This is a genomic window from Bradyrhizobium sp. AUGA SZCCT0160, assembly GCF_018130105.1.
Classification (GTDB): domain Bacteria; phylum Pseudomonadota; class Alphaproteobacteria; order Rhizobiales; family Xanthobacteraceae; genus Bradyrhizobium.
Window position 1 is genome coordinate 113,922 of the sequence record NZ_JAFCMD010000009.1, and the last position, 115,343, is coordinate 229,264.

Consider the following 115,343-nt stretch of genomic DNA (forward strand, 5'->3'; position numbering starts at 1 on the left):
TTACGGTTGCGAAATTGGCGACGATTGCTTTATCGGCCCCTTCACCGAAATCCAGAAATCAGTACGGATTGGATCGCGGACGCGCGTTCAGTCCCATGCGTTTGTTTGCGAGCTTGTCACGATCGGCGACGATTGCTTCATCGGTCACGGGGTGATGTTCATCAACGACACGTTTTCGACGGGTGGCCCGGCGCGAGGCCGCAAAGAGTTGTGGCGCCATACGAAGATCGGAAATCGCGTATCGATCGGATCGGGGGCGTCAATTCTTCCGGTTGAGATCTGCGACAATGTCGTGATCGGGGCCGGCGCGGTCGTTACCAAGGACATTACGTTGCCCGGATCCTACGCCGGAAATCCGGCGCGTCTAATTCGGCGCCATTGACAGCGACTGGTTCGAAATGAGGCTCCATTCCATGGCCGTGCCCTACGCCGACCTCCATCTGCAATATGAGAGCATCAAGTCGGAAATCGATGCCGCGATCGCCGCCGTCATTCGTGACAGCTCCTTCATACGTGGTCCATATGTCGACAATTTCGAAACTGCGTTTGCGGCCGCCGTCGGCGCCCCCCATTGCGTGTCTTGCGCAAACGGCACGGACGCTCTTTACATCGCGATGCGGGCTTTGGGAGTTTCGCCCGGCGATGAGGTGATTACGACCGCGTGGTCCTGGATCAGCACATCGGCCATGATTACGCATGCCGGCGCGAACGTCGTCTTTTGTGACACTGACGCCGGCACCTACACGATCGATCCGGCCGCGATCGAAAATGCCATTACGCCGCGGACGGTGGGAATCATTCCAGTCCATCTTTACGGTCAGCCGGCCGACATGGACGCGATCATGCAGATCGCGCGTCGACACAAACTGTGGGTGATCGAAGATTGCGCTCAGGCTCATCTGGCCGAATACCGAGGCCAACAAGTCGGCACGTTCGGGGACGCTGCGACCTATTCGTTCTATCCCGGGAAAAATCTCGGAGCGATGGGAGACGCTGGCGCAATTGTTACCGGTCGCCCGGATCTTGCCGAACGAATGGCAGTGTTGGCGCGACACGGTGGCCTTGTCAAACATCAGCATCGCATCGAGGGGATCAACAGTCGTCTCGACGGCATGCAGGCCGCTATTCTTTCGGCAAAGTTGCCGCATCTCACTCGGTGGACGCAGGCTCGGCAGGCGGCGGCAATGGTCTATGATGCCGGCCTCAATCAGATCGAAGACATTGTTGTCCCGCAGGTCGCTCCGGATCGCACCCATGTGTATCATCTTTATACCATCCAGCATCCGGAACGCGACAAGCTCGCCGCCCACCTGAGCGCAAACAACGTGCAAACCGCCGTCAACTACCCGGTGGCTCTTCCGTTTTTGGAGGCCTATGGACGATTGGAGCATCGTCCAGAGCAGTTTCCGAATGCGCATCGGGCTCAAAGCCGGATCTTGTCGTTGCCGATGTTTGCGGAGATCACGGCGCCGCAACAGAAGACCGTGGTCGATCTCATTCGCGCCTTCGGTTAGTCGTGCTGCGTAGTGCAGGCGATATCGATTATGAAATGGCTGCGCATTTCTCATGAAAAGCGGTTCCCGACTGCTGGCAAATTCGACCTGGAATGCCATGGCATTCCTCGTCAGCGTCGGGTTGAACTTGCTGATCCTGCCGTTTGTCGTCGGTAGGTTGGGCGTTGCATCCTTCGGGATGGCGGGGCTTGTCGTCGCCACCATTGCGCCAGCGCTCATTTTCAGCGGCTCTCTCGCCATGATGTCGACGCGCGAATTTGCCCGAACGCTCGCCACGGCAGCGCGCCATGAGACCCGACAGTTTTTTGCAACCGCCATGTTTCTCAGCCTGGCGGTCGGAATTCCACTTGTGAGCCTTTTCTGGCTCGTCGGCCCGGCCTTTGCGCAGCGCGTTTTTCAGCTGGGCGGTGACCTGGTGGACGATCTTTTCGCTGCGTTCGCTTTCGGTGCGGTGGGGTGGCTTTTTCAGTGCATCGCCGGCGTGTGTCTGGCGCTGTTCACGGCCCATCAAGATTACGCACGGCTGGCTCTCGTGAGCGTCGCAGGCAGCGTGGCGTCGACACTTTCAATGCTTCTGTTGATCCCGCACTGGCCGCAGGCGTCGACTTTCGTGGCCTGTCAAATGATCGGTTTTGCAGTCAATTTGCTGCTGTCGATGGTGCTGGCGCGGCTGCTGTGCCCGGATGTGGTGGCGTTTCCGGCGCTGCATTCCAGATCACTGGTAACTCTCCTGCACATCGGCAAATGGCAGGCGCTGGCGCAGGGCGGTGGATTGGTCGCCGGACAGGCAGAACGCTATTTGCTCGGCATGTTTCTTCAGCCGCAGCACGTCGGATACTATTCGATCGCGCTGCGCGCGGAGGAAGCAATTTACATTGGTGTTCTCAAGATCGGCGAGATTCTGTTTCCATTCTTCAGTGCATTGCAGGGCGAGAGCGACGAGCGCGTCGGCGACCTGTTTTTTCGTGCATCATGGATACTGAACGTGCTGGCCGTAACGGTGCTCGGAGCTCTCATTCCTGTGGCTGGTAATGTGCTGTACCTATGGACCGGCCCGGAAGTTGCCGCCGAAGGCCAGCGCGTGCTGATCGTGCTGGCTCTGGCAGGCATCCTTGGCAGCGGCACCAACGTTTTCACATTCTATCTCATGGCGAAGGGCAGGACACGCGCGAACGCCGCGATATCGCTGGTGACAGCGCTATTCACCCTCGGAACCAGTGCGGTGGCGCTTCCCTATTTTGGATGGCCGGCGGCGGGTTGGAGTGCATGTGCCGGCGCACTGGCCCAGATGGTTTTCATGACGCTGCTGCTGCGGCGGAGTTTCGCCTTGCCGGACATCGGGTTGCGGGTTTGGCATTTTGTCCTGATGCCGATTGGAGTAGGGGTCGTCGGTGCAATCCTGTTGCGCGTCTGGATTACGACCTATGGGATAGATCAAGGTGCCGCTTTGTGGGAGGTTGCCGGCTATTACGTTCTTTCGGCCGCGGCGATCCTGATGGCTGTCATTGCCGTTTCCAGCATCGGCCCCTACGGAGCAATTTGCCGGCGGGATCTGTATCGCATCGTAACGCGGTTTCTTCCCGCGCGGAGCTTCTGATTCATGTGCGGTATTGCTGGTATCGTCGATCTGCGCGGCGAAGCTGTCACTCCATCTGCCATCGAGAAAATTACCGTCCTGATCGCTCACCGCGGTCCCGATGGTGCTGGATTCTGGTTCAGCGATGACAAGCGGATCGCGCTCGGGCATCGGCGTTTAGCGATTATCGACCCCGGCGCCCGTGGCGATCAGCCGATGCATTCGGGGGATGGCCGTTTTGTCATCGTCTATAATGGCGAGGTCTACAATTTCCTCGAATTGCGGGCGGAGTTGCAAGCTGCGGGCGTCCCGTTCCGCACCGAGTCCGATACGGAAGTTATCCTCGCCGCCTGGCAGGCGTGGGGACCGGACATGCTCCTGCGCTTCAACGGAATGTGGGCACTGGCGATCGCGGACAAGGTATCTGGCGACGTTTTCCTCGCCCGCGACCGGTTCGGCATCAAACCATTGCTTTATTCGATCTCGGATGGCCGCCTGGTGTTTGCGTCGGAAATGCGCGCCATTGTTCGATCCGGATTGGTGCCTACCGACATTGATGCAGATGCTGCGCGCCGGATCATGGTCGATGCCTTTGGCATAGAGGGAAGCGAGCGGACCCTGCACCGGGAAATCAAGCGGTTGCAGGGAGGGCACCATCTTTGGATCAGGGGCGGCCGCACCAGCGTTACGCGTTGGTGGCGCACGCTGGATCATCTGCCTCAGTTGCCCTCCACTGAGGCCGAGCGGGTCGAACGTTTCGGCCAGATTTTTCGAGATGCCGTGGCTTTGCGTATGCGCAGTGACGTGCCGATTGGCACTTGCCTGTCCGGCGGATTCGATTCCTCTGCCATCATTTGCACGATGTCCGAAGCCGAGAAGAAGGGGATGGGGCCGCGTGGCAATCATGCCTGGCGGCACGCCTTTGTCGCGTCGTTTCCGGGATCCCCCAACGACGAGCGACCACAGGCCGAGGAAGCCGCTGCCTGGGCAGGTGTTGAGCCCACGATACTGCAAATCGGTGATGACGACGCCTTGCGGGATTTCGATCGCGTGCTTGAAGACATGGACGAGGTCTACATCGGCCTGCCAACGGCCGTCTGGTTGATCTATCGGGAACTGCGTCGCCAGAAAGTGCTTGTTTCGCTCGATGGCCATGGTGCCGATGAATTGATGGGGGGCTATCTGCAGGCGGGTGGTACAGCGGCGTTTTGGATGCGTAACGTTGTTTCTGGCATTATGGAGCGCTGGCGGTTCTTGGCAAACGCCGTGGATTTCGCGCGCGCGGCGCTGCTCAAGCGACGCGGCCATTTTTTTTTGCGGGGCGGGCTTTCCTCGCTGCCACGGGGTTTCGCGGTGGTTGGCGATGAGGATCGTTTGCCGACCGAGTGGGGTTCCTTCAATCGCCGGCTCTATCGTATGCTCCATGGAACCGTTCTGCCGACAATCCTGCGCAACTTCGATCGCCTGTCGATGGCGCACGGGATCGAGGTGCGGATGCCTTTTCTGGATTGGCGGCTGGTGACCTATGCGGTTGCTCTTCCGGAAGAAGCCAAGTACGCCGACGGATACTCGAAGTTGATTGCGCGTCGAGCCATGGCCGGCTGCATGCCGGAATCAATCCGGACCGCAAAGCGCAAAATCGGCTTCAATTCGCCGATGCCGGAATGGTTGAACGGTCCGCTTTCTTCCTGGACCGCATCCTTGCTGGCAAAGAAGGTTGAGGCCTTCACGGAACTGGTTGATGAACCGGCGTTCGAGAAGGCAGTTTTGAAGTTGAATCGTGACAGGTCGTGGGATTGGGAGTCGGCGGGACGAATTTGGCCCTATCTCCATATGAAATGGGTACTGGCTCGCCTGCCGGGATGACGTTTTTAAAGAGAATAGTATTTCCAATCCCCTCACTCCTGCTCGTTTCTTCTCGGATTGTGGAATTCTGTCGGCTCCCCCGGTACTGAAGTCTATTTAGCCAACACCATCAGCGACCAGCCTCCCAAAATACGGGCGGCAAGAGCCGGCGAGACTTTTGATAACAGCGCGCGCGGCAGCTTCATCAGGTTGGTGCGCAACCTGCCGCTATCAAGTTCAACTGCTCGCGCGGTGAAATCGGTGTCGATTATTTCGTAGCCGCAGTACCTGATGGTCTCGATCGCGGTTTCCTTGGTGAAATAGTGCAGGTGCCCCACGCGCCGCCGCGCGTCCAGCAGCGTATCTCTCCGCGCCACCGCGAAGACCGATAGATCCAGCGGGATATGAAAAATCTTGTAATCAGCGTAGCTGCGGATCGATTTGATGAACCCGATATAGTCGTCGACATGCTCGAATACATCAATGCACAGCAGGGCGTCGAAGTGGACGTTTTCGTCCAGCATATTAGTGTTGACGTAGTGTAAGCCGGGACGTTCGCGCTTTCGCGCCAGCTCGAAGGCTTGCCCGGACATCTCATAGCCGACGAAAGTGCTTTCGGGCAGAAGCGTCTTGAGCTGCACCAGGATCTCGCCCGCGCCGCAGCCAATTTCTGCAATCCGGGACGGATTGAGATTGTTCCTGCGCAGGGTGCTGCATATCTTGGCGGCCTTCCAGGCTGAATCCTCGGCATGCCAAGTGGGATTGTGCGCGAGATACTCCGCGTTGGAATAGATCGACTCTGTTTCGATCTGGTGGCCCACGGTATTCTTGTTGCTCATACGCTATTCCGGTCTCGCATACCCGCCGCCTGAAGCGAAAACTGGCCTATTTCGCAGCAGCACATGGGGGTGTCAACTGTGGGCGAACCAATGGTCGGTTGGGCGTCTGAGCTACAGACGCGTTGAGTGTTGTTATTCGTGTGCAGTTTGCTATCTCATGGCATCCTTTGGCGGACCCTTGAATGCGGTTGTTTCAGAATAGCGCTCTCTACCCATCTTACTTGCAGCATTTTGATGGTCTTGCGGCCGGGGCCGTCAGCTTCGACGATCGACTGCGCGTGTTCCTGGACGACAGGTTCGGTGTGTTGCATTTCCTCCAGCCGGTCATTGACCGATCGCCCGATGCATTCTTTACCAATGCCAATGACAAGACGCTGCAGACGTACTGGGCGCGCGAGCACGGGATGGCGTCGGCGAGCGCGCCGGAGGACATTCTCCTGGCGCAGATCGAGCATCATCGCGCTGAGGTGTTCTACAATCTGGATCCGATCCGCTACAGCAGCAGCTTTGTTCGCCAGCTGCCGGGGTGTGTAAGAAAAGCCGTATGCTGGCGTGCTGCGCCATCGGGTGGTGTCGATCTGTCGGCCTACGATGCTGTTGTCAGCAATTTCCCCTCTATTCTTGATGACTGGCGACGGAAGGGCTGCAATGTTGCGCCGTTTTTTCCGGCGATTGATCCGATGATGGATCAGTATGGTCGCGGCGACCGACCTATCGACGTGTTGTTCGTTGGCGGTTACTCGCGACACCATTCGCGTCGTGCGGCCATTTTGGAGCGCGTCGCTGCACTCGCCGTGAGACGGAATGTGGTGTTCTGCCTTGACGCATCGCGCCTGACGCGGCTCGCCGAGACCGCGCTCGGGTTCTTGCCGCCCCTGAAGAAGCATCGCCGACCTCGCGCGATATCGAAAATTGCCAGGCCACCGGTCTTCGGACGGCAGCTCTATGACCTCATCGGGCGATCCAAGATCGTACTGAACGGGGCGATCGATATGGCGGGAGCGGATCGTGGCAATATGAGATGCTTCGAGGCAATGGGGTGCGGTGCCTTGCTGGTGTCAGATGACGGCCGGTACCCCGCGTCGATGGAACCTGGCGTCACAATCGCGACCTATGGCTCGCCCGTGCAAGCGGTTACCCTGATCGAGGAGCGACTGGCGGACTGGGATGAATCGTCGAGGATTGCTTCGCTCGGTCGCGAAAGGGTCACCGCCGCCTACAGTAAGCCATTGCAATGGAAGAGCTTTGTTGATCTCGTCGGGCGGTTATGATCGTGTTAATTACTCCCGGCCAATAGCGCAGTTGAACTACATGAACCTTCATCGTCTAGCCCAGCAGATCCTGGGGCGTGCAACCTGCAGGGTCGGTGCCAGGTCGCGTCTCAGTCAGGCGGCACGCATTAAAAATGCCGCCGGCGACTCCGATCGTATCCTGATTGGCAGCGATACATTTGTGCGCGGCGAGTTGATGACGTTCGGGCACGGGGGGAAAATTGTGCTGGGCGATTGGTGCTATGTGGGAGACGGAACCCGCATTTGGTCCGCGGTATCGATCGAAATCGGACATCGCGTTCTGATTTCCCATTCCGTCAACATATTCGATAACCTTACGCATCCGCTACAAGCCTCGCAACGACACCAGCAGGCCAGGGAAATATTCGAGCGTGGTCATCCGCGTAAGCTGGAGTTGGGCGAGCAGCCTGTTACGATTCACGACGACGCCTGGATAGGCGCTGGTGCCTTTGTGCTGCGCGGCGTCACCGTTGGGCAGGGTGCGATCGTCGCGGCCGGGGCGGTCGTCACCAGGGATGTGCCGGCGTTCTCGATCGCAGCGGGAAACCCCGCGGTCGTTGTCAGGGAGCTGTCGCCCGATGAGCGCTGATCCCAAGCTGTCGTCCTGGGAAGAGGCGGTCGTCTGGTTTCGAAATCAACCCGAGCAGCAGCAAGTTGCGCGCGACGCATACTACGATGACCCATTGGTGGATGCGGCGGCTCGTTACCATGCATCGGAGGAGTGGCGCGCCGTCTCCAACATATTGCATGGTCGTCGTGGCCGGGCGCTCGATATCGGAGCTGGCCGTGGTATCGCCAGCTATGCACTGGCCCGTGATGGCTTCGCGGTCACGGCCCTTGAACCGGATCCAAGCAAGATTGTTGGCGCAGCAGCGATACGCATGCTCGCGCAAGATGCCGGAATTGCCATTGACATTGTCGAGGAGGTTTCCGAGCGGCTGCCGTTTGCTGATGGGAGCTTCGATGTCGTGTTTGCGCGAGCGGTGCTTCATCACACGACCAATCTGGAAGGTGCATGCCGTGAAATCTTTCGCGTACTGAAGCCGGGTGGCATTGCTGTTGCCGCCCGCGAACATGTCATTAGTCGTGATTCCGACCTCCAGAAGTTCTTGGACCAGCATCCGCTGCATCGGCTCTATGGCGGTGAGAACGCCTTTCGTCTTGATCGCTACGTTGGCGCGTTGCGCACTGCCGGCTTTGAGCCGCTCGAGATACTTCCGCCCCTTACAAGCCCGATCAACTTGTTCCCTTACACATTTGAGAGCTTGCGATCGGCTGTCGTCTCACGGCTTTCGGCCAGGCTTCCCGTCCCGGGCTGGCGGGCGCTTCTGAGTCATGACCGCATGTTCAGGTTCATGCTGTTGATCGCCGAACAATTCGACAACCGGCCCGGTCGACTCTATTCGTTTGTGGGATACAAGCCGGAGCGATGAAGCCGATGTCGGCCATCTCTCACTAAGAACTATTGCGACGTCTTGTTGGAAACGACTTCCTCGTAAATAGCCACGGCCTGTTCTGCCGATTTCTCCCAGTTAAAGAGCTGAGTGACACGTGCGCGCCCGGCATCGCCCATCGCCTTGCGGAGTGGCTGGTCGGCACACAGCCGGTCCAGCGCCGAAGCGAGTGCTGCGGGATCGCCGGGCTTCATCAGGATCCCTGTGTCGGCGGAAACTTCGAATGGAATTCCGCCAATCAAGGTCGAAACGACCGGCAGGCCGCTGGCCATGGCTTCCAGAATGACAAGCGGCAGCGTATCGGCGCGCGAGGGAAAGACGAACAAGTCGACGCTCTGATAGAGGGCGCGCAGTTCTTCGCGGGTGATGAAATCGGTGAATAGAATCTTTTCACTGCCGGCAGGCATGCCGTTGTCAGCAAGGAGCTGCGCATGCTCCTTCTGCGAGCGGATAGCACCGGCGACAACAGCCACAGCCTTTTCGCGCATCAGGGGCAGAGCTCTGAGCAGTACGTCCAGGCCCTTGTTTGCCGTGTGGTTACCCACATACAGCATCAGAGGACGATCGGTCGGAAGAGCGAAGCGTGCGACCAGTCGTTGCCGCTCTGCTTCTGAAACAGGAATCGTGAAGTAGGGGTCCACGCCATTGGATACGACGCGAAGATTGCGAGGATGCACCCCCATGCCGGATAGAACGGGTTCCTCCTGAGGCGAGAGCATCAGGACTCTCGCCGCGTTTTGCGCCACGTGAACGACCGGTCGACGCACCAGCAATTCCAGCAATGGCTTCTGCCAGGCAGGGGCGCCGAAGCCTTGTGAGAATTCGTTGAATTCGATGAAGCCGTGCGTTGAAATCACGTAGGGGATTTTGAGGTCTTTGCAGGCCTGCGCAGCAGCTTTGAGAGCACCGGGCGGGTGAGGATTGTGAAAATGAACGACATCGAACTGTCCCTGGCGAAGCCATGGCTTGATATTCGCTCGCCATGCGAGAGTGACGGCTTGCCGCGGCAGGACACGCCGCAGGGGCAGCAGGGAATTTGCCGCCTTTTGACGGACTATGCGCAGACCGTTCTCGACGGTTTCGCCGTTGTCCTCGGCCATCAGCAACAGCGCGCTGTCGATCTGCTTTGCGATTCTCTCGGTTAGTTGGATCGCAGCCGATACCCCTCCGCTCGCCTTGAACGTCGGTGGCGTGACGACGACCGCGCCAACGCGCAGCTTGGTGGCCGTCACGTTAGTCCATCCTCCATCCGATTTGTCCATGCGCGATGCATGCTTTCGGCAAGTGAGATGGACGGGGCCCAGCCGGTAATCTGCCTCAGTTTCTGAGTTGACGCCTTCAGCATCGGACGATCAACAGCACGCACACGAAGCGGGTCCTGCTGAACATCGACGGTCACTCCGGCCGCGGTCCCGATCGTCGCGACGACGTCACCCACGGAATGCGTGTTTCCGGTGCCAAGATTCGAAATCAGCGGACCGCCCTCGAAAGCATCGTGCCTGGCGAGCGCGCGCAATCCGTAACCAACGTCGCTGACGTCGATGTAATCCCGGTGGGGGAACAGGTTTCCCAAGGCCAGTTGGTTGTGACCGGAAGCTAGTTGGCTGATGATCGCCGGTACGAGATGCGGGTTGGTCTCACCGGGCCCGACGACGTTGAAAAGTCTGACGATGATGCCGCGGACCTTGTTTTGGTTGTGGTAATGCCTGACAAAATGCTCGCCGTGCAATTTTGTGTAGCCGTAGACATCGACCGGGCCGAGGTCTTCGTCGCGTTCCAGATGCGCGTCGGGCAACGGTCGGTAGACGGCGGCCGATGAAGCGAAGACGAACTTGGTCCCGGCCGGGGCTCCGTTCAGCAGATTGATCGTTCCCGCCACGTTGATCGCGGCCGCATTTCCGGGTTCGGCCTCGCACGCTGGAATGAAGTGAACGGCAGCCAAATGATAAATGATCGACGGCCGTATCCTGTTGAGCAATTCGGAAACCGCATCCGTGTCCCGGATATCCTGCCGGTGCAGTACGAAAGCTTGCTCGTCCATTTGCGCCAGACGATGTTCACCGCTGGCCATATTGTCCAGTACGTGGACTTCGCAATCTCGCTGGGCGATCAGCTGACGCACCAACTCCCGGCCCACGTATCCGTTTCCGCCCGTTACCAGAACCAGACCTTTAGTCATAACGAGCGTGCCTTGGAGTGAAAGGTTTCGAATGGCTGATGGGAGCGCACTCTCTGGATAAGGAATAAACCTCTACGAGAGTCAACAGCTAAAAGTCATGCTTTCGGGGGCGTTGGCGTTCGGGGATTTGTCCCGACAGCTGCGAGTGATCTCATCATTCATTAGACACAGCCGCGTGCTTGTTCAGAAGCCGACGCATCAGTTGCCGGTATGAATTCAACGCGGTTGGTCGTGCATAGTTACGGACAATCTCGGTCGCCCGCCGTCCCTTCTCTTGGGTATTGCCCGCGGCCGAAGCTGCAAACTCGACGGTGCGAGCAATTGCGGCTGGATCTTCGGGTTGTACCACCCAGCCCAAATCATGTTCCTGCACCAGAAGAGCAGCCTCCGCATCCGGCTCTGAGCAGATTATCACCGGTCGTCCCACAGCGAGCAGATTATAGATCCGGCTTGGTACGGACACGCCGGTATTGTTTTTACGATACGGGATTATCCAAATGTCGGCGGCCGACAGGAATTCTTCCAGCTCCGCTTCGGGCACGCGCTCAATCAAAGTGACGTTACGCAGGGGCGTCGTCGCCTGCCTTTTCTTCAATGTGGTCCAGCCGACGCCCTCGCCCGAAAACAGGAAGTGAATGTCCGTATTGTGTTCCAGTATTCGAGCAGCTTCGAACACGGAGTTGGGATCGTGAGTGAATCCCGCGTTTCCGGACATGGCCACCAGAAATTTGCTTCCGCAGCGGACGCGAAAGGAATTCTCGGTGACGACTCGATGTTGAATGGGCAGCGTTGGCCAATTTGGGATAAAGACGATCTTGCTTGGCTGCATGCGTGGATAGGCCATCAACAGCACATTCATATCGCGCCCGATGGTGACGACAGCGTCGAGCCATTTGAACAAGACAGAGTTCGCCCAACGCATGATTTTGGTTACTATGGAGCGGGGATGCAGAATGCCGGCCATGACAAGCGTGTCCGGATAGAAGTCATGAATAATAAGTGCCGCGGGAATTTTGCGGAGCCTCGCTGCTACAGTTACGGCGTACGGAACTGTGAAAGGCGTCGTAACGCAAAGGATGGCGTCCTCGCGGCGGGCGTGCTTCAGGATGGCAAAGAACACCTGTAATGCGAACAGGACTGCGGCAAGTGATCTTGAAACCAGCGCTGATTTTCCCGGCCACCAGCTCTTTATCTCAATAATTGTGGGGAGGGATGACTTCGGGGGCGCCTTCGAGTTGGAGCCGGGCGAGCCCGACAGAACGGTGACGTCGCAGTCGCGAGCCAACTCCTCGGCAATCTCGGTCATATAGGCCGAGGTCGTGCTCGGAAACGGGGCATAATGCTGAGAAACGAGCAGGATTTTCCCAGCAGGCAGTATCGAATTGTCTGGCGCCCGATGCTGGTGCCGATTTCGCGTTAGCTCGTCGTAGAGTTCGACGACGGAGTCCCCGATGATTTTGGCTGACAGCTTTTCGACGACGAGCTTTCTCGCAGCTTGTCCGTAACGGTCGCGAAGCTGGAACGAGTTCGCCAGGCCAAGGATCGCCGCAGCAAGTGCTATTGGATCCTCGATAGGCACCAGGACGCCGGTATGATCATGAATGACAACTTCACGGCAGCCCGGAGCGTCGGTGGCGATCATCGCTCTGCCGCAGGCTGCTGCTTCAAGCAGACTCATGGGCAGGCCTTCGCGATGCGACGGCAAGACAGCAAAATGGCAGCGCCGCCAAAGCGAGACGATATTTTCGATGTGTCCAAGCCAGGTAATCCCCGGCCGTTGGCTCCATTCCCACGCCTCTTCAATTTGGACGGAGGCGGGGTTGGCTGGATCGGGATTACCGGCAATGATCAGGTTTATATCGTGACCTTGTTCTCGCAAAATGCCGTGGGCGGCTACCAGCGCCCGAATTCCTTTGTCGGTTAGCAAGCGCCCGGCGAAGCCCATCGTAATTGGGCCAGTCGGCTCCGGCAGTGGCTGCAACACATCTGTATCGACACCGGATCCGGGGATCAGGATCGTTCGACCGTGCTCTATTCCGAGGCTTTCGAGGGCGGACAGGTCGTCGGGATTCTGGACGAGAACGACGCTTTGTTTCCTGTTGAAGAGCCACGGAAGGAGAATAGCCATGCTTCGTTTCAGAAGCCCTGTTCGCCAGGTTACCGAAGTAAAGATGTAGCCCAGGCCGGTAATGGCGTTAACAAGCGGGATTTTTCGTCCCAAGGCTGCAATCGATCCATACACGCAGCATTGCAGGCCGGAGTGATGAACGATCTGCGGCCTGATCTTGCTTTCAAGCCGTCGAAGCGCAGCGATGGTCGGAACTGCAGCAAATGGAGACAATCCGCCCCGGCGGAATGGTATCCTATGAAGCGTGAAGCCCTCTGCTTCTATGGCGCTTGCGCCTTTATCGACACGCGTGGCCACGTGCACTTCATAGCCCGCGGCGCGCGCAGCTCTCGCCATCGGCAGCCGGTTGAGCAAGAACGCGAAGTCTTCGTTTACCACGTATAGCAAGCGCGGGCGCGCGGTAGTCGTTGCGGAAGCCATGCAACTCACATCGTTTGATCTGCTGTTAGAGCGGTCCCGCACCCATTTGGGCTGATACCACACTGAAATGGACATCGATGCCGTGGGCGTCGAAATGCCGAGTCACCCTACGCCGTTCGGGCTTCGAACTGAAGGGATCACGTCATCATTGTTGCCAAGGTTCGCAGTTGGTATTTTGCGGTCGACGAGGAGCGGGTGGCCGATCCGGCAGACGATGCGGACGGCCGCTCTGCTATCGTCCCGTTAGCGAATTGCGTCCTGCGACGATGAAGCAGGCTTTGCTTCCTCGCCGCGTTCTGCGGCGGGCAGCAGCCGTTTCCGTTCGCGTTCCCTCATGAACTCGTCGTACTTCGCGGTGCCCGGCCGCGGTGGCGCGTCCGCCGGCACGCCGCCGGCCCAGGCCGGAATGGCGTCGCTGACCCCGGCCGAGATTTTTTCGTTGATGGTTCCGCAGCCGCTCAGCGAGCAGCCTGCGAACGCGACGGCAACGAGGACGAGGATATGGCGGGCACGGATCGACATGGGCGGCAGGTTACTCATTAGACCTTTAAGGATGATGGATTTGAGGCCGCCTTGCGGCGGACACGACCTGCCGCTTATTTGTTGACAGCAACATTTTATTTGTACAAATGTACAAATGGAACGAAGGCCGGAGGCGCTCGGGCCGGCCGGTGGGTCTCGAAGCGAAGACGGTGTTATAATACAGCCCGCGACCTGACCGCAGGACCGCCCCGGGGGACGTGCCCGTCCAAGGAAACGCGCCCTTCGTCCGATTGACAACAAGCCGCGGTGAGACGCCATGTCGTGGCGCTACCCGGCCGAAAATTTGGGTTATGGTGAGGCAAGGGCCGGGGACTCGGCTCAAGGCACAAGATCGATCAGGGGGAGAAATTTCATGTCTATTCGTCGTCAATTGCTGCTGGCCGCTGGCGCGGTTGCCGGTGTGCTGGCTGTTATACCCGCGAAGGCGCAGGATACCGTCAAGATCGGCCTGATCCTGCCGATGACCGGCGGGCAGGCCTCGACCGGCAAGCAGATCGACAACGCCGTCAAGCTCTATATGCAGCAGAAGGGCGATACCGTCGCCGGCAGGAAGATCGAGGTCATTCTGAAGGATGACGGCGCGGTTCCCGACAACACCAAGCGCCTCGCCCAGGAGTTGATCGTCAACGACAAGGTCAGTTTCATCGCCGGCTTCGGCGTGACGCCGGCAGCCCTTGCCGCGGCGCCGCTGGCCACCCAGGCCAAGGTCCCGGAAATCGTGATGGCGGCGGGCACCTCGATCATCACCGAGCGTTCGCCCTATATCGTGCGCACCAGCTTTACGCTGGCGCAGTCCTCCACCATCATCGGTGATTGGGCCGCCAAGAACGGCATCAAGAAGGTCGCAACGCTGACCTCCGACTACGCGCCCGGCAACGATGCGCTGAACTTCTTCAAGCAGAACTTCACCGCCGGCGGCGGCGAGATCGTCGAAGAGGTCAAGGTGCCCCTGCAAAATCCGGACTTCGCGCCGTTTCTGCAGCGGATGAAGGATGCCAAGCCGGATGCCGTGTTCGTGTTCGTGCCGGCAGGGCAGGGCGGCAACTTCATGAAGCAGTATGCCGAGCGTGGCCTCGACAAGGCGGGCATCAAGGTGATCGGCCCCGGCGACGTGATGGATGACGACCTGCTCAACGGCATGGGCGATGCGGCGCTCGGCACCGTCACCGCGCATCTGTATTCCGCCGCGCACCCGTCGGCCGCCAACAAGGATTTCGTCGCAGCCTACAAGAAGGCCTATAACCAGCGCCCGGGCTTCATGGCGGTGGGCGGCTATGACGGCATCCATCTGATCTATGAGGCGCTGAAGAAGACCGGCGGCAAGACCGACGGCGATGCGCTGATCGAGGCGATGAAGGGCATGAAGTGGGAGAGCCCGCGCGGCCCGATCTCGATCGATCCGGAAACCCGCGACATCGTCCAGAACATCTACATCCGCAAGGTCGAGAAGGTCGACGGTGAACTCTACAACGTCGAATTCGCGACCTTCGAGGCGGTCAAGGATTCCGGCAAGACGAAGAAGTGAGTTTCGCGCCCGTGGCCTGCCCCTCACCCCAACCCTCTCCCCGCAAGAGCGGGGCGAGGGAGCAGAGCGGCATTCGCGGGATCTACTTCGTTCTAGCGAAGCGATGATAGGACGTACGGCTTGCTCCGCACTAAACCTCGCCCCGCACTTGCGGGGAGAGGTCGGATCGCGCAGCGATCCGGGTGCGGGGCTCTTACTTAGACCAGTGTATTCAAGATGACCACGCTCTTCACCATCCTGTTCGACGGCGTCGCCTACGGCATGCTGCTGTTCGTGCTGGCCTGCGGCCTTGCCGTCACGCTCGGGCTGATGAACTTCGTCAACCTCGCCCATGGCGCGTTCGCGATGACCGGCGGTTATGTCTGCGCCGTCCTGGTCAACAATTCCGGCTGGCCGTTCTTTGCGGCGTTGCCGCTCGCCTTTGTCGTGAGTGCCGTGATCGGCGTGGCGCTGGAGCGGACGCTCTACCGCCATCTCTACACCAGAAGCCACCTCGACCAGGTGCTGTTCACGATCGGCCTCACCTTCATGTCGGTGGCGTCGGTCGATTACATCATGGGATCGTCGCGCATCTTCATCAAGCTGCCGGCGGCGCTCGAGGGCCAGTTCGATTTCTTCGGCGTCGGCATCGGCCGCTACCGGCTGATGATCATCGTGATCTGCGGCCTGCTCACGGTTGGGCTGCAATTGATCCTGGCGAAAACCCGGTTTGGCAGCCGTTTGCGCGCGGCGGTCGATGATCCCCGTGCCGCCAGCGGCCTCGGCATCAACGTACCGCAGGTGTTTGCCTTTACCTTCGCCTTCGGTTGCGGACTTGCCGGTCTGGGCGGCGCGCTGAGCGCCGAAATTCTCGGCCTCGATCCGTATTTTCCGCTCAAGTTCATGATCTACTTCCTGATCGTGGTCACCGTCGGCGGCTCCTCCAGCATCACCGGGCCGTTTCTGGCTTCGCTGCTGCTCGGCATCGGCGACGTCGCCGGCAAATATTACGTGCCCAAGATGGGGCCGTTCGTCATCTATACCATCATGATCGTGATCCTGATCTGGCGCCCGAACGGTCTGTTCGGCCGCACCGCGGCGCGGTGAGCCGATATGAGCGCGCTTCCCGAAATCTCGTCTCATGCCATGGCCCGCTCCCGCTGGCGCGGAGGCGAAATCGCGTTCTGGGTCCTGGTGCTGGCCTGCGCATTCCTGTTTCCGTCGCGCTATCTGATCATGACGGACATCCTGCGGCTGGCGCTGTTCGCGCTGTCGCTCGATTTGATCCTTGGCTATGCCGGTATCGTGTCGCTCGGCCACGCCGCCTTCTTCGGCGTCGGCGCCTATTGTGCCGGGCTGCTGGCGCTGCACGGCATCATCACCGAACCGGTGATTGCATTGGTCGCGGCCGGCCTCGTCGCCATGGTGCTCGGCTTTCTCACCAGTTTCCTGGTGATCCGCGGCGTCGACCTGACGCGGTTGATGGTGACACTCGGGATCGCGTTGCTGCTGGAGGCGCTGGGTGAGCGTTTCTCCAACATCACGGGCGGCACAGACGGCCTGCAGGGCATCGAGATGGCGCCGATCCTTGGGCTCTTCGCCTTCGACATGTTCGGCAAGACCGGCTTCTTCTACTCGCTGATCGTGCTGTTCCTGCTGTTCCTGCTCGCGCGCCGGGTGGTGAACTCGCCGTTCGGCCTGTCGCTGCGCGCGATCAAGAACAATCCGCTGCGGGCATCCGCCATCGGCGTGCCGGTCAACCGCCGCCTGATCGCGATCTATACGCTGGCCGCGTTCTACGCCGGCATTGCCGGCGCGCTGTTCACCCAGACCACGGCGCTGGCCTCGCTCGACGTGTTCGCGTTCGAAAAATCGGCCGATCTGATGCTGGTGCTGGTGCTCGGCGGCACCGGCTATCTTTATGGCGGCCTGATCGGCGCTGTTGTCTTCAAGATGCTGCAGGAGTTCTTCTCCACCATCACGCCGCAATACTGGCTGTTCTGGATCGGCCTCGTGCTGGTCGTGATCGTGCTGGTCGGCCGCGACCGCATGCATCGCTGGGCGCTGTGGCTGCCCAATCTCGTGATCCGGAAAATCGCCGGGCGCAAAGCCGTCGTGGCCGTTCCCGAAAGCGACGCGCCATGACGATCGCGCTGGAAACCAAGGGGCTGGAAAAATCATTCGGGGGCCTCAAGGTCACGCGTGACCTGTCGCTGCGGGTCGAGCAGGGCGCCCGCCATGCCCTGATCGGGCCGAACGGCGCCGGCAAGACCACGGTCATCAACCTGCTCACCGGCGTGCTGCAGCCGAATGCCGGGCGCATCCTGCTCGAGGGCAACGACATCACCGATCTGCCGGTTCACAAGCGGGTGCTGCGCGGGCTGTCGCGCACCTTCCAGATCAACCAGCTTTATGCCGATTTGACGCCGCTGGAGACCATCGGGCTTGCGGTGTCCGAACGGCTCGGCCGCGGCGGCGACTGGTGGCGGCGGATGGGGACGCGGGGCGACGTCAACCAGGAGGTCGCCGAGACGCTGTCGCGCTTTCACCTGCTCGACGTCATGAACGAACTCACCGCGACGCTGCCCTACGGCAAGCAGCGCCTGCTCGAGATCGCGGTCGCGATCGCGACCAAGCCGCGGGTGCTGTTGCTCGACGAGCCCGCCGCCGGTGTGCCCGAGAGCGAGCGCCACGATATCCTGGCAGCCGTCGCCGCGCTGCCGCGCGACGTCACGGTGCTTCTGATCGAGCACGACATGGATCTGGTGTTTTCGTTCGCCGACCGGATTTCGGTGCTGGTCAACGGCGCCATGCTGGTCGAAGGCCCGCCGGACGAGGTGGCGCGCAATCCCCAGGTCAAGGCGGTCTATCTCGGCGAGGGCGCCGATGTCTGATTTGCTCGCCATCAACGACCTGCGCGCCGGCTACGGGCAAGCGGTGGTGCTGCCGGGGATGTCGCTGACATTAGGCGAAGGCCAGGTGCTGGCGCTGCTCGGCCGCAACGGCACCGGCAAGACCACGCTGATCAATTCGATCGTCGGGATCACCCGGCGTTTTGGCGGCACTGTCGCGCTTGGCGGGCTCGACATTACCCCGATGCGGCCGGACCAGCGGGCGCGCGCCGGCATTGGCTGGGTGCCGCAGGAGCGCAACATCTTCCGCTCGCTGACGGTGGAAGAGAACATGACCGCGGTGGCCCAGCCCGGACCCTGGACCGTCGACAGGGTTTACGAAATGTTTCCGCGGCTGAAGGAACGCCGCAGTAATTTCGGCAACCAGCTCTCCGGCGGCGAACAGCAGATGCTGGCGATCGGCCGGGCGCTGACGCTCAATCCGAAGGTGCTGCTGCTGGACGAGCCGACCGAGGGGCTGGCGCCCATCATCGTCGAGGAACTGCTGCGGGCGCTCGGCACCATCACCCGCGCCGGGGGCATCTGCTCGATTATTGTCGAGCAGAATGCCCAAAAGATTCTGGGGTTGGCCGACCGGGTTGTGATATTGGAACGCGGCGCGATCGTGCATGATGCGGCCTCCAGCGCCCTGAAGGCCGATCCTGCGGTACTCGAACGCTATCTTGGCGTCGCTGGCGCCGCCGCACACTAGATAATTCCTGGGAGTAAGACCATGCAGCGAACCAAAGCCCCGTTCCGTGCCGACGAGGTCGGCAGCCTGTTGCGGCCGCAGCGCATCAAGGAAGCGCGCGCCAAACTGGAGAAGGGTGAGATCACGGCCGAGGACCTGCGCAAGGCCGAGGACATGGAAATCGAAAAGGTCGTGCACAAGCAGGCCTCGCTCGGCCTCAAGCTCGCGACCGACGGCGAGTTCCGCCGTTCCTGGTGGCATTTCGATTTCCTGAGCCATCTGACCGGCTGCGAACTGTTTCATCCCGACCAGGGCATCCAGTTCGCCGGCGTCCAGACCCGGCATGACGCCATCCGCGTCATCGGCAAGCTCGACTTCCCCGACAACCATCCGATGCTCGATCACTTCAAGTTCCTGAAGAAGCATTGCGACACCGCGCATGTCACCGCGAAGATGACGATCCCGTCGCCCGCGGTGCTGCATTTCCGCGGTGGCCGCAAGGCGATCTCCAAGGACGTCTACCCCGATCTCGAACCTTTCTTCGAGGATCTCGGCAAGACCTACCGCAAGGCGGTGAAGGCGTTCTATGACGCCGGCTGCCGCTATCTGCAGTTCGACGACACCGTGTGGGCCTATCTCTGCTCGCCGGACGAGTTGCAGAAGGCGCGCGAGCGCGGCGACAATCCCGACGGCCTGCAGGAGATCTATGCCCGCGTCATCAACTACGCGCTGGCCGAGCGGCCGGCCGACATGATTGTCACCACCCATGTCTGCCGCGGCAATTTCCGCTCGACCTGGATTTCCTCCGGCGGCTACGAGCCGGTCGCGGAGACCATGCTGGCCGGCACCAATTACGACGGCTATTTCCTGGAATATGATTCCGACCGCGCCGGCGGCTTCGAACCGCTGCGCTATCTGCCGAAGGGCAACAAGGTGGTCGTGGTCGGCGTCATCACCTCGAAGTTCGGCGAGCTCGAGAACAAGGAAGACATCAAGCGCCGGCTGATGGAGGCCGCAAAATTCGCGCCGCTCGAGCAGCTCGCGGTATCGCCGCAATGCGGCTTCGCCTCGACCGAGGAAGGCAACATCCTGTCCGAGGAAGAGCAGTGGGCCAAGCTGAAGCTCGCGGTCGATGTCGCGAACGAGGTGTGGGGGAAGTAGGCTTCCATCCGCTATCGTCATTACGTTTCGCGGCCCTCTCCACTCGTCGTCCCGGGCTTGACCCGGGACCCATACTCCGCGGCGGCCGTTGCTGTAGAAGATCTCTAACGCCGGCGTTCTCACCGACATGCTGCGGCGTATGGGTCCCGGGTCAAGCCCGGGACGACGTGGATACAGTTTCGCGTTCTCGCGGCACATTGCGCCCGAGGTTTGCAGGTGATCTTCACCCCCAAAATCAGAGGGCGCAGGGAATGCCGGATGCGCGCTGCACCCGCGATCTCGTGTGCGATTGTGCTAAGAAAGCTGCACACGAGCATACAGGGCAGCGGAGAGCATCCGACATTCCCTGCGCAATGGCTTTACGGCTTATAACGCGCTCTCCCCGGTGAGACGGCCTCTATTGCCACCGTCGTCCCTCGGAAGCGTTGGCTCCCTTAAGGACTTGACGCCGTTACGGGCGCCAGGACCACACGCTTTCGCCGTACGCTTCAGCCGCGACCGTCAATCGCAACCTCAGCGTCCACCGCGACCCGCCCCTCGTCGTGACGACGGCCGACGCCCCTCTGAGTGGGACGGGATGGCGATAGATGCACACTGATTTGGGTCAGATGGAAAGAGAAATATTTTCGATTCTCAGAAATTATCGACTTGACACGATTTCCGACAATCAGAAGTGATTTGCCCGTCGGGTTATTTCGTCGCATCCGTCGTATCCAGTTTGCTATTGCACACGGGGCGACGCATGTGGTCGAGCGATCGGTCTCACTTGCGTAATGGCGACGCCCGAGATGGCGAGTAGCGCCCCGATAGCCAGCGTCGGCGTCACGCGGTCGCCGAGGAACAACACGCTCGAAATCAAGGCGAAGACCGGAAGCAGCAGGGCGAATGGCGCCACGCGGGCCATGGTGCAACGGGCGATCAGCCAGAACCAAAGGCCGAATCCGACGATTCCTCCGATGAAAATAGTGTAGGCGAGCGCCATCCAGCCACGTTCGTCCGCCGTGACGAGGGTCGTCAGTTGTCCATGTTCAAGGAACAGCGACATCAACATGACCTGCGGTACCGTGAAAAGTGACGACCACCCCGTCAACATCAAGGGATCGAACGGGCCGTGGCGCTTGGTCAGGACGTTGGCGACCGCGAACGCGAAGGCTGCCCCGACCACCAGCAGGATCGGTAACGCATTTGCGGACAGGCCCGGCCCGGCGGCCAACACGAGCACGCCGCCGAAGGCAATCAACACACCGGCGGACGTCATCAGCGACGGCCGCTCCGCAAGCAGCGGCCAGGCCAACAGGACGGTAAAGGGCGTCGTGAGTTGATAGGCGACCGCAGACATGCTGCCTGAACCGAGCCCCAGCCCCACATAGAACAAGCCGAAATTCAGTCCACCCAGGAAGACCGAGATGACAGCGATGGAGCCGAACTCCTGACGTGTCGGCCTTGTGACGAAGGGGATCAGCAGCAGGGCCATGGCGAGGAAGCGCAGTCCGAGGAAGAAAAGTGGCGGAAACTGCACCACGCCCACTTTGATGGCTACGAACTGATAGCCCCAGATGAGAGGCACCAGCACCGCGCAGGCGATCTGAATGGCAGACATGGCATCCTCATTTTTAGACCAAACAGTCCAGATATAGGCGCGCGTAACCCGGAGTGCGTCCATGGCTGAGCTACCTGATGAAGCGGTCGAGAAGGGCGTCGGCCGTGGCTTGCGACGTGGTGCGCGTTGGTCCCGTTTTGCCGACCACCCGAAGTCCCTCGACGAAGCAGACCAGTATCCGCGCGGCACTTGCAGGCTCAACACCAGCGGCCAGTTCGCCCGCCGCCTTCGCGCGCGAGAGCGCGCTGGCGAGCTTGGCCTCCATGGCTTTGAAAAAGCCGCCGATGCGACCTTCGACATCCCCGTCGTGGCCAGCCAGTTCCATCGCTGTGGCCACCAGCAGGCATCCGCGCCGACCGCTGGCGCCGCTGGTGCGGTCGACATAACCGGCAAGGAAGGTCCGCAGGCCGTCAACCGGCGTATGGCGCGGACCGAGTTCGACGTCCATCCGCGCAAGCGCGTCGGCGATATAGCGATCGAGCGCCCGCAGAAAGAGCGCGTGCTTGTCCCCGAAGGCGGCATAAAGGCTGCCGCGCGAAAGCTTCGTCGCTCGCAGCAGGTCCGGAAGCGCCGTGCCGTGATAGCCGCGCGACCAGAACACACCCATCGCACGCTCGACAGCGGCTTCCGTGTCGAAACCACGGGGCCGGCCACGCGGCGACTGCATGGGGGATTGGCGTGCCATGGCCGTATATATAGACCGACCGGTCTTGAATTGCAAATGGCTGCTATGAATCAATCGCGTCGGCCTGCGTCGCAGCCAGTCTGCGCATTCCAACTGCAATCGGAAATCACTTGCCGGCATTTTCGGCCGTGCCGTAGCTGCGGGCGATGATGCCGGCAGCGATTTGCAACAAAGAGCCGGTCATCCAACTGATTCCGATCAAAGCCAGCCATCCGTCGGACACCGTCTCGTCGAGGATGATGATGCCGACGGACGCAAACGTCGCAATCGCGGCAAGAAATATTCCGACCGCGCTCAGGATCTCGACCACAGTGTCCGGGCTCCATCGTTGCCGCTGGATCGAGGCTGATCTTCGGGCAGAACGGCGAGGCAGATCGATGCCGACGTAGAAGCTGAAAGCCCCAAAGAGCATCATCAACAGGACGATCCCGACGCTCAAGGGCAGTTCGCTTTGCCGGCGCATTAATGCTGCGGCGACGTACAAGCCGCAGGAGCCGCCAATCGCGGCGAGTCCGATTCGTTCAATGAGATGCGCCGATTTGATGAGAGCAGCAGGAGCGAACCCGGTCGTCTTCGCGCCGGATGACCTGTCGAAATTTGCATTGGCCATTTTCATGTTGCTACCTTTCCAAAAGGTGCCTGCGGGACGACGCGATGACCAGACCGCGTCACCGACGACGCAGCAATCGTCCAGCGTGAGGTAGTCTCGACTGCATCAACGCGTTTGACGACGTTCGGCCCGGATCCGTGGAATCCGGTTGCGTGTGCAGTTTAGTTGAATGCGTTTTGACCTGGCTCGCGCAATCCAGGTTGCCGCTACATGGCCGGACCGTGAATCTGCGCCGCTTCCGCGGGGGCGCTATTGAGTGCCCTCGGGTCCCCGGAAAAATCTGATGTCGCTCATGACAGCAGCCGTTGGGACCGGTCGAACTTCTAGCACCTGCCAATGCACCACTGTGTGAGACACTTCACATCGTCGACATGCTGCCGGCCCGCAGGCCACGTCATCGTCCGGCGCTCAAAAATTTTCTCCGGAGTAACGTGGTACCTGATCGTTCGTTGGCCGATGCTTGATATGGCGCAGATCTCGGCGGGTCTTATGTCGCCGGCTCGTCGATCCGCTCAAACCGGCGCAACGCCCATACCCGTCTGAATTTTTGAACGCTGCGAACGGGTTCCTCGCTGTCGTCGCGTGCGCGTGTCCAGCAATCCAGCCGTTTGCATCCTGCCAATACTCTCTTGAGTAGCGGAGATTTGGACTGAGCACGCTAGAGAACGAGCGAAGGCCGGCCGCCGCCGAATTGCCGCAAACAAGACGTGCGATCCGGGAAAAATGTGCAATAATTTTTTCGTTACCGTGGTCCAATATTGGGCTGGCCGCCAACCAGACAGTGGGTGGTGCCAATGCAGCAGATTGCGGACTGGCTCGAGAAGCTGGGGCTTGGGCAATACGCGCTGCGTTTTGCCGAGAACGGGATCGATCTTGGTGTCCTTCCCGAACTGACGGATCAGGACTTCGAAAGATTGGGAGTCCTGCTCGGTCATCGACGCAAAATGCTGCGCGCGATTGCCGAACTCAATCAAGCCGAACTGGTCGCCGAGCCGGCGATCCGGCGCGATGCCGAACGACGGCACCTCACCGTCATGTTCTGCGACCTGGTCGGTTCGACGGCGCTTTCGGCGCGCCTCGATCCCGAGGACATGTGGGAGGTGATCCGCGCCTATCGGGCCGCCTGCGCAAGGGTCATTGCCACTTACGACGGCATTATCGCCAGGTTCGTGGGCGATGGAATACTCGCTTATTTCGGCTATCCCGTTGCACACGAGGATGACGCGGAGCGCGCCGTGCGGGCGGGGCTCGACATCACCGCCGCAATAGGGCCGCTCGAAACGCGCGCGATACAGCGCGTTGAGGTGCGGGTCGCGATCGCGACCGGACTTGTGGTGGTAGGCGACCTCATCAGCGGAGGCGCGTCAGAGCAGCAGGCGATGGTCGGCGATACACCGAACGTCGCTGCGCGGCTGCAGGGCCTGGCGGAGCCCGGGGCGGTTGTCGTTGCGGCTTCGACGCGCCAACTGCTTGGCGACCTGTTCACGTTTCGCAGTCTCGGTCACCGCGAGGTCAAGGGCATCGACGGGCCCATCGCGGTCTGGGCGGTCGAAGGCGGAGCGGCATCGGAGAGCCGCTTCGAGGCGGTGCGAACCGTGCGCTCGATCGGCTTTGTCGGCCGCAAGGCGGAGATCGAATTCGCGCTCTCGCGCCAGCAGCTGGCGTGGCAGGGCCAGGGCCAGGTGGTCCTGATTTCCGGCGAGGCCGGGATCGGCAAGTCGCGCATCGTCGCGACGCTGTTGGAGAACCCTGCGTTGGGGACCCACCGCCGGGTGCGCTATCAGTGCTCGCCCTACCATACCAACAGTGCGCTTCATCCCTTTGTCGCTCAACTCGAGCGCGCTGCCGGCATCAGGTCGCAGGACACGCCGGAGCAAAAGCTCGACAAGCTCGAGGCAATGCTGGCGCTTGGAACGCAGCAGGTGGCCAAGGCGACGCCGCTGATCGCCGCTCTGCTTTCGATCGCAACCGGCGAGCGCTATCCGCCGCTCGGCCTCAATCCGGTGCAGCAGCGGCGACAGACATTCGCAGCCCTGCTCGATCAGGTCGAGGGTCTGGCGCGGCAGCAGCCTGTGCTGGTTGTCTGCGAGGACATGCATTGGGCCGACGCCACGACGCTCGAGCTGTTCGATCTCACGGTCGACCGGATCAGGGGATTGCCGATACTCATGCTCTTGACCTTTCGGCCCGAGTTCGAGCCGCCCTGGGTGGGGCTTCCCAACGTCAGCCTGTTGCGGCTCGATCGGCTTGACCGGCGGGACACGCGCGCGCTGGTCGAGCAGGTGACCGTCGGTCGCCAGCTACCGGACGAGATGATGAGGCAGATCATCGAGAGGACGGATGGCATCCCGCTGTTCGTCGAGGAATTGACCAAGATGGTGCTGGAGTCCGGACTGCTCGTGGCAGATGCCGGGCGCTATCGGCTCGATAGTCCGTTCCCGTCGCTCGCCATTCCCGCGACGCTGCAGGACTCGCTGATGGCGCGGCTCGACCGGCTGGCGCCGGTCAAGGAGGTGGCGCAGATCGGCGCTGCCATTGGCCGCGACTTCTCGTATACGCTGCTGCGATCTGTGGCGGGTCGCGATGATCTGACATTGAGCGCCGCGCTGGCGCAGCTCGAACAGGCCGAGCTGCTGATGCGGCGCGGCACGCCGCCGGAAGCACGCTACAGCTTCAAGCACGCGCTGGTTCAGGAAGCGGCTTACGAGAGCCTGCTCAAGAGCCGGCGACTGCAGCTCCACAAGCATATCGGCGATGTGCTGCGCGACAGCTTTCCGGTCATCGCCGAAACCGAGCCGGAAGTGCTGGCCTACCACTTCACCGAAGCGGGGCTCGGCGAGGTGGCTCTCGGCTGGTGGCGCAAGGCCGGCCAGCAGGCGCTGAAACGCTCGGCCTATTCCGAGGCGGTCGCCCATCTCGGCAAGGCCGTCGCGATCGCCGATGGGTTGCCGGGCGAGCCGGGCCGCATCATGAGCCGGCTCGACCTCCAGATTGCCTATAGCCGCGCGCTGCGCGGAAGCCTTGGGCACAGCGCGCCCGAAACGGTGGCCGCATGGACGCGCGCCCGGCAGTTCGCAGCTGACATCAATGATCCGGTCGAACTGGCGCCGATCCATTCGGGCCTGTTCAATGCCTGCCTCACTCACGGCGAGATCGCGCCGATGCGGGAATTGGTGGAAGCAATCGTCAGCGCCGCCGACCGGCGACCGGAATCGCCGGTGGCTGCAGTCCTCTCCCATTGCACCCGCGGGGTGACCTGTTGGTTCGGCGGCGATTACCTGAATGCGAAAGTGCATCTTGAGCGGGCCCTCGCAATCTACGGCGCCGAGCCTGACCCCGAAACCTTCAGGGCGTCAACGCTGGACCTGCCGTTCGTCATCATGAGGTTTCTTGCCCTGGTGCTCTGGCCGATCGGGAAGATCGATCGTGCGCGCCGGCTCGCCGCGGCAGCGGTGAGCGTCCCGGGCGAAAAGCGGGCGCTGTCGCAGGCCAATGCACTCGTTCATAAAGCCGTCTTCGACGGACTGTGCGCCGGCATGTTGCAGCAAACAGAGACCATCCTTGCCCTCGCTCTCGCCCGCGAACATACCATGCCGTTGTATGTGGCCGCCGGGACCTACCTGAACGGCCTTGCAAAGTGGCGCGCCGGCGAACAGGTGGAGGGCCTCGGCGAAATGCGCCGCGGCTGGACCCTGCTGCATGAAAATGATTGCTACCTTTGTGAGCCGTTCTGGGGGATGCATGTTGCCCTGGCGAACGCGGAAGCGGGGCAACTTCAGACCGGGCTGGAAATTGTGCGCGAGCTGATCGGCTGGACGGAACAATCGGGCCAGCATTGGCTCGATGCCGAACTGCATCGTGTCCAGGGAGAGCTGCTGCTCCGTTGCGACCCGCCGAACGCTTCCATGGTCGAAGATGCCTTCAACAGGGCCCTTGAAATCGCCCGCCGCCAGCAGACGAAGACTTTCGAATTGCGCAGCGCGCTTGGCCTGGCGCGCTTCTACATCAGGAATGGTCGAACGGCGCTCGTATCCGAACTGCTCGGGCCACTCCTTATTGATTTCGACGCCGCGCAGGATCTCCCCGAAATCGAAGAGGCTGAGAGGCTGCTCCGGCACAGCCGTTAGCCGGTGCAGTACATTCTTGTGAGGGGCGCGACGCCGACCTGCGCCAAACCAAGCGTCTTCACTTCTCCGTCAGGCAGGCTTCGCGAGCGGCTCGCCACGAGCTATGATCCGCAACGCAACCTTGCCGCGTGGTGCAGCCTGATCCGGGATGTGCGCTAGCCCCAGCCGCAGCGCGTCGTTGAAGTCCGAGATCGCGATATCGTATTCGCCCTTGTCGTAATAGGCCGAGCCGCGCAGATTGTAGATCGCGATATCAGGCTTGAGCCTGAGCGCCTCGCTGGCGTGGCGATGACCTTGAGGTAGTCGCCCTTCTTGTTCCAGCCGACCGCGCGCCAGAAATAGATCCCCGCGAGTTTCTCGCCGGACAACACCTTCAGCGCGATGATCTTGTTGAGGCATCGATGATCTGATCGGCCGGTGTGGTGTCGGTGGTGCAGAGCGGCCCGAGTTGTTTGCGGGACTGGGCGAGGGAGGGCGCCGACCACAGGGCGGCTGCGAGCAAGGTCAGCGTCAGGATCGCGCGGCGCATCAATTGGTCCTCATCATCAACGGGTTGCATCCATGTCTTGGTGGCGAAATCCGGGATGGCGGTTCATGCCGGCCGGCCCGGAAGTGCACCTTTCCCCGGTGGGCAGATGGTGGTAGGACGTCCCGGTCACCTGCCGTTGCCCACCGCTTCGTCCCAAACCGCCACCCGATGAAAAACGACAAGATTCTAAGCCAGATATCGGAGTTCTGCCGCCAGGCCGACATGGCGGAGACGACGTTTGGCCGCCGGGCCGTCAATGACGGCAAGCTGGTGCATCGCCTGCGCGAGGGCAAGCGCATCACAATCGACACGCTGGACCGGATCCTGGCCTACATCGCCGCTTCCACGCCGGGCGGGCTGCCGCCGCCGCGCGGGATCGAAGTGCCGCCCGAGAAGCGCGACCCCAGGGGCAATTTCCGCTTCTTCGAGAACCGGCAGAAGTATCTGTTGTTCGTCCATACCTGCAGCGAAAAGCGGGTGATCGCGGACCGGGTGGCGCTGGAGCTGTCGAGCCTGCATCCGCGGCCGCCGGCGCTGCGGGTGTTCGATGCCGGCGTCGGCGACGGCACGGTGCTGGCGCGGGTGATGCGCTCGATGCACGGCCGCTTCCCCCATATGCCGTTCTATATCGCCGGCAAGGAGCTCAGCCTGGAGGACGTCCGACTGACGCTCGACAAGGTCCCGGACCGGCTGTTCGAGCATCCCGCGACCGTTTTTGTGCTCACCAACATGTACTACGCCGAGGCGCCCTGGCTGACGCCGGCTTCGCCTGCGGCGGCCGCGGGCATGATCTGGCACGAGGTGGCCTTGCAGGGGGCCTCGTCGGGCGAGTTCGAGACCCAGATCGCCGCATTAGGCCCATTTCTTGAGCAGAACTGGCGGGCCAATGTCAGCCCCACATCGGGCATGCCGATCTATGAACGGCCAGTGGCGCTGGTGGTTTACCGGGAGGACCACCGGTTCCTGCTTGATTCGATCATCCCCCGGGCGGGCCGAACCGAGGCCAATTTCGACCTCGTCATTGCATCCCAGCCATACCGGGCCAAATCCTCTGTGAATTTCCGCGCCAAGCGGATCATCGCGCCGCTGGCGCGGGCGCTGCGGGCCGGTGGCCGGTTGATCGGAATTCACTCCCACGGGCAGGATCCGGGGCTGGAAATCATCCAGGCGGTGTGGCCCGGAGAAAATCCTTTCGCGGTGAGCCGTCATGAGCTATTGCGCACCGTGAAATACGAGCTGGGGTCAGCCGGGCGCGACCTCAATTTTAATGCCTACGCCGATAACCGTTCCATCTTCCGTTATGATATGGAAGCGCTGCCCAACGAGGTCACCGGCTCGATCGGAACCTCGACGGCCTTTGCAGCGTGGAACGCGGCAGTGTATGTCGCCCAGATCGAAGATGAACGGTTGACGGAAATGACCGAAAACGGCCGAACCCTCGATGCCACCAGAGAAGTTCTGCGCAAGCATAATGGGCTTTGGTTTTACGACGAATCCTACGTCATTTCGCGCCGTCGCGACTGACATTCCGGGATAAATGACAAAGAGAGCCCGCCGACATCAGGCGGAAACAAGGGGTTGTTGATGCGCGCGTCTTATCTGTTCACCAGCGAGTCGGTTTCCGAAGGCCATCCGGACAAGGTTTCGGATCAAATCTCCGATGCGATCCTTGATGCCTTCCTCGAGAAGGACGTCAAGCTCGGTATTGCCGACGACAGTGCGGTCAATACCCGTCTCGGCTGCGAGACGCTGTGCACGACCAACAAGATCGTGATTGCGGGCGAGGGCCGTGGCCAGTTGTTCCGCGACATCCACGGCGTCTCGGTGGTCGATCGCGAACTGATCTCCGAGATCGCCCGCGGCGTGGTCAAGGACATCGGCTACGACCAGAACGGCTTCTCCTATCACGGCGCCGACATTGAGGTGCTGCTGCATGGCCAGTCGCCCGACATCGCGATGGGCGTCGATGCCAAGAAAAAGAAGAGCGGCGAAGAAGAAGGCGCCGGCGACCAGGGCATGATGTTCGGCTATGCCTGCAACGAGAGCGAAATCTACGAAAAGGGCAGCTTCATGCCCGCGCCGATTTTCTTCGCGCACCGCATCCTGAAAGTGCTGTCCGACAAGCGCCGCAGCGGTCAGCTGTTCGACCTGCAGCCCGACGCCAAGAGCCAGGTCACGGTGAAGTATGTCGAAGGCAAAGCGGTCGGCTGCACCAAGGTCGTGGTCTCGACCCAGCACAACGAGAAGAGCCGCAACGGCAAGAAGTATTCGCCCGGCCTGATCAAGGACATGATCGCGCATGAAGTCGAGTCGGCGCTGCCGAAGGGCTGGATGCCGCAGAAGTCCTCCGACTTCCTGGTCAACCCGACCGGCAACTTCGTGGTCGGCGGTCCCGACGGCGATTGCGGCCTGACCGGCCGCAAGATCATCGTCGACACCTATGGCGGCTACGCGCCGCATGGCGGCGGCGCCTTCTCCGGCAAGGATCCGACCAAGGTCGATCGTTCCGCTGCCTATGCCGCGCGCTACCTCGCCAAGAACGTTGTCGCGGCCGGCTTTGCCGATCGCTGCACCATCCAGGTCGCCTATGCGATCGGCGTCGCCGATCCGATGTCGCTGCTGGTGGAAACCCACGGCACCGGCAAGGTCGATGAAAAGAAGCTCGAAAAGGTGCTGCCGCAACTGTTCCGGCTGACCCCGACCAACATCCGCCGCACGCTGAAGCTGAACCGGCCGATCTATCGCCGCACCGCTTCCTACGGCCATTTCGGCCGCGCGCCGGAAAAGGATGGCGGCTTCTCCTGGGAAAAAACCGATCTGGTGTCCGCGCTGAAGGGCGCGTTCTGATTTTCTCCGTAATCGTCCTGCTTATTCCGGAAAGCCTTTCGCGCTTTTCGGAATAAGCTTTTTCAAGGGATCAACACATGACCGCCGCCGCCAAGAAGCCTGCCTTTACCGACTATATCGTCAAGGACATCTCGCTCGCCGACTTCGGCCGCAAGGAGCTCTCGCTGGCCGAGACCGAAATGCCCGGCCTGATGGCGACGCGCGAAGAATACGGCCCGAAGCAGCCACTTAAGGGCGCGCGCATCGCGGGCTCCCTGCACATGACGATCCAGACCGGCGTGCTGATCGAGACGCTGGCCGCACTCGGCGCCGACATCCGCTGGGTCTCCTGCAACATCTATTCGACGCAGGACCACGCGGCGGCGGCGATCGCAGCCGCCGGCATTCCGGTGTTTGCCGTCAAGGGCGAGAGCCTTACCGAATACTGGGATTACACCGCCAAGCTGTTCGACTGGCACGGTGGCGGTCACCCGAACATGATCCTTGACGACGGCGGCGACGCCACTATGTACGTCCATCTCGGTCTGCGTGCCGAGAACGGCGACACCAAGTTCCTGGACAAGCCGGGTTCGGAAGAAGAAGAAGTCTTCTTCGCGCTGCTGAAGAAGCAGCTCAAGGAAAAGCCGAAGGGCTATTTCGCCGAGATTGCCAAGAGCATCAAGGGCGTTTCCGAAGAGACCACCACGGGCGTGCATCGTCTCTATGACATGCAGAAGGCCGGTACGCTGTTGTGGCCGGCGATCAACGTCAACGACAGCGTGACCAAATCGAAGTTCGACAACCTCTATGGTTGCCGTGAATCGCTGGTCGACGGCATCCGCCGCGGCACCGACGTCATGATGTCCGGCAAGATTGCGATGGTCGCGGGCTTCGGCGACGTCGGCAAGGGCTCGGCGGCGTCGCTGCGCCAGGCCGGCTGCCGAGTCATGGTGTCGGAAGTCGATCCGATCTGCGCACTGCAGGCGGCGATGGAGGGCTACGAGGTCGTGACCATGGAAGACGCGGCACCCCGCGCCGACATCTTCGTCACCGCCACCGGCAACAAGGACATCATCACCATCGAGCACATGCGCGCGATGAAGGATCGCGCCATCGTCTGCAACATCGGCCACTTCGACAACGAGATCCAGATCGCGGGTCTGAAGAACCTGAAGTGGGACAACATCAAGCCGCAGGTTGACGAGATCACCTTCCCCGACAACCACCGCATCATCCTGCTGTCGGAAGGCCGCCTGGTGAACCTCGGCAACGCCATGGGCCATCCGAGCTTCGTGATGTCGGCCTCCTTCACCAACCAGACGCTGGCGCAGATCGAACTGTTCGCCAACAACAAGGACGGCAAGTACAAGAAGGAAGTCTACGTGCTGCCGAAGTCGCTGGACGAGAAGGTGGCCCGGCTGCATCTCGCCAAGATCGGCGTCAAGCTGACCGAACTGCGCCCCGACCAGGCCGAGTACATCGGTGTCAAGCCGGAAGGCCCGTTCAAGGCGGACCACTACCGGTATTGATCCAACCGCATACGCGACAAAAAGCCCCGGAGCGATCCGGGGCTTTTTTCATGGCACGACCCCTGCTACGATCTGAGGTAGAAGCATAACAAGCCCGCCACTGTGGAAGCGGGCGGCCCACTCTCCAGACTTTCTTTTCAGAGGCCGAAAACATTGCGGAGGGAAAATCATGTCAAACGAAGCAGCCAACGTCGCGATTTTGAAGGACGCCTATCGCCAGTGGCACGAGAGCAAAGGCGGCAGCGTCGAGCAACTGTTGAGCATTTGCGATCCAAGCATCAATTGGGATTCGATTCCCCGCGGCGCGGCGCCGCTGGAGTTTGCAAGGCAATATAACGGCCGTGAGGTGTTGCAGGGTTATTTCAGCCAGCTCCTGGCCGATTGGGAGATGATCCGCTACACGATCGACGAATACGTTGCGCAGGGCGATGCCGTGTTCGCGCGCGGCTCGTGCGCCTGGACCAACAAGAAAACCGGGAAGGTTGCGGACACGCCCAAGGTCGATTTCTGGCGCTTTCGGGACGGCAAGGCGGTCGAATTCTACGAATATTTCGATACTGCGCACGTTGCCGCTGCGGCGACCTGAAGCCGGTTGCAACTTGGCGTGCTGCCCCGGACGAGAAGGTGGCCAGGCTGCATCTTGTCAGGATCGGCGTCAAGCTGACCGAACTGCGCCCGACCAGGCCGAGTACATCGGCATCAAGCCGGAAAGCCCGTTCAAGGCGGACCACTACCGGTATTGATCGCCGCCGGATCGGCGCGCATCAACCAGAGCCCCGTTCCGATTGAATCGGAACGGGGCTCTAGCGTCCTGAACCAAAAGTTCGTGGCATTTTAGACCTTCGCAGGCGAGTTGTAAGCGCAGATGCGTTCGATTGAGCGGAGAATGTCGTCGGCTGATTTGGTCCACTGGAACGGCCTTGGGTCTGCGTTGTGATGTTCGATGAAGGACGTAATCTCGGCACGTAGCGCCGCCACGCTGCGATAGATGCCGCGCCTGATTTTGCGCTCTGTGATGAGGGCAAAGAAGCGTTCGACCTGATTGAGCCAGGACGAACTTGTTGGCGTCAGATGCACGTGCCAGCGCGGCCTCTTTGCCAGCCAGTTGCGGATCAACAGCGTCTTGTGGGTTGCGTAATTGTCCATGACGAGGTGGACGTCCAGATCGTCTGGAACAGCGGCTTCGATCTCATCGAGAAATTTGCGGAACTCTTTAGCGCGATGGCGTCCATAGCACTTGCCGATGACCCGGCCTGTTGCGATGTCGAGGGCGGCAAATAACGAGGTGACGCCATGTCGCTTGTAGTCGTGACTGCGGCGCGCCGCCTGACCAGGTCGCATCGAGCGGAGCAAAGCGTCGACCCATAGCCAACCCTCCCCAAAATGCGGAGGGTCCGCCATCTTCGAGTCGATTTCGAGTCCGCTGAACTTCAGATTCGGGACACTAGATTCTTGATTTGACGCGTTTTCTTGACGCGAGCCGGTGTCCACTTCGCTGGAAAACGTTCTAGTCCGTTATTGGACTAGCTCTGAGAAATTCTGCTCACCTTGACTTCGCCGGGAGAGACCACATCGGCGTTGTCAAAGTCGGGGATTGCATCGAGGGCTTTGACGATCTCGATTGCTAAGCTGTCGGTAAATTTTACGAGATCAAAATTCATTTCGGTTGTTTTGTTGGAGAGAAATTTGCTGATATCATAACCAACGCGGTTCGATGCACGGGCCGGTAGACTGGTGGGAGAGCTAAGCAGCGGCAAGATAAGGGAGTGAGAAGAGGCCCCTGTCCGTTCCCGTCGCTCAAAGGTCTCCCATTCGGCCAAGTTCCAGCTCGACGCCCAATAGGAGGGCGTAACTATCGCCAATAGGAGCTTGCTCTTCGCAAGCGCTGCGAACGTCTGATCGGCGAAATTTTCGCCAAGTTCAATTTCCCGGTAGTCGAAAAAGATTCGGGCGGGTCGCCCAATTCTCAAAGAGATTGCATTATCGAGATGTTTCAGAAACGGACGCAGCCAATCGTCCAATACGCTGTCCCGTTTATAGCTTACGTAAAGGTCGTAGCTGGCGGCGCGAATATTAGTTGACTCGAGGGGGCGGCGATCCGGGGCATTCGGAGTTTGAGGTGAAACGCCTAGCTGGAATACCTCTTCTGCATTCCCCAAATTGTGAGCTAATAGATTTGCTACCTTCAGGTAGGTAAAGCCCATTCCTTGAGGGTCCGATGTCCCCTGTTCGATGACTGCGAGTTTCTCTCCGTATGCAAAATAATCTACGTGTGGGATTTTCAGCTGATCAGTTACGCCGTGTATATTCGCGCCCCGTGGTAGCCAATCGGAATAAAATTCGCTCATCGCCCCTGACGCCCGCTCAACCCAATCTTTGGATTCGCGAAAATCGTTTGCGAATCGTGAGCCAAGGGGGATGATACTGAGCTGTGATCGATCATAAGCTAGGGATTGGCGGGCGCGCTGGGCAAGTCTCATAACGTCGCGTACGCCGTACAAACTCTGGTGGTTTGCCGTGAACATTCCGACCAAGATATCGGGCAACTGAATTGTGCAGATGCCACCAGAGTCGCTGAGACCGGTGCGGCTGTCTATCATAACTACGTCAAAGTCGTTCAGCCATTTGCTACGCAAGGATTCCAGAAAATTACCGCCCCCGTTGGCGAAGAATGACTGCCAATCAAAACTTTCAAGATTTGCAGAATAATTGTCATCAGTAGCGCGACCGCTGGCCAGCAAATAAAGCGTTATTCCCTCGGCGACTATCGGTGACAAATAGTTCCTATAGTCAACCTCAGTGCCTTTGCCGGCATCAATCAGCAGCGCCAACAGTCCGGGTCCCCCAACTTCGTTTTTAAAATAGAAGAAGTAATTCTCAAGCCCTGGCGCCTCGAGGTCCCAGTCGACCATCAATACTTTTTTGCCTTGGCGCGCCAGCAAGACGGCGACATTCGCGAGTGCCATGCTTCTGCCGACACCGCCCTTATAAGAGTAGAATGTGACGATCCGGCTCATTTGGGTTGAAACTTTGGCAGGGCAGTTTGAGCGGGCGTGTCCGCTTTATAGAACTCGCGGAAAAAAGCGTCCGATGCTGCTTGCGACCATTTCGACTGCCAGTTTGGGGCCTGCTGAATTGCTTTCGCAATACCCACCGAGTGAACGTCAATGAGGTCGCTCAATTCCTCGGCCTTGGGACTGTCTTCCCGCATGCGGGTATTGTAGCAGGACCGAATGTCCATGCTCTGAATGAACTTCAGTTCCTTTGGAAAGTCTTCCCCGTCGTGAATGATTGCGGGAATTACCAAGCCATATGTAATCCCTTTGGCGCGGCCTTGCCGACCGAGCATATGGCTCATTTCCTTTGCGCACCACACGCTGTTGAAAAAAGTCTTTGTCCACAATGCCACCAGCACCTTTGAGACTCCCAAGGCATCGCCGAGCGATTGTGGCCAAAGCTCTCCAGCCGAGACCTGTTGGTTTATCTCGTGAACGAAGATCGTCGGTTCATTGCCGAGGGCAAGTCCTACCCTGTGCCCGAGCAGCGGTTCGAAATGTTTCTTGATCCAGCCCAGCGTCTCAGGGTGACGCTTATAGCTGATAAAAATGTCGTACTTGTACGTCATCGTCCTATCCGCATTGCGGCCGTGAGGGGACAGATCCTAGCACCAAGTTCGGCCGATCTCAGCTTATGGGCGTGAATTTTACAACCATTTTCGCGATAGCAACCGAAGGTCGATCGGACCCAAGCGCTTGCGCTCCCCCAAAAGCACGAGCGCCGCAGCCCGCGCTACCCCGAAAACGGGACGCCGGGATCATTCCAGGAGTGTTTCGATCCCTGTTTTACCGGTTGATTTTCCTCCTGCTTGGGCGCTAATCGCCTCATGGAACGAACCCACCCACCGAACATTTCGACGTCCTCATCGTCGGGGCGGGTCTCTCGGGCATCGGCGCGGGCTATCACCTGCAGCAGAAGTGCCCCGGCAAGAGCTACGCCATCCTCGAGGGCCGCGACTGCATCGGCGGCACATGGGATCTGTTTCGCTATCCCGGCGTCCGCTCCGACAGCGACATGTTCACGCTCGGCTATTCGTTCAAGCCCTGGACCGAGCCGAAGGCGATCGCCGACGGGCCGAACATTCTCAACTATGTGCGGCAGACTGCGCTCGAGAATGGCATCGACAAGATGATCCGTTTCAACCACCGCGTCAAACGCGCGTCGTGGTCGTCGCAGGATGCGCGCTGGACCGTCGAGGCCGAGCGCAAGGCGGGCGAGGGCGGACCGGAGACCGTGCGCTTCACCTGCAATTTCCTGTTCATGTGCTCGGGCTATTACAAATACGAGGAAGGCTACACGCCGGAATTTGCAGGCACCGCGGATTTCGCCGGCCGCATCGTGCACCCGCAGAAATGGCCCGAAGACATCGACTATGCCGGCAAGCGCGTCGTGGTGATCGGCTCCGGCGCGACGGCGGTAACGCTGGTGCCGGAGATGGCCAAGACCGCGTCCCACGTCACCATGCTGCAGCGCTCGCCGACCTATGTGGTGGCGCGGCCCGCAGAAGACGCGCTTGCCAACAAGCTGCGGCGCAATCTGTCCGCAAAACTCGCCTATCACATGATCCGCTGGCGCAACGTGCTGTTCGGCATGTATTTCTTCCAGCTCTGCCGGCGCAAACCCGACCGCGCCAAAGCGCTGATCCTCGGCGGCGTCAAAATGGCGCTCGGCCCCGACTACGATATCGGTACGCATTTCACGCCGCGCTACAATCCCTGGGAGCAGCGGCTGTGCCTGGTGCCGGACGGCGACCTGTTCAGGGCGATCAGGGACAAGCGCGCTTCGGTCGTCACCAATCATATCGACACCTTCACCAAAAGCGGCATCAAGCTGAAGGACGGCAGCGAACTCGAAGCCGACATCATCGTCACCGCGACCGGGCTTAACCTGCAGGTGCTCGGCGGCCTCGACGTCAGCGTCGACGGCAGGAAAGTCGATTTCGCGCGCACGCTGAACTACAAGGGCATGATGTATTCGGACGTGCCGAACATGGCCTCGGCGTTCGGCTACACCAACGCGTCGTGGACGCTGAAATGCGATCTCACCTGCGAATATGTCTGCCGCCTGATCAACTACATGGACCGGCACGGCTACAAGCAGTGCGTGCCGCACAACCTCGATCCTTCGGTGTCGGAACTGCCGTCGCTGGATTTCTCCTCCGGCTACGTGCAGCGCGCGATCGCGCAGATGCCCAAGCAGGGCTCGAAGCGGCCGTGGCGGCTCTACCAGAACTACGCCCTCGATATCGTCACGCTGCGCTACGGCAAGATCGACGACGGGGTGATGCAGTATTCGTGACGGGATGGCGCCGGAAACCGTCATGCGTAACTTCGCGCATCCGTGCCCTCGTCTGGCTAAGGGGCGGGACGGCCGGTGGCTCGGAAACCATGTACGTCCGGGCCTTCGATGGCACCGGTTGGAGCGCCTGGGATATGTTCGGCCTTACGGCGGTCTAGTCGCGAGAGTGCTTCCGTACCTGACGCTTCGCGGCTTCATAAGACATCCCCGGAAAAGAAAAAAGCCCCGGATCAGATCCGGGGCTCTGCTTTTTGCAGTATGCGTTTCGCGACTGCCTATTCCGGCTCCCCGATCGCGACCTTCAGCGTGCCGACGCCGTCGACGCCGCATTCGAGGTTGTCGCCCGGCTTGAGCTGGGAGACGCCGGCCGGCGTTCCCGTCATGATGATGTCGCCGGCGGCGAGCGCGACCTGCTGCGAGAGCTGCCAGATGATTTCAGGCACGTTCCAGATCAGTTCGGTCAGATCGCCCTTTTGCGTTTCGGTGCCGTTGACGGTGAGCCAGATCTTGCCCTTCGCGGGATGGCCGATCTTCGAGGCCGGCTGCAGCGCCGAGCAGGGCGCGGAATAGTCGAACGACTTGCCGACTTCCCACGGGCGCTCCTTCTTGCGCGAGGCGATCTGCAGGTCGCGGCGGGTCAGGTCGATGCCGACGGCGTAGCCGTAGACATGGTCGAGCGCCTTCTCGGTGGGAATATTGAGGCCGCCGCTCTTCATCGCGACGACCAGTTCGACCTCGTGATGCAGGTCCTTGGTCAGCGGCGGGTAGGGGATGGTGGCGCCATCGGCCACCAGCATGTCGGCGTGCTTGGCGAAGAAGAACGGCGGCGCGCGCTCGTCATTGCCCATTTCGCGGATGTGCTCGAGATAGTTGCGCCCGACGCACCAGATGCGGCGCACGGGATAGGACTTTGTCTCTCCGACGACGGGAAGCGAAGGCTGCGGCGGAACGGGAATGACGTAGGATGCGGCGTTCATGAAATGGGTCTCTTGGACGGTTTTGGAGTGGAAACGGCGGGATAGCTTTACGCGCTTGCGCTGATCGGCGCCAGACTGGGGTGACCGGCGTCGCGCTGTTGCAGGCGGAAGAACGAGGCGTAGCGCCCGCCGCGCCGCAACAGGTCGTCATGCTGGCCGCGCTCGACGATCTCGCCGCCTTCGACCACCAGAATGGCGTCGGCGTGCATGATGGTGTGCAGGCGGTGGGCGATCACGATCGTGGTCCGGTTCCGGCACAGATGCTCAATGGCTTCCTGGACGGCTTTTTCGGATTCCGAATCCAGCGCGGCGGTGGCCTCGTCCAGCAGGATGATCGGCGCGTTCTTGATCAGCGCGCGGGCCACCGCGATGCGCTGGCGCTGGCCGCCGGACAGTTGCGTGCCGTGCTCGCCGACCGGGGTGTCGTAGCCGAGCGGAAAACCCATGATGAATTCGTGGGCACAGGCGGCCTTGGCGGCGGCCTCGATCTCGTCCCTGGTGGCGCCGACCTTGCCGAAGGCGATGTTGGCGCCGATGGTGTCGCGGAACAGATAGACGTCCTGGCCGACGTAGCCGGTCTGCTGGCGCAGCGAATGGCGCGACACGCCCGAGATCGCCTGGCCATCGATCAGGATGGCGCCGTCGCCCACCTCGTAGAGCCGCAGCAGCAGCGCCAGCACGGTGGATTTGCCGCCGCCGGACGGGCCGACCAAAGCGGTGGTCTTGCCGGGCTCGGCGATGAAGCTCATGCGGCGCAGCACCGGCTCGTTCGGCCGGTAGGCGAAGGTCACGTCGCGAAACTCGACCCGCGCGTCGATAAGTTTCAGGGCCGGCTTGTCGTCGTCGGCGGGCTCGGTGGGCGGGCTGTCGACGATTTCCAGCAGCTTGCGCGCGCCGATCAGATTGCTGTTCAACTCGATATTGAGCCGCGCCAGCCGCTTGGCCGGCTCATAAGCCAGCAGGAACGCGGTCAGGAACGAAAAGAACTGGCCCGGCGAAGCGCCCATCGCGACCACGCGATAGCCGCCATACATCAGCCCCGCGGCGATCGCGAAACCGCCCAGCGTTTCCATCAGGGGGCTCGAGCGGCTGGACACCCGCGCCATCTTGTTGGCGTTGCGTTCGACGGCGGTAATGCTGGCGTCGATCCGCTCGCGCATTGCCTGTTCGAGCGTGAACGCTTTCACGGTGCGGATGCCCTGCAGCGATTCCTGCATGGTTTCCATGATGTCGGCGGTGCCGGAGAACTGGTTATGCGCCAGGCCCTTGATGCGCTTGACGAGCTTGCGCAGCACCAGCATCGCCGGGGGGGCCACGCCGAAACCCAGCAGCGCCATGTACGGATCCGTCATCAGCATGACGACGACGAGCGCGATCAGCGACAGCAGATCGCGTCCGATGGCGTTGATCAGGAGATTGAGGACCTGTGTCACCGACGTGGCGCCGGCGGTCAGCCGCGCCAGAAATTCCGAGGAATGCCGCTCGGAAAAGAAGGCGATGTTTTCGCTCATCAGCTTGGCGAACAGCTGGCGCTGGTTGTTGGCCAGGATCGCGTTGCCGATCTGCGACAGGATCACGGTGTGTCCGTAGGTCGCCGCACCCTTGAGCGTGAAGATGACGATGGTGACCAGCGACAGGATCGCAATGCCGCGCACATCCTTGTCGACATAGGCCTTGTTGATGACTTCGCCGAGCAGATAGGCGGAACCGGCCGTCGTCGCTGCCGCAACCCCCATCAGCGCGAACGCCAGCAGGTAGCGCCGCCAATAGGCGAGGCCCTGTTCGGCCACCAGGCGGCGAATCAGGATCGCCGCTCCATAGGGGTCGTCAGTGATTTTTCTCGGTGTTTCCTTGGGAAGCTCGGTCATCCGCGTTCCATTGACGGCGCAGGCGTGAATTACCTGCGTGTCAGGGCTGCTACGGTGACTGCTTGCCCGCTAAATGGCGGTTTTTCAAGCCAAATAACAGCTTGATTTTACGCCGATTCCGCTTGCCGGCCGAGGCCGCCGCGCTCGTGGAACAGCCGCTCTTCCCAGGCCAGCGCGTGGGTGGCGATGGTCTCGAGATCATCAAATTGCGGCGTCCAGTCCAGCGTGGCGCGGATGCGGCTGGTGTCGGCGACCATGGTCATGATGTCGCCGGTCCGGCGCGGCGCGTATTGGACCGCGAAATTGCGCATCGCGACGCGGCGAACCGCCTCAATGGTCTCCAGCACCGAATAGCCGCGGCCATAGCCGCAGTTCAGCGTGACCGAATTTCCGCCGCTGCGCAGATACGACAGCCCGGCGAGGTGTGCCTGCGCGAGATCGCTGACGTGAATGAAATCGCGGATGCAGCTGCCGTCCGGCGTCGGATAATCGGTCCCGAACACGTCGATCTTGGCGCGCTGTCCGGTGGCGGCTTCGACGGCGATCTTCAGCAGATGCGTCGCGCCGACGGTGGCAAGGCCGACGCGTCCCTTCGGATCGGCGCCCGCGACGTTGAAGTAACGCAGCGCGACATATTTCAGATCATGCGCCGCGGCGACGTCGTGCAGCATCAGTTCGGTCATCAGCTTGGAAGAACCGTAGGGCGACAGCGGCCGCGTCGGCGCATGCTCGGGCACCGGCACCTGGTCCGGGTTGCCATAGACGGCGGCGGTCGATGAAAAGATGAAGCGGTTGACGCCGCCCTTGACGGCTGCGTTCAGCAGGCTGCGCGTCGTCATGGTGTTGTTGCGGTAGTAAGCCAGCGGATCGCGCATCGAATCCGGCACCACTACCGAGCCGGCGAAATGGATGATGCTCTCGACGCCGTGTTGGGAGAGCACGCCCTCGACGAGGTTTTCGTCGCCGGCGTCGCCGATGAACAGCGGCACACCCTCGGGCAGGAAGGCGGAGAATCCGGTGGAGAGATTGTCGATCACGACGACGCTTTCGCCGGCGTCCGCCAGCGCGTGAACCATATGACTTCCGATATAGCCGGCGCCACCGGTGACAAGCACGGTCATGGGCTTACCCTCTCCCAGTTGTTGCCGCCGATGCTAGCCGGGGCGCGGTGAAGAGTGGGTTTCGGCATGAGCGAACTGGTCACTATGCTTAATGTTGCGTATAGGAACCCATGTAAACGGAGCCGGACGTGCCGATCGAGAACAATTCAGCCGATGATCTGCAGCTGATCGTGCCGAATCTGCACAGGCGCTATTCCGGCGTCACCGCAACCAACCGGATGGTGGCGCCGAAACTGGCAAAAATGTTTCGCGCGGCATGGCTCGGTTCCCACGCCCCTGACGGCATTGCGCGGATGGGTTTCGCCGATTTGCCAAAACTCTGGCGCCGCCCCGCGCCGCTGATCTGGCACGCGCGGCGCAATGACGAAATGATTGCCGGCGTGTTGTTGCGCGCGCTCGGCTGGCCGCTGAAACTTGTGTTCACGTCAGCGGCGCAGCGGCATCATAAATCGCTGACGCGCTGGCTGATCCGCCGCATGGACGCGATCATCGCCACCAGCGCGCTCTCGGCTTCCTTCCTCAAGCGTGAATCGACGGTCGTGATGCACGGCGTCGATACTGATCGTTATGCACCGCCGGCCGATCGCGCGGCTGCGTTTGCGCAAAGCGGATTGCCGGGCCGCTATGCGATCGGCTGCTTCGGCCGGGTCCGCGCGCAAAAGGGCAGCGACGTCTTTGTCGAGGCGATGTGCCGGCTGCTGCCACGCTTTCCGGATTTCACCGCCGTGATCGTCGGTGCTGTTGTGCCCGAGCAGCAAGGCTTTGCGAACGGGCTGAAAAAGCAGATCGAGGCCGCCGGTTTGCAGTCACGAATCATCATCACCGGCGAGATCGAGATCGAGGAAGTGCAGCGCTGGTATCAGCGGCTGATGATCTACGCCTTCACCTCTCGCAACGAAGGTTTTGGGCTGACGCTGATCGAGGCGATGTCGTCCGGCGCGGCATTGGTGGCGTCGCGGGCAGGGGCGGCCGAATTCGTGGTCGAGGACGGCGTCACCGGCGTACTGACGCCGCCCGGCGACGCTGATGCCTTGGTGGCGGCGTTGGAGCCATTGATGAAAGATCCCGCCTCGGCGGCGGCGATGGGGGTGCGGGCGCGAGCGCGCGTACTGGAGAAGTTCAGCCTCGACGCTGAAGCGAATGCGATCGCGGCCGTCTATCGAACCGTGGTTTGAGCCATCACGTCGGCCACAAAAGCGTCGAGATCACCGCCTGCGAAAAGGAAACCCGGCAGGCCCACGGCTTGCCCGGCCTCGATGTCGGTCGGGCGGTCGCCGATGACGAAGCTGCCGGCGTGACGCACCGGCCAGTGCTGCATCAGGTCATGGATCATGCCGGGGCTTGGCTTGCGCCAATGATGATTTTCGAGATAGCCGGCGACGGTGCCTTCCGGATGGTGCGGGCAGTACCTGATGTCGTCGATGACGGCGCCTTGCGCCGCGAGCTCGGCGCGCATCCAGTCGTGCAGCGCGTTGAGTTCGTCCTCGGTGAAATAACCGCGCGCAATACCGGCCTGGTTGGTGAAGAAGAACACGAAATAGCCGGCGTCGTTCAGCCGCCGGATCGCCTTCGCCACGTTCGGCATCCAGCGAATCCGTTCCCGCGTGCCGACATAGCCGTCGTCATGGTTGACGACGCCGTCGCGGTCGAGGAAGGCGGCGGGCTTCGGAATCGCGCGGGCGAGGTCGGTGCCGCTCATTCCGGAGAGGCCTCGCGCATCATGGTCTGCTCGATCTCGTCGCAGATGCCGTGGCCGATGGCGAGATGGATCTGCTGCACCACCGGCGTGTCGTCGGTCGGCGCCACCAGCAGATGATCGCAATCCGCGCCCATGGCCGCGCCCTTGCCCCCGGTGAAGCCGATCGTGACAAGCCCGCGCTCGCGCGCCTTGCGCAACGCCGCCAGGATGTTCGGCGAGCGGCCCGACGTGGTGAGCGCGAGCAGCACGTCGCCGCGCACGCCGAGGCCTTCGACCTGGCGGGCGAAAATCTGCTCATAGCCGTAATCATTGCCGATTGCGGTCAGCGCCGACGTGTCTGTGGTGAGCGCAATCGCCGCGTAGCCGGGCCGGTCCTTCTTGTAGCGGCCGACGATTTCGGCGGCGATGTGCTGGGCATCGCCGGCGCTGCCGCCATTGCCGATGATGAGAAGCTTGTTACCGGCGCGCAGCGCCGAAATGATCGCGGCTGCAATGGCGTGCGCGACGGCCAGCAGTGCCGCGTCGCTGTTGGCGCGTTCGAGCGCGACGAGCGACTCTTTCAGATGGGCGGTGATCAGGTCTTTCGAATTCTGGTTCAAGATGCACCGTCAGGGTTGCAACGCGCGAGTTCTACCTTGGCAAGTCTTTTGGAACGTCTTGGTACTGATCGCGCGGCTCACGCGCAAGCTCACGAGGGCTGATGTGCACGCGCGCGGGCTTCGCCAAGCACGCGCTGCACGATGTCGACCACGTCGGATGCCGGGATGTCCCGCATGCATCTATGGTCGTTCATGGTGCAGACGGTGCGCTGGCAGGGCTGGCAGGCAAGCTGCGATTTGGTTTGCAGGACGGTTGCCGCCAGGCCGTTCAGCGGCGCCCAAAGATAGGGGCTGGTCGGCCCGAAAATCCCCATGGTCGGCGTGCCGATCGCGGCGGCGATGTGCATCAGGCCTGAATCATTTGAGATAGCAACGCTGGCCGCCGCCATCGCCAGGATTCCGTTGCGCAGATCTGACCCGGTGAGGTCGCGGATTCGAGGTCCCCCGGCGGCCACGATCTCCTGCGCCAGCGCCTTTTCGCCGGGACCGCCGACCACCCAGACCTCAAAGCCGCGTTCTGCCAGCAGCCGGGCCGCTTCCGGGAAATAGGTCCAGCGCTTGGACGCCCCGACGGAACCCGGCCCCAGCGCCACCGCAGGCCCCGTACCCAGCCCATTGGCCTGCCGCCAATGGCTGGCATCGTCTGGTGGCACGGCCAGTTGTGGCACCGGCCATTCCGGCGGCAATGCCGCGCCGTCGGGCAGCGCCAGCGCGGCATTCTTGTCGATAAAGCGGGGCAGGGCCTTCTCGCCCCAGCGCATCCGGTTGATCAGCCCGAACCGGGCTTCGCCGAAGAAGCCTACCCGTTCCGGGATACCGGCCAGCGTCGGCGCAATCGCCGCCTTCCAGGTCCGGGGCAGGACCAGGGCCGTCGCATAGCCCCGGGACCGCAATTCCCTGGCCAGACCTTGCTGCTTGGCAACCGCCAGCCGGCTGCGCGGCAGATCCCAGACAATCCCGGCGCGAACCCCGGGCATGTAATCGACCAGGGGGGCGCAAAGGGAGGTCACCAGCAAATCGACCGGCCGGTTCGGCCAGCGTGCCTTAAGGACGCGCACCACCGTCTGGCCTCGGACGAAGTCGCCGATCCACATATAGGGAATGATCAGGATCGGCCGCGTATCGGCCGCATCCTCCATCGCGATCCCATCTATTGAATCTTTATTCATATCTTAGGTGTCTGACGACCGGTCTTTTTCCGGCTTCGTCGGTAACCGCTCCGCACTGGCAGGTAAAGTCGCCCCTGCGGTCTTCACCACGGCCCACAAGCCAAGTTGCCTGCCGGGCGCGTCTGAGGCAAAGCTGACGCCGCACATCAAGGCAGGGGATGACATGTTACTGGTGACCGGGGGCGCCGGTTTTATCGGATCGAACGTCGTGGCCGCGTTGAACGACGCGGGCCGCACAGACGTGGCCGTGTGCGACATCCTCGGCCATGACGGCAAATGGCGTAATTTGGCCAAGCGCCAGCTCGCCGATTTCGTCCCGCCGCCGGAACTGATGGAGTGGTTGAAGGGCCGGCGACTCGACGCCGTGATCCATCTCGGGGCCATTTCCGAGACGACCGCGACCGACGGCGATCTGGTCATCGAAACCAATTTCCGGCTGTCGATGCGGTTGCTCGACTGGTGCACCGCGAACGCGACGCCGCTGATCTATGCGTCCTCTGCCGCGACCTATGGCGACGGCGAGCGAGGCTTTCGCGATGACCAGTCCGTGGAAAACCTGAAAAAGCTGCGGCCGATGAATCTGTACGGCTGGAGCAAGCATCTGTTCGACATGGCGGTGGCCGAACGCGCCGCGCGCGGCGAGAAATTGCCGCCGCAATGGGCCGGGCTGAAGTTCTTCAACGTGTTCGGGCCCAACGAGTATCACAAAGGCACGATGATGAGCGTGCTGGCGCGGCGCTTCGACGACGTCAAGGCGGGACGTCCCGTGCAATTGTTCAAGTCGCATCGCGAAGGGATCGCAGACGGCGACCAGCGCCGCGATTTCATCTATGTCGACGACGTCGTTCGCGTGATGATGTGGCTCTTGGCGACGCCTCATGTCAGCGGCCTGTTCAACGTCGGCACCGGCACCGCCCGCAGCTTTCGCGACCTGATGCTATCAGCCTATGCCGCGCTCGGCGCCAAACCCAACATCCAGTATGTCGACATGCCCGAACAGATCCGCGGCAGCTATCAATATTTCACCCAGAGCGAAGTCGATCGGCTGCTGCACGCCGGCTATAACGGCGGCTTCACGGCGCTGGAGAACGCGGTCGACGCTTACGTGAAGGGTTTCCTCGACCGCGCCGATCGCTTCCGCTGACGGGCTACAGGTAAGACCATATGCTTGATTTTGATGCCCTGTCGCATGCGATAACCCGGCAGACCGTCCTCTGCATCGGCGATCTCATGCTCGATGAATTCGTCTATGGGGAGGTCTCCCGGATTTCGCCGGAGGCGCCGGCGCCTGTCATTGCGGTTCAGCGCAGCGAGACCAATGTCGGCGGCGCCGGCAATGTCGCGCGCAATATCGCCTCGCTCGGCGCGCGCTGCATCTTTGCAGGATTGATCGGTCAAGACGAAGCGGGCGCGAAACTGCGGGCGGAGCTTTCGCGTGAAGACCGGATCGAGGCCGTGCTGGTGTCCGATCCCAACCGGCCGACAACGCGAAAAGTGCGTTTCGTCTCCGAGCATTTTTCGACCCATATGCTGCGCGCGGACTGGGAACTGGCGCAGCCGGCGGCGCCCGACATCGAGCAAAAGCTGATCGACGCCATCCTGCCGCAACTGGCCCGCGCCGACATCGTGCTGCTGTCCGACTACGCCAAAGGCGTGCTGACGGCGCGCGTGATCCGCAATGTCATCGACGCTGCGCGAAAACTCGGCAAGCGCGTGATCGTCGACCCCAAGAGCGCCAATCTGGCGATTTATCGCGGTGCGACACTGCTGACGCCCAACCGCAAGGAATTCGCCGAAGCGACCCGCAGCCGCGCCGACACCGCACAGGGCATCGCCGATGCGGCCCAGGACGCGATGTACCTGGCCGATTGCGAAGCCATGCTGGTGACGCAAAGCGAACACGGCATGACGCTGGTCGTTCGCGGCGGAGAGGCGATCCATGTGCCGGCGCTACCCGTGAAGGTGCGCGACGTCTCGGGCGCCGGCGACACGGTCGCCGCCGTATTGGCGCTGACGCTCGCCGCCAACGCCGATTGGGAAACGGCGCTGCGGATGGCGAATGCAGCGGCTGCCGTCGCAGTCGGCAAGAAGGGCACCGCCACCGTCACGCCCACTGAACTGCGGCGAAAAATCCTGCCGCATGCGTCGCTGGCGGCCGAAGAAAAAATCGTGGCCGCAGGCGGTGACCTCGATGTTCATCTGACGGAGTGGCGTCGGCAGGGCCTGCGCGTCGGTTTCACCAATGGCTGTTTCGACATCCTGCATCCCGGCCACGTGAAAGTGCTGACCGCGGCGCGCGGCGCCTGCGACCGCCTGATCGTCGGATTGAACAGCGACGCCTCGGTCAAGCGGCTGAAGGGCGAGGGGCGCCCGGTGCAGGACGAGCGCGCGCGCGCCGAAGTGCTGGCGGCGCTGGAGGCGGTTGATCTCGTCGCGATCTTCGAGGAGGACACGCCGATCGACCTGATCACGCGCGTGAAGCCGAGCGTGCTGGTCAAGGGCGGCGACTATACCCGCGAGCAGGTCGTCGGCTATGAGGTCGTCGAGGCCTGCGGCGGCGAGGTGCTGCTGATCGATATCCTGCCCGGACACTCTACGACGTCGCTGGTCGACCGCGCCCGCGGGGGCGCAGCGTGAACGCCAGGACGGCCACTTCGCCGGGAGGCCAGGCGCTGCCGGTCTGGCGCGATCCCGCCCGGTGGACGAAAGCCGCCGATATTTTCGCGGTGCTGATCGCGTTCTCGCTGCCCTGGTCAACCTCGCTGGTCGGCATCTTTGCCGTGATCTGGCTGCTGGCGCTCGCGCCGACGCTCGATTTGAGGCTTTTTCTGCAATCGCTGAAGCGGCCGATCAGCGCGTTGCCGATCGCGCTGTTTCTGCTGGCGCTGGTCGGGACGCTTTGGTCCGACGCGCCATGGGACGTGCGCAGGTACGCCCTCAGTCCCGCAACGAAGCTCCTTGTACTGCCGCTGCTGTTCTATCATTTCGAACGCTCGGCGCGCGGCATGTGGGTGTTGGTCGCCTTTCTGGTCTCCTGCGCGCTGCTGATGGTGATGTCCTGGCTGGTCCTGATGTATCCAAGCCTGACGCTCAAACCGGAAGGTGCCGACCGCGGTATTTTCGTCAAGAACTACATCGACCAGAGCCAGGAGTTTGCACTGTGCGCGGTTATACTCGCTTATCCCGTCATCACACTGTTGCGGGACAGGAAGTTCTGGCAGGCATTGCTGCTGACCGCGCTGGCGGCGAGCTTTATCGCCAACATGACGTTCGTCATCGTGTCGCGGACCGCGCTCGTCACCATGCCGGTCATGATCGCGATATTCGCGCTGATGCACCTGAAATGGCGAATTAACATCATCCTGTTCCTCACCACGATCGTGCTGGGCGGGCTGGCGTGGATCGCGTCGCCCCAGTTGCAGGCGACGACGGACAGGTTCGCGCGAGACTACCGGTTGTACAAGGAACTCAACCAGCCGACGTCGATCGGCTTGCGGCTGGTATTCTGGGAGAAGTCGCTGCGGTTTTTTGCCGAGGCGCCGATCATTGGACACGGGACCGGATCGACGCGGAGGCTGTTCGAGGCCGCCGCTACCGGTCCCGCGGGACTTGCCCAGCGCGAGGTGATCGGAAACCCGCATAACCAGACGCTTAACGTCGCGGTCCAATGGGGTTCCGTCGGGGTCGTCCTCTTGTATGCGATGTGGCTGGTGCATCTGCTGTTGTTTCGTGGCGAAGGCCTGGTGGCCTGGATCGGCCTCATGGTCGTTCTGCAGAACTTCTTCAGCTCATTGTTCAACTCGCATCTGTTCGATTTCCACGAGGGCTGGATGTACGTGCTGGGTGTCGGAGTGGCCGGCGGCATGATACTGAGGGCCAAGAATACTGAGGGCCGATACTGAGGGACGATACTAAGGGCGGAAGCGCCATGCCGGCGTCCACAGGCTGACAGGTCAGCGATTCAGGGATCAGCGACACCGGCCGTAAACGCTGGTTTGGGTGATCGAGATGAGCTATCAGCGGGGTTTGACGTTGCGGGACAGGTTTAGTTGATCAAGAGCATGACGCGTCTTTCCCAATTAACGCTGCGGAACCTGCTGATCGCAGTGCATGATGCGCTTGCGACCGGCGCAGCGTTGCTTGCCAGCTTCTTTCTCCGGTTCGAAGGCGACATGTTCTACGATCGCCTGCCGTTGCTGCTGCGCATATTGCCTTTTTTCGTCGTATTCAGCGTTGTCGTCTGTTACTTCTCCCATCTTACCACGACGAAATGGCGGTTCATTTCGCTGCCGGATGGGTTGAACATCCTGCGCGCGGCGACGATTCTGACGCTCGCGCTCGTGGTGCTCGACTATGTGTTCGTTGCGCCGAACGTGCTTGGCACGCCTGTCGCGCCGAACGTGCCGGGTGCGTTCTTCATCGGCAAGATCACCATCATCCTCTACTGGTTTCTCGAGGTGTTCTTCCTGAGCGGATCGCGGTTCGCCTATCGGTATTTTCGTTACACGCGCGCGCGACGTCATGCGAAGGCCGAGAACGCTTCGCCGGCGCTTCTGGTCGGACGCGCTGCGGACGCCGAGATTCTGCTGCGCGCGATCGAGAGCGGCGCCGTCAAACGCATCTGGCCGGTCGGCGTGTTGTCGCCGTCGCCGGCCGATCGCGGGCAGCTGATCCGCAACATTCCCGTGCTGGGCGGCATCGACGACATTGAGGACGTGGTTCGCGATTTCGAGGCGCGCGGCAAGCCGATCGCGCGCCTCGTGATGGCGCCATCGGCGTTCGAGCCGGAAGCGAGGCCCGAGGCGGTCCTGATGCGCGCCCGCCGGCTCGGCATGATCGTCAGCCGGCTGCCGTCGCTGGAAAGCGGAGAAACGCCGCGGCTGACCACGGTTGCCGTCGAGGACCTGCTGCTGCGTCCGAGCGAGGCCATCGACTACGCGCGGCTCGAATCCCTGGTAAAGGGCAAATCCGTCATCGTGACCGGCGGCGGCGGGTCGATCGGTTCGGAGATCTGCGAGCGCGTCACCACGTTCGGCGCCTCGCGGCTGCTGGTGATCGAGCATTCGGAACCGGCGCTCTATGCGATCACCGAAGCGCTGGTCGAGAGCGGAACCACGGCCGAGATCGACGGCCGGATCGCCGATATCCGCGATCGCGAGCGGATCATGCGCCTGATGCGCGAGTTCAAGCCGGATATCGTGTTCCACGCCGCCGCGCTCAAGCATGTGCCGATCCTCGAACGCGACTGGAGCGAGGGGGTCAAGACCAACATCTTCGGCTCGGTCAATGTTGCCGACGCGGCGCTGGCCGCCGGCGCCAAGGCGATGGTGATGATCTCGACCGACAAGGCGATCGAGCCGGTCTCGATGCTGGGCCTGACCAAGCGCTTTGCCGAAATGTACTGCCAGGCGCTGGACCATGACCTGGCGACGCAGTCGGACGGCAGGCCGCGGATGCGGCTGATTTCCGTACGGTTCGGCAACGTGCTGGCGTCGAACGGGTCTGTCGTGCCGAAATTCAAGGCGCAGATCGAGGCGGGCGGCCCGGTCACGGTCACCCATCCCGACATGGTCAGGTATTTCATGACCATCCGCGAGGCCTGCGATCTGGTGCTCACGGCCGCGACGCATGCGATGACGCCGGCACGTCCCGATGTTTCGGTCTATGTGCTCAACATGGGACAACCGGTGAAGATCGTCGATCTCGCCGAGCGCATGATAAGGCTATCCGGCCTGCAGCCCGGTTACGACATCGAAATCGTCTTTAGCGGGATGCGGCCGGGAGAACGGCTGAACGAGATCCTGTTCGCCAGCGAGGAGCCGACGATCGAGATCGGCGTCGCCGGCATCATGGCCGCCAAACCCAACGAGCCGCCGATGCAGGTGCTGCGCAAATGGCTCGCAATACTGGAGGAGGCGATCGCGAAAGACGATCGTGCCACCATCAGGGCGGTGCTCAAGGACGCGGTGCCCGAATTCGGATCGACCGCGGCTTGACCGCTAGAGCGCGATGACTTCTCTTCGATTCGTCATCCCACTCCAGCTCTTTGTTTGAGCATGATCTCCGAGCAAACGCTCCGCGTTTGTCGAGGGAAAACCGGTGCCCAGTTTTCCGGATCATGCTTTAGCGCTGGTCTGTCTGCGCAACGCGCGCCTGCGAAAACTGAAACAACACGGCCGCAACACCGAAAGCCCCAAGCGCCAGCATCGTCAGATCGATGCTTCTTGAGGAGGCGGCGATCGTCGTCATCGCCAGGCCAGCCAAGCCGAGGTTGAGCAGGAAGACGCGGGCGACGACCTGCGTGACGCTGAACCCGTTGTCCGTCGCGCGCTGGTAGAAGTGCGACCGATGAGCGTCCCAGAATCGTTCGCCTTTGGCCAGCCGCAAAAACAAGGTGATGGTCGCATCGGACAGATAATAGAGGGGAAGCAAAATGGCCGCGGCGAGGTGTTGACGGGACGCCAGTTCAAGCAGGCACCAGCCGGTGAGCAGGCCGATCGGCAGGCTGCCAACGTCGCCGAGGAACAGTTTGGCCACCGGCCGGTTGAACGGCGCGAATCCCAACAGGGCGCCTGCGAGCGCCAGCGCGATCGGCAGGATGTCCGCAGGAGCCTCACCCAGGAGCGCGATCGCACCGAGCGCGACGGTCATCGGAACCATCTCGGCCACCGTCATCCAGTCAAGACCGTCCATGAAATTGACGAGATTGATGAACCAGAGCATCCCCAGCACGATGAATGCCCGCTCGATCGCAACCGGGATGATCTCGAAGAATCGGATTTGTGGCGGAAGGACCGTGAACAGCACCACAACCACGGCCAGTTGAAGCGTCAGACGGGGAATCACCGGGATCGGGCGAAGATCGTCGACCATGCCTACGGCAGCGAGGCAGAAAGCTGCAGCAAGCACGATCAGAATGGCCGTTCCTGAAGCGGTCGAGCCAGACAATACTGTCAATGCCGCACCGATCGCGGTCGCGGCCATGACGGCCACCCCCCCGCCCTGGGGCGTCGGCGTCACATGCGACGATCGCGCATTCGGCCTTGCGAGCGCATAGCGCTGCAGCAGGGGACGCAGCGCCACAATCAGTATCGCACATATCACCGCGGCCGTGGCTGCGATTGCCAGCGATGTGGTCGGTGCGAGGGCGGTCATAGGAGCATAACTGGCGATTGTCCGATTTTTGGTATCGATGACCTAGCAGGTGAACCGGGCCACAAGCTCGACAATTCGCATCCCGGATGGGAGCACTGTGAGCAGCACAACCGCGGCCAGCTGCAAGGCAAGCCGCGGGATAACCGGAATAGGTCTGAGATCGGTAGCGATCATGGAAGTCCGTCAGCGGCAATATCCAGCCGCAAGGCATATAGGGAGGCTGCGCGTAGATCAATCGACGAAGAGCGAAGGCATCCCAGCGGTCTACCGGTTCAATAACGTGCCCATGAGACGGCGATAAGAGCCGAGGGCAATTTCGCGGGTATGGTGCGAAGCAATCTCTACCGCCCGATGGGCTTTCCATGCCGTGCTGCCCGAATTCGATGCGGCCTCGGTGATCGCAGCAGCAATTGCCACGGGACCTTCGGGAGGGACCACCCAGCCGACGTCTTCTGCGCGGATTATTTTCCGACTCATGTCGCGGCCGATCACCACTATGGCGTCGAACCAACGGATGATGGTCTTATTTACGGACCGGAACCCACGGGTCAGCATCGACGACACTCCCATAAATTCGGCCATCACTAGGGTGTCGGGATAAAGATCGTAGATGATCAGGGGCGGAGCCGGCTTTCTTGAGCCGAGCAGCTAGCGCGACCGCATATGGCAAGGTGAATGGCGTCGTCACGCATTACGCACGCGTCGATCAGGAATCGCGGAATTTTCAAGCCGTCTCATGGCTATGATTCCAACGGCAAGTCCGAAGAAGAATAGCAAACTGTATGAATAGGCAAATGCGCCGGAAAGCGCGGTGCCCGCAAGATTGAATACGTATAGCGCGATCGCGGATCTTTCTGCGGATGAAAACAGGCTCCAGCGGCTAATGGCGGCCACCACAGGAAACAGGGTAATGATGCAGAATAACAACAGGCCGACAATTCCGGTTTCATAAAGTAGTTCGAGGTGCAAATTATGGGGATAGTGTTGGGACCCTTCCGCGTTGCGAAGTAACCAATCGGGCGCACCAAAGCCGTCATTCACCGGGAACATGCCAACGCCGCGGCCGAATAGAAGCCGATCAGGTTCCGCCAAGATGCGCGCTGCCGTTCTGGCCCAAATCTGTATTCGGAAGCCCGGTCTAGGATCCTGAATTTCCCGAATGGTGCGAGAAATTGCATCTCCCGCATTCGGATCAACGGCCTTGTCCCCGAGCGCCTGGTGATAGAACCAGCTCGATGTAACTCCGGCTACGATCACGACAGCGATAACGCCAAACGCGACTTGCTTCCTTGAACGCACCCAAAGAGGTGCGGCTACCAGGAAAAGTAGACTGCATACCAGTGCTACCAGCGCTCCCCTGGCTGCAATGTGAAACATGAACAGGAGAACCAATGGCAACGTGCAGAATGCGAGAACGCGCGCTGTTCGATTTGAGCTAAGCCCAAGAGCTGCAAGCGCGGCCAAGCAGAGCACAGTTCCAATGTTCTGGTGAAAGGTGAGATAAACTGCCGACGCACCAACACCAAACACATCATGGATGAAGCCATCCCGCATCAGGTCGCCAAATCTGACGACATGCTGCGCGATCACGGCCAAATAGATGATGCCGGCAGCTGCAAGCGTCCATAATACCCCGACAACGGCGCGCGCAGCGGCAAAGCCGAAAATCATGAACAGTGCGTGAAAAATCAGAATTCCCAGCAGATGGGTTACGGGAACCAAAGGCAGGGAGTGGGTTAGAAAACTGATGATGATCGTGGTGTAAAACAGGCCCAGAACGACAATGATTTCTGTTATGCCTCCCGCCGCTGCGAAGGCCCGCCGCCAGCTCATCGCGATCAGTCCGCAACCGATAGCGACAGAAGCCGAGAATATTAAAGTGGATCCGATCAGGTAGAAGGGCACGAACACCTTGGCGAAAGCTGCGACGGTGACGGCGATCGATGTCCACTTCGCGAGGTCTCGGCTCTGGGACTTACCCAGCATGGCATTCTCTCGGAATCGGTAGCTTACCCCTGCATGCAGGTGATTGTGGCGTTATGCCGGATCGATGCTCCGTTGAACAGCTAAAATGTCGTCGTGCACATCGACCGGTCGAGAGCAGTCATGTCGGCTCCGCGAGCCGTGGCACGTTCCGCGACGCCGCCGAGAAAACCGGCCATCACCAGGGGACGGGATAGAGATCGTAGATCGATCAGGGTTGAGCCGGTTTTTCTTGAGCCTAGTAGCTAGCGCGACCGCTTATGGTAAGGATTGGCGTCGTCACGCAGAGAGCGGGACATCTGGGGCTCCACGTATTCTTCAGTGCAGCGGAGAACATTCGGATGGACAACAACACGGACGCGATCGACCGCGAAACCAACGTGGATTTTCCTGGCCTCTAGCTCTTGATTGCCTAATTCTTCTTCGTACACAGCGGGCCACTTAGCGAGTGATGGTAGTCTGAGTGCGGCTCCATCTCATTGATTTCGCGACGAAATATCCCGATTATTTAATCGATTGAAGTTTGTTCATCGCGTGAACAAATCGCTTGACGTTCACGGCGTGAACGCGCTAAAGCGCGCTCGATTACGGGGGCCAAATTGCGTACGCTACCGAGCGAAAGCGGCGAAGACGAACGAATACTGTTGGGTTTGCTCAGTTCGGTGGGGGACGGGGCGAGTTCGCAGCGGCGAATCGCGTCGGATCTCGGCATCGCGCTCGGGCTCGTCAACGCCTACCTCAAGCGCTGCGTGCTCAAGGGCTATGTCAAGGTCAGCCAGGCGCCAGCTCGCCGTTATGCGTATTACCTGACTCCGCAAGGCTTTGCGGAAAAGTCTCGCCTGACGGTGGAGTATCTCACCTATTCCTTTTCGTTCTTCCGTGAGGCCAAGGCAGATTGTGCGCGGGCTTTTGCAACGGCGAAAGAGCGCAATCTCAAAAGTCTCGTGTTGTGTGGCAAATCCGACTTGGCGGAGATCGCAATTCTTTCCGCTGCCGATTCCGAGGTGTCCGTCGTAGCCATCGTTGATGCGAGCGCTGACGAGACACTGTTTGTCGGCATACCTGTTGTCGATGGGTTTGATCGCGTTTCCGTACCGTTTGACGCGGTTCTGATCACGGACCTTGTTGGCGCCCACCGCGCCTTTGACGAAGCGACCGAGCGCTATGGTGCCGATCGTGTGCTGGCTCCGCGATTGCTCCGGCTGCACACCGCCCAACGCGTGGAGGGCAAGCAATGACGATGGCACCCGACGTGCTCTGGTACGTGGTTCAAACGCAGGTCAATGCGGAAGCAAAGGCCGCGCGCAATCTCATACGTCAGGGATTTGAGATCTATCTGCCGCGCTATCTGAAGCGGCGAAGCCATGCACGCAAAATCGACAAGGTCGCAGCTCCGCTGTTTCCGCGTTACATGTTTGTGCAAATGGACATTGCCACGCAGCGGTGGCGGTCGGTTCAATCGACATACGGTGTCTCGAACCTCGTGCAGAACGGTTCCGATCCCGCGCCGGTTGCCGCTCAGGTGGTCCATGCGCTAAAAGCGCGCGAAGACGCGAGCGGTTATGTAACGCTGGACGAGCGCGCGAAATTCGCGATCGGTGACAAAGTTCGCGTGCTGGCTGGTGTTTTTGCTGAGAACCTCGGGCTTTTCGACGGCATGGCCGATCGCGATCGCATCGCCATCCTGCTGGAACTCCTGGGACGTAAGGTTCGGGTTTCGCTGGAGGCGGACCTGGTCGCTGCGGCCTGACGGTCGCTACAGAACGAGCATGCGCGATATCGCGCGTGCTGGCGTGAGATTTGCCGGTAGTCTGGTGACAGTTCGAGTCACCCGGACTGCGGTAGCTTGAGAATATCCATCTCGAATGCTTGCAGTGAGGCCGTGATGTTATCCTTTGCATTGATTGGGGCCGCCGGATACGTGGCGCCTCGGCACATGAAGGCGATCCATGCCGTGGGCGGCGATCTCAAGGTCGCTTATGACCCGAATGATTCCGTTGGTATCCTCGATAGCCATTTTCCGGATGCGAATTTCTTCACCGAGTTTGAGCGGTTCGACCGCCATATCGACAAGCTTCGCCGTCGCGGTGACAAGATCGATCACGTGTCGATCTGCTCGCCGAACCATCTTCACGATGCGCATTGCCGTTTCGCGTTGCGCTCGGGAGCCGATGCGATCTGCGAGAAGCCATTGGTGCTCAATCCCTGGAACATCGACGGCTTGGCCGAAATCGAGCGGGACACCGGCCGCAAGATATCGACCATACTGCAGCTTCGGCTGCACCCCGCGATCTTGGCGTTGCGCGAGAGATTTGCGACCAGCAACAAGCGGCACAAGGTTGAGCTCTCGTACGTCGCTTCGCGCGGGCGCTGGTACTACGCGTCGTGGAAGGGCGAAGATGCGAAGTCCGGCGGGGTCGCCACCAACATCGGCGTGCACTTCTTCGACATGCTAAGCTTCATATTCGGCAGTGTGAAACGCAACGAGGCCTATCTCCGCGAGCCGGAGCGCGCGGCCGGATATCTGGAATGCGCGCGCGCCGATGTCAGCTGGTTCCTCTCGGTCGACCGCAACGATCTGCCGGCCGAGGTGCAGGGCAACAAAACCACCTTCCGCTCGATCACGGTCGACGGCGAGGAGATCGAATTCTCTGAAGGGTTCACCGACCTGCACACGCGAAGCTACGAAGAAATCGTCGCCGGTCGGGGTTTCGGGCTCGACGAAGTGCGCTCCTCCATCGACATAGTCTCGACCTTCCGAAGCGCGCCGATCACTTCGGGCCGCGAATGGCGACATCCCGCGATGCGCAAGGCTGCCGCGAAATGAGCGAGATGCGCGAAGACCCGCGCTTTCCCGGCGCGCTGATCCATGCCTCGAGCTATGTCGACGAAGGCGCGATCATCGGCCGCGGCACCAAGGTCTGGCACTTCTGCCACGTGCTGGCCGGCACCGTGATCGGGGAGGACTGTTCGATCGGGCAGAACGTCATGATCGGCCCGCGCGTGAAGGTCGGCAATGGCTGCAAGATCCAGAACAATGTCTCGCTCTATGACGGTGTCGAGCTTGCCGACGACGTGTTCTGCGGCCCGAGCTGCGTGTTCACCAACGTCAACAATCCGCGCGCCAATGTCTCGCGCAAGGATGAATTCCGCACCACGCCGATTGGTCGTGGCGCCTCGATCGGCGCCAACGCAACCATCGTCTGCGGACACGCGCTCGGTGAATACTGCTTCATCGGCGCGGGCTCGGTGGTGACAAAGGACGTGCCGGCGTTTGCGCTGATGGTCGGCAATCCGGCGCGGCGGATGGGTTGGATGAGCCGTGCGGGCGAGCGGCTGGGCAGCGAACTCGTGTGCCCGAGAAGCGGGGAACGCTATCATCAGGCCGCTTCGGGCTTGCTGCAGTTAGTCTGAAACACGCATAGTAGGCAGGCTGGAGATGCACAGGATCCTATCGTCGATTTCTGCCCGGCTCGCGCGTCCCGAGCCCGCCCCGACGGCGGCGTCGTCGGCGGCGATGTCGTCGGCGGAGTACTGGTCGCAGTACAAGGTCGATTCACCGTCTTCGATCTTCGACTCGGTCGACACCTCGCTTCGGCACTACGCGTGGCGTAACGCGCAGTATCCGGGCTACATCGAGCTGATGCCGGTCGACAAGGCCGATGGTCTCACGGTGCTTGATTTTGGATGCGGCCCAGGCAACGACATTGTCGGGTTTGGGCATTTTAGCAAAACAAAGAAGCTCTTTGGTGCGGACGTGTCGCCCCTCGCGCTGGGGTTCGCCCGCCGACGCGCGGCGTTGCACAATATCGGCGCCGAATTTGTTCAATTAAATGAGGCTCGTATTGGTCTTCCGCTAGCGGATAGTACGGTCGACCTCATTCATTCTTCCGGAGTTGTTCATCATACGCCGGACCCGGTCGGCATTCTGTGGGAGCTCAAGCGGGTTTTGCGGCCCGATGGTCATATGCAGATCATGGTCTATCATCGCGACTCGATCTGGATGCATCTCTACGTCGCGTATGTGAGAATGATCGTGGAGGGCGAGGGCGCGGCTTTTGACCGGGCGACGGCATTTCGGCGTTCGACTGACGGGCCGGACTGTCCGATTTCCAATTGCTACACCGTGGCTGAATTCATCGCGCTCACCGCGCAGGCTGGGTTACGCTGCGAATTCGCCGGCGCTTCCATGTCATTGCTTGAAATGAAGTTGCTAAGCCGTCGATTCGAGGCCATCGAAAGCAAGGTATTCGACCCCGAAAGTCGCGATTTTCTCTCAAACCTGACGTTCGACAATCGGCAATGGCCGTATCACAACAATGCTGTTGCCGGCATCAATGCATGCTTCCGCCTCTATCACGCCTGATCCGATAGATGATCGCTTTGCCGAACCTGTGGCGAAGCGACCGAGCCAATCACGACATCCCTGTACTGTGCGACAAACCGCGATAGCCATTCCATGATTTCCCAATCTGCCGACAGAGGCCTGACTGGCTTCCTGGTTGCCCCACTTGTTCGATGCCTGCGATTTCGCGGGATTCTGGGTCGAACGACTCTGGTGGAGCTGCGAAATACATACGCCGGCTCAGTCCTTGGTTTGTCGTGGCTCGTCGTTGGCCAGGTCTTCATGTTGGGTATCTACGCGCTGACCTATACGGTCATCTTCAAAGTCAACCCGGAGAAGATGACCGTTGCTGACTATGTGCTTTACGTGTTCTGCGGGCTGGTTCCATATATGACTTTCGCCGCGGCGATATCAGCCGGAGCAGGTGTACTGACCAAGGACCGGCAGTTGCTTCTCAACACGGTATTTCCATCCGAATTGCTCCCGGTGCGTGCGGCGCTCGTAGCCAGCGCGGGGCTTCCGATTGGTGTAACGATCCTCATCGTTATTGCGCTGGCGCTCGGCAAGTGGAACGCAACGCTCCTGCTGGTGCCTTTCGTGATGGTCCTTCAATTCATGTTCCAGTGCGGACTTATCTGGCTCCTGTCCCTGCTCACGCTGGTCGTTCGCGACGTGCAGTTCATGATTCAATATGTGATGATGATGCTGTTGATAGCTACCCCGATTGGCTACACAGTGGATATGATGCCGAAAGCTCTCAAGGTTATGGCGTATGCCAATCCCTTGTTCTATTTCGTGACCTGGTATCAGGACCTCATCGTAATGAACAAGGTGCCGAGTCTCCCAATCGTCGCCGTAACGATCGTCATGAGCGTAATGACATTTGCCGTGGGGTTTTGGATTTTTGAGCGCGCCAAAACGACGTTCTTCGATTACGCGTAGTCCCTTGCAATGACAAACCTCTTGAACGATAGCTCCGCCATCGCGACGGAGAACTCCGAAATCGTGCTGGAGTTACGCGGCGTGAGCAAGTCTTACCCGCTTTACGCCAGCCGCACGGATATGATTCTGGACAGGCTCGGCGCGCCTCGCTTCCTGTTGCGCGAAATTCCCGACTTCTACGCGCTGTCAGACGTCAATCTCACGGTGAGAAAGGGCGAGCGTATCGGTGTCGTCGGCAAGAACGGCGCGGGCAAATCTACGATGCTCAAGCTCATCACCGGCAATTTCAGGCCGACCACGGGGCAGGTGGAAGTACGTGGCACCGTGCAGGCGCTGATGCAGGCAGGACTTGGCTACAACAACGCGGCAAGCGGCTACGACAACATTCGCTCATCGTTGAGCTTCAATGGGCTCGAGGGTTCCGAATTCGAGGCTGCGGTTGATGACGTCTCTGAATTTGTTGAGCTCGGTGAATTCCTTCATCAGCCGATATCGACTTATTCGCAGGGTATGCTGGCGAGGCTGCAGTTCGCGACCGCGACAGCAATCAAGCCCGATATCATGATTGTCGATGAGGTAATGGGTGCTGGTGACGCCTATTTCTCCGCAAAATGCGCGCGCCGCATGTACGACTTAACAAGGTTCGGATGCAGCCTGCTTCTCGTGTCTCATTCACCGCAACAAATCATCCAATATTGCGACCGGGCTGTTTGGTTGCACGACGGGCGGATTCACTATCAAGACACCGCCAGAAAGGTCGTGGCAGCGTACGAGGTCTATATGGAGCGTCTGTCGCAAGCTGCCATGACCGGAGCGCGCGTCAGCGACATTTCCGCCGATGACGATGTACTTACGCCTCTCGATGACGGGAAGAAGGTCTATCGCTGGCCCGGGCGCCCAGGATTGCAGGTTTCGGGGTTCTCTGTGACCTCGGAACAGAACGTGGTGACTGAAGTAAGACCCGGAGCGCAGTTGCAGGTCGAACTGTTGCTGGATGTTCAGGAGGCCGGACGCTACGGCTGCATTTATTATGTCGGATTTTGGACGAGCGAGGGGCACCGGATCTGTCGCGCGGAAAGTCCGATCGATTTTTTCGATGCTGAAGCGCCGTTGCTGCGAAAAGTTCGCGTCGATCTTTCGCCGTTTCCTCTAGGCGAAGGAGAGTATCTGATGTCGTTGTCCATTTATGATCGTTTGAATTATTCGACCACAACCGCCGGGACGCTTTGTCGATTTGACACGTTAATGCGCTGCTACGAGTTGAAGGTCGTGGATGATCGACAAGTACGTGCCCAGTCGTACCCGTTGGCGAACTGGAAGTTTGCGGAAGCCGTCTAGGCCGCCGGCAACATCGACAATCGAAAAAACTACGCTCCCTTCAGGTTTACTGCAGCTCCACAAGTGACAAACGCAATTCAATTTAATGGTGTTAAAAAGGCGTATCGTCTCTATTCGTCTTTTAACGAAGCCATAATTGACCGGATAGGCCTCTATAAGCTGCGGTTCTGGCGGCCGTTGCCTACATTTGTGGAGTTCGAGGCTCTCCGAGGCATCAGCTTCACCGTCTTGCAAGGCGAGAGGATCGGGATTATCGGCCGAAATGGTGCCGGAAAGACCACTTTGCTTAAGCTGGTAAGCCGTAATTTTGCGCCCAGCAACGGCACAGTGACTGTCACGGGCTCCGTTCAAGCGATAATGCAGGCAGGTCTCGGCTTCCACAACGAGTCTACCGGCCGCCAAAATGTTGAAGCGTCCCTGATCTACAACGGCCTTGATCGCGCGGCATCAAAAGCGGCGATGGCAGACGTGGAGGACTTTGCTGAACTGGGAGCTTTCTTCGATCGGCCGATATTGACCTACTCTCAAGGTATGGTTGCCCGGCTCCAGTTCGCGGCTGCGACGGCGGTGCGCCCGGACATCGTTATCATCGATGAAGTGCTGGGCGCAGGCGATGCGTATTTCTCTAATAAGAGCGCCGCCCGGATGCGTAAACTCGCCGCGTCGGGCGCGACACTGTTGATCGTTTCGCACGGGCTCGGGCAAATTCGCGAATTCTGCAATCGCGTTATCTGGATGGAGAGGGGCGAAATTGTCGCCGACGGCACGCCAGGCGAGGTTATCGAAGCATATGAGAATGCCATCCAGAAACGGGTCAAAAATCAGGGACTACCCGTTGAGTTGGTTAAAGATCAGGGACTGACCGTTGAGCCGGTTGAGGATCAGGGACCGCCGGTTGAAGCGGTTGGAGACCAGGGACAGCCTGTTGCATCGAGCGACTGGGCGGCGCAACTTGTCTCACGCGTTCAATTGAGAAAGAACATTCTCGCGCAAGAGATCATCAGCTCCCATGATGAAAATGAGAGACCTGATGTTCTATCCAATGGGGCGACTGTCTTTCGCTTTGCGTCGGACAAGGTTGTTCGCATCACTAACCTCGAGCACAAAGATGCTGACGGCAATCGAGCGGTTGTCGCAGTTGGAACAAATTTCGAGCTGAAGATATCTCTCGGTTGCGAGCGGGCCGGCACATACAGTCTCAAATACGTTGCGATGATTTACAGCGTTGACGGAAAGCGCGTGGCCTCCTTCGAAAGTCCGCTCGATCGTTTTACGTTCGATGGTGGCGCTGAACGAGAGGTAACGATGTCGATCTCGCCGCTCCCGTTTGGTTCGGGAGAGTATCTCCTCTCGATCGGAGTCTTCGATGTCAGTGTACACAGTCAATTTTCGGTCGAGAATCGTCTCGACTACGTTTCCAGGGCTTTTTGTCTGAAAGTTGCTGACACCAACGATAGCGATCCGCCAGCGCTTCTCTACGCTGGGGCCTGGCTGTTGGGTGACGCAACAACTCCGGTTTCTCCGCAAATCGACGGTAGAATTTGAGTTCCAGTATGAGAATAGGCTAACTTCATGTGCGGCCTTGTCGCACTGGTCTCTCCGAGACCAATCGATTCTGCAATTCTCGATCGCATGCGCGATCGTATTGCCCATCGCGGACCAGATGGCTTCGGATCGTGGATTGGAACTGCCGGAACCGGCCACGTTGGTCTTGGGCATCGGCGGCTTGCTATTCTGGATTTGCGCGCGACGGCAAATCAGCCGATGTTTACGTCCGATAATTCGTGCGCGATTGTCTACAATGGTGAAATTTACAATTTTGCCGAGCTGCGCGAGGAAATGGCGCAGAATGGAGTTCAATTTCACACGACCTGCGACACGGAGGTTCTTCTGCAGGCGTACCAGACCTGGGGTACGGAGTGTGTTAGTCGGCTCAACGGGATGTTTGCCTTTGCAATCTGGGATCGGCGTTCGCGGCAGCTATTTGTCGTTCGCGATCGGTTCGGCGAAAAGCCGCTGTTCTATGCATCTCTAGACAGCGGCGGAATTGCTTTCGCTTCAGAGATGAAGGCCCTTTTTGCACATCCCGAAATCGAGGCCACGCTGGATCACGAGCAGGTCGAGCGATATGCTGGTGGCGCCTCCCTCGATCTGTCGGAAGGGACTCTGTTCCGGATGGTTCGACGGGTTCCTGCTGCAACCGCCATGATTGTCAATGCGAGTGGCAAGATCGAACGGCAATGGCGATACTGGACGCCCAAGTTTGAAGGTACCCGTCCCTATAACCGCACGCAGGCCGTGGAGCAGTTCAGATCGCTGCTGGAAAAAAGCGTGGAACTGCGCCTGCGAAGCGATGTCCCGCTCGGCGCTTGTTTATCGGGCGGTCTTGATTCGTCGGCGCTCGTCGGATTTACCGCGAAGAACAGCGAGAACGGGCGGTATCCGGGCAAAACATACTCCATCAGGTTCGACGGCGATCCGGACATATCGGAAGGCCATTTTATAGATCTCGTCAACCAGCACAGCGGCGGAGATCCTCGACCCCTCAGTGTTGATCCAATGCGGTTGATCGAGGAATGCCAGCTGCTTCATTGGCACCATGAAGAACCAAACGTTTCGGCTTCGACCTATCTGGAATGGTGTTTGATGCGGCTGGTCCGTCAGAGCGGCGACATCGTCGTGCTAAACGGACAGGGGGCTGACGAGCTTCTTGGCGGTTACCAGTACTACTTTCAAATGGCGCAATTTGATTGGCTGAAGCAGGGGCGATATGCACACGCTGCTAAAGAAACGCTGATGTGGGCATGGAAGTTGAAACGGGAAGCCGCCAAGTATGAAAATGGGTCACGACGGATTGGCTTTTCGGTTGCGGAATTGGCGAATTGGGGGGTTAGGCAGTGGCGCGAGGGTCTGGACCCGGATGAACCGGCCCGACCGGGAGTGCCGTCGTCGAAAGGTGGAAACACATTCCGGCATCTGCTCGCGCATGGTTTACAGTACTCTGTCTTGCCAGAGCAGCTTAACTCGGCCGACCGCAATGCGATGGCATTCGGCGTAGAGGCACGCTTTCCGTTTCTCGATTACAATTTCGTCGATTGGTGCATCGGGCTTACCGATGATGCGTTGCTGCATAACGGATGGCATAAACACATCTTGCGATCCGCGACGAAAGGTTATTTGCCGGAGCAAATTCGGTGGCGAGTCGATAAGATCGGGTTTGCGGCTCCCTTTGACGTCTGGATGCGAGGTCCGTTGAAGAATTGGTGTCGTGAGCGGCTTTTTGAGGGGCCGATAACGAAACTGAAGGCATACGACCGAGCAAAGATGACCGGCATGTGGAACGACCTCCAGGATGGTCTTGCCCCGCGGCATTGGGATTTGTGGCGCTGGATAGGATTGAATGAGTGGTTACTTCTTTCTGAAGGCGGACTTTGGAAGACGTATTCGCCGAGTGCAAGAAGCGCATCAACCAATCTTTCGGCCAAAGCGGTCTAGCAAGCAGCATGATTCCAAAGAATTACAGAGCCAAACTTAGCCTTCGACCGAAGGTGCATGGGAAGGTCGTCCGATTGGCCGCTATTATGCACGGTCTTGCGATCAGACTGACGTCGCACGCGCGTGATGGCGTTATGGCGTTGTATTTTTCCGACAGGGACGGTGATACACCCGATCCCATGCGGGATCAGCTCGCACTTCAGCGCAAGATTGACGACGTCTTGCGGCGCTATCGAGCTGACGCGGCCAGCTTCAAATACTTTCACGATCTTCCTTATCAGGGATTGGCCATCGCCGGCGTGCTCGGCGATAGAATGTCCGACTATCGATTTGACGATTACGAATTACGGCGCTGGATAAAGCCGAATGAGTCCGTCCTGGATATCGGATGCAACTGCGGCTTCATCGCTGTGCTGGCAGCCTACCGAATTGGCGCCTCTGCACATGGCATCGATATCAATCCCTACATGATCGAAATCGGTCAGTTGGTAGCGAAGCATCTGCGAGTCGATGACTCGGTCCACCTCTCGGCTGGAAATCTCGTCGAATATCGCCCCCCGGCCCCCTTCGATACCGTTCTGTCATTCGCTACTCATTGGACCGATGACCACAATTACCGCGTGAGCATTGTCGATCATATGGAACGAATGGCTTCGCTGCTTCGCCCCGGTGGGACGCTGGTGTTCGAAACCCATTGTAATGACGTCGGTAGCGCTGAGTTCTACGAAGGGATGGCCAGCGTCGAAGACAGGCTCTTTCGATTTGACGGGGTCTACAAGAAGACGGACGCGGGTACGCGCGAACTCTACATCATGCAGCGTATTTGAAGTCGTCTTGGACGAGGTGTGACGTTTGTGGTGAAATCGGTGCTAGGCTGGTTCAAGCGACCGCCCTCTACGGACGTATTGTTCTATGCCGCCTCATGGGTTGATGAGGTATGGATTCGTTCCACCATTTGGGAAAGCCGCAGGCGAGGCTGGAATGTCGTGTTCGCCATCACCGGCCCGGCGCCTGCCACCGACATCGCGCGTTACCAGGCGATGGGAGTTACAGTCGTGTCCTCGATCGCGCCGCTTGCGTTGCGGACGATCAGCGCGCCGATCGCAGTGACGGCCTCCAGCGGGATACCGGCGGACTGGTTCGATGTCGCTACAAGCTACCGTATCCACATGCCGCACTCGCTGGTTAGCCTCCACATGGCGTATCCCGTCGACGCATTCGACGGCTACGACGTGTTGTTCGCCGCCGGGCCTCATCAAATTGCCGAATTCGAGGCTCTGGCGCGAAGACGGAATCTCGTCGGCCGTCAAAGCAGAGCGATCGGGTATGGCAAGGCGGACGTCTTGCCAGCTTCGGAGCTGCCCGGCCAGACCGCGACAAAGCCGCATGTGCTGTTGGCACCTTCCTGGGGGCCGGAGAGTCTCCTGCCGTGTCTGGGGCGGGAGCTAACGCGAGAGCTGTTGAAGCAATACCGAGTGACGCTGCGCGCACACCCGATGCAGGTCGAGAACCAGGACCCGGCGTATCTCGAGATGATTGAGACGTTCAAAGGGCAGGATTTCAAAGTCGAATTGCCGACTGAATTGCCAGTCTCCATGAATGAAGCCGACGTTTGCATAACTGATTATTCCGGCACGGCGTTTGAATACGCACTGATGCGCAGGAGGCCGATACTTTTTGTGGATGTTTCACGAAAGGTGGTCAACTCCACCTGGCAGGATCTGGGCCTTGCGCCTATCGAGTTGCGCGCTCGCGAAGAGATTGGGGTTGTTGTGCCGGCGCTTGCTCCGGCATGCGCGGCCGCAGCCGGCCGGCTGCTGCAGAACCTTGCTAGTTGGGAGAGCCGAATTGAAGCCGCGCTCCCGGGCATCGTCTTTCGTCGGCCGTCGGTCGCCAAAGCCGCATGCGACGCGATTGAAGGGCTCGGTCGGCGCGGCCTGCAACCTCGAGCCACGGTGTCGCCATGACGTCTGCCGTCATCCTTGCTGCGGGTTTTGGTGCCCGTCTGCGCCCGATAACGGACACGCGGCCCAAATGCATGGTCTCGCTTGCCGGCCGTTCGCTGCTCGACAGGCAACTTGAGGTCTTCAGAGACTGCGGCATTGACGATATTTCGATCGTGCTTGGCCATGCGCCGGAAAGCGTTGACCCTGCGGTGTATCCGTTGCGGCGCTTCATGAATGAGGAGTACCGCTCGACCAATATGGTCGCCTCGCTCATGCGAGCGGGCGCATTGTTCGATGGTACGCGGGATGTCCTCGTTAGCTATGGCGACATTGTCTATGAACGCCGCGTGCTCGAGAGGGTGTTGGCGAATCGTCATGAGATCTCGGTGGCGGTAGACCGTCGTTGGCGCGACCTGTGGGAATTGCGCATGGACGATCCTCTCGCGGACGCGGAGACGATGCGCATCGCCTCGAACGGCCGCATCGAAGAACTGGGCAAGAAGCCAAAGTCCTATGACGACGTCCAAGGACAATATATTGGGCTGTTTCGGGTGGCCGCCAGGGTCGCGCCGAAGGTTGTGGAGTTTCATCACCGTCTGCCCCCGGAGGGGCCCTATGACGGGCGCGATCGCTCCAACATGTTCATGACGTCCTTCATTCAAGCGCTCATCGATGCTGGTTTCGACGTTGGTGCCGCCTTCATCGACGGGGGCTGGCTGGAGATCGACCAGCTTGCCGACCTGGAGCGTTACGAGGGTCTGGCCGGCAAGGGCACGTTGAGCGGCTATTACGACGATCGACTATGATGAAGGTTTCCCAATTCGTGTCGGATCTGCCAGCGCCACGGGCAGCAGATGAATTCTTCTCCGTCGAGTGCTTCCTGGCGGAGCAGCGGGAATTGGTGGACATCGTCAAACACCGCGCAACCTTTGACCGCCTGCGCCGGAAGGTCGAATTGACGCGGCGGCTGCTTGCCTTTTACGACCGGGATTGGCGTCAGCCGGGAGACGGGATCGTCGCTGCGCCGCAGTATGCCATGCTTCTGTGCGCGCAGTTGTTAGCTCTTGCCGAAGCTGACCGCGAATGGACTTGTCTTAATGCAGCGTTCAAGATGCTGGACGGAATATTGCTGGCGCCAGAAATCGTATCAGCGCCTTCGTTGAAGGCATGGGCGGAGCGCCTCGCGGAAGGCATGACGCTGTCGCATGCGTAGTCTTTCACTAACTGTTGTGGCGGCGCGGCAGTGCCCGACGAGCCGCACTTATCTCACTTATCTCAAGGAGGCGGGGTTCCGTCCGTCAAAAGTGTTGCTGGTCGACTTCGTTGGCAACGTTCCGCGCTATGCGAGCTTGCGGAAGAAGCTTGGCGAAAGGCTGGCGTGGCTTTGGTTGCAACGTCTCCGCTCGCCAGCGGTGACGGGTGATGAAGAGTTTTGGGCTCTTTGCCGTCGTGTCCAGGCGAACGTGCCGCGGCCTATCGATTATTCCGTCGAGTTCGATCATTCGGCTTACTGCGACAAACTCCAGCGCGTCACCGCGATAGACTACAATGATGCCGGCTTGCACCGGACCTTGCGCCGCCAATCATGCAAGATCTTTCTTTATACTGACGGAGGACGCGTACCTCCTGCGCTGTTGAATGACCCATCGATTCGCTTTCTCCATATCCATCCAGGTGTTGTTCCCGAGGTGCGTGGTTCGGATGGGTTGTTCTGGTCGCTTCTGATACGGGGGCGTCCGGGCGCCAGTTGCTTCTTCATGAATCAAGGCATCGACACAGGTGACGTGATCATGACGCGCGAATTCGATCGACCGGCATTCGACGGAATTCGATCCGCGGTGGAGCGGGATGCTCCCACCGCCTATCGTGCTGTTTTGCACGCGTTCGATCCTCATCTGCGGGCACAACTGTTCGTCGATGTCGTGAAGCACGTCGACGGTGATTTGCGTCGACTGACAGGGCAACGGCAGGAGCCGACAGAAGGCATGTCATATTACTGGATGCATCCGGCGATGTGGCGACGTGTTCTGACACAGCTCGACACAGCGCCCTCACAATCATGCACACAAGCATCTTGACAACGACAAAAGCGCGCGAGGCGCGCTTGATCATTCTTGGCGCCGGACGTCCGTCCGTCGGACGCAAGCATAGCGCGCTTCGGGTCGTTGGCAGGGATCGCAAGACGCTGGATTGGATTCTGCATGCGTTCAAGAAATTGGCGGGAGGCACCGTATTTGTTGGCGGCTATGAAATGCAGAGCGTCTTGGAGGCCTTTCCCGGCGTCAACTTCGTTCTGAATTCGGCCTGGAACGAGACCGGCGCTGCGGGGTCGTTGCTCGCCGCGCCGCTCGACGAGGACCGGGACTGCTACGTTTGTTACAGCGATATCGTCTTGCGGCCCGAGCTCGCGCGCAAGATGGCCGATGCTCCGGATTATGCGATCGTCGTTGCCATTGATAGTCAGCCGGAGCACGAGACCGGGATCCGTCGCACGGAGCGCGAGGCGATACGGATCGACGAAGGTCGTGCGATTGGTGTCGGGATGGCCGGGCCGGGGCGGCGGGCTGAATTCATCGGCGCAGTGAAGTTCCCGGCTTGCATGATGCCGGCGCTGCGAACTGTGAAGGTGTCGGCCGATCCGGCATTGCGACAAGGGCACTTGTCGGCGATTGTGGGTGCGCTGATCGCTGATGGCCACAACGTCCACCTCGTTGACGGGCATGGCTGCTGGTCGGATCTCGACGATGATCGGGACCTCACGCGGTTCCTGTTCGGTACCAAAGCGGAGACGCTCGAACGCCTGCGCGAACGTATCAGCCGCTCGATAATCTTGGAGCAGGTTCGAATCGATGTCGGCCGCTGGAACGATGATGCCCAGGCGTGTCTGCGGGAAATAAGTTCGCTCGGGACAGGACCCTTCGCGGTCCGTTCGAGCGCCTTGGCGGAAGACAGTTTCGCGAGCAGCAATGCCGGCAGGTTCAAAAGCAAGCTCGATGTTCAGGGCAATGAGGAGGCCCTGCGCGAGGCCATCGCACAGGTAATTGGATCGTACGACGGTCACGATGCGGCCAATCAGGTGCTGGTCCAGCGGATGGTGGGCAACGTTCGCGCGAGCGGGGTCGTGCTGACGCGTACCGGTCGCATTGGCGGCCCGTACATTACGGTGGCTTGGACTGAAGGCGACCGCACCGACGATGTTACGAGCGGCCGGGCGCAAGACCAGCGGACTCTCGTATTGTATCGTGGCGCGTCGATAGTGGTTTCCGGCGTTCCGCAGTTCATTGCGGATGTGGTCGAGGCGACGCGTGAGATCGAAGATATTTCCGACAATGACACGCTTGACCTGGAGTTTGCCGTAGACCATGCCGGCCGTGTGTTTGTCCTCCAGGTCAGGCCCCTGGTTATCGCTCATGAACGCACCGGCGAGACGGACGGGCAGGTGATGGAGGCGCTGAGCTTCGTCGAAAGCCAGATGAAGGAACTGGCGACTTTGCCGCCCTCGCAGGTTGGCGACAGGACGATCTGGGGCGTGATGCCGGATTGGAACCCAGCGGAGATCATCGGAATCCGTCCCGGCCGCCTGGCATTCGATCTCTACCGACGTTTGATCACTGACGAGGTGTGGGCCAGGCAGCGCGCCGAATATGGCTATCGAAATGTCGGACGTTGGCCGCTGGTCCGACGATTTGCCGGTCACGCCTATGTAGACGTACGAGCGAGCTTCAACTCCTTCGTCCCCGCGGTTATCGACGATGGCACGACGAAGGACCTTGTCAACGCCTGTTTGGATCGCCTTGAGCGTAACCCGGAGTTACATGACAAGGTCGAATTCGAGGTCGTGCCGACGGCTTGGTCCTTTGACCTTGACGCGAAGCTCGCCCGACTGGCTGATGAGGCCGGTCATAGTCGAGAGCGATTTGCCGCGATGGCGCCGGCCCTGGCAGATATCACTGCTTCCGGCATTCGTCGCGCACATGGTGACCTCCAAGGCTCTTTGACATTCTCATCGTTGCTCGACGAGCGTCTGGATGAGGGGGCGAAGAAGAACGATTTATCATGCGCGCTCGCGCTGATCGATTTATGCAGCGAGCACGGCACGTTGCCGTTCGCGCATCTCGCGCGCGGCGCATTTGTCGCGATGACATTGCTGCGCAGCGCGGTTCGAGAGCAGGTGCTGTCGCATGAACGTGTCGAAAATTTCCTACAGTCGATCAGCACGGTGAGCCAGGATTTCGTGTCAGATGCGGTCGCCGTGAGATCCGGGAACCTCACGTTTGCGGAGTTCGCCGGCCGCTACGGTCATTTGCGTCCTGGCACCTACGACATTGCTTCTGCGTGTTATGCCGAGATGCCAGATCGATTTTTGAAGCCGATTGTCGATGTCGCTAAAGTCAAGCCGCATGTCGAACATATCTGGACACTTGCAGAAGCGAACGCGCTTACCAGCCGGCTGCGCGCTGCGGGAATTGACGTCGAGATGGACACGTTAGACGCGTTCTTTCGCGAATCCATCCAGGGCCGCGAACTTTCGAAGTTTGTCTTTACGCGCGCTTTGTCGGAAGCACTGAATATCATTTCGAATTGGGGTGTTTCGATCGGCATGTCGCGCGAGCAACTCGCCAATCTCGAATTGTCGGATCTCGTGGCTTTCTCGCACGGTATTGCGGCCGACGCGGAGCAACTGCGCACGCGAGCAGACGCGGGAGCTGAAGAATCCCAACTGGCTTGTTTCGTCGAGTTGCCGACGCTGATCTGTCGCGCGGGCGATCTTTACAGCTTCGAGCATCAACAAACCCAACCGAATTTCGTGACCGGCAAGTGCGTAACGGCGCCCGGGATCGCACTGCGCGACGACGATGCGGCAGGCGACCTTGCCGGAAAGATCGTCATTGTGCCACGCGCCGATCCGGGATTTGACTGGATATTCGGCCATCGTATTGCCGGCCTTGTTACAATGTACGGCGGCGCCAATTCGCATATGGCAATTCGTTCGGCCGAGTTCGGTTTGCCGGCAGCCATCGGCATCGGAGAATCCCGCTACAAGGAGCTGGCCGATGCGCCACTGGTGGAACTCAACTGTCGCGAGCGGCGGTTGAGCGCGGTGGCCCGCCCATGACAAAACGTCTCTTGGTCGCTTTGACGCAACGCGTGGATGTTTCGCAAACGGGTGAGCGGCGCGATGCACTGGATCAGGCGTGGGCTGCAATGATGGAGCAACTCGGCCACATTCCGGTTGCGTTATCGAACAATGTAAGGTCAGCGGACGAGTACCTTGCTGCGCTGGCTCCTGACGCAGTGATACTCACCGGCGGCAATGACGTTGCGACCTTACCTGGCGCGGTAAATCCCGCGCCCGAACGAGACCGATTGGAAGAGGCCGCGATTGCGTACTGCCAGCATCGAAGTAAACCGCTGCTTGCTGTTTGTCGGGGCCTTCAGATGCTCAATCTTCAGTTGGGAGGCACGCTCGTGCCGGCCCATGATCATGTTGCTACGTCACACCCAATTCGCGGCGAATACCTGCAGGGTGTCGGCTCGGTCAACAGCTTCCATAATTGGGCAATTCAGAGCGGCGGACTGGCTAAGGACCTCGTCGCGCTGGGGACTGCGCCCGACGGCACGGTCGAGGCTGCGCATCATGGCCGGCTGCCCTGGTTCGGCGTGATGTGGCATCCTGAGCGGCCGATTTCGGATCCTGCCTTTCACCGCAACCTCGTCGCCGCCGCGATCGAGGGCCGGCTCAAGGGGACTGCCTAGCATGAGTGCGACCGTTGTTGCTCCACCGGCTTTTGGCGATGGGAAGGCAGACTGCATATATTTCCTGATGTATGACAGCTGGCCGTGGGAGATGCGCAGTAATCGATGGCATTATGCCTCGCGTTGGGCGCGACACTTGCCGGTTGTACTGGTGCAGCCGGTCCTGATGAAGGACGACGAGCCATCGGTTTCCCTGCCCGAGCCTCGCATTCCAAATGCACGCATTCTGAAAGTCCGTGCGGCGTACCCGCCGATCTGCTCGCTGACGACAGGCATGCTGCAAGCAAAGCAGCTTCACGAAGATATGGCCGCCCACGGTTACTCGCGGCCGATTCTGTGGACCTATAATCCGGATTATCTGTTTGCTTCGGAAATCTTGCCGGCGTCCATGCGTGTTTTTCACGCGACCGAGAACTATTTCTATTTCGAGCGTTTGACCAAAGGCTTCATTGAGCGGCTCAAGCGCCTGTTGGCGATCTCGGATCTGGTCATCGGTGTCAGCGAAGGCGTCGTTGCGTCGCATCGTCCTTTCGCGAAGGATGTAGCGACAGCCGTAACCAATGGCTGCGACTTCGCTTTCTACAATACGCGTGAGCGCGATGCGACCGTGGTGCGGCTTGGCGAAGGTTGGGAGAAAACCGCAGTCTATGCCGGAAACATCAACAACAGGCTCGACTTTGAATTGCTCGATGCCGCAGCCGCAGCCAACCCCACTACGAACTTTGTCTTCTTCGGCCCGATTTCGGGAATTGCTGACACCTCCGACGCCGAGCGTTGGAAATTGCTCGTCTCTCGCAAGAATGTTAGCTATCAGGGAGCCGTTGACGTCGAACAGCTACCCGGGATCTTTGCGGCCGCCCACGTTGGGCTAATACCCTACAAGAGTGACCCCATTCTGGTAGATAACACCTTTCCCCTGAAGGCGTTCGAGATGCAGTCGGCTGGCCTTCCAGTCGTGTCGACTGATCTCAGTGCACTCAGAACCGAAGCGGGGCCGGGGCTTCTCATAGCATCAGGAAGAGATGCGTTCATTGACGGAGTCAGGCGGCTTGATCGGCGCGTTCTTGGTGACAACGACCAGCTGATCATGCGGCAGAAATGCCTGGAACATGATTATGATCGCAAGTTCGACGCCGTGTTTGAACTGGTCACGTCGCACCTGAAGCGGGACCTTGGCATCAGCGCTCCCGGACTGGAGCTGCGCGGATTGGCCTCCGCCATGCAGAGCTCGGAAGAGCTGGCGCGACTATACGCGCCAATCGCGCCCAATGCGCCTCGGCAAGTGAGCATCCACAGCCCGCTAGCCAAGTGGGTGTCCCGGATCGAGGAGAAAACTATCAATGGGGTTCGGTCGAAAGTGCCGCGACCTTTCAAAAGCATCCTGAAAAAGATTTTGAAGGTAAGTCCACCATGAACTGGTCTGCGATGCAAGACCGAAAGCTGAATATTCTAGTCGTTTATTGGCACAATGCGCCCACGATGCGCATCGCAACGTACGATCACTTGTATTGTTTCGAGCGGCATTTGCCCCAGCATCGCGTCTTCTACCTAAATCTAGAGCACAAAGATCTGCCGGATTATGCGAAGAATATTTCCTTCGACATTATCGTCTTTCATGACCTTTTCTTTTGCGGCAGATGGGGAGGGCCTGCGCTCTTTAACCTGCTTTGTAGCCAGATTGAATTCTTGCGTGATTCGCCGGCAATCAAGATTGCTGTTCCCCAGGACGAATTTATCTCCGCCGATTTGTTATGCGACTTCATTAATTCTTACGACGTCAGAGCGGTTTTCTCAGTTGCTCCCGCAAGCGAATGGCCGAAGATATATCCGCTCGTCGATAGGCAGAGAGTGCAGTTTTATACGGTCCTCACTGGATATCTTGAGCAACAAACTCTGCGGAAGATCGACGCACTGCAAGCAGGGCGTCGTGACGCCCGAGATATCGATATCGGCTATCGGGCGGGCGGAAGAAACTGGCGGCAAGCCTCTTGGCTCGGACGACATGGCATCCTGAAGATCGAGATTGGAGATCGTGTCGAGGCGCATGCCCGAGGGGCAGGTATTCGAACGGATATTTCGTCGCGGCCAGAAGACGTATTTATGGGCGACGCGTGGTACGATTTTCTGTTGCGCTGCAAATACACAATTGGCCTTGAGGGCGGCGCCAGCATCCTGGATTGGGATGGCACCATTCGAATTCGCACGCTTGACTATGTGGAGAAACATCCAGCCTCCAGCCTGGAGGAGATCGAATCTCAGTGTTTTCCCGGGATGGATGGGACTTTCGCCCTATTTGCGTTGTCGCCTCGACATCTCGAGGCGTGTGCGACGGGTACATGTCAGGTGTTGATTGAGGGAGACTATAATGGCGTATTGGAGCCATGGGTCCATTACCTGCCATTGAAGCGCGACTTCAGTAACCTCGCGGAGATTATGTCACTCGTGAAGCAGGACACTCATAGATCTGAGATCGTTGGGCGTGCCTACCGGGACATCGTGCAATCCGGAAAGTACTCCTACAGTGCGTTTGCGGAGCAGGTATTATCGGAGACTCTCCAACTATCTTCCGGGCTTGCTCGAAACGCAGAAATCGTCGGAATAGATGAGATATATGGGCGTGCGCGGGAGGAGCACAAAGCCGCCAACGCGCGCCTTGGCCAGCCCGTCGGCACGACTACGGCCCAATGGCTGCGTCGCCTGAATGTGGGCGTTAAGCAGCGCGCTCGGCGCCTGATCTCGCGCGCGGCTCCCTGGCTGAACAGCGAAATTCGCGGCTAATAGATGATCGCGATCATCAACTACGGCATCGGAAACCTCGGTTCGATCCGGAACATGATTGAACACGTCGGCGGCAATGCCGTCATAACCGACAGCGCGGAGACGTTGCTGGAAGCGACGGCGCTTATTTTGCCGGGCGTCGGAGCTTTTGACGCGTGCGTCGGTGCCTTGCGCGGTTCGGGGTTGCTGGGCGTTATTGAAAGACGGGTGCATGCGGACCGAATCCCGCTCTTGGGAATTTGTGTTGGCCTGCAACTCTTGGCGGACCGCAGTGAAGAGGGACGTGAGCCTGGTCTCGGTTGGATCAAAGGTGACGTGAATAGGCTTCGGCCCGACCCTGAAGCGAAGCTCAAGGTCCCTCATCTGGGTTGGCGTTCTATCGATGCTGGGTCGGCTGGTATCTGGACGGAAGTCGGCCATAAGCCACGATTTTACTTCGCGCATTCCTACCATTTTGTGCCGTCGGACAAGGACGTGATCGTAGGTACTCTCGACTATGGTGGATCTGTTGTTGCGGCGGTTTCTCAAGCAAACATCCTCGCGGTTCAGTTTCATCCCGAGAAGAGTCATAAATTCGGCTTTCAGTTCTTCAGGCAGTACTTGAAAGAGTTGGGAGCGTGGTCGAACGAGGGGTGGGGAAAAGGTTGAAGGAAATCCCGCGCATCATTCCGTGCCTGCTTATTGAGCATGGTCGTCTCGTCAAAACCACCAAGTTTGCCGACCCCAAGTACGTTGGCGATCCGCTCAACGCGGTCCGGATTTTTAACGAGAAAGAGGTCGACGAACTCATCTTTTTGGATATTTGCGCCTCAAGAGAGCGAAGCGAGATCGACTACGATTTGATCAGTTCGATCGCATCTGAATGCTTCATGCCGTTTGCCTATGGAGGCGGCCTGCGTAACCTGGATCAGGTGCGTCGCGTCCTCCGGAACGGCGCTGAAAAAGTCATCTTGAGCACTGCGGCGCTTGAGAATCCCGGGTTGATTTCCTCTGTTGCCGAAGAGTTTGGAAGCCAAAGTGTGGTGGTATCGGTCAACATCAAGAGAAAGCTATTCGGAGCTTATTGCGTGTTCGACCCCCGAAACAAAAAAAACTTGAGCCTTGACCCGCTACATTTCGTCAAGCAATGCGTGGAGTACGGCGCGGGCGAGCTATTTTTGAACGACGTCGACCGAGATGGGACACGAGCGGGCTACGATGATGCTTTGATACGCTCCGTCTCGCAGCATGTCGACGTTCCAGTCGTTGCTTGCGGAGGCGCGTCTTCAGTCGAAGACTTAAAGCGCGCCATAGACGTAGGCGCCTCTGCCGTGGCGGCCGGCAGCTTGTTTGTGTTGCACGGAAAGCATCGTGCCGTATTGATTACCTATCCGGAACGCGAGAAGTTGGAGCGGATGTTCTGACGGTTTCTGAAGTTCGGTGCTTATCCAGGATACATCCAGGTTGGTGCGAGCTCTGTAGCGGCTGCCGGTGAGTTGAATCGACCTCTATCAAGTTGGACGATGATGAATAGCGACGTGCGGTATCAGGTATGTGTCCGATGCGTAATGGACACCACGGATGAGAATATCGTTTTTGACGAATCCGGGATTTGCAACCATTGCAAATTGATCATGGATCGCCGGGACAATTATTGGCTTCCCGATGAACGCGGAGAGAAAAAGTTAAATGCTCTTATCGCTGAAATGAAGCAGCGAGGTCAGGGAAAGGCGTACGACTGCGTTCTGGGCGTCAGCGGCGGGGTCGACAGCTCCTACCTCCTGATGAAGGCTCATGAAGAGTGGGGCCTGAGGATCCTCGCTATCCACGTCGATGCGGGATGGAATAGCGAACTCGCCGTGAGAAACATCGAGTTGATGATCACAAAACTCGGGATTGATCTGCACACTGTCGTGGTCGATTGGGAAGAGATGAAAGATTTGCAGCTCGCGTTCCTGCGGGCAGGCGTGCCCAATCAAGATATACCACAAGATCACGCCTTCCTGGCAGCCCTGTACAAAGAGACCGCGCGCCAGCGGATTCCCTTTGTTTTGACGGGGAGCAATTACTCCACGGAGTCCATTCTGCCGAGCGCCTGGGGCTATAGCGCGGGCGACCTGACCCACATTCGGGCAGTTCACCGGCAGTTCGGAAAGCGACCGTTGAGAAAATTCCCCATGATGGGCTTTTGGTACTTCAATTTCTATCTTCCAAAATTTCTTGGCCTGAAGATCGTGGCGCCGCTTGATCTTATGCCTTTCAGCAAACGGTCTGCGATTGAGTATCTCGAGAAGCGATTTGGCTGGCGTTATTACGGGGGAAAGCACTACGAATCGCGGTTCACAAAATTCTTCCAAGGGTACTATTTGCCGACGCGTTTCGGGTTCGACAAACGGCGCGCTCACCTGGCTAGCCTGGTGGCATCGGGAGAGATGACGAGAGACCAGGCCCTCGCCGAACTTCAGCAACCATCCTACTTTGCCGAAGATATCGCGAAGGATCGGGCGTTCGTTTTGAAGAAGCTCGAACTATCGGAAACTGAGTTTGGGGAATTGCTGGGGGCGCCGCTCAAAGCGCATCGCGAATATCCGACCAATGAGTGGATGCATAAAATACGCTGGGCCACGAGCTTCAGAGAGCGTTTCAGAATTCTTCGGGAGCACCTTGGCTTCTAATGAGTGTTTACCAAGCCAATGCATCCTTCGGGGTTCGTTTCAGCGCTCGCGGCGGGTCGTCGTCCAGCAGCGCTGGCCCGAGCTTTGCGTTTGCTGAACTCTGTGGCAGTTGCCAAGATTAAGAGTGGCCGAAACGAAGCCTGATCAAGAACCAGAGATCGGAGGGCGGTTGGCCGCTCAATCACAAAATCATCATAGCAAGTTTGTTACTTTGCAGGAAAAACGTCTTACAAAATCGAAGTCAGAGACCGGCGGACGGCGGTTGTCGATACTCGTCTTGTATTCGCCCCATGCCCTCTTTACCTCGACCGTAATGGAGCACATCAGTTCTTTCGGAACGTATTCTCAAAATGATGTGTACTACGCGACCGCTGTCGATGCCGTCGACTGCCTTTACGATATCGAGAGGTTCGATGTCGTTGTGATTCACTACTCGGTACGGCTTTCCTTGGAGCAGCACATTTCGCCGCAGGTCGCTGCTGCGGTTTCCAGCGCTCGTGCACATCGAGTGCTGTTTATCCAGGACGAATACGAGTACACCGAGCGCGCCCGTCGATGGATAGAGACGCTCAACATCGACACGGTGTTTACCTGCATCCCCGATGGTCAATCGGAAAAAATATACCCCTCAAGCCGTTTCAAACGGGTGAGATTTTTGACCAATCTGACCGGATATGTACCCGAACGGCTCGAGAAGATGGGAGGTTACAAGCCGCTTGGCGAGCGTTCGATCCATATTGGTTATCGAGGCAGGCCATTGCCGTTCAGATTCGGCGATCTGGCCAAAGACAAGTACATGATTGGCTACCGAATGCGTCAGGAGTGCCAAACGAGAGGCATACCGCACGACATCGAAGTCGAGGAAGACAAGCGCATTTATGGTGATGCCTGGTACGATTTTCTTTCGAACTGCAGGGCGGTTCTAGGCAGCGAAAGCGGATCGAACGTTTTCGACGATGACGGAAGCATCGGGCGTCAAGTCCAGGCCGCACTTACAGAAAATCCGTGGCTCACATACGAGCAGATACGAGAACGCTATTTGGCTTCGCATGAAAGCGAGATTCGGATGAACCAGATATCGCCTCGTGTCTTCGAGGCGGCCGCGACGAAATCGGCGCTGATATTGTTCGAAGGAGAGTACAGTGGATTGCTTCAACCCGACGTCCACTATTTGCCTCTGAAGAAGGATTTTTCGAATCTGGAATCCGTCATCGAACGGCTTTCAAGGCTCGATCAATTGGAAGGAATGGTTGATTGCACCTACCGCGATATTATTTCGTCTGGTCGCTGGTCCTATAAAGCCTTTGTTGCAGGTTTTGACGAGCATCTGGATTCCGTCTTGCCCGCAGCAGGAAGTAGACATACCGATATGTCTTCTAGCCCGGATTATGATGGTTGCTACTTTGGGGGGCTGACGAACCGGCCGATGTCGAGCGACGGCCTGCGTGATGCCCCGCAACGCGTGCGATCTCGATTTGTTAAGGATCCTGCTGCGACAAAGTCATCTTGGGGTGTTTCGCTGCCGGTGTTCAGGAGCGGTTCGCTTGCGCGGAGAGTTTACCGCCGATTGCCAGGTTGGGCGCGTCCTGCGGCAGATATGGCTCTACGAAGGCTGCGTGACTTTGCCAGCCGCCCGCCGCGCTCCCAAGGCTAGCGGTTTTGAATAGCCAGGTGCCTCCGGCAGTTCGTCAGCCGTCGTGATTGCACATCCGTTTTGCTGCAATGTGACAAGTGAATACCTGGCGCGATCCTTCCTCTCTTTTTGCATGACATCGTGATGGTCAACACAACTCCCAAGCGAATCATCGTGGCTTATTCAAGCTCGTCGACCTACGTGTCGACTACGATGGAGTATCTGCTGTCTTTGAAGAAGTTTACGAAATTCGATGTCGATTATGTTCACGTGACGGGTGGCGCACAGGTGAACTTCGACCTGAACGAATATGACGTCATCTTCCACAGCTATTGTTGTCGCCTGATCTTGGACGACTATGTGAGTGATAGCTACAAACAGGCGCTGCTGAATTTCCGAGGTCTGAAGATCATCTCGGTGCAGGACGACTATGACCGTACGGCCCGGCTCCATCAGGAATTGAGGCGGCTCGGCTTTCATGTCCTGGTTACGCCTGTGCCTTGCGATTTCTGGCATCTCGCTTATCCAGCATCTGAGCTTCCTGGGCTCAGAATTGTGAATGCTCTGACCGGCTATCTGCCGGAAGGTCTCCTGGACCGCCGCCCCTCGATTGTGCCGCTCGATGAGCGCCGGGTCTCCGTTGCTTATCGCGGCCGCAACCTCGGGCCGAAGTACGGACGGCTCGGTTTCGATAAATACGAGATCGGCCGTCGTATGGCAGAGCTTTGCAGCGCGCGCAATATTCCGCACGATATTGCGATGGATGATGCAAGCCGGATTTATGGAAAGGCGTGGTTTGAATTCCTCGGCGCCAGCCGCACCATGCTGGGATGTGAAAGCGGATCTAATTTGTTCGATTTCGACGGGGAGTTCGAGAAAACGATTGAGCAATTTGAGGCAGCGCAACGCCGCAAGGCGACATATGAGGAGTTCGAGGACGTGACACGTCCCATCGAGGCATCATTTGACATGGGCCAGATATCTCCCCGCGCTTTCGAGACGGCCATGATGATGACCCCAATGATTCTGTTCCGAGGAAATTATTCCGGCGCGATGGAAGCTGATGCCCACTATTTGCCACTCGAAAAGGATTTTTCGAACGTCGACGAAGTGCTCTCAAAAGTTGGCGATACTGAATACCTGGCCGCCATGGCCGATCGCGCCTATCGGCACTTGATAAGGCCGGAGAAATACGGTTACCAGGCATTCGGCCGGATGATTGAAGAAACCATTCTGGAAGAGTTTCCGAAGCGCGTTGATCCGCGGTGGATTGAATTCCGGGCCAAGACGCATCGACTTAATTCGAGCGCGAAAGCCGTGCAAGGAACATTGGTGCAAGAGGCGGCGACCGATCTGCCGTTGGATGCCGTAACGCTGTTCAGGAACTCAACCCAAGGGACGACAGAGTTTCAGCATAATATGCCGGCCCAAGGGGGAGCAGACTTTCAGCACAAGACCGCTGTGCCGAGACCGGAAAGGCTTGCCAAGCACTATCCTTTTGCCTTTTGGGCCTACAAGCGGCTCCCTATGCCTCTTCGAAAACGAGTGCGGCGCCATCTGGGCATCTAGTATGGGCCGGAAGGATCGCCAGAAGCGACGCCTTGCTCGACTTGTGAAGTTGCAGAAAGCGCCTGAGAGATTGTTCCATCAATATGATAGATCGGGAAATGTTCGTGGCGAGTTCCTGCAGATGTTGCTGCCTGCTGGATTCAAGTCACGGGCGATGATTTTGTCGGCGGGCCCGATCGTCTTCGTGCGCGCAAGGCGCATCGCCTCGTGAGGCGAGAGATACTGCTTCTCTGCGACTATCGCGAGGACGGTGCTGCGACCGTGCGTCAACACATCGACTCTCTGATCGTGTGCTCCCGCCACAGGATCAGAATGATCTCGATCTTTGGCGATCTGCCACCGCGGCTCGATCTAGATCATTTCGATGCAGTGATCGTTCACTACTCTCTGATCGCCTGCAACGACAGCTACGTGAGCTCACGCACGCGCAAGGCCCTGGCGAACTTTCGCGGATTAAAGGCAATCTTTATCCAGGACGAGTATCGTTTCGTTGACGCGACGATTGCGGCAATGCGGGAAATCGGGATCGACGTCCTCTTCACGTGTGTTCCCGAACAGGAGATCGAGAAAGTCTACCCGGCCGGACAGCTTCCTGCTGTGACCAAGGTAAACGTGCTCACGGGCTACGTCCCGGAGCACCTGCTCGAGCTTGACGTCGAGCCCTATGAAAAGCGCCGGATCGATGTCGGATACCGAGCCAGAAAGGTGCCGGCATGGCTCGGCGAACTCGGCCAAGAAAAGTATGAGATTGGTCGAGCATTCCGCGAGCAGGCAACGAACGATGGGCTCACACTCGACATCTCGTTCCGGGAAGAGGACCGCCTCTATGGTGAGAACTGGACGGAGTTTGTGCGCTCCTGCAAGGCAATGTTGGGCGTGGAGAGCGGGGCTTCCGTCTTCGACTTCACCGGCGAAATCCAGCAGGCGGTCGACGCGTACGAGCGTCGGAATCCGGGTGCGCAATTTAGGACCCTGAAGGAACTTTATTTTGCGGATGTAGACGGCAAGATCTCCCTCAACCAGATATCGCCTCGATGCTTTGAGGCTGCGGCCTTGAGGACACTGCTCGTGATGTACGAAGGTGAGTATTCCGGCCGAATGCAGGCTTGGCGGCACTACGTGCCTTTGATGAAGGACCACTCGAATCACGCTGAGGTAGTCGCTGTTCTCAAGGATCCAGCGCGCGCCCGCGAAATTATCGAGCGAGCTTATCGAGAAGTAGCTTGCAATCCTGATAACACATTTCGTGCTTTTGTTGCAAAGTTTGATGAGGTCATCTCAGCCCGATTCCGAGCGGACCAGAGCGCAAGCTTGTCGTACTTGTGCGATCGCGATTTCGAGATTGCGGCTGCCCCGGGGTGGGGCGCACGCCGCCGCTGGATCAAGCGAAGCATCATAGAGCGCTGCTATCGCTTGCTATTCTCAACCGTGTTGGGCCGTGCTAGACCGGAGACGCGCGAACTGGTCCACGCGTGGCTGAAGACCCTATTGCACCCATTGCGGTCGGTGCTGGCCCACCTGAAATCCTGAAGCCTGAACTGATCAACAATTACATAGGCAAGACGTTAGTATGTGCGGCATAGCCGGTTTCGTATCGCTGCAAAATGCTCCCTTCGCCGAGGGCGCGTCCGCGCTTGGCGCGATGTCGACGTTGATATCGCATCGTGGCCCGGACGGCGACGGCGAATGGATGTCCTCGGATAGACGCGTCGGCCTCGTGCATCGTCGTCTCGCGATCATTGATTTGACAGCTAGCGGTGCGCAGCCGATGCGGGCGCCGAATGGCACGATCATCACCTACAATGGCGAAATCTATAACTATATCGAGCTGCGCAATGAGCTCGCCGCTCACTGGACTTTCCGTTCGACCTCCGACACGGAGGTCATCCTCGCTGCCTATGATCGATGGGGGGAGGATTGTGTTTCGCGCCTGCGTGGAATGTTCGCCTTTGCGATCTGGGACGAACGCAATCAAAAGTTGTTTGCCGCGCGTGATCGATTCGGAATCAAACCGTTCTATTACACCGAACAGGGCGACCGAATCTTCTTCGCTTCGGAAGCCAAGGCACTGCTGCCCTTTCTGAGCGATATCAAAACCGATTCGTCTGCGCTCGCGGAATACCTCACCTTCCAATACACGATTGGCGCCCGAACTCTGTTCGAAGGCGTTAGCGCTCTCTTGCCGGGGCACACCTTCGTCGTTTCCGCCGGTGCCATTACGATCCGGCGATACTGGGACGTTCAGTACGACGTCGATTTCAACCATAGCCCGCGCTACTTTGAGAGCCGTTTTGAAGAGCTGATCGCGGATTCGCTCAACATCCATCTCCGCTCGGACGTGCCGATTGGAGGCTATGTGTCGGGCGGTCTCGATTCTAGTCTGGTGGCCTTGCTGGCCTCCAAGCACGACCATCGCAATCGGCTGGCCTTCCATGGTCGCTTCACGGAGTATCCGGGCTATGACGAGAGCCACTACGCCCGCGAGGTCGCCGAGCGCGCGGACATGACGCTCCACATCAGCGACATCACGGCGGAGGATTTTCGTCGATCGCTGAACGACGTCATTTATCACCTCGATTTCCCGGTTGCCGGTCCCGGCTCGTTCCCGCAATATATGGTCTCGGCACTCGCCGCGAAGCACGTTAAAGTTGTATTGGGCGGGCAGGGCGGCGACGAGCTGCTCGGCGGTTACGCGCGATACCTCGTTGCCTATTTCGAGCAGTGCATCAAGGCCGCGATGGACGGCACCTATCAAAAGGGCAATTACGTCGTCACCATCGAATCCATCGTCCCCAATCTTGGCTTGCTGCGCGAGTACAAGCCGATGATCAAGGAGTTCTGGCGCGACGGGTTGTTTGACGACATCGACAAGCGTTACTTCAGGCTGGTCGATCGCTCCACCGACATGGTCGGCGAAGTTGACTGGTTGTCGCTGGATAAGTCTCGCGTCTTCGAGGCATTCCGCGACATCTTCAACAACCAGGACAATGTCAAGAAGGAAGCCTACTTCGACAAGATGACGCATTTCGACTTCAAGTGCCTGTTGCCGGCGCTGCTGCAGGTCGAGGACCGGATGAGCATGGCGCATGGTCTTGAGAGCCGGGTGCCGCTGCTTGACCATCCGCTTGTCGAGTTCCTGGCGACGGTGCCGGCGGACGTCAAATTCAAGGGCGGTCAGATGAAGCAGCTGATGAAGACCGCCTATCGCGACGTGCTGCCGGCGAGCATCGTAGAGCGCCGCGACAAGATGGGCTTTCCGGTTCCGTTGAAGGAATGGTTCAAAGGGCCGCTCGAGGGCTTTGTCGCCGATGTTTTCGATCAGCAGCGCGCTCGCAAGCGGGCCTACTTCAACACCGATGTGGTGCTGGCGAACTTCCAGGGTGCCTCGCAGTTCTCACGAAAGACATGGGGGCTCCTGTCGCTCGAATTGTGGCATCAGCGCTTCCATGATCGGGCGAATGAGTTTAAGGCAATGCTCAAACCCGGGCAGCAGGCTGCCCGCGCTACGTTGAGGGATACAGTTCAATGAAGGTCTTTGTTACCGGCGGAGCCGGCCAGGTCGGATCGACCGTGATTGATATGCTGCTTGCGCGCGGCGACGAGGTGCTGGCCATCGACAATTTTTCGACGGGGCGGCGCGACAACCTCACACAGCACGCGAATCTGCGACTGATCGAGGACACGATTGTCGATGGATCGGTCGTTGACAAGCTGTTTGCCGAGTTTAAACCGCAAGTGGTGATCCATACGGCGGCGTCCTACAAGGACCCCGACGATTGGGGCACCGATGCGCTGGTTAACGCCGCCGGTACGGCCAATATCGCCAAGGCGAGCAAGACCCATGGCGTCTCGCGACTGGTCTACTTCCAGACCGCACTTTGCTATGGCACCAAGCCCACCCAGTCGCCGATCACGCTTGACCATCCGATCAACCCAGTGAACTCGAGCTACGCGATTTCGAAGACCGCGGGCGAGCACTATGTCCAGTTCTCCGGCGTCGACTGGGTGACCTTCCGCCTCGCCAACGTCATCGGCGAACGCAATGTGTCCGGGCCGCTTCCGATCTTTTTCGAACGCCTGTCGGGCGGCAAGAAATGCTTCGTCACCCCGGCGCGGCGCGACTTCTGTTATGCGCCGGATCTTGCCCGCGTTGTGGTGCGTGCGGCCGACGGCACTGGCCACGGCACCTACCACTTTTCTTCGGGCAAGGACGTCGCGATCCTCGAGCTCTATGACGCCGTCGTCGCTGCGATGAAGCTCAACGATTATCCGGAACCGGAAGTGAAGCCGCTCGGCCCGGATGATGCCGCCTCCATCCTGCTCGATCCGTCGCGGACCTTCGCCGACTTCGGCGAGGTCGAGTTCACGCCGCTGTTGAAGATCGCCGAAGCTGCGGTGGAGCGCTGGAAGCGCGAGGGCGTGCAGGGCGGCTACACCCATCTCAAGGTTGCTCGCTCCTGAACTCAGGTACACCCATGCGTATCCTCATCACAGGCGGTGCCGGTTGCTTGGGCTCGAACCTGATCGAGCATTGGCTGCCGCAAGGGCACGACATCCTCGTGCTCGACAATTTCGCAACCGGCAAGCGCGAGGTCGTGCCTGCGCTGCCGCGCCTGTCGCTGGTCGAAGGCTCGGTTGCAGATCGTGTGGCGGTGGACCGGGCGTTCGATTCGTTCAAGCCGAGCCATGTCGTCCATTCGGCGGCCGCCTATAAGGACCCGATGGACTGGGGGGAAGATGCCGCGACCAATGTCGCAGGCACGATCAACGTTGCCGACGCGGCCCGCAGGCACGGCGTCTCGCGGTTGCTGAACTTCCAGACCGTGCTCTGCTACGGCCGCCCGGAGACTGTGCCGATCCCGGTCGATCATCCTCTGCGGCCGTTCACGAGTTACGGCATCTCGAAGGTTGCCGGCGAGCAGTATCTTGCAATGAGCGGGCTGCCGTTTGCCTCGCTCCGGCTTGCCAACGTCACCGGCCCACGGCTGGCGATCGGCCCGATCCCGACATTCTACAAGCGCTTGAAGGCGGGGCAGGGCTGTTTCTGCACCGACGCGCAGCGCGATTTCCTCGATATGTCGGACTTTCTCGCCGCGGTCGACCTTGTCATGAAGGCCGATGCGCCAACGGGAATCTTCAACGTGTCGAGCGGAGAGGGGCATTCGATCCGCGACGTCTATGACGCCGTCCGCAGTCACCTCAAGCTGCCACCCGATCCAAACGTCAAGGTCGTGCCGGTCGGCGACGACGATGTGCCCGCGGTCGTTCCGGATCCGTCGCGGACCAAGGCGGTGCTGGGCTGGAGCGCGCAGATGGCGTTCCCGGAGACCATGCGGCGCACGCTGTCATGGTACGACGCGCACGGCGTGACCGACATCTACAGTCATCTTGCCGCGGCGCGCTGACGGTTCGAGCAATCGGGATGCCTGAAGGAAGTACCGTCGAGATCGAACGCGTCAAGGCGTTCTGGGAGCAAAATCCCGTCGCGGCGTCGGCGATACCCGCCGAGCTCGGCACCGCCGCATATTTCCGTGCCTTCGACGCGTTGCGAGAGGCCGACAATTGCGAGCCCTATGCGCTGTCGGAGGCCATTCACGGCTACTCCTCCGCGGACGGCCTGCGGGTTCTCGATATCGGGTGCGGCAACGGATACGTGCTCTATCAGTATGCGCGCCATGGCGCCTCCGTCGCCGGCGTCGACCTGACAAAGACGGCGGTCGACCTCAGTCGCAAGCGATTTGAGCTCGGCGGCTTGAAAGGTGAGTTCCTGCAAGTCGATGGTAAAAAGCTTCCATTCCCGGACGGTCACTTCGATATCGTCTGCTCCATGGGTGTACTGCACCACGTTTCGGATCCACGTCCGATGGTTGAGGAGATTTTCCGGGTTCTGCGACCGGGTGGCCGCCTGATCGTGATGCTTTATTACCGCCACAGCTGGAAGAACCTGGTGTTGCTGCGATTGCGGCGCCTGGTTGATCCGCACTATCGCGGCAAGACCCAGCAGGAAACGCTGAATATGAATGACGGCGATGCGTGCCCGCTTGCACTCGTCTACAGCCGCCGCGAGGCGGCCGCGCTGTTCTCGCGATTTTCGCAGCTCGAGTTCATGCTGACGCAGTTGAGCTGGCGCCAGCTTTTCATTCTGCCTCCGCTGATCAAGTTGGCCGAACGCGTTCTGCCGCCTTCAAGTACATGCTGGCCGTCGCGGGTCTTGGGCTGGAATTTGAACATCAAGGCGGTCAAACCGCCGACGACACAAGGAGTGTTTTGATGAGCAGTCAGACGTTCTCTGGCGCAAAGGTTCTGGTTGTCGGAGGAGCCGGATTCGTCGGCTCGAACCTTGTGCGCCTGATCCGTGAGCAGAAGCCCGCGCAGATCACCATCGTCGACAACCTGCTATCGGCCGACATCTCGAATGTACCGGAAGGCGATGACATCGACTTTCGCTTCGGATCGATTGCCGATGATGCGATCCTGCAGAAACTCCCGGCCGATCTCGATTTCGTCTTTCATCTCGCGTGCTATCACGGCAATCAGTCCTCGATCGCCGATCCGCTGGCTGATCACGCCAACAACACGCTGACGACACTGAAGCTGTTCGAGCGGTTGAAGGACATGTCCTCATTGCGCAAGGTGGTTTACGCCGCGGCGGGTTGCGCGGTTGCCGAGAAAACCTTCGATGGCGCGACGGCGACGACCGAGGACGCGCCCGTGTCCCTGTTCCACGACAGCCCGTACTCGATCTCGAAGCTGGTCGGCGAGATGTACGGCAACTACTATTTCACGCGTCACAAGCTGCCGTTCGTGAAGGCGCGGTTCCAGAATGTCTATGGACCCGGCGAAATTCTGGGCGCAGGGCGTTGGCGCGGCACCGTGCACACCGTCTGGCGCAACGTGACGCCGACTTTCATCTGGAAGGCCCTGCATGGCGAGGCGCTGCCGGTCGAAAACGGCGGCATTGCGTCGCGTGACTTTATCTTTGTTGAAGACATGGCGCGAGGGCTGATGGCCTGCGCGCTCAGGGGTGAGCCCGGCGAAATCTACAATCTTGCGTCCGGGGCGGAGACGACGATCCGGGAGCTGGCCGAGCGCATCAACGCCCTGACCGGAAATCCGACGCCCATTGCCCTTGCGCCGGCGCGCGACTGGGATCGCTCCGGGCAGCGGTTCGGCGATCCGTCCAAGGCGGCAAAGCAACTCGGCTTCAAAGCCGATGTCGTCCACGAGGAGGGGCTTGCGACAACGATCGCCTGGACCAAGGCGCGCAAGGAAAAGATCCTCGGCTGCATGCGACAGCACGAGCGTTTCATTCCACAAGTGAAGGCCTACACTTGACAATCAAAGCACTCACGATCGTCGGCGCCCGACCGCAGTTCATCAAGGCGGCCGCCGTCAGTCGCGCCATCCGGGGGACCGATGGCATCGACGAAGTGATGGTCCACACTGGCCAGCACTTCGATACGGACATGTCGGATGTCTTCTTTGAGGAACTCGACATTCCCGCACCACGGCACCGCTTGAACATCAATGGCGGCGGGCACGGTGAGATGACCGGCCGCATGCTGGCGGCGATCGAGCCTGTGCTGATCGAGGAGAAGCCGGATTGGGTCGTGGTTTACGGCGACACCAACTCGACGCTCGCCGGTGCACTCGCGGCGGCCAAGCTTCATATCCCGATCGCACATGTCGAGGCGGGTCTGCGATCCTTCAATCGGCGGATGCCCGAGGAGGTCAATCGGGTGCTGACCGATCACCTCGCCGCGTTGCAACTTTGTCCGACCAGCGCCGCGGTAGAGAACCTCGCCAACGAAGGAATCCGGCAAGGCGTGCACCGGATCGGCGACGTGATGTTTGACGCGACTTTGTTCGCGACCGAGCGCGCAGAAGCCGGTTCGAAAATCCTGTCTGAGCTCGACCTGACGCCGAAGAATTACAGCGTCGCGACAGTGCATCGTGCCGAAAACACCAACGAGCCTGCCAATCTTCGCGAGGTCGTTGGTTTCCTGCAGCAACAGGCAAAGCGTTATCCGGTCGTCCTGCCGATCCATCCGCGAACGCGCCAGACCGCACTGCGCATGGGTATCGATTTCGACGGTCTCAAGGTGATTGGTCCCGTCGGCTATCTCGACATGGCGAAGCTGCTGCATGGCGCCTGCGAAGTCTTTACCGACTCCGGAGGTCTGCAGAAAGAGGCTTATTTTCATCGCGTTCCCTGCACGACGTTGCGGGACGAGACCGAGTGGATCGAGACGATCGCGCACGGCTGGAATCGCCTTTGGAAAGGCCCGGATTTTGGCGAGCGCAGTGCGATCGACGAGTATGGCGACGGACGCGCCGCGTTCCGCATTGCTGAGCTGCTTAAGAGCTAGGCGTCGTGGCCCTTCGGGATAGCCGCATGCGCGTGCTGGTCGGGTACGCGCAATACACCGACCGGCTGTCTTACTACGATGATTGGCTTGACGCATTCATCCAGGCGCCGCAGTTCGATGTCCTGGGTGTCAACGTCGCGGATCCCGCAACAGGGGATAAACTGCAACGGCAGTTGCGTGAGGTCGACGCAGTGGTCCTGCTGCATTCGACCAATGGCGATACCACCGGCTATATCGAGCCGCACATCGAGGCGTTGGCGGGCCGCGCCGTCCCGCTGCTGACATTCGTTGGCAATGAGGTCAGCCTTCCGGGCTCGCCGATCGCTGACAAAAGGCAGCTGTTCGCCGCGCTCAAGCCGGAATTTGTTGCAACTCAACTTATGATTGAGTCAGGGCGATTCCTGTTCGGCGATTTCGCGACCCGGGACGTGGTCGCGATCCCGCATGCGCTCAATCCATCCGTGTTCCGGCCGGGCAGGGCGGCCGGTGCGAGACGGCTTGATATCGGAGCGCGGGCGGTCCGCTACCTTCCTCACCTCGGCGACGACGATCGCAACCGGCTGATGCAGTGGTTTGCGGCAAACGGAGTGGCGCGCGGCCTGCAGGTCGACATCTCGGACCAACGGCTCAACCGCGAGGGGTGGGCCAACTATCTGAATGATTGCAGGGGCACCGTCTCGACCGAAGCCGGAACCTGGTTCCTCGAACGGGACGACGCGACGGTCAATTCGATCCGCGACTATGTGCTCTCGACGCGAAAGGGATTTGTGCTTCGCAACGATTCGACGCTCCGGAATCTGGGTCACAAGATGCCGTGGTGGCTCAAATCGATCGCGCGCCATGTGATGCGACGAGGTCCTGTGCGCCATGAAGCTCTTGTCAATGAGCAACTGGACTACACCGATATCTTCGAACGGTTCTTCGCCGGCCGGGCGCGGCCGTTCCATCATGGCAAATGCATCAGCTCGCGGCATTTCGACGCCGCCGGCACCAAGACCTGCCAGATCATGTTTCGCGGCCGTTTCAATGACATCCTCAAGGCGGACGAGCACTATCTCGCGCTCGACCCTGATTTTTCAAACATCGATGCCGTGCTCGCCGCCTTCAACGATCCATCCAGGCGGCAACGCATCGCCGACGCAGCGTTCGAACTGGTGAGCACGCAACACACCTATCCGCAGCGGGTGCAGCAGGTCTATGACCTGCTTGCAGAGGCGGCCTAGGCGCATCATCGGCATGTGCGGGATTTCCGGCATTCTCAGGCGCAACGGCGCCAGCCAGGGCGGCCTCGGCGATTGCATCGAGCGGATGACGGCTGCGCTCGCGCACCGCGGGCCCGATGCGGGTAGCCGGTGGATCGACGATGCGGCGGGTATTGGTTTCGGTCATCGCCGGCTCTCGGTGCTGGACCTGAGCGCCGCCGGTGCTCAGCCAATGCAGAGCGATTGCGGCCGCCTGACCGTCACGTTCAACGGGGAAATTTACAATCATCTCGATATCCGGGCCGAGCTGGAGAAGAGCGGAGCCGCGCCGAACTGGCGTGGGCATTCGGACACCGAAACGGTGCTGTACGCCATCCGCCATTGGGGCGTCGCCGACGCGCTGCGCCGCTTCAACGGCATGTTTGCCTTTGCGCTGTGGGATGCCCGCGATCGGACGCTGACGCTCTGCCGCGACCGGTTTGGCGAAAAGCCTCTCTTCTACGGCTGGATCGGTTCCGACCTGGTGTTTGCGTCCGAATTGAAGGCCTTTGCTGCGCATCCAGGCTGGAGGCCGTCGGTCGACAAGGCCGCCTTGACCGCCTTCATGCGCTATTCCTACGTGCCGGCGCCATGGACGATTTGGGAGGGCTTTCGAAAGCTCAATCCTGGTTCGTGCATCACCTTCACGCCTGCTGCTGGGGCCGGCGATCTGCCGCGGCCGGAGCCGTATTGGTCGATGCGGGCCTGCATGGCCGCAGGACGACAGGAGCGCTACGCCGATGCTGGAGAGGCCGTAGCCGAGCTGGAGCGCCTGCTGTCACAAGCGGTCATGCGACAATTGCTGTCGGATGTTCCGGTCGGAGCATTTCTTTCCGGCGGAATCGATTCCTCGACGGTGGTGGCGCTTTTGCAGAAGCAATCGACTCGTCCGGTCAAGACTTTCTCGATTGGGTTCGCAGAGGCCTCATTCAATGAGGCGGCACATGCGAGCCGCATCGCCCGTCATCTCGGGACCGATCATACGGAGCTGACCGTCAGCCCTGCCGACGCAATCGGCATAGTCCCGAAACTGGCCGCCATGTATGACGAACCCTTTGCGGATTCGTCGCAGATCCCAACGCATTTGGTGGCCGCGCTCGCTAGGAGAAGCGTGACGGTTGCACTGTCCGGCGATGGTGGCGACGAGCTGTTCGGCGGGTATAACCGCCATGTTTGGGCCGCCCGAATGCATGCCGGCTTTTCCTCGCTACCTTCGGCGGCCAGGAGAGCAGTGAAGGGTGCGATCGATGTTGTTGCGCCGGAGCCGGCCAACACGATCGGAAATCTCCTCGGCAAGATCGGTCCCGAGCGCTACCGCACGCTTCGCGTGGGCGATTTGATGACCAAGGTGGGACGCGTTGTGGGAGCAGCGACCCCGGATGAAATGTATCGCTTGCTGTGTTCCGTGGAAGATCGTCCCAACAGCGTCGTTATAGGCGGCAAGGAGCGCGCAAGCTGGTTTGCTGAGGAGATGAATGAAGTCTCCGAGCCGATCGACGCACTCGACCAGATGACGCTGGCGGACGCGCTCAGCTATCTGAGTGACGATGTGCTGCAGAAGGTTGACCGGGCGTCCATGGCGGTCAGCCTCGAAACCCGCGTGCCGTTTCTTGACCGGGACGTCGCGGAGTTCAGCTGTCGCGTCCCGCCGTGGATGAAGGTCCGCAACGGTCAGGGCAAATGGCTCATTCGCCAGCTGCTGGATCGCCATGTGCCCCGAGAGCTGATCGATCGGCCAAAGACGGGCTTTTCCATCCCGCTCGATCAGTGGCTTCGTGGTCCGCTGAGGGAGTGGGCATCCGATCTGCTGGCAACCGAGAATCTCGGCCAGCGGGGCTGGTTCAATGCCAGGCGCGTCGGCGACGTCTGGGCTGACCATCTAAAAGGCCGGCGCAATCACGGGTCTTGGCTGTGGAATGTGCTAATCGCACAGTCATGGGCTGGCGCATGGTGCCGCTAACCCGCGAAGCCTTTATTCGATGGCCGCAGGGATGGGATCCTTGCTGCGATCCGCCTTCTCCGGACCCGCGATCCAGATCAACCCACCGATCGCGCCCGCGACAAACGCCGTCACGCCGGTCAACAGGGACACCATCGTTCCGTCCGATTGCACCAAGCCGGCATATCCGAAAGCAACCATCATGGTTGCCTCGCGCAGGCCCCAGCCGGCAATGGAGATCGGAAGCATGGTGATCAACACTATCGGAGGAACCAGCAGGAAGACCTGCTCGAAATCGGCACTGGCAAGGATGGCGCGCGCCGCGCACCAGGCCACGACCGTCGTCGCCACGTGGACGGCAAGCGAGAGCACGACGATTTTCGGGCCGGTGCTGCGGCTGAACAGAACCTGATTGGCGATGACCGCGCATGCATGCACGTGCTTTGTCGGCCACCATGTCTTCAACCATTGCCACTGCAGGCGGCCTAGAATGAGAAACCCGAGACCGGCCGTGATGGCAACGGCATCAACCACGACGAGCGCTAAGCGGCCCTGATGGTTTGCGATCAGTTGGTAGCTCCAAGGCAGGCTCAGCACGACTACCAAAGCAAGGGCGATCAGGCCTACCGCGCGGTCCACCAGGATGGAATAGGTAGCAAAGCGCCAGCCGGCGCCGGTGCGGTGAACCAGCCACAGGCGCATCGCGTCGCCACCGATCGTCGACGGCAGTGTCTGATTGAAGAATGTACCAATCATGTTGTAGCGGAATGCCTGGACGAGGCCAAGCGGCGCGTTGCAAAAGCGGGAGATTTCCTGCCATCGCAGCGAGCCCAGCAAAATCTGTAAGATGAGCACAGCAACGGCAAGCGCCATCCAGGCGAAGAACCAGCCGGCGCCGCTTTGCAGGAAGCGCACGCGGACCTGGCCGAAATCGATGCTGCGGAGCGCGAAATAGAGCAGCAGCCCCGAAATCAGGATTCGTGCAGAAAAGGACAGAAAACCGCGCATTCTGGGCCAGGCTGGGGCTTTTGGGAGAGGCAGGGCGACGATCAAAGTTAGACGTGTATTAGGGCCTAGGACGTGGACTAGCAATACCGTCTCCTTTGCTATTGCGATCGTTGCGCCCCAGAGGCTAAGAAGCTTCGACCGTTCAGGAGGAAGATTTCGGTGAAGCATGGGCGCAAGATCGCCGTCGTCGGGCTGGGTTATGTCGGATTACCGGTTGCGGTATCATTTGCGCGATCCGGCACCCCGGTGGTCGGCTTTGATATCGACAAGGAGCGCGTTGTCGAATTGAAGCAGGGCAATGACAGGACGCGCGAAGTGGAAGCTGATGAACTGAGTCACAGCTCACTCCTGTTCACGAGCGATCCCGCAGCACTCAAGCAATCTGACTTCTACGTCGTGACCGTACCGACGCCGATCGATGAAGCCCGCCGACCGGATCTGCGCGCGATGATTTCGGCATCGCGTTCGGTGGGTAGCGTACTGAAGAAGGGTGACATCGTCGTGTACGAATCCACCGTATACCCGGGCGCCGTGGAGGAGGACTGCGTTCCCATCCTCGAACAGGTTTCGAGCCTGAAGGCGGGTACAGATTTTGCGGTCGGCTATTCCCCGGAGCGGATCAATCCTGGCGACAAGCAGCATCGTTTCGAGACGATCATCAAGGTCGTCTCCGCGCAGGACGCCGAAACGCTGGACATCATCGCGGCTGTCTACGGGTCGGTCGTGACCGCCGGCGTTCACCGGGCGCCGTCCATCAAAGTGGCTGAAGCCGCCAAGGTGATCGAGAATACCCAACGCGATCTGAACATCGCCTTCATGAACGAACTGTCGTTGATCTTCCAGGCGCTCAATATCGACACGGCGGACGTGCTCGCGGCGGCGCGCACCAAGTGGAACTTCATGCCGTTCCAGCCCGGGCTCGTCGGCGGCCATTGCATCGGCGTCGATCCGTACTACCTGACGTTCCGCGCCGAGAAGGCCGGTTATCATCCCGAGGTCATCCTGGCCGGCCGGCGGATCAACGACGGCATGGGGCAGCGCGTGGCGCGCGAATGTGTCCGCCGCCTGTTGCTGCGGAAAACCCATGGCGGCGTGGTCACGGTGCTCGGCCTGACGTTCAAGGAGAACGTGCCCGATACGCGCAATTCGAAGGTAATCGATATCGTCCGCGAGCTTCAGTCGTTCGGCCTGACTGTCCAGCTCCACGATCCGATGGCTGACGCCGCCGATGCAAAGCAGGAATATGACGTCGCACTGACCGAGTTCGATGCCCTGCAACCCGCCGATGCTATCGTGCTCGCCGTTGCACATGACCTCTATATCGACGGGGGCTGGTCGCTGATCCAGCGGCTGCTCCGCGGCGGCGGCGGCATTGTGCTGGACGTGAAGACCAGGCTCGATCGCGCGTCGAAGCCCGCCGATATCGAGCTATGGCGACTGTGAGATCGGGGAACTGATGCCGACAGATGCGGTACTGGTGACTGGCGCGGCCGGCTTCATCGGATTTCACGTGGCCGAGCGACTGCTGTCCGAGGGACGCAATGTCGTCGGTTTAGACAACATCAACGACTATTACGATCCGAAGCTGAAAGAGGCGCGGCTCGATCGTCTCAAGCAACATGCCAATTTCACGTTCGTGAAGCTTGATCTCACGGATCGGGGCGGCGTCAAGGCGCTGTTCGAACAGCACCGCTTTGCGTATGTGGTGCACCTCGCCGCCCAGGCCGGCGTGCGCTACTCGATCGATCACCCGCACGCCTATGTCGACTCCAATATCGAGGGGTTCATCAACGTGCTTGAGGGCTGCCGGCATCATGGCGGCCGGCACCTGCTGTTTGCGTCCTCGTCATCGGTCTACGGCGCGAACAGCAAGCTGCCGTTTTCCGTGCACGACAACGTCGATCATCCAATCAGCCTCTATGCGGCCTCAAAGAAGGCCAACGAGCTGATGGCGCATACCTACAGCCATCTCTACGGATTGCCGACCACGGGCCTGCGCTTTTTCACGGTCTATGGCCCATGGGGCAGGCCCGACATGGCGATATTCCTTTTCGCAAAGGCGATCATTGAAGGGCAGCCGATCAAGCTTTTTAACCATGGCCAGATGCGGCGGGACTTCACCTATGTTGATGACGTTGCGCATGCCATTGTTCGCGTTCTTGGCCGCCCGCCGGAAGGCAACTCGACTTGGAATTCCGAATCACCCGATCCAAGTTCGAGCGCGGCGCCGTGGAAAATTTACAATATCGGCAACAATCGGCCCGAAGATCTGATGCACGTCGTATCGGTGCTCGAGAAGGCACTGGGAAAATCGGCAAAGCGAGAGCTGCTGCCGATGCAGCCGGGCGATGTTCCTGCAACCTATGCCGATATCGAGGACCTCGCTAGCGACATCGGCTTCAGGCCATCCACAACGATCGAGGAGGGCGTCGGCCGCTTCGTCAAATGGTATCGTGATTATCACGGGATCTGAGCCCGGCAGGCGCCCATGACCCGATGAGTCATTCCTCTGATTATGTGCGGCGGTGCCCGGAACGCGGTTGTGGCCGGCCTCGCGTGGGTTCGGCTGAAGCAATTTCTGCTCTTTTCGGAAAGCGCTCGACTTTCCGGGCTCCCTGACGCGCGTTTCGGACGCCGCGCTGTCTACGCGCCCGATCATCATCAGCAATGCGGCCTATCGCTTCCTGTACTAAAACAACTCGCCGAGATCGGCGCAGAGGCCAACGTGCCGCTGGAGTCGGCGCGGCGAAATTCCGGTTCCGCCATTGTGGTGTGCGACTCCGCGCGCGTCACCGTGAACGGCGGCCTGGCCAGGTCGGGAGGGACCTGCTCGCCGGCAGTCTGCTGTGGTGGTCTACCGCTAACCGTTCGTCTTCCGCTTGAGCCGAGAAGCGGAGGTCGCCTCAGAACTCGCGGACGCGGTCGATCACCTCGTCCAGTTGCGCGCGGGTGATCTCGGCAAACATCGGCAGTGACAGGATCTGCCCTTGGTCGTTCGACGCATGCGGAAACTGTTCCGCGCGATAATTGAAGCGGCTATAGGCTTCGAGCAGCGGCAAGGCGGTCGGGTAATGGATCGCCGTCTGTATGCCATGCGCGTTCAGATGCGCGGCGAGCGCGTCGCGCCGCGGATGCTTGACGGTGTAGAGATGATAGACGTGGCTGCGGTCGGGCGCGGTCTGCGGCACTGTCACGTCCTCGATCTGGTTGAGGCCCTCCTCGTAGACCTTCGCGGCATCCTGCCGCGTCTTGGTCCAGGCCGGAAGATGCGGCAGCTTGGCCGAAAGGATCCCCGCCTGCATGCCGTCGAGGCGGCTGTTGATACCCTCGATCGGATGCTGATGTTTTACGAGCCCGCCGTGTCGCGCCAGTTTGGTCATGTGTTCGGCCAGTCGCGCATCGTTGGTCACGACGGCGCCGGCATCGCCCATCGCGCCGAGATTCTTGCCGGGATAGAACGAGTAGGTCGCGATCGCACCAAAAGTGCCAACCTGCCGGCCTTTGTAACGCGCCAGGTGCGCCTGCGCGCAATCCTCGATAATCCAAAGCTTGTGTTTGCGCGCGATCGCCATGATCGCGTCCATGTCGGCGGGCTGGCCGTACAGATGCACCGGGATGATGCCGACCGTGCGCGGCGTGATCGCGGCCTCGATTGCTGCTGGATCGATCGTGAAGGTCACCCCGTCAGTGTCGCAGAACACGACGGTGGCGCCTGTATGGGTGATCATTGCCGAGGTCGATATCCACGAATGCGCCGTGGTGATGACCTCGTCGCCCGGCCGCACGTCGAGCGCCTTCATGGCGAGATAGAGCGCATCAGTTCCGTTGGCGCAGGACACGCAGTGCTTGACGTCGACAGCTTCTGCAAAGGCCCTCTCGAAGGCGTCGACATAGGCGCCGCGAATGAACGAACTATCGCGGATCACGCCGGCGATGGCAGCATCGATCTCGCCCTTGATCGTCTGATACTGCATGTTGAGGTCAGCAAATGGTACCGGCATTGTCGTTCCTATCGCTTCGGCTTCAGAAGGGCGTCGGGTTTCCCGCATAAACTCCGCTAGCTTCCGTGATGTCGTTTGTCACCCTTCACACGCGCGCCGCAGTCCACGTCGCGGATTCCGACCTTGAGCCGTTCCCGTTCGTCACGCGACGACACCGAGACGGCTGCGGCGCGGCGTGAAGCGCAGAGGTACTTCCTGCCCCGTTTCAATGGATTCGTAGAGCGCGGAAATCAGTTCCAGGCTCTTGCGGCCCTCGAGCCCATCAACCAGCGCCGCGCGCTGGTTGGTCAGGCAATCAATGACATGCTGATAATATGCCTGGTGACCGAAGCCGTAGACATTCGGCGGGTTGACCGAAAACTTCTCGATCACGTCCTTGTCGGAGGCAAGCTCGTCGACAAAGCGCCAATGCCGGATCTGGTTGACCGCGAAGCCTGCGATCTCGACCGTTCCTTTTTCGCCGAGGATCGAAAGCGAGCCCTCGAGATCGGTCGGGCGTATCGCAGTTGTGGCCTCGATGATACCGAGTGCGCCGTTCTTGAACCTTAGCGTGGCGACGGCAGTGTCCTCGGTCTCGATCTTGACGAGCGCTGTCGTCGAACGTGCGTGCACACTCACCACGTCGCCGAAAAACCATTCCAGCATGTCGATGTGATGGCTCGCCTGGTTTGTCAGCACGCCGCCGTCATAGGCCCAGGTGCCGCGCCATGCGTCCTGATCGTAATAGTGCTGGTCGCGACACCAGCGAACGCGCACGGTGCCGAGCAGGAGCTTGCCGAACCGGCCGGCCTCCAGCGCCTCGCGCGCCTTGACCACGGGAACGTTGAAGCGGTTCTGCTTGACGATGAACAGCTTGACGCCGGCCTCGTCGCAGGCGCGGATCATGTCGTCGGCGTCCTGCAGCCGCAACGCCATCGGCTTCTCCACCACGACATGCTTGCCGGCTTTCGCACAGGCGATGACGTGCTGCGGATGCATACCGCTCGGGGTCAGCACTGCGACCGCATCGATTTCCTTCCGCACCAGGAACTCGTCGATATCAGTGTGCGCCGGCACGCCGAACTTACCGGCGATAGCCTCGGCGCGCGCGGGAACGGAATCGCAGACGGCTACGAGTGAGGCGCCGTGGATCTGGCCGCCACCCAGGAGATCGGAGTGACGCTTGGCAATGCGCCCGCAGCCCAGTAAGCCGAACCTGATCATCAACGCTTCCTTTGGCCGCCGTCGTTCGGCGGGTAGAAATGGCGGGAACCGCAGGCGGTATAGACCAATGTTGCCCTTAAGCAAACCCCGCAAATACTCCTTGATCAACCGCTTTTTGACGAGGCGCTAGGAGCTCTATTCTCATTCTTGCGACCTGCGCGCGACGGCTATTTCTGCTACCGGTTCGTTTTGGAGTCGGTCACTCCGTGATGCCGGTGGAAATCGTTGCTAGCTGGCCGCAAGGCCGCCGGAGTCGGTCGTAGGGGGGCGGCGCCTTGATTGAAGCGGATCAATGCTTTCGCGTCAGCCTCGATCGCTTGAACGAAATAAACATTGAAATCCTTGGGAAGGCCGTTAGCATTCGACCGGGCGGCCTTTTTCGTTTTAACGTCACGTAGCACACTGCCCCTAGAAACGACTGCCTAGGTTCGCGCAAATGGGTGCTCCGCTTCACATGGCACGGCGTGCCGAAGGAGATAGGCCTTGGGAGTGCTAACGACGTCCCCCTGGCGGATGCTCGCGAAAAAGCGGCTGGTGCACGGCGGTCCTGGCAAAAGGTCTAAACCCCATTGATGAGCGCGAGAGGGATGACGGTATCCCGACCTTTGGTGGAATGGAAGCGACGCAAGCTAATGGAAGCCTGGGCGCCTACTGCGAGCCAAGATCTGCTGGTAGGGTCGTGCCGATACCGTGGAAGGCCATACGTTAAGGTCTTCAGTTTCGAAGCGGCCTCTTGAGCCACTTGGGCCGCCTTCAGCCAGATTTGGCTTACCAAACTTGCCTAATGCACGTGCCCGAGTCTTCGTTGTCGGATAGCCCGGTATGCTCTAACACACCGGGTAAGTACCACGCCGATCGATTTTTGCGAGTTGACATATGCCCGCCGTCGCTATCCCACCATCGAACTCGTCCACATCGCCGCACAAAGAAGCCATCCGCAAACTGCACGACGAGCTTGCGCCGGAACGCAATCGCTGGCTTCGCAAGGCGGCATTCTTCCACAGCGAGGACCTTCTCTATCTCAAGTTTCTCATTCCAGCTGGCAGCCGGATTCTCGAACTCGGCTGCGGTACCGGACATCTCTTAGCTGCCCTGAAGCCTTCCCACGGCGTCGGTGTCGACATAAGTTCCGGAATGATTGAGCAGGCTCGCCAAACCTACCCCGATTTGACGTTCATTCAGGGCGACATCGAAGACCCTACATTCATCAACTCGCTGTCGGGGCCATTCGACGTCATTTTGATAATGGATACACTCGGCGTGCTTGGCGATTGCCAGCAAACATTCGCCAACCTTCATCAGCTATGCGGCCGCGAGACACGATTGATCGTGGTGTATTTCTCGCATCTCTGGAAGCCAATCCTCAAGCTTGCGGAACTCGTTCGGTTACGTAAACCCCAACCGCCACAGAATGTGTTTTCGCCGCAGGCCGTCCATGATCTCGTGGCGTTGGCTGACTTTGAAGCAGTCAAAGCCGAGTTAAGGATGTTGTCACCGCTATGGCTGCTGGGTATCGGACGTTTTCTGAACAGATTTGTCGCGCCGGTTCCTGGACTTCGCTCTTTGTGCTTGCGGCATTACACGGTCTGCCGCTCACTTGTTAACAAGGATGACGGAATCCGTTCGGCGACGGTCGTCGTCCCGGCGCGCAATGAGCGCGGCAATATCGAGCAAGCGGTACTCCGCATTCCGCAATTTTGTGACGATATCGAAATCATTTTCGTTGAGGGGCACTCTCGGGACGGCACGTGGGAAGAGATTCAGCGCGTCATGTCCGCCTATCCCCAACACAACATCAAGGCAATGCGCCAGCCCGGGAAAGGCAAGGCCGACGCTGTTTTCGCGGCCTTCGATGTCGCACAGGGCGATGTGTTGATGATCCTCGACGCCGATCTCACCATGCCCCCGGAACAACTCCCCAAATTCTGGGAAGCAATCCGATCGGGAAAGGGCGAGTACATTAACGGCTCACGCCTCATCTATCAGATGGAGGACGAGGCGATGCAATTCCTCAACCTTATCGCCAACAAGCTTTTCTCTATTATCTTTACGTGGCTGCTATCCCAACGATTCACTGATACTTTGTGCGGCACCAAGGTGCTGCGCCGCAGTGACTACGAGAAGCTCAAGGCGGGTCGCGCCTACTTTGGTGATTTCGACCCCTTTGGAGACTTCGATATTATTTTCGGCGCATCGAAACTTGGCTTAAAGGTGGTAGAAATTCCAATTCGCTACGCCAACCGGACCTATGGCGAAACTCAGATTTCGCGGTTCCGGCATGGTGTTTTGCTGCTCCGGATGGTGGCTTTCGCGTTCTTTCGAATCAAAGCATTGTAGTCCCAAATGTCTGACGCTTTAGACAGCTATCGTTCGGCCTGGAACACAAAGCCGGTTCTCCGCCTGGTGTATGATGATTTCTACAACCGGATCGCGGGCATTTGCCGACTGGGAACTACGATTGAGATCGGCAGTGGAATCGGCAATCTGAAGGAAAAAATTGGAAATGTAATTTCCACCGACATTCAGTTTGCGCCTTGGCTTGATTGCGTCATGGATGCTCAAACCCTGCCGTTCGCGGCAAAGACTGCCGACAATATCGTCATGGTGGATGTTCTGCATCATGTTGAGTATCCCACCGCTTTCTTTGCCGAGGCGGACCGCGTATTGCGTCCGGGCGGACGGATCATCATGGTCGAACCCGCAATCACATGGGGGAGTAGTGCCTTTTACCGGCTCTTGCATCACGAACCGGTAGTGATGTCTGCCGATCCGCTCATTGTCGGCGCGCCGGATCCCAAACGGGATCCCTATGCGGCCAACCAGGCCATCCCGACGCTTCTTGCGACGCGGGACCGCGAGCGCTTCCATCGCCAGTTTCCGAGGCTACGGATCGACCGCGTTGACTGGTTTTCCTTGCTCGCATACCCGCTGACCGGCGGCTTCAAGCCTTGGAGCCTTGTATCCGAAGCGGCCGCTAGACGGCTGCTCCGAGCCGAACGGACCATTGAGCCGCTGATCGGACGGGCGTTGGCTTTCCGAATGATGCTGGTGGTTGAAAAAAGTGCCACCACCGATGACTAGAGGTCGGAGCCACACTTGCTTGCAATCAGATTTTTCTAGGCCTTGGCAATGACATTGATGCTGGCTCCATCGCGTGTGGAGTTCGTCATCTCGTCGATACCCAACTCGCGCCAGGCAGTATCCCGCTCATCATAAAAACGATATCCAAGCGGGATGAAATAGCTAAACAGTTCGCGCAATGATTTTCCGTGCTCTTCCAGGACGTACGGCGCAATTTCCATCACGAACACCGGCCGATCACGGCTCAGCATTTTCTCGGCTCCAGCAAGCACTTCGCATTCATATCCATCTACGTCGAGCTTGACGAGTGAAATCCGCACGTCGCCATTCTCAGCAAGCAATCCATCCAGACTGCGCGTCGGCAAGCCGTCGGTTGGCATCGGTTGGCCAAGGTGCTTTTGATGGAAATCCTTACCGCCCGTTAGCGGCCAGCTCGAATAGATTTTTGCCGGGGCTGAATCGGCATCGGCCGATCCGACAAAGCACTGGACCGCGGTCACCCGCTCGGGCAGACCCGGATTGAGCGAGAGATTGCGCTGTAGCTTATGAAACGCGAAAGTTGTCGGTTCGAACGCAAAAACCCGACCTTCGGGTCCGATCAAGCGCGCCATATGTAAAGTATGCGCGCCCACATTCGCGCCAATATCAAGTACGGTTGTCCCAGGCCTGACCAGTCGAGTGAGCGCTTTCGAAGTGGACGGCTCGTACCTTCCAAGGTAGATGGCGAAGTCGATGCCTTCGGCCAGATCCAGCTCGAAACGATTGCCGTTCCGATTCACGATGCAGCGGTCAGATTGTCCAACGACAGCACGCGCCCCGCGCACGAAGCGGTAAGCAATTTTTGCAAGCGCGATTTTTTGCTTGGTTTTCATGAGTTACGACGCCCGGTCGAAAGAAACATTGTACCTTGCGCTTCTAGAGCCGGCTTGGATTTGCGAGGCGGCCATAAGTGCTCGGTTGATGCGAAAGCTCGATCGTGAATATTCCATACACTGCCCCCTCATTTGCATAGCGGTTCAAAAGCAGATGCGATATCTTTGGCGAGATAGCCATTGGCTTGAATGCAAATTTCTTGCTTCGGTGTTGTCCGATCCACCATTCCTGCAACAACGTTCTGCCTGGTCGTTACCACCGCTACGACCACCGCCATCGCGATCACCGCCATATGCGCGGCGCGCGAAACGGCGACGCTTCGAAGTTGCGCCAGCGCCACTCCGAACGCCAGCAGAATCCACGGATCAACAAAAATCGAATAGACAGATGCAAAGGCGCCGTAACGAATATTGTCAATCCCGACCAGCAAAGATGTGAATGAAAGCAACAGGAGAAATTGCCACGTCACCTGCCAGCGACGGTAGATGGCAAGGATTACCGCACTGCCCGCGGTTATCCAGAACAGCAATCGATACGGTGATCCGAGCGGATTGCCGCCGAACCACTCTACCACGATATGCTTGCCGATCGCCGACACTATTGCCGTCGCGGCAGAGCCGAGCTGGTTCGGATCAGGTGTTCGGACATCCTTCTGGACCAAAAAAGCCGCCATGTGCTCGATGGGATTGGCATCGATTGGGAATAGCGCGGGATGTGGCCGGATAAACAGCAGCGACAATCCCACTCCGAATCCAAAGCAAATGAAGGTAGCCCCGATATTGGTTTGGCGAGAATCGACAGAAAACCACCGGCCATAGACGATCATACAGAGCATGCAGTAGGCGATGATTGCTGGGACGTATACATAACTAAGCGGCCCCAATTTTCCCACCGCCAACAGGAACGCTATCCAGGCCGGCGCCACGAGCACAAGAAGGGCCGCTTGTAAGCGATAAAGTTTGGCCGTGCTCCATTCGCGGGCTACTCCCACGCCGGTAAGGTATGACCTGCCGAACACGACCGCGAGCGCCGGAATCGCAAATAGCGTGAAAATGGCATGCACTTTGGTATTATAGGAGAGACTAGCCAACAGCCCCGCCAGTCCGAGCAACAGGTGCGTGTTCCAGCCTGACGACCGGCCAGCGAGGTGGAGGGCAACAAATGTCAGCCATAGGAAAAACGTCGCCAACAATTCCGTGCGAAGAAGGGTGGTTTGAGCAGACAGACCTTGGCCAAAAGCAAACATAAGCCCAACAAGCAATGCCGCAAACCAATCATGGGTAACGCGCCAAACTGTCAGGAAGAAAGCCGTCGAGAAAGCCAGACCCGTAACAAGACTGAGCAAGCGTCCAACGTTCACCAAATCTGCGAAGGCGGCGAGTTGATCCGGTGATGTACGCAAGGCGGATAGACTATAGATCGGCACTGCGTTTACGAGGTAGGCAAGTCGATAGACGACCGACAACAACGAGTAATAGATATAGCCATGATGCGCTGTGTCGCCCTGTGGGAGACCATCAGCTAACAACAGCGCCTGATAGCTGAATACGATGTCGGCATCCGGGTGAGAGAACGGCGCTCCGCCCCAGCGTTGATAATATGGGACGACCAGGGTGGCGATCGTGACTGCAAGCACTCCGGCCGCAGCTTTCGCCATCTTGGCCGCGGTCGGAGCGAGCATTAACGTGGCCTCCAGGTCATCCAAAAGGGGTGCGTCGGCTGAATAACAACGATTGGCATTCAACACCACCCCTGACGCATCTCGGGAAAAAACCTGCGGCTCGAACGGATTCGCTGATTGGGCGTCATTCTTCGGTGGCAAGTCTATCTGGGACAAATTCGCCCGCAAGGTAGCGCCCGCCGCAGCCTTTGGTAGCATTCGCCGGACTTGACTATTCGGATCACAACTGTCTCTGCTAATTCATTGATAGGCTAGGACAGGTATTCAAATGGGAATGCTCCGTGATGTGGCCCGCCGACTGCCGGAGCCCGTCAAGCAGCTCATCCGCTCTGCATTGCCGGTTCCGCCCGCGGAGCCGGCTCAGCCGGCGAAGGAGGACAAGACCCGTACTTACGTTGCTGCCGGAGCAGCCCCAACCCACAGTATCCACGACCTTGGGCCTCTCTCGGCCTTGTGGTTGCGAGAGACCATCGCGGCCTATAGCAACGGCTCTAAGGCCCAGCAGAACGCCACCAGCGTGGCCATCTTCAATGAGGTCTCGAAGTACCCCGGCGGCGCCGGCGACATCCTGACGCCCTACGTTGGAGCAAGGTACGGCAAGCACCCGTTGTACAAGCAAATAGCCGCCGCCCATATGCTTGGGACCGGTGACTATCGCGCGGCGTTCGATGCGCTGCAGGCCTTGGCCATCGAACGCAAGACACCGTTTGATGCAGCGATGGCGGCGTGGCCGTTGATGAGACCGGCGAGCCGCGAGCAGGAAGCGCTCGACTACCTTGACCGGCAATGCGAGATTTTCCCCGATGATCTCGTCTTGCGCGTCCATCTGGCGACCGCGCTTTATTGCACCCGACAGACCGCACGCGCGACGGATGAAATCACCCGCATCAAGGACGGGCTGGACGCGATCCTGTCCGACGGCTACGGGCAGCACCTAATCGAACTGCGTGCCGAACTTGACAAGGCGCTGCGCGACAAGACCATCTATCGCCGCTTTAACTTCGATGAAACTTCGTACCGCGAGGATCTGATCGACAACCACTGGGAGCCCTACTTCCATTGGATGACGACCCAGAGCGAACACGTCATGTTCGGCTGGCTCAACCGGTTGTTCGCGAACAAGCTTGCCGACCTCGGTGGCGGGATCGATGAGGTCTACAATTTTGGCGTGATGTGCGCCCAGCCGGATTCCGAGGCCGCCACGAAATTGCCGGGCACCAAATTCATCGGCGTAGACCGGCAGCGAACCACGGCCGCGCTCAACAAACTTGCTTATCCACTCCCAAACATGACGTTCTTCGGCGACGAGATCGAGAACGTCTTGGCGAGGCTGGCAATCGGCCCGACGCGCTCGTTGTTTCACGCGCGCACCACAACCCTTTGCTACCCGGAGAAGGTGCGCCAGCTCTATCGGACGTGCGCTGCAAAGGGCTTCAGGCGAATCGGGCTGTTCGAAAACATCGCGCTCAGTCACGACACCTATCGCTTCTATGACATGGGCGGCGATATCGAGAACGCCTCGACGATCTACAAGAGCGACCAGTTCATCCACGACTATCGGGTGCTGTTGGAAGAGGCTGGCTACCGGATCACGAAGGAAGAGCGGATGTTCTCACCGCTCATCACTCCATTCAGTGAGATAGATTTGGGCTCCGTTCATGTGTATCTGGAAGCCGAGTTGAACTTGTGAAGGGATCGTTTGCGTTCAATTACGGCGCTAATCCCCTCTTTTGCGGCAGCCCAGGCTGCCATGGCGGTGGGGCACTTGGCCAAGGCGGCAGAGGCGCAGACGGCGTTCTGATCATCCAGTACGCGCGTTGATCTTGCAGCGCTTGAACCGCTACTGCGGGGTTGGTGCACGCTGTTCATCGCCGATAGGACTGGTAGGCAATTTCCAAAGTCAGGACCTACTTCGTCACGAGTGCGTACAGATCGAGCCCGACCCAAGGCCCTAGCATTTCCACCCTCAGGCGGCGAGGAATGCGGTCGAAATGCCGATGTTCACCCATGTTTGTTCGAAAGATGTCGCATCGGGAAAATTCGGCAAGCATCTTGGTCAGGACTGCCTTTGAGACCATGACGGTCTCCGGTGCGGACTGGCCGGCGATGTTCGTGTCGTACTCTGAGGCTCCCCGCCTGCTCAGATGCAGCGGCGCACTGCCAGCAAGTGCGTACCGGAACGTGGTGATCGGGAACTTGATCCAACGAATATAGTTCGTCGCGTCATAGACCATGATCGTCGCGCGACCGCCGGGCTTGAGAACGCGCCGGACTTCATTGATGCCACGCTGCAGATTACCCGTGTGATGAAGGCAACCGATCGTCACAACATGATCGAAGGTGTCGTCCGGGAAGGGAATGTCAAGCGCTGAGCCTTCGATAGCCCGCCCTGGCAAGTGCGCAATATCGAGCCGATGATTGACCCAATGAACGGGCCCGCTCGCTATGTCGAGCCCGGAATAGTCGGTACCGGATGCAGCGAGCCGCTGCGAGACGGACCCGTAACCGAGTCCGATTTCAAGCACCTTCTTGCCAGCGAGCTCGCTGAAAGGAATGAAGCGGTCGAGGTAATAGTAAAAGCCGAAAAACCAGTCGTCGTATTTCTGGAGGGTCTCTGAGTCATGGCCGCGAAGTCCGAGGCGGGTTGCGGCAATCGTCCCGCATAACTCGTCCCAGAATTTTCGGTTGCTGACATCGATGGTTGCCTGGTTGCCCGTCATGAGATCCAAACTAGGGCCGCTGCCAAAAGATGGTCAAGATAGAAAGATTCGCAAATCCGGGCGCTGGCCTGTTTCCGAGCCTCGCAGCAAAGTAGGGCGCCAATCTTAGGCGCGCGCTTTGTAGGTACTGACCAGGACCAGCACCATAGGGTACGGACCGCGCTACTTGACCGCGGTCATGTAGATGTCGAGGCCGCCGATGCGCGGCCAGCAGGTGAGCAGGAGGTCATTGCGCGTCCGACGCCGGAACGGCCAGTCCGTCGTTATGTTCTGCCGGATCGCCTTGAAGCTTCCGAAGCGGCGGCACATGTGCCGCAGCGAGGTAACCGAAACGACATCGAGATGCGGGGCGACCTCGCCGGCCAAATTGGCGTCATAGATGCCGCGGTCCTTCGGTCGCGTGTCGAACGCGCCGCGGTGCCCGAATCGTTCACTCAACCACAGCCCAGCCGTCGCGCGCGGAGCGTCGTGCCAACGCCGGAACGAATAGGCGTTGTACACCATGACGATCAGCCGTCCGCCGGGGCGCAGCATCCGGTAACACTGGTCGATTCCTTTCGCCAGATCTCCGGTGTGATGGAGGCACCCAATCGTCACTATCATATCAAAACGATCGTCTGGAAATGGAGCGGAGAGAACAGACCCCTGTTGCGCCGTCTGGTCTCGCCCAATCTGCCGCAGCCGATCGTTTGCCATCGCGACCGGGCCGAGCGCGATGTCGAGGCCGGTGTAAGTCCCGCTCCGTTCCGCGAGGCGCTGGGCCACCGTTCCGTAGCCGAGGCCAATCTCGAGTACATCCTTGTCGCCCATTTCATGGAACGGGATCAGCAGGGGCAGATACGGATAGTGGCCGAAAAACCAGTCGTCGAACCGCTTGAGTGAGGCTTGCGAGCTATCCGTGACGCCGAGATGCTTCGCCATCTCCGAGCCGCACAGCTCATCCCAAAAGCGGGCGTTTTTCTGGTCCAAGGCGGCTACCGACATACTTCTAGGATGCCATATTGGTTGCAGTCGCGTCAATTGACGGTGTGCGTCAAATGCGTTCAATCGCGCTCACCTTCGAATACCGGAACTTGCGATTCCGATCCGGCGGGTCCGGGTCGAGGGTCTGGACCTTGCGCGGTTTGCAAGACGAGGAATTCCACACCGCTCCGGCCGGCGCACGTCCAGTGCACCGGTTTTCCACCTCGCTGGCGAGGGCGGCTATACGAGGTGGAATTCAGATGGGACGAACTTGAATTCGTCGACGTGCACGCCTGCCAGACCTGCGCCCAGTACGTCGAACGCCTCGTAAACCGCCGGGCCCGCATGAGGGTTGACGAGAAGATCAAATTGCTCGATCAGCGCTGCATTTCCATTCATCGCCGCGGGCATGGCAAGATTGGAGAAGTGGAAGCTGTCAGACGAGACCGTGGCGGCCGGGGCCGAGTAGTTTACCTGAGAAGTCGTCACGTTTCCGGCCGCGTTCTTGTAGGTCACGGTTGTGGTCCACGAGAACAGATCATGCGGGTCGTAGTTATAAACGATCTGGCTGCCGTCGCGCTGGACGTACGTCACGCTGGTTCGGCTGCCGGTGTCGTCGAAATTCCAAACGATGCTGCTGTAGCTCTGTTGTCCGAGAACGTCGTACTCGTACAGCACCGATGAGTTGTCAGCATATTGGTATATAACCGTGGTGCGGCGATTCTGCGCATCCAGTTCCCAGATATCAGCCAACGTCGATGTTTGGCTTCCCACCGCATAGTCATAGATCTTGTGGGTTCCATCATCGAAATCATAGGTGATGGAGATCGGTCGATAGGGATTGTTGTAATAGTGAACCTGGATGTCGGCATAGCGCTCTTGATTAGCTACGTCAAAGTCGATCGCACGATGTGTGCCGTCGTCATTATTATAAGTTACCGACGTGGTGCGACCTTGCGCATCGACGACCGTCTCGAGATCAGTCCAGGCGTAGCGATTGAGTGGATCGTATTGATGTAAATTCTTCACTCCGCTGTCGTAGACGGTGTTGATTTCGTAGATTCTGTTCTGATCGTCCAGAATGGTTGTGATTGATGACCAGGGATTGTTGCCGGAGTCGGTCTGGACGACGGCATGGGTTGTCGGCGGGATGAGCTGGGCGCCGGTAAACGTGCCGTCGGAAAACTGAAAATACTCGATGTTGATGGCCGTGTCCGTGCCATCGGGCGATCCGGCCCGCGCGTCGGTCAGCGTGATGGTGCCATTCTGATTGAACGTGGCCAGATATTGGAAGCTTGTTCCGGACAAGATGAGCGTATCGGTCCCAGCGCCGCCATCGATGACGTTGTTGGCGCCGTTCTCATAGATGGTGTCGCTACCGCCGCCGCCGATGGCGTTTTCGATGACGGTGCCAAGTGCGATCGAAACATTCTTCGTCAGCGCGCCGACGTTAGAGAAGGTCCCGGGACGAAGGTCGATGAGCTGGCTGGAGGAATACCCGGACAAGTCCAGCGTGTCACCGCCGCCGCCATCCCAGATCGAGAACACAACCTGTTGGGTCGAAGAGGTGAGCTGGAAGGCCGCATCGGCATTACTATGGAACCCGTAGGTCGTGCTGCCGGTGGCAAAACTGGTGTTGGCGCCGTAAAGCCTCTGGATGGCAGCGATGTCGTCGAGCAGCGGAGTCGAGGCATAGACCGTTTGACCGTTGTAGACGTGGTTCGCTCCCGTGTAGGAGGCATTGAAATAGCTCATCACGCTGTACTGCCGGGTATCCTCCACATATTGCGCGCTGTTGCCATAGGTGATGGTCTGGCCGGGCCCGGCGTTGTAATCTCCGGGGTGCTCGAGCCCCAGCGCATGGCCAATCTCATGGATTATCGTAATGAGATCGTATGAGCCGGGGCGCAGGTTGGTCGTGCTTTGATAGGCCGTGTTAAGCCAGACATCGCCTTGGAAGCTGGTGGCGCTCTGATTGTTCGACGATGGGTAATAGGCGAACGCCTGCGCACCGTCGGTCGTCGAACGATAGTTGCCGAACAGGATCGTCGCGCTGTTGGTGTAACCCCCGGCGTTGACCTCCGTGAACGAGATATTCGCGACGTTCGACCACATTCGCATGGTGGATTCGACGGCGGCCATTTCCTGGGCGGTGAAAAGGCTGAAGGTGCCTGCTTCGTTACTGGACGAGTTATAGGTTGGGGCGCTGGCGCGGAAGCCGAAGGTGATTGGTCCGACGGCGGTCCCCAACGATCCGCTGCCCCAGTGGAGATTATCACGGGTGATCCGCGCCCCAGCCTGTGTCGGATCGAGATTTGCAGTCGGAGCAAAGCTACTGACGCCGCCGTCAGTTGCGGCGGCCACATGGAGGGGGTTGCCGCATTGTTCGCACATCTAGGTTGCTATCCTAGCCCAACGAGGCCGAAAACCGCAGTGCCACATTACCACACCGAACTTTTTGTTTGCGTCAATATTCGCTCGCCTGGCTCCGACCGGAAGTGGGCAACGTCGCTGGAGCAGGTGTGCGAACGGTTATTTTCTCAGGGCGCGGTATCGAAACCATTAACGCGAGCTGGTCGATTCAATCGAGTATTCGAGGTGGAACGGCGGGGCCGCGTGACTTCACCGCGCGAGCCATCGTTCGCCTCCTGAGTGGTCCGCCCCCACCGGTCTGGAACTCCGAAGCGCCCGATTCAAGCTTGAGCGCGACGCCGTGGAAAATCTACAATATCGGCAACAATCGGCCGAAGGCCTCTTGCACGTGGTAACGGTGCTCGAAGCGGCGCTGGGAAATCGGTAAAGCGAGAACTGCTGCCGATACCGCCCGGCCGAAGATCCCGCTCGCGACGTAGGCCATTCACGACGATCGAGGGCGTCGCCCGCTTCGATATCGTGACTATCCAGAATCTGAGCCCGGTAGGCGCCCATGACCCGACAATCACCCTCTGATCATGTGCGGCCGTGCCGGAGTGCGGTTGTGGCCGGCCTCGCGCGAGGTTCGGCCGAAGCAGTTTCGGCCGCTGCACGGCAAGCGCTCGACCTGTTCAGGACACTCTGACGCGCGTTTCGGATGCAGCGCCGTTTGCGCGCCCGATCTATGCGCCTACATCTTCCGTTTACGATGCCAACACCAAATTGCCATTTTCGGTCGATGACAAAACGGATCATCCGGTGAGTCTCTATGCAGCGACGAAAAAGGCCAAAGAATGGATGCCGAATTCCTGGAGCCATCTGTAGTGGGGTCCGGTGAAGGGAATTACGGTTTTTTTACCGTGTATGGGCCGGGGAGCCGGCTGGATATGGCGATTCTTCCTGTTTACAAAGGCGGTTATGGCAGGCACCCCGATCAAACTCTTTAACCATGGTGAGATGCAGCGCGACTTGACCTATGTCGATGACTGACGCATGGCATATTGCGGCTGATCGATTACGTGCCCGGGAATGTCGAGGTCGGCGGCGCGCCTGTGCGAAATACAATATCGGCAACAACCGGCCGGAAGGCCACTTGCTCGTCGTGGCGGTTCTGGAGAGGGCAATGGGCCGCGCGGCGAAAAAAGAGATGTTACCGACGCAGCCCGGAGATGTGCTGACGACCTATGCCGGTAAAGACGATCTAATGCGCGACGTCGATTTTCGGCCGCAGACATCGATCGAAGACGGCATAGCCAAATTTGTCGCCTGGTATCGCGATCACTACGAAGCTTGAGGCACCGATGAACCGACGAATCATTCCATTGATCATGTGCGGCGGCGCTGGAACCCGGCTGTGGCCGGCCTCGCGCGAGGTGCATCCGAAGCAGTTCCTGCCCTTGTTCGGGGCGCGTTCGACGTTTCAGGATACGCTGATCCGGGTATCGGACGCGGCGCTGTTCGAGCGTCCTGTCATCATCACCAACAACGCCTACCGTTTCATGGTGCTCGAGCAATTGGCGGAGATCGGCCTGGAGGCCGACGTGCTGCTGGAGCCGATGCGGCGCGATTCCGGGCCTGCGATCGCGGCCGGCGCCGCCTTTGCGCAAACGCGCGACAAGGATGCGATCATTCTGGCGCTGGCGGCCGATCACGTGGTGCGCGATACCGCAGCCTTCGTCGCCGCCTGCCGTGAAGGTCTGACGGCTGCGCAAGCCGGGCACATCGTGACCTTCGGCGTGCAGCCCGAGCGTCCCGCCACCGAATATGGCTACATCAGCCCGGGCGATGTCATCTCGGGGCAGGTTCGCGCGGTGGCAAAATTCGTCGAGAAGCCCGACGCCGAAACGGCAGCGGGCTATGTCAAATCGGGCTATCTCTGGAACAGCGGCAACTTCATGTTCCGCGCCGCGGTGTTGCTCGACGAATACCGTAAGGTCGATACCGCCAGCGTTCAGGCCGTCGCCGATTCCGTCGCCAACGCCGGCAGCGACCTCGGCTTCATCAAGCTCGACACCGATACGTTCGCTTCCGCCAAGTCGATCTCGATCGACTACGCGGTGATGGAGAAGACCTCGCGTACCGCCGTGGTGCCGGTCGCCTGCGGCTGGTCCGATGTCGGCTCCTGGCATGCGGTGTGGGAATTGTCCGACAAGGACGGGCAGGGCAACGCCGCACGCGGTGCGGCCGTGTTCGAGGATTCGCGTAATTGCAACGTGACGACCGACCGCGCGCTGGTCGCACTCGAAGGCGTCGATGACCTCGTGGTGGTCGCAACGCAGGACGCGGTGCTGGTATCCAGGCAAAAGGACGCCAACGGACTGAAGCGGCTGGTCGCCACATTGAAGAACGTGGCGCCGCAGGTGACCGAAGATCACATCAAGGTGCACCGGCCCTGGGGCTCCTATCAGTCGGTGGACAATGGCGAGCGTCACCAGGTCAAGCGCATCATCGTCAAGCCGGGCGGGCGGCTCTCGCTGCAGAAGCACCATCACCGTTCCGAGCACTGGATCGTGGTGCGGGGCGCCGCGCGCGTCACCGTCAACGAACTGGTCAAGACCGTGCACGAAAACGAATCGATCTACATCCCGATCGGCGCGGTGCACCGGCTGGAGAATCCCGGCAAGATCCAGCTGGAGCTGATCGAGGTCCAGACCGGCAGCTATTTCGGCGAGGACGACATCATCCGCATCGAGGATGATTATCAGCGCACGTAGTCTAGGCGGGAGGACGAGCAAGGCGTCAGATACGATTTGGTATGCGGCCAAGGAAGACTGGAGGCCTTTGTTGAGCTTGGGGAATCGGAAATTCCAGCGTTCGTCATCGCAGGCAGCGTAATCGCGGCGACCCGGGCCGGATCAATGGCAATGCCGCCGGCGAAGTCGACGTAGCGTCGGCCTTCGATGTCCAAAATCTCTGAATTTCGGCGCGGTCGGCGTAGATCTGCGTAGTCACGCCGACAGCTCGCGAGATCGCATTCCCCTTGCGCGCGGAGACCGCCGCATTGGTCATCGATGCCGACATACAGCCCAGGCCAGTGTGCCATCAGGAACACGGCCGCCTCTAGGCGGTGGTGCGGATCCAAGGCAAAACAACCCGTGCCACTACCCGTGCGCGACCATTACATGGCGCACGGCCGTGTAGTCTTCCAATGCGTAGAGCGACATGTCTTTGCCGTAACCCGACTGTTTGACCCCGCCATGCGGCATCTCGTTGGTCAGCATGAAATGTGTGTTGATCCAGGTGCAGCCATATTGCAGCCGAGCCGCAGTCGCCATTGCGCGTCCCACGTCCTTCGTCCATACCGACGAGGCCAGCCCATAGTCGCTGTCATTGGCCCAAGCGACCGCATCATCGACTTCTGTGAACCGAGTGACCGACACCACCGGCCCGAAAACTTCACGCCGCACGATCTCGTCGTTTTGCACTGCGCCCGCGACGACGGTCGGCTGGTAGTAGAAGCCCTGGCCCCCACCGACCTTGCCGCCGGTCGTGATGGCGACATGTTTGAGTTCCGACGCACGCTCGACAAAGCTTGCGACACGATAGAGCTGACGCTGCGAGATCAAGGGGCCAATCTCGTTTTCGGTGTCGTCCGCGCGATCGTACTTGATCGTTGAAACGGCAGACGAGAGATCCGCAACCAGCTTGTCGTAAATCCCCTTGCCGGCATAGATGCGGCAGGCGGCTGTGCAATCCTGGCCGGCATTGTAGTAGCCGAAGGCGCGCAATCCGGTCACCACGGCCGCGAGATCGGCATCGTCGAAAACGATGACGGGGGCTTTGCCGCCAAGCTCCAGATGTGTGCGCTTCACCGACTTTGCCGCCGCCTGCAACACTTTCTTGCCGGTTGCGACGTCGCCCGTGATCGAGATCATGTTGACCTTGGGGTGGTTGATCAGCGCGTTGCCGACTGTCTCGCCGCGGCCGAGCACGACGTTGACCACTCCTTCGGGCAAGATGTCTGCCAGGATTTTGGCTAGTTTGAGCGCTGTCAGCGGCGTCTGCTCGGAGGGCTTGAACACCACCGTATTGCCTCCGGCGATGGCTGGCGCGAGCTTCCAGGCCATCATCATCAGCGGATAGTTCCACGGCGCGATGGATGCGACGATGCCGATCGGGTCGCGGCGGATCATCGACGTGAAGCCTGCGAGATATTCTCCGGCGATTGCCCCGGGCATGGTACGGACTGCGCCGGCGAAGAACCGGTAGCAGTCGACGATCGCGGGCAGTTCGTCGTTGAGCACGGCGTTGATCGGCTTGCCGCAGTTGAGCGCCTCGAGCTTGGCAAACTCGTTAGCCTCTGCCTCGATACGGTCGGCGATGCGCAAGAGATAGGCCGAGCGCTGTGCAGGTGTCGTGCGCGACCAGGTCGCAAACGCTTTCTCGGCGGAAAGGATTGCGGCCTCGATCTGCTGCAGCGAGGCCTCGGGCATCTGCAGCACAATCTCTCCAGTGCGCGGATTGAAGATCGGCTCTTCGGTTTCGGCTCCCTTTTCGAGCTTCGAGCCGATCAGCATCGCCATATCCATAGCCCAGTCTCCTTTCTGCATTTTCTATTTGCCCGCGCCCGAGACTTGATCGCCCTCGCGCGTCAGGTAGTAGGCGGCGACGATCGGGATCAGCGTCACGAGCACCACAACCATCGCCACCACGTTCGTGACCGGCCGCTGACGCGGCCGCACGAGTTCTTCCAGCATCCAGATCGGCAGTGTCTGTTGCTGCCCAGCCGTGAAGGTGGTGACAATCACCTCGTCAAACGACAGCGCAAAGGCCAGCATCCCGCCCGCGAGCAGCGCCGTACCGATATTCGGCAGAATGACATGGCGGAAGGTCTGAAAGCCGTCGGCGCCGAGATCGTACGATGCCTCGATCAGCGAGCCGGACGTGCGGCGGAAGCGCGCGACCGCGTTGTTGTAGACGACGACCACGCAGAACGTGGCGTGGCCGAGCACGATGGTCCACGTTGAGAACGGAATATCCATCAGCGAGAAGGCCGACCGCAACGAGATGCCGGTGATGATGCCGGGCAACGCGATCGGCAGGATGATGAGGAGTGATATGACCTCGCGGCCGAAAAAGCGCGAGCCGCTCACCGCAGCAGCGCACAATGTTCCGAGCACGATCGCGATCAGGGTTGCGATCGCCGCGACTTTCACGGACACCGTCAGCGCCTCCCAAACGTCGGGCCGATTCCAGGTTACCCCGAGCCACTGTGTCGTAAAGCCGGGCGGCGGCCATTGGTAGGTTTTGTCTTCAGTGGTGAATGCGTACACAAAGATCAGGAGAATCGGCACGTGCAAGAACAGAAGGCCGCAGGCGGTCGCCACCTTCAGCCCGAACGGCGCGGATGCTTTGCGATCAGATCGCATCGAACGCCCCCATGCGCTTGGCCATCCACAGATAGAGGCCCATGACCACGATCGGCACGACAGTGAATGCGGCGGCGAGCGGGATGTTTCCGGCTGTTCCCTGATGGGCGTAGACAGCCTGCCCGATGAACAGGTGCGAGGTGCCTATGATTTTCGG

At 59.7% G+C, this 115,343-nt stretch carries 94 protein-coding genes and 6 pseudogenes (2 of these 100 cut by a window edge); 67 read left to right on the top strand and 33 right to left on the bottom strand.

Annotated features, from left to right (window positions below; translation table 11 throughout):
- The 4 genes in view from JQ558_RS16715 to asnB (JQ558_RS16730) are tightly spaced (at most 52 nt apart) and all read left to right on the top strand, a layout consistent with a single transcriptional unit that may run on beyond the window.
- On the top strand, nucleotides 1–382 hold the 3' portion of the coding sequence (locus JQ558_RS16715) for an acyltransferase (RefSeq protein WP_212210114.1). The gene continues 83 nt to the left of window position 1, outside the view; only the last 382 of its 465 coding nucleotides appear in the window; its start codon lies beyond the left edge, outside the window; its stop codon occupies nucleotides 380–382.
- Between the two features lie 31 nt (nucleotides 383–413).
- On the top strand, nucleotides 414–1,514 hold the full coding sequence (locus JQ558_RS16720; protein ID WP_212294271.1) for a DegT/DnrJ/EryC1/StrS aminotransferase family protein: 1,101 nt from the start codon (nucleotides 414–416) through the stop codon (nucleotides 1,512–1,514).
- A 52-nt stretch (nucleotides 1,515–1,566) separates the two neighbouring features.
- Nucleotides 1,567–3,111, top strand: a complete 1,545-nt coding sequence (locus JQ558_RS16725; RefSeq protein ID WP_212294272.1) for a lipopolysaccharide biosynthesis protein — start codon at nucleotides 1,567–1,569, stop codon at nucleotides 3,109–3,111.
- Between the two features lie 3 nt (nucleotides 3,112–3,114).
- Complete coding sequence (gene asnB, locus JQ558_RS16730) at nucleotides 3,115–4,956, top strand: asparagine synthase (glutamine-hydrolyzing) (protein WP_212294273.1); 1,842 nt, start codon at nucleotides 3,115–3,117, stop codon at nucleotides 4,954–4,956.
- Nucleotides 4,957–5,048: 92 nt separating this feature from the next.
- Here asnB (JQ558_RS16730) and JQ558_RS16735 read toward each other — a convergent pair whose 3' ends face one another.
- Nucleotides 5,049–5,774, bottom strand: coding sequence for a bifunctional 2-polyprenyl-6-hydroxyphenol methylase/3-demethylubiquinol 3-O-methyltransferase UbiG (locus tag JQ558_RS16735; RefSeq protein ID WP_212294274.1), 726 nt, complete (start codon nucleotides 5,772–5,774; stop codon nucleotides 5,049–5,051).
- A gap of 182 nt (nucleotides 5,775–5,956) precedes the next feature.
- Between JQ558_RS16735 and JQ558_RS16740 the strand changes: the two genes are divergently transcribed.
- Genes JQ558_RS16740 through JQ558_RS16750 form a run of 3 tightly spaced genes read left to right on the top strand, consistent with a single transcriptional unit; the run spans nucleotide 5,957 to nucleotide 8,499 of the window.
- Nucleotides 5,957–7,045, top strand: a complete 1,089-nt coding sequence (locus tag JQ558_RS16740; RefSeq protein ID WP_212294275.1) for a glycosyltransferase — start codon at nucleotides 5,957–5,959, stop codon at nucleotides 7,043–7,045.
- On the top strand, nucleotides 7,023–7,655 hold the full coding sequence (locus JQ558_RS16745; protein WP_249142506.1) for a DapH/DapD/GlmU-related protein: 633 nt from the start codon (nucleotides 7,023–7,025) through the stop codon (nucleotides 7,653–7,655). Before JQ558_RS16740 ends, JQ558_RS16745 begins: the two co-directional genes overlap by 23 nt.
- The gene (locus JQ558_RS16750) at nucleotides 7,645–8,499 is read left to right on the top strand and encodes a class I SAM-dependent methyltransferase (RefSeq protein ID WP_212294276.1); all 855 of its coding nucleotides are present in this window, start codon (nucleotides 7,645–7,647) and stop codon (nucleotides 8,497–8,499) included. Before JQ558_RS16745 ends, JQ558_RS16750 begins: the two co-directional genes overlap by 11 nt.
- 29 nt (nucleotides 8,500–8,528) lie before the next feature.
- On the opposite strand, the gene JQ558_RS16755 is transcribed toward JQ558_RS16750, so the two are convergent.
- From JQ558_RS16755 to JQ558_RS16775, 4 genes are all read right to left on the bottom strand, one after another.
- Nucleotides 8,529–9,752: a glycosyltransferase family 4 protein gene (locus JQ558_RS16755; protein WP_212210121.1), complete on the bottom strand. Its 1,224-nt coding sequence runs from the start codon at nucleotides 9,750–9,752 to the stop codon at nucleotides 8,529–8,531.
- Nucleotides 9,749–10,699 carry an NAD(P)-dependent oxidoreductase gene (locus JQ558_RS16760; RefSeq protein WP_212294277.1) on the bottom strand — a complete coding sequence of 317 codons (951 nt, stop codon included), beginning with the start codon at nucleotides 10,697–10,699 and terminating at the stop codon, nucleotides 9,749–9,751. The genes JQ558_RS16755 and JQ558_RS16760 overlap by 4 nt, the downstream gene beginning before the upstream one ends.
- Nucleotides 10,700–10,853: 154 nt before the next feature.
- Nucleotides 10,854–13,247 carry a glycosyltransferase gene (locus JQ558_RS38130; protein WP_312014996.1) on the bottom strand — a complete coding sequence of 798 codons (2,394 nt, stop codon included), beginning with the start codon at nucleotides 13,245–13,247 and terminating at the stop codon, nucleotides 10,854–10,856.
- Nucleotides 13,248–13,490: 243 nt separating this feature from the next.
- A complete protein-coding gene (locus JQ558_RS16775; protein ID WP_212210143.1) occupies nucleotides 13,491–13,769 on the bottom strand; it encodes a hypothetical protein in 279 nt (92 codons plus the stop codon).
- Between the two features lie 373 nt (nucleotides 13,770–14,142).
- Between JQ558_RS16775 and JQ558_RS16780 the strand changes: the two genes are divergently transcribed.
- From JQ558_RS16780 to JQ558_RS16805, 6 genes are all read left to right on the top strand, one after another.
- A complete protein-coding gene (locus JQ558_RS16780) occupies nucleotides 14,143–15,315 on the top strand; it encodes an ABC transporter substrate-binding protein (protein ID WP_212294278.1) in 1,173 nt (390 codons plus the stop codon).
- A 216-nt stretch (nucleotides 15,316–15,531) separates the two neighbouring features.
- Complete coding sequence (locus JQ558_RS16785) at nucleotides 15,532–16,401, top strand: branched-chain amino acid ABC transporter permease (RefSeq protein ID WP_212210124.1); 870 nt, start codon at nucleotides 15,532–15,534, stop codon at nucleotides 16,399–16,401.
- A 6-nt stretch (nucleotides 16,402–16,407) separates the two neighbouring features.
- Nucleotides 16,408–17,439 (top strand): branched-chain amino acid ABC transporter permease, encoded by a 1,032-nt coding sequence (locus tag JQ558_RS16790; RefSeq protein ID WP_212210125.1) that lies wholly within the window; start codon nucleotides 16,408–16,410, stop codon nucleotides 17,437–17,439.
- On the top strand, nucleotides 17,436–18,188 hold the full coding sequence (locus JQ558_RS16795; protein ID WP_212294279.1) for an ABC transporter ATP-binding protein: 753 nt from the start codon (nucleotides 17,436–17,438) through the stop codon (nucleotides 18,186–18,188). The genes JQ558_RS16790 and JQ558_RS16795 overlap by 4 nt, the downstream gene beginning before the upstream one ends.
- Entirely contained in the window at nucleotides 18,181–18,897 is a 717-nt protein-coding gene (locus JQ558_RS16800; RefSeq protein ID WP_212210127.1) for an ABC transporter ATP-binding protein, read from the top strand. The genes JQ558_RS16795 and JQ558_RS16800 overlap by 8 nt, the downstream gene beginning before the upstream one ends.
- A gap of 21 nt (nucleotides 18,898–18,918) precedes the next feature.
- Entirely contained in the window at nucleotides 18,919–20,037 is a 1,119-nt protein-coding gene (locus JQ558_RS16805) for a cobalamin-independent methionine synthase II family protein (protein WP_212294280.1), read from the top strand.
- 721 nt (nucleotides 20,038–20,758) lie between these two features.
- Here the strand turns inward: JQ558_RS16805 and JQ558_RS16810 are convergent.
- From JQ558_RS16810 to JQ558_RS16820, 3 genes are all read right to left on the bottom strand, one after another.
- On the bottom strand, nucleotides 20,759–21,637 hold the full coding sequence (locus JQ558_RS16810) for a DMT family transporter (RefSeq protein WP_212294281.1): 879 nt from the start codon (nucleotides 21,635–21,637) through the stop codon (nucleotides 20,759–20,761).
- A 70-nt stretch (nucleotides 21,638–21,707) separates the two neighbouring features.
- On the bottom strand, nucleotides 21,708–22,304 hold the full coding sequence (locus tag JQ558_RS16815) for a TetR/AcrR family transcriptional regulator (protein WP_212294363.1): 597 nt from the start codon (nucleotides 22,302–22,304) through the stop codon (nucleotides 21,708–21,710).
- Between the two features lie 124 nt (nucleotides 22,305–22,428).
- Nucleotides 22,429–22,938, bottom strand: coding sequence for a hypothetical protein (locus JQ558_RS16820; protein WP_249142508.1), 510 nt, complete (start codon nucleotides 22,936–22,938; stop codon nucleotides 22,429–22,431).
- 788 nt (nucleotides 22,939–23,726) lie between these two features.
- On the opposite strand from JQ558_RS16820, the gene JQ558_RS16825 reads away from it, so the two are divergent.
- Nucleotides 23,727–27,059 (top strand): adenylate/guanylate cyclase domain-containing protein, encoded by a 3,333-nt coding sequence (locus JQ558_RS16825; protein ID WP_212294282.1) that lies wholly within the window; start codon nucleotides 23,727–23,729, stop codon nucleotides 27,057–27,059.
- A 159-nt stretch (nucleotides 27,060–27,218) separates the two neighbouring features.
- Here JQ558_RS16825 and JQ558_RS16830 read toward each other — a convergent pair.
- A pseudogene (locus JQ558_RS16830) lies at nucleotides 27,219–27,588 on the bottom strand (tetratricopeptide repeat protein); the annotation flags it as partial.
- A 168-nt stretch (nucleotides 27,589–27,756) separates the two neighbouring features.
- Here JQ558_RS16830 and JQ558_RS16835 point away from each other — a divergent pair.
- The 5 genes and pseudogenes from JQ558_RS16835 to JQ558_RS16855 all read left to right on the top strand — a co-directional run.
- Nucleotides 27,757–29,112 (top strand): hypothetical protein, encoded by a 1,356-nt coding sequence (locus JQ558_RS16835; protein WP_212294283.1) that lies wholly within the window; start codon nucleotides 27,757–27,759, stop codon nucleotides 29,110–29,112.
- Nucleotides 29,113–29,172: 60 nt separating this feature from the next.
- Nucleotides 29,173–30,435 (top strand): methionine adenosyltransferase, encoded by a 1,263-nt coding sequence (gene metK / locus JQ558_RS16840; RefSeq protein ID WP_212210133.1) that lies wholly within the window; start codon nucleotides 29,173–29,175, stop codon nucleotides 30,433–30,435.
- Between the two features lie 77 nt (nucleotides 30,436–30,512).
- Nucleotides 30,513–31,943, top strand: a complete 1,431-nt coding sequence (ahcY, locus tag JQ558_RS16845) for an adenosylhomocysteinase (RefSeq protein ID WP_211999007.1) — start codon at nucleotides 30,513–30,515, stop codon at nucleotides 31,941–31,943.
- Between the two features lie 169 nt (nucleotides 31,944–32,112).
- On the top strand, nucleotides 32,113–32,529 hold the full coding sequence (locus JQ558_RS16850; RefSeq protein WP_212294284.1) for a nuclear transport factor 2 family protein: 417 nt from the start codon (nucleotides 32,113–32,115) through the stop codon (nucleotides 32,527–32,529).
- Nucleotides 32,530–32,558: 29 nt separating this feature from the next.
- Nucleotides 32,559–32,686, top strand: a pseudogene (locus JQ558_RS16855) (adenosylhomocysteinase); the annotation flags it as partial.
- A 91-nt stretch (nucleotides 32,687–32,777) separates the two neighbouring features.
- Here the strand turns inward: JQ558_RS16855 and JQ558_RS16860 are convergent.
- The 3 genes and pseudogenes from JQ558_RS16860 to JQ558_RS16870 form a co-directional block, all read right to left on the bottom strand.
- A pseudogene (locus tag JQ558_RS16860) lies at nucleotides 32,778–33,284 on the bottom strand (IS630 family transposase); the annotation flags it as partial.
- Between the two features lie 182 nt (nucleotides 33,285–33,466).
- Nucleotides 33,467–34,960 carry a KGGVGR-motif variant AAA ATPase gene (locus tag JQ558_RS16865; protein WP_212212234.1) on the bottom strand — a complete coding sequence of 498 codons (1,494 nt, stop codon included), beginning with the start codon at nucleotides 34,958–34,960 and terminating at the stop codon, nucleotides 33,467–33,469.
- Nucleotides 34,957–35,568 (bottom strand): toll/interleukin-1 receptor domain-containing protein, encoded by a 612-nt coding sequence (locus JQ558_RS16870; RefSeq protein WP_212212231.1) that lies wholly within the window; start codon nucleotides 35,566–35,568, stop codon nucleotides 34,957–34,959. The genes JQ558_RS16865 and JQ558_RS16870 overlap by 4 nt, the downstream gene beginning before the upstream one ends.
- A 296-nt stretch (nucleotides 35,569–35,864) precedes the next feature.
- Here JQ558_RS16870 and JQ558_RS16875 point away from each other — a divergent pair, with 296 nt between their 5' ends.
- The gene (locus tag JQ558_RS16875; protein WP_212294365.1) at nucleotides 35,865–37,298 is read left to right on the top strand and encodes an NAD(P)/FAD-dependent oxidoreductase; all 1,434 of its coding nucleotides are present in this window, start codon (nucleotides 35,865–35,867) and stop codon (nucleotides 37,296–37,298) included.
- Between the two features lie 275 nt (nucleotides 37,299–37,573).
- On the opposite strand, the gene JQ558_RS16880 is transcribed toward JQ558_RS16875, so the two are convergent.
- The 3 genes from JQ558_RS16880 to galE form a co-directional block, all read right to left on the bottom strand.
- Nucleotides 37,574–38,275, bottom strand: coding sequence for a fumarylacetoacetate hydrolase family protein (locus JQ558_RS16880; RefSeq protein ID WP_212212223.1), 702 nt, complete (start codon nucleotides 38,273–38,275; stop codon nucleotides 37,574–37,576).
- Between the two features lie 47 nt (nucleotides 38,276–38,322).
- Nucleotides 38,323–40,143, bottom strand: coding sequence for an ABC transporter ATP-binding protein (locus JQ558_RS16885; protein WP_212294286.1), 1,821 nt, complete (start codon nucleotides 40,141–40,143; stop codon nucleotides 38,323–38,325).
- Between the two features lie 107 nt (nucleotides 40,144–40,250).
- Nucleotides 40,251–41,264 (bottom strand): UDP-glucose 4-epimerase GalE, encoded by a 1,014-nt coding sequence (gene galE, locus JQ558_RS16890; RefSeq protein WP_212212219.1) that lies wholly within the window; start codon nucleotides 41,262–41,264, stop codon nucleotides 40,251–40,253.
- 128 nt (nucleotides 41,265–41,392) lie between these two features.
- Here galE and JQ558_RS16895 point away from each other — a divergent pair, with 128 nt between their 5' ends.
- Nucleotides 41,393–42,439: a glycosyltransferase family 4 protein gene (locus JQ558_RS16895; RefSeq protein WP_212294287.1), complete on the top strand. Its 1,047-nt coding sequence runs from the start codon at nucleotides 41,393–41,395 to the stop codon at nucleotides 42,437–42,439.
- Here the strand turns inward: JQ558_RS16895 and JQ558_RS16900 are convergent.
- The 3 genes from JQ558_RS16900 to waaF all read right to left on the bottom strand — a co-directional run bounded on the left by JQ558_RS16900 (nucleotide 42,421) and on the right by waaF (nucleotide 44,731).
- Nucleotides 42,421–42,963, bottom strand: coding sequence for an HAD-IIIA family hydrolase (locus tag JQ558_RS16900; RefSeq protein ID WP_212212216.1), 543 nt, complete (start codon nucleotides 42,961–42,963; stop codon nucleotides 42,421–42,423). The genes JQ558_RS16895 and JQ558_RS16900 overlap by 19 nt on opposite strands.
- A complete protein-coding gene (locus JQ558_RS16905) occupies nucleotides 42,960–43,562 on the bottom strand; it encodes a D-sedoheptulose 7-phosphate isomerase (protein WP_212294288.1) in 603 nt (200 codons plus the stop codon). The genes JQ558_RS16900 and JQ558_RS16905 overlap by 4 nt, the downstream gene beginning before the upstream one ends.
- 89 nt (nucleotides 43,563–43,651) lie before the next feature.
- The gene (gene waaF, locus JQ558_RS16910; protein ID WP_212294289.1) at nucleotides 43,652–44,731 is read right to left on the bottom strand and encodes a lipopolysaccharide heptosyltransferase II; all 1,080 of its coding nucleotides are present in this window, start codon (nucleotides 44,729–44,731) and stop codon (nucleotides 43,652–43,654) included.
- A gap of 163 nt (nucleotides 44,732–44,894) precedes the next feature.
- On the opposite strand from waaF, the gene rfaD reads away from it, so the two are divergent.
- The 4 genes from rfaD to JQ558_RS16930 all read left to right on the top strand — a co-directional run bounded on the left by rfaD (nucleotide 44,895) and on the right by JQ558_RS16930 (nucleotide 50,727).
- A complete protein-coding gene (rfaD, locus tag JQ558_RS16915) occupies nucleotides 44,895–45,875 on the top strand; it encodes an ADP-glyceromanno-heptose 6-epimerase (protein WP_212294290.1) in 981 nt (326 codons plus the stop codon).
- A gap of 20 nt (nucleotides 45,876–45,895) precedes the next feature.
- Complete coding sequence (rfaE1, locus tag JQ558_RS16920; RefSeq protein ID WP_212294291.1) at nucleotides 45,896–47,368, top strand: D-glycero-beta-D-manno-heptose-7-phosphate kinase; 1,473 nt, start codon at nucleotides 45,896–45,898, stop codon at nucleotides 47,366–47,368.
- Nucleotides 47,365–48,633: an O-antigen ligase gene (locus tag JQ558_RS16925; protein ID WP_212212205.1), complete on the top strand. Its 1,269-nt coding sequence runs from the start codon at nucleotides 47,365–47,367 to the stop codon at nucleotides 48,631–48,633. The genes rfaE1 and JQ558_RS16925 overlap by 4 nt, the downstream gene beginning before the upstream one ends.
- 159 nt (nucleotides 48,634–48,792) lie before the next feature.
- Nucleotides 48,793–50,727, top strand: coding sequence for an SDR family NAD(P)-dependent oxidoreductase (locus JQ558_RS16930; RefSeq protein ID WP_212294292.1), 1,935 nt, complete (start codon nucleotides 48,793–48,795; stop codon nucleotides 50,725–50,727).
- A 127-nt stretch (nucleotides 50,728–50,854) separates the two neighbouring features.
- Here JQ558_RS16930 and JQ558_RS16935 read toward each other — a convergent pair whose 3' ends face one another.
- The 3 genes from JQ558_RS16935 to JQ558_RS16945 all read right to left on the bottom strand — a co-directional run bounded on the left by JQ558_RS16935 (nucleotide 50,855) and on the right by JQ558_RS16945 (nucleotide 53,872).
- The gene (locus tag JQ558_RS16935) at nucleotides 50,855–51,886 is read right to left on the bottom strand and encodes a glycosyltransferase family 4 protein (RefSeq protein ID WP_212294293.1); all 1,032 of its coding nucleotides are present in this window, start codon (nucleotides 51,884–51,886) and stop codon (nucleotides 50,855–50,857) included.
- A 264-nt stretch (nucleotides 51,887–52,150) separates the two neighbouring features.
- Nucleotides 52,151–52,468 carry a hypothetical protein gene (locus JQ558_RS16940; RefSeq protein ID WP_212294294.1) on the bottom strand — a complete coding sequence of 106 codons (318 nt, stop codon included), beginning with the start codon at nucleotides 52,466–52,468 and terminating at the stop codon, nucleotides 52,151–52,153.
- 102 nt (nucleotides 52,469–52,570) lie between these two features.
- A complete protein-coding gene (locus JQ558_RS16945) occupies nucleotides 52,571–53,872 on the bottom strand; it encodes an O-antigen ligase (protein WP_212294295.1) in 1,302 nt (433 codons plus the stop codon).
- A gap of 596 nt (nucleotides 53,873–54,468) precedes the next feature.
- On the opposite strand from JQ558_RS16945, the gene JQ558_RS16950 reads away from it, so the two are divergent.
- From JQ558_RS16950 to asnB (JQ558_RS17105), 32 genes are all read left to right on the top strand, one after another.
- Nucleotides 54,469–55,107 carry a winged helix-turn-helix transcriptional regulator gene (locus JQ558_RS16950; RefSeq protein ID WP_192737825.1) on the top strand — a complete coding sequence of 213 codons (639 nt, stop codon included), beginning with the start codon at nucleotides 54,469–54,471 and terminating at the stop codon, nucleotides 55,105–55,107.
- Nucleotides 55,104–55,619 carry a transcription termination/antitermination protein NusG gene (locus JQ558_RS16955; protein ID WP_212294296.1) on the top strand — a complete coding sequence of 172 codons (516 nt, stop codon included), beginning with the start codon at nucleotides 55,104–55,106 and terminating at the stop codon, nucleotides 55,617–55,619. Before JQ558_RS16950 ends, JQ558_RS16955 begins: the two co-directional genes overlap by 4 nt.
- Nucleotides 55,620–55,754: 135 nt before the next feature.
- On the top strand, nucleotides 55,755–56,696 hold the full coding sequence (locus tag JQ558_RS16960; protein ID WP_212294297.1) for a Gfo/Idh/MocA family protein: 942 nt from the start codon (nucleotides 55,755–55,757) through the stop codon (nucleotides 56,694–56,696).
- A complete protein-coding gene (locus JQ558_RS16965) occupies nucleotides 56,693–57,283 on the top strand; it encodes an acyltransferase (RefSeq protein WP_212294298.1) in 591 nt (196 codons plus the stop codon). Before JQ558_RS16960 ends, JQ558_RS16965 begins: the two co-directional genes overlap by 4 nt.
- A 25-nt stretch (nucleotides 57,284–57,308) precedes the next feature.
- A complete protein-coding gene (locus JQ558_RS16970; RefSeq protein ID WP_212294299.1) occupies nucleotides 57,309–58,235 on the top strand; it encodes a class I SAM-dependent methyltransferase in 927 nt (308 codons plus the stop codon).
- A gap of 93 nt (nucleotides 58,236–58,328) precedes the next feature.
- Nucleotides 58,329–59,156, top strand: coding sequence for an ABC transporter permease (locus tag JQ558_RS16975; RefSeq protein ID WP_212294300.1), 828 nt, complete (start codon nucleotides 58,329–58,331; stop codon nucleotides 59,154–59,156).
- Between the two features lie 21 nt (nucleotides 59,157–59,177).
- Entirely contained in the window at nucleotides 59,178–60,494 is a 1,317-nt protein-coding gene (locus tag JQ558_RS16980; protein WP_212294301.1) for an ABC transporter ATP-binding protein, read from the top strand.
- Nucleotides 60,495–60,557: 63 nt separating this feature from the next.
- Nucleotides 60,558–62,039, top strand: a complete 1,482-nt coding sequence (locus JQ558_RS16985) for a polysaccharide ABC transporter ATP-binding protein (RefSeq protein WP_212294302.1) — start codon at nucleotides 60,558–60,560, stop codon at nucleotides 62,037–62,039.
- Between the two features lie 27 nt (nucleotides 62,040–62,066).
- Complete coding sequence (asnB, locus tag JQ558_RS16990; protein ID WP_212294303.1) at nucleotides 62,067–63,989, top strand: asparagine synthase (glutamine-hydrolyzing); 1,923 nt, start codon at nucleotides 62,067–62,069, stop codon at nucleotides 63,987–63,989.
- Nucleotides 63,990–64,063: 74 nt separating this feature from the next.
- Entirely contained in the window at nucleotides 64,064–64,816 is a 753-nt protein-coding gene (locus JQ558_RS16995) for a bifunctional 2-polyprenyl-6-hydroxyphenol methylase/3-demethylubiquinol 3-O-methyltransferase UbiG (protein ID WP_212294304.1), read from the top strand.
- A gap of 18 nt (nucleotides 64,817–64,834) precedes the next feature.
- A complete protein-coding gene (locus tag JQ558_RS37870) occupies nucleotides 64,835–65,956 on the top strand; it encodes a CDP-glycerol glycerophosphotransferase family protein (protein ID WP_212294305.1) in 1,122 nt (373 codons plus the stop codon).
- Nucleotides 65,953–66,741, top strand: a complete 789-nt coding sequence (locus JQ558_RS17005; protein ID WP_212294306.1) for an NTP transferase domain-containing protein — start codon at nucleotides 65,953–65,955, stop codon at nucleotides 66,739–66,741. The genes JQ558_RS37870 and JQ558_RS17005 overlap by 4 nt, the downstream gene beginning before the upstream one ends.
- A complete protein-coding gene (locus JQ558_RS17010; protein ID WP_212294307.1) occupies nucleotides 66,738–67,148 on the top strand; it encodes a hypothetical protein in 411 nt (136 codons plus the stop codon). The genes JQ558_RS17005 and JQ558_RS17010 overlap by 4 nt, the downstream gene beginning before the upstream one ends.
- Complete coding sequence (locus tag JQ558_RS17015) at nucleotides 67,141–68,013, top strand: hypothetical protein (protein WP_212294308.1); 873 nt, start codon at nucleotides 67,141–67,143, stop codon at nucleotides 68,011–68,013. Before JQ558_RS17010 ends, JQ558_RS17015 begins: the two co-directional genes overlap by 8 nt.
- Before the next feature lie 26 nt (nucleotides 68,014–68,039).
- A complete protein-coding gene (locus JQ558_RS17020) occupies nucleotides 68,040–71,051 on the top strand; it encodes a PEP/pyruvate-binding domain-containing protein (protein WP_212294309.1) in 3,012 nt (1,003 codons plus the stop codon).
- The gene (locus JQ558_RS17025; protein ID WP_212294310.1) at nucleotides 71,048–71,692 is read left to right on the top strand and encodes a gamma-glutamyl-gamma-aminobutyrate hydrolase family protein; all 645 of its coding nucleotides are present in this window, start codon (nucleotides 71,048–71,050) and stop codon (nucleotides 71,690–71,692) included. The genes JQ558_RS17020 and JQ558_RS17025 overlap by 4 nt, the downstream gene beginning before the upstream one ends.
- 1 nt (nucleotide 71,693) lies before the next feature.
- On the top strand, nucleotides 71,694–73,106 hold the full coding sequence (locus JQ558_RS17030; RefSeq protein WP_212294311.1) for a glycosyltransferase: 1,413 nt from the start codon (nucleotides 71,694–71,696) through the stop codon (nucleotides 73,104–73,106).
- A complete protein-coding gene (locus JQ558_RS17035) occupies nucleotides 73,001–74,470 on the top strand; it encodes a hypothetical protein (protein ID WP_212294312.1) in 1,470 nt (489 codons plus the stop codon). Before JQ558_RS17030 ends, JQ558_RS17035 begins: the two co-directional genes overlap by 106 nt.
- Nucleotides 74,471–74,473: 3 nt before the next feature.
- Complete coding sequence (hisH, locus tag JQ558_RS17040; protein ID WP_212294313.1) at nucleotides 74,474–75,118, top strand: imidazole glycerol phosphate synthase subunit HisH; 645 nt, start codon at nucleotides 74,474–74,476, stop codon at nucleotides 75,116–75,118.
- Nucleotides 75,115–75,873: an AglZ/HisF2 family acetamidino modification protein gene (locus JQ558_RS17045; RefSeq protein ID WP_249142509.1), complete on the top strand. Its 759-nt coding sequence runs from the start codon at nucleotides 75,115–75,117 to the stop codon at nucleotides 75,871–75,873. Before hisH ends, JQ558_RS17045 begins: the two co-directional genes overlap by 4 nt.
- A 102-nt stretch (nucleotides 75,874–75,975) precedes the next feature.
- Nucleotides 75,976–77,124: an N-acetyl sugar amidotransferase gene (locus JQ558_RS17050; protein WP_212294367.1), complete on the top strand. Its 1,149-nt coding sequence runs from the start codon at nucleotides 75,976–75,978 to the stop codon at nucleotides 77,122–77,124.
- A 124-nt stretch (nucleotides 77,125–77,248) separates the two neighbouring features.
- Nucleotides 77,249–78,778 (top strand): hypothetical protein, encoded by a 1,530-nt coding sequence (locus JQ558_RS17055; protein ID WP_212294314.1) that lies wholly within the window; start codon nucleotides 77,249–77,251, stop codon nucleotides 78,776–78,778.
- A gap of 123 nt (nucleotides 78,779–78,901) precedes the next feature.
- The gene (locus tag JQ558_RS17060; protein WP_212294315.1) at nucleotides 78,902–80,326 is read left to right on the top strand and encodes a hypothetical protein; all 1,425 of its coding nucleotides are present in this window, start codon (nucleotides 78,902–78,904) and stop codon (nucleotides 80,324–80,326) included.
- Nucleotides 80,327–80,638: 312 nt separating this feature from the next.
- A complete protein-coding gene (locus JQ558_RS17065; RefSeq protein ID WP_212294316.1) occupies nucleotides 80,639–81,856 on the top strand; it encodes a hypothetical protein in 1,218 nt (405 codons plus the stop codon).
- 40 nt (nucleotides 81,857–81,896) lie between these two features.
- Nucleotides 81,897–83,855 carry an asparagine synthase (glutamine-hydrolyzing) gene (gene asnB, locus JQ558_RS17070; RefSeq protein WP_212294317.1) on the top strand — a complete coding sequence of 653 codons (1,959 nt, stop codon included), beginning with the start codon at nucleotides 81,897–81,899 and terminating at the stop codon, nucleotides 83,853–83,855.
- Nucleotides 83,852–84,787, top strand: a complete 936-nt coding sequence (locus JQ558_RS17075; protein ID WP_212294318.1) for an NAD-dependent epimerase/dehydratase family protein — start codon at nucleotides 83,852–83,854, stop codon at nucleotides 84,785–84,787. The genes asnB (JQ558_RS17070) and JQ558_RS17075 overlap by 4 nt, the downstream gene beginning before the upstream one ends.
- 14 nt (nucleotides 84,788–84,801) lie before the next feature.
- Complete coding sequence (locus JQ558_RS17080) at nucleotides 84,802–85,731, top strand: NAD-dependent epimerase/dehydratase family protein (protein ID WP_212294319.1); 930 nt, start codon at nucleotides 84,802–84,804, stop codon at nucleotides 85,729–85,731.
- A gap of 17 nt (nucleotides 85,732–85,748) precedes the next feature.
- Nucleotides 85,749–86,597: a class I SAM-dependent methyltransferase gene (locus JQ558_RS17085; RefSeq protein WP_212294320.1), complete on the top strand. Its 849-nt coding sequence runs from the start codon at nucleotides 85,749–85,751 to the stop codon at nucleotides 86,595–86,597.
- On the top strand, nucleotides 86,597–87,661 hold the full coding sequence (locus JQ558_RS17090) for an NAD-dependent epimerase/dehydratase family protein (protein WP_212294321.1): 1,065 nt from the start codon (nucleotides 86,597–86,599) through the stop codon (nucleotides 87,659–87,661). Before JQ558_RS17085 ends, JQ558_RS17090 begins: the two co-directional genes overlap by 1 nt.
- Nucleotides 87,658–88,695 (top strand): non-hydrolyzing UDP-N-acetylglucosamine 2-epimerase, encoded by a 1,038-nt coding sequence (gene wecB / locus JQ558_RS17095; protein WP_212294322.1) that lies wholly within the window; start codon nucleotides 87,658–87,660, stop codon nucleotides 88,693–88,695. Before JQ558_RS17090 ends, wecB begins: the two co-directional genes overlap by 4 nt.
- Nucleotides 88,696–88,721: 26 nt before the next feature.
- Entirely contained in the window at nucleotides 88,722–89,918 is a 1,197-nt protein-coding gene (locus JQ558_RS17100; protein ID WP_212294323.1) for a glycosyltransferase, read from the top strand.
- A gap of 13 nt (nucleotides 89,919–89,931) precedes the next feature.
- Nucleotides 89,932–91,896: an asparagine synthase (glutamine-hydrolyzing) gene (gene asnB / locus JQ558_RS17105; RefSeq protein WP_212294324.1), complete on the top strand. Its 1,965-nt coding sequence runs from the start codon at nucleotides 89,932–89,934 to the stop codon at nucleotides 91,894–91,896.
- A gap of 12 nt (nucleotides 91,897–91,908) precedes the next feature.
- Here the strand turns inward: asnB (JQ558_RS17105) and JQ558_RS17110 are convergent, their stop codons facing one another.
- On the bottom strand, nucleotides 91,909–92,883 hold the full coding sequence (locus JQ558_RS17110; protein WP_212294325.1) for a lysylphosphatidylglycerol synthase transmembrane domain-containing protein: 975 nt from the start codon (nucleotides 92,881–92,883) through the stop codon (nucleotides 91,909–91,911).
- Between the two features lie 159 nt (nucleotides 92,884–93,042).
- On the opposite strand from JQ558_RS17110, the gene JQ558_RS17115 reads away from it, so the two are divergent.
- From JQ558_RS17115 to JQ558_RS37265, 3 genes and pseudogenes are all read left to right on the top strand, one after another.
- Nucleotides 93,043–94,326 carry a nucleotide sugar dehydrogenase gene (locus JQ558_RS17115; RefSeq protein WP_212294326.1) on the top strand — a complete coding sequence of 428 codons (1,284 nt, stop codon included), beginning with the start codon at nucleotides 93,043–93,045 and terminating at the stop codon, nucleotides 94,324–94,326.
- 13 nt (nucleotides 94,327–94,339) lie between these two features.
- Nucleotides 94,340–95,356, top strand: a complete 1,017-nt coding sequence (locus tag JQ558_RS17120) for an NAD-dependent epimerase (protein WP_212294327.1) — start codon at nucleotides 94,340–94,342, stop codon at nucleotides 95,354–95,356.
- Nucleotides 95,357–95,398: 42 nt separating this feature from the next.
- A pseudogene (locus tag JQ558_RS37265) lies at nucleotides 95,399–95,650 on the top strand (sugar phosphate nucleotidyltransferase); the annotation flags it as partial.
- A 136-nt stretch (nucleotides 95,651–95,786) separates the two neighbouring features.
- Here JQ558_RS37265 and JQ558_RS17125 read toward each other — a convergent pair.
- On the bottom strand, nucleotides 95,787–96,884 hold the full coding sequence (locus JQ558_RS17125) for a DegT/DnrJ/EryC1/StrS aminotransferase family protein (protein ID WP_212294328.1): 1,098 nt from the start codon (nucleotides 96,882–96,884) through the stop codon (nucleotides 95,787–95,789).
- Nucleotides 96,885–97,025: 141 nt separating this feature from the next.
- The gene (locus JQ558_RS17130) at nucleotides 97,026–98,087 is read right to left on the bottom strand and encodes a Gfo/Idh/MocA family protein (protein WP_212294329.1); all 1,062 of its coding nucleotides are present in this window, start codon (nucleotides 98,085–98,087) and stop codon (nucleotides 97,026–97,028) included.
- A gap of 464 nt (nucleotides 98,088–98,551) precedes the next feature.
- Here JQ558_RS17130 and JQ558_RS38345 point away from each other — a divergent pair, with 464 nt between their 5' ends.
- The 3 genes from JQ558_RS38345 to JQ558_RS17140 all read left to right on the top strand — a co-directional run bounded on the left by JQ558_RS38345 (nucleotide 98,552) and on the right by JQ558_RS17140 (nucleotide 101,168).
- Nucleotides 98,552–98,650: a hypothetical protein gene (locus tag JQ558_RS38345; RefSeq protein WP_409410533.1), complete on the top strand. Its 99-nt coding sequence runs from the start codon at nucleotides 98,552–98,554 to the stop codon at nucleotides 98,648–98,650.
- 313 nt (nucleotides 98,651–98,963) lie between these two features.
- Entirely contained in the window at nucleotides 98,964–100,424 is a 1,461-nt protein-coding gene (locus JQ558_RS17135) for a glycosyltransferase (RefSeq protein ID WP_212294330.1), read from the top strand.
- Between the two features lie 6 nt (nucleotides 100,425–100,430).
- Nucleotides 100,431–101,168 (top strand): class I SAM-dependent methyltransferase, encoded by a 738-nt coding sequence (locus JQ558_RS17140; protein WP_212294331.1) that lies wholly within the window; start codon nucleotides 100,431–100,433, stop codon nucleotides 101,166–101,168.
- A 35-nt stretch (nucleotides 101,169–101,203) separates the two neighbouring features.
- Here the strand turns inward: JQ558_RS17140 and JQ558_RS17145 are convergent, their stop codons facing one another.
- Both JQ558_RS17145 and JQ558_RS17150 read right to left on the bottom strand, forming a co-directional pair.
- Nucleotides 101,204–102,040, bottom strand: coding sequence for an FkbM family methyltransferase (locus JQ558_RS17145; RefSeq protein WP_212294332.1), 837 nt, complete (start codon nucleotides 102,038–102,040; stop codon nucleotides 101,204–101,206).
- A 128-nt stretch (nucleotides 102,041–102,168) separates the two neighbouring features.
- The gene (locus tag JQ558_RS17150) at nucleotides 102,169–103,920 is read right to left on the bottom strand and encodes a hypothetical protein (protein WP_212294333.1); all 1,752 of its coding nucleotides are present in this window, start codon (nucleotides 103,918–103,920) and stop codon (nucleotides 102,169–102,171) included.
- Nucleotides 103,921–103,990: 70 nt separating this feature from the next.
- Here JQ558_RS17150 and JQ558_RS17155 point away from each other — a divergent pair, with 70 nt between their 5' ends.
- Nucleotides 103,991–105,412, top strand: coding sequence for a hypothetical protein (locus JQ558_RS17155; protein WP_212294334.1), 1,422 nt, complete (start codon nucleotides 103,991–103,993; stop codon nucleotides 105,410–105,412).
- Between the two features lie 217 nt (nucleotides 105,413–105,629).
- Here JQ558_RS17155 and JQ558_RS17160 read toward each other — a convergent pair whose 3' ends face one another.
- The 3 genes from JQ558_RS17160 to JQ558_RS17170 all read right to left on the bottom strand — a co-directional run bounded on the left by JQ558_RS17160 (nucleotide 105,630) and on the right by JQ558_RS17170 (nucleotide 109,799).
- Complete coding sequence (locus tag JQ558_RS17160; protein ID WP_212294335.1) at nucleotides 105,630–106,442, bottom strand: class I SAM-dependent methyltransferase; 813 nt, start codon at nucleotides 106,440–106,442, stop codon at nucleotides 105,630–105,632.
- 162 nt (nucleotides 106,443–106,604) lie between these two features.
- Nucleotides 106,605–107,411 (bottom strand): class I SAM-dependent methyltransferase, encoded by an 807-nt coding sequence (locus JQ558_RS17165; protein ID WP_212294336.1) that lies wholly within the window; start codon nucleotides 107,409–107,411, stop codon nucleotides 106,605–106,607.
- A gap of 234 nt (nucleotides 107,412–107,645) precedes the next feature.
- Nucleotides 107,646–109,799 carry a M10 family metallopeptidase C-terminal domain-containing protein gene (locus tag JQ558_RS17170; protein WP_212294337.1) on the bottom strand — a complete coding sequence of 718 codons (2,154 nt, stop codon included), beginning with the start codon at nucleotides 109,797–109,799 and terminating at the stop codon, nucleotides 107,646–107,648.
- Nucleotides 109,800–110,356: 557 nt separating this feature from the next.
- Between JQ558_RS17170 and cpsB the strand changes: the two are divergent.
- The 3 genes and pseudogenes from cpsB to JQ558_RS17180 form a co-directional block, all read left to right on the top strand.
- Nucleotides 110,357–110,501, top strand: a pseudogene (gene cpsB / locus JQ558_RS37270) (mannose-1-phosphate guanylyltransferase/mannose-6-phosphate isomerase); the annotation flags it as partial.
- A 292-nt stretch (nucleotides 110,502–110,793) separates the two neighbouring features.
- A complete protein-coding gene (locus tag JQ558_RS38135) occupies nucleotides 110,794–111,111 on the top strand; it encodes a hypothetical protein (protein WP_212294338.1) in 318 nt (105 codons plus the stop codon).
- 7 nt (nucleotides 111,112–111,118) lie between these two features.
- Nucleotides 111,119–112,531, top strand: coding sequence for a mannose-1-phosphate guanylyltransferase/mannose-6-phosphate isomerase (locus JQ558_RS17180; protein WP_212294339.1), 1,413 nt, complete (start codon nucleotides 111,119–111,121; stop codon nucleotides 112,529–112,531).
- Nucleotides 112,532–112,674: 143 nt separating this feature from the next.
- Here the strand turns inward: JQ558_RS17180 and JQ558_RS37280 are convergent.
- The 4 genes and pseudogenes from JQ558_RS37280 to JQ558_RS17195 all read right to left on the bottom strand — a co-directional run.
- A pseudogene (locus tag JQ558_RS37280) lies at nucleotides 112,675–112,826 on the bottom strand (4-aminobutyrate--2-oxoglutarate transaminase); the annotation flags it as partial.
- Between the two features lie 92 nt (nucleotides 112,827–112,918).
- Nucleotides 112,919–114,346 (bottom strand): gamma-aminobutyraldehyde dehydrogenase, encoded by a 1,428-nt coding sequence (locus JQ558_RS17185; RefSeq protein WP_212214678.1) that lies wholly within the window; start codon nucleotides 114,344–114,346, stop codon nucleotides 112,919–112,921.
- Between the two features lie 24 nt (nucleotides 114,347–114,370).
- On the bottom strand, nucleotides 114,371–115,186 hold the full coding sequence (locus JQ558_RS17190) for an ABC transporter permease (protein ID WP_212294340.1): 816 nt from the start codon (nucleotides 115,184–115,186) through the stop codon (nucleotides 114,371–114,373).
- On the bottom strand, nucleotides 115,176–115,343 hold the final stretch of the coding sequence (locus tag JQ558_RS17195) for an ABC transporter permease (RefSeq protein WP_212294341.1). It continues 801 nt past the right edge of the window; the window shows 168 of its 969 coding nt (coding positions 802–969); the start codon falls outside the window, past its right edge; it ends in the stop codon at nucleotides 115,176–115,178. Before JQ558_RS17195 ends, JQ558_RS17190 begins: the two co-directional genes overlap by 11 nt.

Bases quoted from the DNA above. Each gene is read 5' to 3' on its own strand.
- JQ558_RS16720 (WP_212294271.1), top strand. From the start codon at position 414: ATGGCCGTGCCCTACGCCGACCTCCATCTGCAATATGAGAGCATCAAG.
- JQ558_RS16725 (WP_212294272.1), top strand. From the start codon at position 1,567: ATGAAAAGCGGTTCCCGACTGCTGGCAAATTCGACCTGGAATGCCATG.
- asnB (WP_212294273.1), top strand. From the start codon at position 3,115: ATGTGCGGTATTGCTGGTATCGTCGATCTGCGCGGCGAAGCTGTCACT.
- JQ558_RS16735 (WP_212294274.1), bottom strand. From the start codon at position 5,774: ATGAGCAACAAGAATACCGTGGGCCACCAGATCGAAACAGAGTCGATC.
- JQ558_RS16740 (WP_212294275.1), top strand. From the start codon at position 5,957: ATGCGGTTGTTTCAGAATAGCGCTCTCTACCCATCTTACTTGCAGCAT.
- JQ558_RS16750 (WP_212294276.1), top strand. From the start codon at position 7,645: ATGAGCGCTGATCCCAAGCTGTCGTCCTGGGAAGAGGCGGTCGTCTGG.
- JQ558_RS16760 (WP_212294277.1), bottom strand. From the start codon at position 10,699: ATGACTAAAGGTCTGGTTCTGGTAACGGGCGGAAACGGATACGTGGGC.
- JQ558_RS38130 (WP_312014996.1), bottom strand. From the start codon at position 13,247: ATGGCTTCCGCAACGACTACCGCGCGCCCGCGCTTGCTATACGTGGTA.
- JQ558_RS16775 (WP_212210143.1), bottom strand. From the start codon at position 13,769: ATGTCGATCCGTGCCCGCCATATCCTCGTCCTCGTTGCCGTCGCGTTC.
- JQ558_RS16780 (WP_212294278.1), top strand. From the start codon at position 14,143: ATGTCTATTCGTCGTCAATTGCTGCTGGCCGCTGGCGCGGTTGCCGGT.
- JQ558_RS16785 (WP_212210124.1), top strand. From the start codon at position 15,532: ATGACCACGCTCTTCACCATCCTGTTCGACGGCGTCGCCTACGGCATG.
- JQ558_RS16790 (WP_212210125.1), top strand. From the start codon at position 16,408: ATGAGCGCGCTTCCCGAAATCTCGTCTCATGCCATGGCCCGCTCCCGC.
- JQ558_RS16795 (WP_212294279.1), top strand. From the start codon at position 17,436: ATGACGATCGCGCTGGAAACCAAGGGGCTGGAAAAATCATTCGGGGGC.
- JQ558_RS16800 (WP_212210127.1), top strand. From the start codon at position 18,181: ATGTCTGATTTGCTCGCCATCAACGACCTGCGCGCCGGCTACGGGCAA.
- JQ558_RS16805 (WP_212294280.1), top strand. From the start codon at position 18,919: ATGCAGCGAACCAAAGCCCCGTTCCGTGCCGACGAGGTCGGCAGCCTG.
- JQ558_RS16810 (WP_212294281.1), bottom strand. From the start codon at position 21,637: ATGTCTGCCATTCAGATCGCCTGCGCGGTGCTGGTGCCTCTCATCTGG.
- JQ558_RS16815 (WP_212294363.1), bottom strand. From the start codon at position 22,304: ATGCAGTCGCCGCGTGGCCGGCCCCGTGGTTTCGACACGGAAGCCGCT.
- JQ558_RS16820 (WP_249142508.1), bottom strand. From the start codon at position 22,938: ATGAAAATGGCCAATGCAAATTTCGACAGGTCATCCGGCGCGAAGACG.
- JQ558_RS16825 (WP_212294282.1), top strand. From the start codon at position 23,727: ATGCAGCAGATTGCGGACTGGCTCGAGAAGCTGGGGCTTGGGCAATAC.
- JQ558_RS16835 (WP_212294283.1), top strand. From the start codon at position 27,757: ATGAAAAACGACAAGATTCTAAGCCAGATATCGGAGTTCTGCCGCCAG.
- metK (WP_212210133.1), top strand. From the start codon at position 29,173: ATGCGCGCGTCTTATCTGTTCACCAGCGAGTCGGTTTCCGAAGGCCAT.
- ahcY (WP_211999007.1), top strand. From the start codon at position 30,513: ATGACCGCCGCCGCCAAGAAGCCTGCCTTTACCGACTATATCGTCAAG.
- JQ558_RS16850 (WP_212294284.1), top strand. From the start codon at position 32,113: ATGTCAAACGAAGCAGCCAACGTCGCGATTTTGAAGGACGCCTATCGC.
- JQ558_RS16865 (WP_212212234.1), bottom strand. From the start codon at position 34,960: ATGAGCCGGATCGTCACATTCTACTCTTATAAGGGCGGTGTCGGCAGA.
- JQ558_RS16870 (WP_212212231.1), bottom strand. From the start codon at position 35,568: ATGACGTACAAGTACGACATTTTTATCAGCTATAAGCGTCACCCTGAG.
- JQ558_RS16880 (WP_212212223.1), bottom strand. From the start codon at position 38,275: ATGAACGCCGCATCCTACGTCATTCCCGTTCCGCCGCAGCCTTCGCTT.
- JQ558_RS16885 (WP_212294286.1), bottom strand. From the start codon at position 40,143: ATGACCGAGCTTCCCAAGGAAACACCGAGAAAAATCACTGACGACCCC.
- galE (WP_212212219.1), bottom strand. From the start codon at position 41,264: ATGACCGTGCTTGTCACCGGTGGCGCCGGCTATATCGGAAGTCATATG.
- JQ558_RS16900 (WP_212212216.1), bottom strand. From the start codon at position 42,963: ATGAGCGGCACCGACCTCGCCCGCGCGATTCCGAAGCCCGCCGCCTTC.
- waaF (WP_212294289.1), bottom strand. From the start codon at position 44,731: ATGAATAAAGATTCAATAGATGGGATCGCGATGGAGGATGCGGCCGAT.
- rfaD (WP_212294290.1), top strand. From the start codon at position 44,895: ATGTTACTGGTGACCGGGGGCGCCGGTTTTATCGGATCGAACGTCGTG.
- rfaE1 (WP_212294291.1), top strand. From the start codon at position 45,896: ATGCTTGATTTTGATGCCCTGTCGCATGCGATAACCCGGCAGACCGTC.
- JQ558_RS16930 (WP_212294292.1), top strand. From the start codon at position 48,793: ATGACGCGTCTTTCCCAATTAACGCTGCGGAACCTGCTGATCGCAGTG.
- JQ558_RS16935 (WP_212294293.1), bottom strand. From the start codon at position 51,886: ATGACCGCCCTCGCACCGACCACATCGCTGGCAATCGCAGCCACGGCC.
- JQ558_RS16940 (WP_212294294.1), bottom strand. From the start codon at position 52,468: ATGGCCGAATTTATGGGAGTGTCGTCGATGCTGACCCGTGGGTTCCGG.
- JQ558_RS16945 (WP_212294295.1), bottom strand. From the start codon at position 53,872: ATGCTGGGTAAGTCCCAGAGCCGAGACCTCGCGAAGTGGACATCGATC.
- JQ558_RS16955 (WP_212294296.1), top strand. From the start codon at position 55,104: ATGACGATGGCACCCGACGTGCTCTGGTACGTGGTTCAAACGCAGGTC.
- JQ558_RS16960 (WP_212294297.1), top strand. From the start codon at position 55,755: ATGTTATCCTTTGCATTGATTGGGGCCGCCGGATACGTGGCGCCTCGG.
- JQ558_RS16965 (WP_212294298.1), top strand. From the start codon at position 56,693: ATGAGCGAGATGCGCGAAGACCCGCGCTTTCCCGGCGCGCTGATCCAT.
- JQ558_RS16970 (WP_212294299.1), top strand. From the start codon at position 57,309: ATGCACAGGATCCTATCGTCGATTTCTGCCCGGCTCGCGCGTCCCGAG.
- JQ558_RS16975 (WP_212294300.1), top strand. From the start codon at position 58,329: ATGATTTCCCAATCTGCCGACAGAGGCCTGACTGGCTTCCTGGTTGCC.
- asnB (WP_212294303.1), top strand. From the start codon at position 62,067: ATGTGCGGCCTTGTCGCACTGGTCTCTCCGAGACCAATCGATTCTGCA.
- JQ558_RS17005 (WP_212294306.1), top strand. From the start codon at position 65,953: ATGACGTCTGCCGTCATCCTTGCTGCGGGTTTTGGTGCCCGTCTGCGC.
- JQ558_RS17010 (WP_212294307.1), top strand. From the start codon at position 66,738: ATGATGAAGGTTTCCCAATTCGTGTCGGATCTGCCAGCGCCACGGGCA.
- JQ558_RS17015 (WP_212294308.1), top strand. From the start codon at position 67,141: ATGCGTAGTCTTTCACTAACTGTTGTGGCGGCGCGGCAGTGCCCGACG.
- JQ558_RS17025 (WP_212294310.1), top strand. From the start codon at position 71,048: ATGACAAAACGTCTCTTGGTCGCTTTGACGCAACGCGTGGATGTTTCG.
- JQ558_RS17030 (WP_212294311.1), top strand. From the start codon at position 71,694: ATGAGTGCGACCGTTGTTGCTCCACCGGCTTTTGGCGATGGGAAGGCA.
- hisH (WP_212294313.1), top strand. From the start codon at position 74,474: ATGATCGCGATCATCAACTACGGCATCGGAAACCTCGGTTCGATCCGG.
- JQ558_RS17050 (WP_212294367.1), top strand. From the start codon at position 75,976: ATGAATAGCGACGTGCGGTATCAGGTATGTGTCCGATGCGTAATGGAC.
- JQ558_RS17060 (WP_212294315.1), top strand. From the start codon at position 78,902: ATGGTCAACACAACTCCCAAGCGAATCATCGTGGCTTATTCAAGCTCG.
- JQ558_RS17065 (WP_212294316.1), top strand. From the start codon at position 80,639: ATGATCTCGATCTTTGGCGATCTGCCACCGCGGCTCGATCTAGATCAT.
- asnB (WP_212294317.1), top strand. From the start codon at position 81,897: ATGTGCGGCATAGCCGGTTTCGTATCGCTGCAAAATGCTCCCTTCGCC.
- JQ558_RS17075 (WP_212294318.1), top strand. From the start codon at position 83,852: ATGAAGGTCTTTGTTACCGGCGGAGCCGGCCAGGTCGGATCGACCGTG.
- JQ558_RS17080 (WP_212294319.1), top strand. From the start codon at position 84,802: ATGCGTATCCTCATCACAGGCGGTGCCGGTTGCTTGGGCTCGAACCTG.
- JQ558_RS17085 (WP_212294320.1), top strand. From the start codon at position 85,749: ATGCCTGAAGGAAGTACCGTCGAGATCGAACGCGTCAAGGCGTTCTGG.
- JQ558_RS17090 (WP_212294321.1), top strand. From the start codon at position 86,597: ATGAGCAGTCAGACGTTCTCTGGCGCAAAGGTTCTGGTTGTCGGAGGA.
- JQ558_RS17100 (WP_212294323.1), top strand. From the start codon at position 88,722: ATGCGCGTGCTGGTCGGGTACGCGCAATACACCGACCGGCTGTCTTAC.
- asnB (WP_212294324.1), top strand. From the start codon at position 89,932: ATGTGCGGGATTTCCGGCATTCTCAGGCGCAACGGCGCCAGCCAGGGC.
- JQ558_RS17110 (WP_212294325.1), bottom strand. From the start codon at position 92,883: ATGCGCGGTTTTCTGTCCTTTTCTGCACGAATCCTGATTTCGGGGCTG.
- JQ558_RS17120 (WP_212294327.1), top strand. From the start codon at position 94,340: ATGCCGACAGATGCGGTACTGGTGACTGGCGCGGCCGGCTTCATCGGA.
- JQ558_RS17125 (WP_212294328.1), bottom strand. From the start codon at position 96,884: ATGCCGGTACCATTTGCTGACCTCAACATGCAGTATCAGACGATCAAG.
- JQ558_RS17130 (WP_212294329.1), bottom strand. From the start codon at position 98,087: ATGATCAGGTTCGGCTTACTGGGCTGCGGGCGCATTGCCAAGCGTCAC.
- JQ558_RS17135 (WP_212294330.1), top strand. From the start codon at position 98,964: ATGCCCGCCGTCGCTATCCCACCATCGAACTCGTCCACATCGCCGCAC.
- JQ558_RS17140 (WP_212294331.1), top strand. From the start codon at position 100,431: ATGTCTGACGCTTTAGACAGCTATCGTTCGGCCTGGAACACAAAGCCG.
- JQ558_RS17145 (WP_212294332.1), bottom strand. From the start codon at position 102,040: ATGAAAACCAAGCAAAAAATCGCGCTTGCAAAAATTGCTTACCGCTTC.
- JQ558_RS17150 (WP_212294333.1), bottom strand. From the start codon at position 103,920: ATGCTACCAAAGGCTGCGGCGGGCGCTACCTTGCGGGCGAATTTGTCC.
- JQ558_RS17155 (WP_212294334.1), top strand. From the start codon at position 103,991: ATGGGAATGCTCCGTGATGTGGCCCGCCGACTGCCGGAGCCCGTCAAG.
- JQ558_RS17160 (WP_212294335.1), bottom strand. From the start codon at position 106,442: ATGACGGGCAACCAGGCAACCATCGATGTCAGCAACCGAAAATTCTGG.
- JQ558_RS17170 (WP_212294337.1), bottom strand. From the start codon at position 109,799: ATGTGCGAACAATGCGGCAACCCCCTCCATGTGGCCGCCGCAACTGAC.
- JQ558_RS38135 (WP_212294338.1), top strand. From the start codon at position 110,794: ATGTCGATGACTGACGCATGGCATATTGCGGCTGATCGATTACGTGCC.
- JQ558_RS17180 (WP_212294339.1), top strand. From the start codon at position 111,119: ATGAACCGACGAATCATTCCATTGATCATGTGCGGCGGCGCTGGAACC.
- JQ558_RS17185 (WP_212214678.1), bottom strand. From the start codon at position 114,346: ATGGATATGGCGATGCTGATCGGCTCGAAGCTCGAAAAGGGAGCCGAA.
- JQ558_RS17190 (WP_212294340.1), bottom strand. From the start codon at position 115,186: ATGCGATCTGATCGCAAAGCATCCGCGCCGTTCGGGCTGAAGGTGGCG.